Annotated in this window: 108 protein-coding genes (2 of these 108 cut by a window edge); 37 read left to right on the top strand and 71 right to left on the bottom strand. The window is 40.8% G+C overall.

Annotated elements, in window-relative coordinates; translation table 11 throughout:
- Window positions 1–406: the 3' portion of a hypothetical protein gene (locus tag ACVCDT_RS09460; RefSeq protein WP_447132526.1), read on the top strand. It extends 290 nt beyond the left edge of the window; only the last 406 of its 696 coding nucleotides appear in the window; its start codon lies off the left edge, out of view; its stop codon occupies window positions 404–406.
- A 76-nt stretch (window positions 407–482) separates the two neighbouring features.
- On the opposite strand, the gene ACVCDT_RS09455 is transcribed toward ACVCDT_RS09460, so the two are convergent.
- The 11 genes from ACVCDT_RS09455 to ACVCDT_RS09405 form a co-directional block, all read right to left on the bottom strand.
- Window positions 483–1016 (bottom strand): DUF1697 domain-containing protein, encoded by a 534-nt coding sequence (locus ACVCDT_RS09455; RefSeq protein ID WP_447132525.1) that lies wholly within the window; start codon window positions 1014–1016, stop codon window positions 483–485.
- Window positions 1016–2041, bottom strand: a complete 1026-nt coding sequence (locus ACVCDT_RS09450) for an alpha/beta hydrolase (protein WP_447132524.1) — start codon at window positions 2039–2041, stop codon at window positions 1016–1018. Before ACVCDT_RS09450 ends, ACVCDT_RS09455 begins: the two co-directional genes overlap by 1 nt.
- Before the next feature lie 128 nt (window positions 2042–2169).
- Window positions 2170–2910: a glutathione peroxidase gene (locus ACVCDT_RS09445; RefSeq protein ID WP_447132523.1), complete on the bottom strand. Its 741-nt coding sequence runs from the start codon at window positions 2908–2910 to the stop codon at window positions 2170–2172.
- Window positions 2911–3016: 106 nt separating this feature from the next.
- Window positions 3017–3259 (bottom strand): DNA gyrase inhibitor YacG, encoded by a 243-nt coding sequence (gene yacG, locus ACVCDT_RS09440; RefSeq protein WP_447132522.1) that lies wholly within the window; start codon window positions 3257–3259, stop codon window positions 3017–3019.
- Window positions 3260–3278: 19 nt separating this feature from the next.
- A complete protein-coding gene (gene zapD, locus ACVCDT_RS09435; RefSeq protein ID WP_447132521.1) occupies window positions 3279–4031 on the bottom strand; it encodes a cell division protein ZapD in 753 nt (250 codons plus the stop codon).
- 119 nt (window positions 4032–4150) lie between these two features.
- On the bottom strand, window positions 4151–4768 hold the full coding sequence (gene coaE, locus ACVCDT_RS09430; RefSeq protein ID WP_447132520.1) for a dephospho-CoA kinase: 618 nt from the start codon (window positions 4766–4768) through the stop codon (window positions 4151–4153).
- Window positions 4765–5649 (bottom strand): prepilin peptidase, encoded by an 885-nt coding sequence (locus ACVCDT_RS09425; protein ID WP_447132519.1) that lies wholly within the window; start codon window positions 5647–5649, stop codon window positions 4765–4767. Before ACVCDT_RS09425 ends, coaE begins: the two co-directional genes overlap by 4 nt.
- A gap of 115 nt (window positions 5650–5764) precedes the next feature.
- Window positions 5765–6973: a type II secretion system F family protein gene (locus ACVCDT_RS09420; RefSeq protein WP_447132518.1), complete on the bottom strand. Its 1209-nt coding sequence runs from the start codon at window positions 6971–6973 to the stop codon at window positions 5765–5767.
- Window positions 6974–7047: 74 nt separating this feature from the next.
- Entirely contained in the window at window positions 7048–7473 is a 426-nt protein-coding gene (locus ACVCDT_RS09415) for a pilin (protein WP_447132517.1), read from the bottom strand.
- A 203-nt stretch (window positions 7474–7676) separates the two neighbouring features.
- Window positions 7677–8525, bottom strand: coding sequence for a carboxylating nicotinate-nucleotide diphosphorylase (gene nadC, locus ACVCDT_RS09410; RefSeq protein WP_447132516.1), 849 nt, complete (start codon window positions 8523–8525; stop codon window positions 7677–7679).
- A gap of 30 nt (window positions 8526–8555) precedes the next feature.
- Window positions 8556–9059, bottom strand: a complete 504-nt coding sequence (locus ACVCDT_RS09405; protein ID WP_447132515.1) for a retropepsin-like aspartic protease family protein — start codon at window positions 9057–9059, stop codon at window positions 8556–8558.
- A 107-nt stretch (window positions 9060–9166) separates the two neighbouring features.
- On the opposite strand from ACVCDT_RS09405, the gene ampD reads away from it, so the two are divergent.
- From ampD to ACVCDT_RS09370, 7 genes are all read left to right on the top strand, one after another.
- On the top strand, window positions 9167–9712 hold the full coding sequence (gene ampD / locus ACVCDT_RS09400; RefSeq protein ID WP_447132514.1) for a 1,6-anhydro-N-acetylmuramyl-L-alanine amidase AmpD: 546 nt from the start codon (window positions 9167–9169) through the stop codon (window positions 9710–9712).
- Window positions 9713–9742: 30 nt separating this feature from the next.
- Window positions 9743–10567 (top strand): beta-lactamase regulator AmpE, encoded by an 825-nt coding sequence (gene ampE, locus ACVCDT_RS09395; protein WP_447132513.1) that lies wholly within the window; start codon window positions 9743–9745, stop codon window positions 10565–10567.
- A gap of 189 nt (window positions 10568–10756) precedes the next feature.
- Window positions 10757–11509, top strand: a complete 753-nt coding sequence (gene pdhR / locus ACVCDT_RS09390) for a pyruvate dehydrogenase complex transcriptional repressor PdhR (RefSeq protein ID WP_447132512.1) — start codon at window positions 10757–10759, stop codon at window positions 11507–11509.
- A 124-nt stretch (window positions 11510–11633) separates the two neighbouring features.
- A complete protein-coding gene (aceE, locus tag ACVCDT_RS09385) occupies window positions 11634–14312 on the top strand; it encodes a pyruvate dehydrogenase (acetyl-transferring), homodimeric type (protein WP_447132511.1) in 2679 nt (892 codons plus the stop codon).
- A 26-nt stretch (window positions 14313–14338) separates the two neighbouring features.
- Window positions 14339–16006: a dihydrolipoyllysine-residue acetyltransferase gene (aceF, locus tag ACVCDT_RS09380; protein WP_447132510.1), complete on the top strand. Its 1668-nt coding sequence runs from the start codon at window positions 14339–14341 to the stop codon at window positions 16004–16006.
- A gap of 124 nt (window positions 16007–16130) precedes the next feature.
- Entirely contained in the window at window positions 16131–17552 is a 1422-nt protein-coding gene (lpdA, locus tag ACVCDT_RS09375) for a dihydrolipoyl dehydrogenase (RefSeq protein ID WP_447132509.1), read from the top strand.
- A gap of 124 nt (window positions 17553–17676) precedes the next feature.
- Complete coding sequence (locus ACVCDT_RS09370) at window positions 17677–17940, top strand: DUF1289 domain-containing protein (protein WP_447132508.1); 264 nt, start codon at window positions 17677–17679, stop codon at window positions 17938–17940.
- 16 nt (window positions 17941–17956) lie between these two features.
- Here ACVCDT_RS09370 and ACVCDT_RS09365 read toward each other — a convergent pair whose 3' ends face one another.
- Window positions 17957–18868 (bottom strand): alpha/beta fold hydrolase, encoded by a 912-nt coding sequence (locus ACVCDT_RS09365; protein ID WP_447132507.1) that lies wholly within the window; start codon window positions 18866–18868, stop codon window positions 17957–17959.
- Between the two features lie 171 nt (window positions 18869–19039).
- On the opposite strand from ACVCDT_RS09365, the gene ACVCDT_RS09360 reads away from it, so the two are divergent.
- From ACVCDT_RS09360 to ACVCDT_RS09350, 3 genes are all read left to right on the top strand, one after another.
- Window positions 19040–19882 (top strand): HDOD domain-containing protein, encoded by an 843-nt coding sequence (locus tag ACVCDT_RS09360; protein ID WP_447132506.1) that lies wholly within the window; start codon window positions 19040–19042, stop codon window positions 19880–19882.
- Window positions 19883–20003: 121 nt separating this feature from the next.
- A complete protein-coding gene (locus ACVCDT_RS09355; RefSeq protein ID WP_447132505.1) occupies window positions 20004–20795 on the top strand; it encodes a DUF481 domain-containing protein in 792 nt (263 codons plus the stop codon).
- Window positions 20796–20871: 76 nt separating this feature from the next.
- On the top strand, window positions 20872–21594 hold the full coding sequence (locus tag ACVCDT_RS09350) for a DUF481 domain-containing protein (protein WP_447132504.1): 723 nt from the start codon (window positions 20872–20874) through the stop codon (window positions 21592–21594).
- Between the two features lie 117 nt (window positions 21595–21711).
- Here ACVCDT_RS09350 and nhaA read toward each other — a convergent pair whose 3' ends face one another.
- From nhaA to ACVCDT_RS09325, 5 genes are all read right to left on the bottom strand, one after another.
- Window positions 21712–22926, bottom strand: coding sequence for a Na+/H+ antiporter NhaA (gene nhaA, locus ACVCDT_RS09345; protein WP_447132503.1), 1215 nt, complete (start codon window positions 22924–22926; stop codon window positions 21712–21714).
- Between the two features lie 843 nt (window positions 22927–23769).
- The gene (locus ACVCDT_RS09340) at window positions 23770–27246 is read right to left on the bottom strand and encodes a FimV/HubP family polar landmark protein (protein WP_447132502.1); all 3477 of its coding nucleotides are present in this window, start codon (window positions 27244–27246) and stop codon (window positions 23770–23772) included.
- Between the two features lie 405 nt (window positions 27247–27651).
- The gene (locus ACVCDT_RS09335) at window positions 27652–28668 is read right to left on the bottom strand and encodes an aspartate-semialdehyde dehydrogenase (RefSeq protein ID WP_447132501.1); all 1017 of its coding nucleotides are present in this window, start codon (window positions 28666–28668) and stop codon (window positions 27652–27654) included.
- A gap of 46 nt (window positions 28669–28714) precedes the next feature.
- Window positions 28715–29842, bottom strand: coding sequence for a 4-phosphoerythronate dehydrogenase (locus ACVCDT_RS09330; RefSeq protein ID WP_447132500.1), 1128 nt, complete (start codon window positions 29840–29842; stop codon window positions 28715–28717).
- Between the two features lie 72 nt (window positions 29843–29914).
- Complete coding sequence (locus ACVCDT_RS09325; RefSeq protein ID WP_447132499.1) at window positions 29915–30667, bottom strand: class II aldolase/adducin family protein; 753 nt, start codon at window positions 30665–30667, stop codon at window positions 29915–29917.
- 88 nt (window positions 30668–30755) lie between these two features.
- Here ACVCDT_RS09325 and ACVCDT_RS09320 point away from each other — a divergent pair, with 88 nt between their 5' ends.
- Window positions 30756–31448 carry a Crp/Fnr family transcriptional regulator gene (locus ACVCDT_RS09320; protein ID WP_447132498.1) on the top strand — a complete coding sequence of 231 codons (693 nt, stop codon included), beginning with the start codon at window positions 30756–30758 and terminating at the stop codon, window positions 31446–31448.
- Between the two features lie 63 nt (window positions 31449–31511).
- On the opposite strand, the gene ACVCDT_RS09315 is transcribed toward ACVCDT_RS09320, so the two are convergent.
- Entirely contained in the window at window positions 31512–31703 is a 192-nt protein-coding gene (locus ACVCDT_RS09315) for a DUF2970 domain-containing protein (protein ID WP_447132497.1), read from the bottom strand.
- An 84-nt stretch (window positions 31704–31787) separates the two neighbouring features.
- Window positions 31788–33002, bottom strand: coding sequence for a beta-ketoacyl-ACP synthase I (fabB, locus tag ACVCDT_RS09310; RefSeq protein ID WP_447132496.1), 1215 nt, complete (start codon window positions 33000–33002; stop codon window positions 31788–31790).
- Window positions 33003–33230: 228 nt separating this feature from the next.
- Here fabB and mnmC point away from each other — a divergent pair, with 228 nt between their 5' ends.
- The 3 genes from mnmC to ACVCDT_RS09295 all read left to right on the top strand — a co-directional run bounded on the left by mnmC (window position 33231) and on the right by ACVCDT_RS09295 (window position 36968).
- On the top strand, window positions 33231–35225 hold the full coding sequence (gene mnmC, locus ACVCDT_RS09305) for a bifunctional tRNA (5-methylaminomethyl-2-thiouridine)(34)-methyltransferase MnmC2/FAD-dependent 5-carboxymethylaminomethyl-2-thiouridine(34) oxidoreductase MnmC1 (RefSeq protein ID WP_447132495.1): 1995 nt from the start codon (window positions 33231–33233) through the stop codon (window positions 35223–35225).
- Window positions 35226–35439: 214 nt separating this feature from the next.
- Entirely contained in the window at window positions 35440–36171 is a 732-nt protein-coding gene (locus ACVCDT_RS09300; protein ID WP_447132494.1) for a substrate-binding periplasmic protein, read from the top strand.
- A 122-nt stretch (window positions 36172–36293) separates the two neighbouring features.
- Window positions 36294–36968 (top strand): hypothetical protein, encoded by a 675-nt coding sequence (locus ACVCDT_RS09295; protein WP_447132493.1) that lies wholly within the window; start codon window positions 36294–36296, stop codon window positions 36966–36968.
- Window positions 36969–36986: 18 nt separating this feature from the next.
- Here ACVCDT_RS09295 and ACVCDT_RS09290 read toward each other — a convergent pair whose 3' ends face one another.
- The 4 genes from ACVCDT_RS09290 to ACVCDT_RS09275 all read right to left on the bottom strand — a co-directional run bounded on the left by ACVCDT_RS09290 (window position 36987) and on the right by ACVCDT_RS09275 (window position 39318).
- Entirely contained in the window at window positions 36987–37175 is a 189-nt protein-coding gene (locus ACVCDT_RS09290; RefSeq protein ID WP_447132492.1) for a hypothetical protein, read from the bottom strand.
- 87 nt (window positions 37176–37262) lie between these two features.
- Entirely contained in the window at window positions 37263–37556 is a 294-nt protein-coding gene (locus ACVCDT_RS09285; RefSeq protein ID WP_447132491.1) for a YfcL family protein, read from the bottom strand.
- Window positions 37557–37571: 15 nt separating this feature from the next.
- Complete coding sequence (locus tag ACVCDT_RS09280; RefSeq protein WP_447132490.1) at window positions 37572–38732, bottom strand: ATP-NAD kinase family protein; 1161 nt, start codon at window positions 38730–38732, stop codon at window positions 37572–37574.
- Window positions 38722–39318: an elongation factor P hydroxylase gene (locus ACVCDT_RS09275; protein WP_447132489.1), complete on the bottom strand. Its 597-nt coding sequence runs from the start codon at window positions 39316–39318 to the stop codon at window positions 38722–38724. Before ACVCDT_RS09275 ends, ACVCDT_RS09280 begins: the two co-directional genes overlap by 11 nt.
- A gap of 187 nt (window positions 39319–39505) precedes the next feature.
- On the opposite strand from ACVCDT_RS09275, the gene ACVCDT_RS09270 reads away from it, so the two are divergent.
- Window positions 39506–40210: a DUF8198 family protein gene (locus ACVCDT_RS09270; protein WP_447132488.1), complete on the top strand. Its 705-nt coding sequence runs from the start codon at window positions 39506–39508 to the stop codon at window positions 40208–40210.
- Window positions 40207–40641, top strand: a complete 435-nt coding sequence (locus tag ACVCDT_RS09265; protein ID WP_447132487.1) for an acyl-CoA thioesterase — start codon at window positions 40207–40209, stop codon at window positions 40639–40641. The genes ACVCDT_RS09270 and ACVCDT_RS09265 overlap by 4 nt, the downstream gene beginning before the upstream one ends.
- An 18-nt stretch (window positions 40642–40659) precedes the next feature.
- Here ACVCDT_RS09265 and ACVCDT_RS09260 read toward each other — a convergent pair whose 3' ends face one another.
- Together ACVCDT_RS09260 and ACVCDT_RS09255 are read right to left on the bottom strand one after the other, a co-directional pair.
- Window positions 40660–41514, bottom strand: a complete 855-nt coding sequence (locus ACVCDT_RS09260) for a PA4780 family RIO1-like protein kinase (protein WP_447132486.1) — start codon at window positions 41512–41514, stop codon at window positions 40660–40662.
- Between the two features lie 337 nt (window positions 41515–41851).
- Window positions 41852–43327 (bottom strand): FG-GAP repeat domain-containing protein, encoded by a 1476-nt coding sequence (locus ACVCDT_RS09255; protein WP_447132485.1) that lies wholly within the window; start codon window positions 43325–43327, stop codon window positions 41852–41854.
- Window positions 43328–43585: 258 nt separating this feature from the next.
- On the opposite strand from ACVCDT_RS09255, the gene ACVCDT_RS09250 reads away from it, so the two are divergent.
- Both ACVCDT_RS09250 and ACVCDT_RS09245 read left to right on the top strand, forming a co-directional pair.
- Window positions 43586–44410 carry a hypothetical protein gene (locus ACVCDT_RS09250; protein ID WP_447132484.1) on the top strand — a complete coding sequence of 275 codons (825 nt, stop codon included), beginning with the start codon at window positions 43586–43588 and terminating at the stop codon, window positions 44408–44410.
- A gap of 106 nt (window positions 44411–44516) precedes the next feature.
- On the top strand, window positions 44517–45413 hold the full coding sequence (locus ACVCDT_RS09245) for a DapH/DapD/GlmU-related protein (protein ID WP_447132483.1): 897 nt from the start codon (window positions 44517–44519) through the stop codon (window positions 45411–45413).
- Window positions 45414–45468: 55 nt separating this feature from the next.
- On the opposite strand, the gene rraB is transcribed toward ACVCDT_RS09245, so the two are convergent.
- Window positions 45469–45828: a ribonuclease E inhibitor RraB gene (rraB, locus tag ACVCDT_RS09240; protein WP_447132482.1), complete on the bottom strand. Its 360-nt coding sequence runs from the start codon at window positions 45826–45828 to the stop codon at window positions 45469–45471.
- 16 nt (window positions 45829–45844) lie between these two features.
- The gene (locus tag ACVCDT_RS09235) at window positions 45845–46561 is read right to left on the bottom strand and encodes a 1-acylglycerol-3-phosphate O-acyltransferase (protein WP_447132481.1); all 717 of its coding nucleotides are present in this window, start codon (window positions 46559–46561) and stop codon (window positions 45845–45847) included.
- A 199-nt stretch (window positions 46562–46760) separates the two neighbouring features.
- Between ACVCDT_RS09235 and ACVCDT_RS09230 the strand changes: the two genes are divergently transcribed.
- Together ACVCDT_RS09230 and ACVCDT_RS09225 are read left to right on the top strand one after the other, a co-directional pair.
- On the top strand, window positions 46761–47912 hold the full coding sequence (locus ACVCDT_RS09230) for an HD-GYP domain-containing protein (RefSeq protein WP_447132480.1): 1152 nt from the start codon (window positions 46761–46763) through the stop codon (window positions 47910–47912).
- Window positions 47913–47948: 36 nt separating this feature from the next.
- Entirely contained in the window at window positions 47949–48761 is an 813-nt protein-coding gene (locus ACVCDT_RS09225) for a substrate-binding periplasmic protein (RefSeq protein ID WP_447132479.1), read from the top strand.
- A 13-nt stretch (window positions 48762–48774) separates the two neighbouring features.
- On the opposite strand, the gene glnG is transcribed toward ACVCDT_RS09225, so the two are convergent.
- The 4 genes from glnG to glnA all read right to left on the bottom strand — a co-directional run bounded on the left by glnG (window position 48775) and on the right by glnA (window position 53437).
- Window positions 48775–50181 carry a nitrogen regulation protein NR(I) gene (glnG, locus tag ACVCDT_RS09220; RefSeq protein ID WP_447132478.1) on the bottom strand — a complete coding sequence of 469 codons (1407 nt, stop codon included), beginning with the start codon at window positions 50179–50181 and terminating at the stop codon, window positions 48775–48777.
- 2 nt (window positions 50182–50183) lie between these two features.
- On the bottom strand, window positions 50184–51257 hold the full coding sequence (gene glnL, locus ACVCDT_RS09215; RefSeq protein WP_447132477.1) for a nitrogen regulation protein NR(II): 1074 nt from the start codon (window positions 51255–51257) through the stop codon (window positions 50184–50186).
- A gap of 84 nt (window positions 51258–51341) precedes the next feature.
- A complete protein-coding gene (locus ACVCDT_RS09210; protein ID WP_447132476.1) occupies window positions 51342–51869 on the bottom strand; it encodes a DUF4124 domain-containing protein in 528 nt (175 codons plus the stop codon).
- A gap of 158 nt (window positions 51870–52027) precedes the next feature.
- Window positions 52028–53437, bottom strand: coding sequence for a glutamate--ammonia ligase (gene glnA, locus ACVCDT_RS09205; protein ID WP_447132475.1), 1410 nt, complete (start codon window positions 53435–53437; stop codon window positions 52028–52030).
- A 407-nt stretch (window positions 53438–53844) separates the two neighbouring features.
- On the opposite strand from glnA, the gene typA reads away from it, so the two are divergent.
- A complete protein-coding gene (typA, locus tag ACVCDT_RS09200; protein ID WP_447132474.1) occupies window positions 53845–55683 on the top strand; it encodes a translational GTPase TypA in 1839 nt (612 codons plus the stop codon).
- A 77-nt stretch (window positions 55684–55760) separates the two neighbouring features.
- On the opposite strand, the gene lspA is transcribed toward typA, so the two are convergent.
- Window positions 55761–56252, bottom strand: a complete 492-nt coding sequence (gene lspA / locus ACVCDT_RS09195) for a signal peptidase II (protein WP_447132473.1) — start codon at window positions 56250–56252, stop codon at window positions 55761–55763.
- A 798-nt stretch (window positions 56253–57050) separates the two neighbouring features.
- Here lspA and ACVCDT_RS09190 point away from each other — a divergent pair.
- The 3 genes from ACVCDT_RS09190 (at window position 57051) to ACVCDT_RS09180 (ending at window position 59924) form a co-directional block, all read left to right on the top strand.
- Window positions 57051–57764, top strand: coding sequence for a sulfotransferase family 2 domain-containing protein (locus ACVCDT_RS09190; protein ID WP_447132472.1), 714 nt, complete (start codon window positions 57051–57053; stop codon window positions 57762–57764).
- 149 nt (window positions 57765–57913) lie between these two features.
- A complete protein-coding gene (locus ACVCDT_RS09185; RefSeq protein WP_447132471.1) occupies window positions 57914–58891 on the top strand; it encodes a transposase in 978 nt (325 codons plus the stop codon).
- Between the two features lie 709 nt (window positions 58892–59600).
- On the top strand, window positions 59601–59924 hold the full coding sequence (locus tag ACVCDT_RS09180) for a hypothetical protein (RefSeq protein WP_447132470.1): 324 nt from the start codon (window positions 59601–59603) through the stop codon (window positions 59922–59924).
- 87 nt (window positions 59925–60011) lie between these two features.
- Here ACVCDT_RS09180 and ACVCDT_RS09175 read toward each other — a convergent pair whose 3' ends face one another.
- Entirely contained in the window at window positions 60012–60209 is a 198-nt protein-coding gene (locus ACVCDT_RS09175; RefSeq protein WP_447132469.1) for a DUF4926 domain-containing protein, read from the bottom strand.
- Window positions 60206–60844 carry an RHS repeat-associated core domain-containing protein gene (locus ACVCDT_RS09170; RefSeq protein WP_447132468.1) on the bottom strand — a complete coding sequence of 213 codons (639 nt, stop codon included), beginning with the start codon at window positions 60842–60844 and terminating at the stop codon, window positions 60206–60208. The genes ACVCDT_RS09175 and ACVCDT_RS09170 overlap by 4 nt, the downstream gene beginning before the upstream one ends.
- 94 nt (window positions 60845–60938) lie before the next feature.
- Between ACVCDT_RS09170 and ACVCDT_RS09165 the strand changes: the two genes are divergently transcribed.
- A complete protein-coding gene (locus ACVCDT_RS09165) occupies window positions 60939–61319 on the top strand; it encodes a hypothetical protein (RefSeq protein WP_447132467.1) in 381 nt (126 codons plus the stop codon).
- Between the two features lie 64 nt (window positions 61320–61383).
- Here ACVCDT_RS09165 and ACVCDT_RS09160 read toward each other — a convergent pair whose 3' ends face one another.
- Both ACVCDT_RS09160 and ACVCDT_RS09155 read right to left on the bottom strand, forming a co-directional pair.
- Window positions 61384–63261, bottom strand: a complete 1878-nt coding sequence (locus ACVCDT_RS09160; protein WP_447132466.1) for a sensor domain-containing diguanylate cyclase — start codon at window positions 63259–63261, stop codon at window positions 61384–61386.
- Between the two features lie 184 nt (window positions 63262–63445).
- The gene (locus tag ACVCDT_RS09155) at window positions 63446–64369 is read right to left on the bottom strand and encodes a LysR family transcriptional regulator (protein WP_447132465.1); all 924 of its coding nucleotides are present in this window, start codon (window positions 64367–64369) and stop codon (window positions 63446–63448) included.
- Between the two features lie 112 nt (window positions 64370–64481).
- Between ACVCDT_RS09155 and ACVCDT_RS09150 the strand changes: the two genes are divergently transcribed.
- Window positions 64482–65705: an acyl-CoA dehydrogenase family protein gene (locus ACVCDT_RS09150; RefSeq protein ID WP_447132464.1), complete on the top strand. Its 1224-nt coding sequence runs from the start codon at window positions 64482–64484 to the stop codon at window positions 65703–65705.
- A 33-nt stretch (window positions 65706–65738) separates the two neighbouring features.
- Window positions 65739–66488, top strand: coding sequence for an SDR family oxidoreductase (locus tag ACVCDT_RS09145; RefSeq protein ID WP_447132463.1), 750 nt, complete (start codon window positions 65739–65741; stop codon window positions 66486–66488).
- 53 nt (window positions 66489–66541) lie between these two features.
- On the opposite strand, the gene ACVCDT_RS09140 is transcribed toward ACVCDT_RS09145, so the two are convergent.
- Entirely contained in the window at window positions 66542–66919 is a 378-nt protein-coding gene (locus ACVCDT_RS09140) for a VOC family protein (RefSeq protein WP_447132462.1), read from the bottom strand.
- Window positions 66920–67291: 372 nt separating this feature from the next.
- Here ACVCDT_RS09140 and ACVCDT_RS09135 point away from each other — a divergent pair, with 372 nt between their 5' ends.
- Both ACVCDT_RS09135 and ACVCDT_RS09130 read left to right on the top strand, forming a co-directional pair.
- Window positions 67292–68440, top strand: coding sequence for an ABC transporter substrate-binding protein (locus tag ACVCDT_RS09135; RefSeq protein WP_447132461.1), 1149 nt, complete (start codon window positions 67292–67294; stop codon window positions 68438–68440).
- Complete coding sequence (locus ACVCDT_RS09130; protein WP_447132460.1) at window positions 68437–70836, top strand: ATP-binding protein; 2400 nt, start codon at window positions 68437–68439, stop codon at window positions 70834–70836. The genes ACVCDT_RS09135 and ACVCDT_RS09130 overlap by 4 nt, the downstream gene beginning before the upstream one ends.
- 5 nt (window positions 70837–70841) lie before the next feature.
- Here ACVCDT_RS09130 and ACVCDT_RS09125 read toward each other — a convergent pair whose 3' ends face one another.
- Window positions 70842–72053: a pyridoxal-phosphate-dependent aminotransferase family protein gene (locus tag ACVCDT_RS09125; protein ID WP_447132459.1), complete on the bottom strand. Its 1212-nt coding sequence runs from the start codon at window positions 72051–72053 to the stop codon at window positions 70842–70844.
- 223 nt (window positions 72054–72276) lie between these two features.
- Here ACVCDT_RS09125 and ACVCDT_RS09120 point away from each other — a divergent pair, with 223 nt between their 5' ends.
- On the top strand, window positions 72277–72468 hold the full coding sequence (locus ACVCDT_RS09120; protein WP_447132458.1) for a DUF3185 family protein: 192 nt from the start codon (window positions 72277–72279) through the stop codon (window positions 72466–72468).
- 167 nt (window positions 72469–72635) lie between these two features.
- Window positions 72636–75470, top strand: coding sequence for a M16 family metallopeptidase (locus ACVCDT_RS09115; RefSeq protein WP_447132457.1), 2835 nt, complete (start codon window positions 72636–72638; stop codon window positions 75468–75470).
- 81 nt (window positions 75471–75551) lie between these two features.
- Here the strand turns inward: ACVCDT_RS09115 and ACVCDT_RS09110 are convergent, their stop codons facing one another.
- The 6 genes from ACVCDT_RS09110 to ACVCDT_RS09085 form a co-directional block, all read right to left on the bottom strand.
- Window positions 75552–76124 (bottom strand): type II secretion system protein, encoded by a 573-nt coding sequence (locus ACVCDT_RS09110; protein ID WP_447132456.1) that lies wholly within the window; start codon window positions 76122–76124, stop codon window positions 75552–75554.
- 174 nt (window positions 76125–76298) lie between these two features.
- Window positions 76299–77432, bottom strand: coding sequence for an aminotransferase class V-fold PLP-dependent enzyme (locus tag ACVCDT_RS09105; RefSeq protein ID WP_447132455.1), 1134 nt, complete (start codon window positions 77430–77432; stop codon window positions 76299–76301).
- On the bottom strand, window positions 77429–78607 hold the full coding sequence (locus ACVCDT_RS09100; protein ID WP_447132668.1) for a PrnB family protein: 1179 nt from the start codon (window positions 78605–78607) through the stop codon (window positions 77429–77431). The genes ACVCDT_RS09105 and ACVCDT_RS09100 overlap by 4 nt, the downstream gene beginning before the upstream one ends.
- A 214-nt stretch (window positions 78608–78821) precedes the next feature.
- Window positions 78822–79379 (bottom strand): dioxygenase family protein, encoded by a 558-nt coding sequence (locus ACVCDT_RS09095; RefSeq protein ID WP_447132454.1) that lies wholly within the window; start codon window positions 79377–79379, stop codon window positions 78822–78824.
- Between the two features lie 81 nt (window positions 79380–79460).
- Window positions 79461–80141 carry a Fe2+-dependent dioxygenase gene (locus ACVCDT_RS09090; RefSeq protein WP_447132453.1) on the bottom strand — a complete coding sequence of 227 codons (681 nt, stop codon included), beginning with the start codon at window positions 80139–80141 and terminating at the stop codon, window positions 79461–79463.
- A 19-nt stretch (window positions 80142–80160) separates the two neighbouring features.
- The gene (locus ACVCDT_RS09085; RefSeq protein ID WP_447132452.1) at window positions 80161–82464 is read right to left on the bottom strand and encodes a TonB-dependent receptor; all 2304 of its coding nucleotides are present in this window, start codon (window positions 82462–82464) and stop codon (window positions 80161–80163) included.
- A gap of 268 nt (window positions 82465–82732) precedes the next feature.
- Here ACVCDT_RS09085 and srmB point away from each other — a divergent pair, with 268 nt between their 5' ends.
- The 4 genes from srmB (at window position 82733) to ACVCDT_RS09065 (ending at window position 86293) form a co-directional block, all read left to right on the top strand.
- Window positions 82733–83992: an ATP-dependent RNA helicase SrmB gene (gene srmB, locus ACVCDT_RS09080; RefSeq protein ID WP_447132451.1), complete on the top strand. Its 1260-nt coding sequence runs from the start codon at window positions 82733–82735 to the stop codon at window positions 83990–83992.
- The gene (locus tag ACVCDT_RS09075) at window positions 83993–84610 is read left to right on the top strand and encodes an XTP/dITP diphosphatase (protein ID WP_447132450.1); all 618 of its coding nucleotides are present in this window, start codon (window positions 83993–83995) and stop codon (window positions 84608–84610) included. It begins immediately after the preceding gene.
- 21 nt (window positions 84611–84631) lie between these two features.
- On the top strand, window positions 84632–85774 hold the full coding sequence (gene hemW / locus ACVCDT_RS09070) for a radical SAM family heme chaperone HemW (protein WP_447132667.1): 1143 nt from the start codon (window positions 84632–84634) through the stop codon (window positions 85772–85774).
- 75 nt (window positions 85775–85849) lie between these two features.
- Window positions 85850–86293 carry a RidA family protein gene (locus ACVCDT_RS09065; RefSeq protein WP_447132449.1) on the top strand — a complete coding sequence of 148 codons (444 nt, stop codon included), beginning with the start codon at window positions 85850–85852 and terminating at the stop codon, window positions 86291–86293.
- A 47-nt stretch (window positions 86294–86340) separates the two neighbouring features.
- Here ACVCDT_RS09065 and ACVCDT_RS09060 read toward each other — a convergent pair whose 3' ends face one another.
- The 24 genes from ACVCDT_RS09060 to ACVCDT_RS08945 form a co-directional block, all read right to left on the bottom strand.
- Window positions 86341–87135 (bottom strand): YggN family protein, encoded by a 795-nt coding sequence (locus tag ACVCDT_RS09060; RefSeq protein ID WP_447132448.1) that lies wholly within the window; start codon window positions 87133–87135, stop codon window positions 86341–86343.
- 89 nt (window positions 87136–87224) lie between these two features.
- Complete coding sequence (locus tag ACVCDT_RS09055) at window positions 87225–87722, bottom strand: Lcl C-terminal domain-containing protein (RefSeq protein WP_447132447.1); 498 nt, start codon at window positions 87720–87722, stop codon at window positions 87225–87227.
- 1 nt (window position 87723) lies between these two features.
- A complete protein-coding gene (locus ACVCDT_RS09050; protein WP_447132446.1) occupies window positions 87724–89427 on the bottom strand; it encodes an Lcl C-terminal domain-containing protein in 1704 nt (567 codons plus the stop codon).
- Window positions 89428–89519: 92 nt separating this feature from the next.
- Complete coding sequence (locus ACVCDT_RS09045; protein WP_447132445.1) at window positions 89520–90233, bottom strand: LrgB family protein; 714 nt, start codon at window positions 90231–90233, stop codon at window positions 89520–89522.
- On the bottom strand, window positions 90226–90624 hold the full coding sequence (locus ACVCDT_RS09040; protein WP_447132444.1) for a CidA/LrgA family protein: 399 nt from the start codon (window positions 90622–90624) through the stop codon (window positions 90226–90228). The genes ACVCDT_RS09045 and ACVCDT_RS09040 overlap by 8 nt, the downstream gene beginning before the upstream one ends.
- Window positions 90625–90629: 5 nt before the next feature.
- Complete coding sequence (prsR, locus tag ACVCDT_RS09035) at window positions 90630–91988, bottom strand: PEP-CTERM-box response regulator transcription factor (protein WP_447132443.1); 1359 nt, start codon at window positions 91986–91988, stop codon at window positions 90630–90632.
- A gap of 21 nt (window positions 91989–92009) precedes the next feature.
- Entirely contained in the window at window positions 92010–94028 is a 2019-nt protein-coding gene (gene prsK, locus ACVCDT_RS09030; protein WP_447132442.1) for an XrtA/PEP-CTERM system histidine kinase PrsK, read from the bottom strand.
- A 14-nt stretch (window positions 94029–94042) separates the two neighbouring features.
- Window positions 94043–95167 (bottom strand): beta-ketoacyl-ACP synthase III, encoded by a 1125-nt coding sequence (locus ACVCDT_RS09025; RefSeq protein WP_447132441.1) that lies wholly within the window; start codon window positions 95165–95167, stop codon window positions 94043–94045.
- A 140-nt stretch (window positions 95168–95307) separates the two neighbouring features.
- A complete protein-coding gene (locus tag ACVCDT_RS09020) occupies window positions 95308–96237 on the bottom strand; it encodes a hypothetical protein (RefSeq protein WP_447132440.1) in 930 nt (309 codons plus the stop codon).
- 10 nt (window positions 96238–96247) lie between these two features.
- Window positions 96248–96910: a hypothetical protein gene (locus ACVCDT_RS09015; protein WP_447132439.1), complete on the bottom strand. Its 663-nt coding sequence runs from the start codon at window positions 96908–96910 to the stop codon at window positions 96248–96250.
- Window positions 96903–97445, bottom strand: a complete 543-nt coding sequence (locus tag ACVCDT_RS09010) for an RNA polymerase sigma factor (protein WP_447132438.1) — start codon at window positions 97443–97445, stop codon at window positions 96903–96905. Before ACVCDT_RS09010 ends, ACVCDT_RS09015 begins: the two co-directional genes overlap by 8 nt.
- Before the next feature lie 111 nt (window positions 97446–97556).
- On the bottom strand, window positions 97557–98468 hold the full coding sequence (locus tag ACVCDT_RS09005; protein WP_447132437.1) for a hydrogen peroxide-inducible genes activator: 912 nt from the start codon (window positions 98466–98468) through the stop codon (window positions 97557–97559).
- Between the two features lie 117 nt (window positions 98469–98585).
- Window positions 98586–99905 (bottom strand): tetratricopeptide repeat protein, encoded by a 1320-nt coding sequence (locus tag ACVCDT_RS09000; RefSeq protein ID WP_447132436.1) that lies wholly within the window; start codon window positions 99903–99905, stop codon window positions 98586–98588.
- Between the two features lie 2 nt (window positions 99906–99907).
- Window positions 99908–100540: an energy transducer TonB gene (locus ACVCDT_RS08995; RefSeq protein ID WP_447132435.1), complete on the bottom strand. Its 633-nt coding sequence runs from the start codon at window positions 100538–100540 to the stop codon at window positions 99908–99910.
- A 5-nt stretch (window positions 100541–100545) separates the two neighbouring features.
- Window positions 100546–100953: an ExbD/TolR family protein gene (locus tag ACVCDT_RS08990; RefSeq protein ID WP_447132434.1), complete on the bottom strand. Its 408-nt coding sequence runs from the start codon at window positions 100951–100953 to the stop codon at window positions 100546–100548.
- 13 nt (window positions 100954–100966) lie between these two features.
- Window positions 100967–101518, bottom strand: coding sequence for a MotA/TolQ/ExbB proton channel family protein (locus ACVCDT_RS08985; protein WP_447132433.1), 552 nt, complete (start codon window positions 101516–101518; stop codon window positions 100967–100969).
- 6 nt (window positions 101519–101524) lie between these two features.
- Window positions 101525–102910 carry a MotA/TolQ/ExbB proton channel family protein gene (locus ACVCDT_RS08980; RefSeq protein WP_447132666.1) on the bottom strand — a complete coding sequence of 462 codons (1386 nt, stop codon included), beginning with the start codon at window positions 102908–102910 and terminating at the stop codon, window positions 101525–101527.
- A gap of 21 nt (window positions 102911–102931) precedes the next feature.
- Window positions 102932–103699 (bottom strand): DUF3450 domain-containing protein, encoded by a 768-nt coding sequence (locus tag ACVCDT_RS08975; protein WP_447132432.1) that lies wholly within the window; start codon window positions 103697–103699, stop codon window positions 102932–102934.
- A 271-nt stretch (window positions 103700–103970) separates the two neighbouring features.
- Entirely contained in the window at window positions 103971–104420 is a 450-nt protein-coding gene (locus ACVCDT_RS08970) for a RidA family protein (RefSeq protein WP_447132431.1), read from the bottom strand.
- 189 nt (window positions 104421–104609) lie between these two features.
- Window positions 104610–107303, bottom strand: coding sequence for a TonB-dependent receptor plug domain-containing protein (locus ACVCDT_RS08965; protein WP_447132430.1), 2694 nt, complete (start codon window positions 107301–107303; stop codon window positions 104610–104612).
- A gap of 72 nt (window positions 107304–107375) precedes the next feature.
- Window positions 107376–108989, bottom strand: a complete 1614-nt coding sequence (locus tag ACVCDT_RS08960; protein WP_447132429.1) for a beta-helix domain-containing protein — start codon at window positions 108987–108989, stop codon at window positions 107376–107378.
- A gap of 229 nt (window positions 108990–109218) precedes the next feature.
- Window positions 109219–110127, bottom strand: coding sequence for a porin (locus ACVCDT_RS08955; RefSeq protein WP_447132428.1), 909 nt, complete (start codon window positions 110125–110127; stop codon window positions 109219–109221).
- Between the two features lie 421 nt (window positions 110128–110548).
- Window positions 110549–111814 carry an inorganic phosphate transporter gene (locus ACVCDT_RS08950; protein ID WP_447132427.1) on the bottom strand — a complete coding sequence of 422 codons (1266 nt, stop codon included), beginning with the start codon at window positions 111812–111814 and terminating at the stop codon, window positions 110549–110551.
- 12 nt (window positions 111815–111826) lie between these two features.
- A complete protein-coding gene (locus ACVCDT_RS08945; protein WP_447132426.1) occupies window positions 111827–112504 on the bottom strand; it encodes a TIGR00153 family protein in 678 nt (225 codons plus the stop codon).
- A 274-nt stretch (window positions 112505–112778) separates the two neighbouring features.
- Between ACVCDT_RS08945 and ACVCDT_RS08940 the strand changes: the two genes are divergently transcribed.
- A complete protein-coding gene (locus ACVCDT_RS08940) occupies window positions 112779–113282 on the top strand; it encodes a glycine cleavage system transcriptional repressor (RefSeq protein WP_447132425.1) in 504 nt (167 codons plus the stop codon).
- Window positions 113283–113375: 93 nt separating this feature from the next.
- On the opposite strand, the gene ACVCDT_RS08935 is transcribed toward ACVCDT_RS08940, so the two are convergent.
- The 3 genes from ACVCDT_RS08935 to ACVCDT_RS08925 form a co-directional block, all read right to left on the bottom strand.
- Window positions 113376–113714: a hypothetical protein gene (locus ACVCDT_RS08935; protein ID WP_447132665.1), complete on the bottom strand. Its 339-nt coding sequence runs from the start codon at window positions 113712–113714 to the stop codon at window positions 113376–113378.
- A gap of 125 nt (window positions 113715–113839) precedes the next feature.
- Window positions 113840–114739: a fructose bisphosphate aldolase gene (locus ACVCDT_RS08930; RefSeq protein WP_447132424.1), complete on the bottom strand. Its 900-nt coding sequence runs from the start codon at window positions 114737–114739 to the stop codon at window positions 113840–113842.
- 116 nt (window positions 114740–114855) lie between these two features.
- Window positions 114856–115343: the final stretch of a phosphoglycerate kinase gene (locus ACVCDT_RS08925; protein ID WP_447132423.1), read on the bottom strand. 676 nt of this gene lie beyond the right edge of the window; 488 of the gene's 1164 nt are visible here — the last part of the coding sequence; its start codon lies beyond the right edge, outside the window; its stop codon occupies window positions 114856–114858.

Here is a 115343-nt window from a genome sequence, read left to right as displayed (position 1 = left end):
CGTTGATACTCCTTTTGGTGAATATAGTATTAGTCTTTATAGCCACAACGCAGCAAAATCCAAAAACGACATTGCCGCAATTAAAGGTTTTACTTACCTAGGATTTAGAGACAAGTTAAAGCAGCAAGGTTACGAATTTTTTGACATGCCCAATACTATTTCTGCCATTCAACTTTTTATAAAGAAAAAAAGCAGTCATTTAATTGCTTACGACTCGGCAGTTGAATTTTACACAGGTGAAAAAGAGTTAGATTTAAGTAAAGATATTTCTAAAAAAGTAATCACTAAGATTGTTAGCCACTTTGCAATTTCTGCACAATCTCCCTTAAAAAGCGATTTAGAAGCTTGGTTTAACGATTATGCCAAAAAACATCAACTGTCTCATTTTTCCACCACTAAATATTAATCCTCCTAGGCACAATCGAGAGTATACTTAGCTGCAAGCTTTACTTTCATTCACTGCCTAAGCCTGTAGCTTTAGCTCAGTTAACCAAAGCCAGCATTTTACTCACTGTATTCCAATTTCTAGCGGTCACCGCCACTCCAAGTACCTTTTCTACTTTAGCTGCAAGTTTAGAACGCCCAATGCCTTCGGGAGCATGCAAATACAATACATCTTGAATTAATTGAAAAGATTCACTCGGCACTTTAAGCGCCTCTAATTTTTTACTATCGACGACCTCAGGCAACTCTGAAAGAAAATATAAATGCACAGACTTGGGCTCAGATTCGGCTGCTTTGTATGGGTTATTAGCCGCGGCAAGTTGAAATTTGCTAAAAGGTAATAAAAATAATCTTGGTGAAAACCCAAACCTATGCTGGATTTGAGTGGCTATTTCATCCGTCAACTTTTGTTGCTGATTTTGTGCATGTTGTAATAACAAGTTACCACTTTGGATATAACTTTTTACTTGTTCACAGCCTATTTCGTTTAAACAAGCAGTTAACTCTTTCATGGGCATAATATTATTGCCCCCAACATTAATGCCACGTAACAAAAGTACCCATGAATTCATTAATGTTGCTCCATAAATTCTCGTAACGCCTTAAGCATTTGTGCGTGCAAAGGGTTCGCTTTAGGAACGTCACAAGGGCCAATCTCTAACATTCCAGCATCGTTAAATTGCATTGCATTTAACTGAGCTTGATTAATCACTACATCAGCGTGACAAACATCTAATGCTTTATCAATGGCAAACAACTTGTTAGGCCCTTGATTACGAGCCATTAAATCTTTAATCCCAGAGATTAAGGTGGTGCCATCGGCCTCAGAATGGCCAGCAAAAATAGGCAGATTTAGCCCCTTACCTTGGTCTAAACTTTGCCGAATTGAAAAAATCACTTCAATCAGCTCTAAGGCTGCAAAACGTGAAACTTTAGGATATTTGTAAGGATTACGGCCTTGGGTTTGATAGTCGCCATCCAGCCACTTTGTAAGCCACTGAACGCCCCATATTTTAGCCATTTTCTCAACGCCAGAGTCAAGGGCCAAGGCGCCAGAAAACAACAATAACCCTTTTACATGCTCAGGGTTATTAATAGTGTAATTTACCGCTAACGCCCCACCTGTTGAAAAACCACCAAGATATAATTTGCTTCCCAACCCTTTGGCCATCTCTACTACCTCAGACACATGGGCTTGCCAACGTACGGCTAAATTAGGATCTTGCATATCTGCATCTGCCGCTTTTTTACCATGACCAGGTAAAAGCGCCACTACTACAGTCATGCCTTGCTGATGCAAGGATGTGGCAATTGAACGAAAGAAAAAGGGCGAATCGCTTAACCCATGAAACAATACTACTACTTTTTCTTTGGCTTGATTATGATGCAAGATATAAGGTGCATTGCCGGCATTTTTGAGGGCCTCAGAGCAAATGCTATAGGCTTGATTTAAGTCGCTTTCACATGAGTAAGTTTCACCTAGCTGTGAAGCATAAATTTGCCCAAAGTTAGCTAACGCCGAGCTGATAGGACGTGCCCAACTGTTAGCACTAAATAGTATGCTCGATAATCCAATAACTAGAAAAATAAACTTCATTTACAGCGTCTTAGGTGATTTTTTTAAAGAGATACTATATCTACTTGGCAAACAATTTACTAACTAGATAAACAGAAATGGCGCCAATTAGGCGCCATTTTTTGTTACAACATGCTTAGAAACTAACTTTAAGCAAAGTATTTGGCAAGCTCATCGTACCCGCCAATTAACTTGCCATCGATAAACACTTGCGGCCAAGTTTCGTTACCTGATAAGGCTTTTAGTGTGGTAAAAGACACTTCTCTACCCATCACTAACTCTTGGTATTCAAAGCCTTTTTCGTCTAACAAGTTTTTCGCTTTAGCACAAAATGGGCATCCAGGTTTAGTCAAAATGGCGGTAGCCGTTGCAACTTTGGCTTCTGGAGCAATATAGGCCAACATAGTGTCTGCGTCAGACACTTCAAATGGGTCGCCTGGTAAATCTGGTTCGATAAACATTTTTTCTACTATGCCGTCTTTAACTAGCATAGAGTAACGCCAACTGCGCTTACCAAAACCTAACTCAGCTTTATCAACTAGTAAGCCCATACCATCAGTAAATTCACCGTTACCATCTGGGATCAAAGTCACATTATCTGATTCTTGATCCGCCGCCCATGCATTCATAACAAAGGTATCGTTTACAGACATACAAATAATGTCATCTACACCATTGGCTTTAAAGGTTTGAGCTAGTTCGTTATATCTTGGTAAGTGAGTAGATGAACAAGTAGGGGTAAAAGCGCCCGGTAAAGAAAACACTACTACTGTTTTCCCTTTAAATAATTCATCTGTAGTAACATTTACCCACTCGTCGTTAACACGAGTAGCAAAGGTACATGAAGGAACAGCTTGACCTGATTTATCTGCAAAATTTGGATTAGACATAAATTCTCCGTTTGACTGAAATTAACTAACGGGGAAAGCATAACCTTGCACTTCAATCATTTAAAATAATTAATATCGATTAGCCTAATCAGTTTATACAATCAAACTAGTCTTTAAAAAAATCTTGGCTTTGCTCACTTAATAAAGCTTCAATATCTTCTATATCTATTTTAGGCATTTCGGCGGTTTGCTGATCTTTATTGGCACCACTTGGGATCGCTTTTTTCTCGTCTGCCCATTCACCTAAATCAATTAACTGACATTTTTTACTACAAAATGGGCGGTATCGGCTTTCGGCTGTCCAGGCTACGGTTTTTTGGCATTGGGGACAATTAACTTGTGTTGGCATAGAGCTCTTCCTATTTTTATCAGCAACTTGCCAGTTTAAATTGTACTGTGCTTTCTACTGCAGAACTGCCTTCAAGTGTTGGCATAAATAAAGTAAAACGAATGGCATAACGATATTTGTTACCCGATAACATGGGGTAGTACCCAGAATTAGTGGCACATAACACTCTGATTAACTCGTTTTTGTCTTCTGCAATACCTTGATAAAAGCCCTTTTGCGCTTTAATTGGACTAAAACGCCCTCTTTCTCGCAAAAACGACAAAGTCACTTCTATTGCTTGTTGTATGGGCAGTAACTCATTTAGCCAAGCATTAACATGTTGCTGTTTAGTTTGTGTGGGTTGCTGTAACCAATAGTGCAGGTTAGGTAAATCAAAACTACAAGTTCCACCAGGAATAGCAAATCTTTGGCGAACCGAAGCTAAAAACCTATCTTCTTTTAATTCCGCACCAACCTTTTTACTGCCTTTTAAGCTTGTGCGTAAACGTAAAATCTTTTTAAGGGCAAATTGTAAGGCGTCATTATCTATGTTTGGATGCTGTGACCAAATCACTAGATTTTTTTCATGTAGTTCAATATCTTTTAATACATCATTGCGCAAATCAATGCGTTCAGATAAATCAAGTAAGGTAAACAGGCAATCTAAAAAGTTAATGTATTGCCAATCTTCAACTGCAGACTTTCCTTGCTCAAGCTGTTTAAATAACTGCTCAAGCCTAAGGTAAGTGCGTACCTTTTCATTGAGTGGAAATTCGTAGATCGCTTCGGACATGTTGGCCTGTTTGTTGATTAATTAACCTGCTTTAGATGCAGTACTAGTTACAAAGGGTGATTGTAAAGAATTTTTAGTCAAATCAATAGACTAAATTCCCATTTTTACCTTGGACTTGCTTAGATAGAGGTATCTGCTTGGTTGGCTAACTTAAGGTAGGTCTGATGGAGTTGATTAACCTGTTCGAGCAAATCCTGTGGCTCACCGTTGTTGTTGATAACATCATCTGCCACAGCCAATCTTGCTTCTCGACTTGCTTGAGATTGCATTATGGCTTGAATTTGCTGTTGGTTTGATTTATCTCTTAGCACTGTTCTTTGCAGTTGCTTCGTTTCATCAAGATCCACAATCAGCACCCTATCAACTAATTCGGTCAGGTTATTTTCCACCAACAAAGGCACACTAAGCATGCAATAAGGCGAGCGGGCTTGTTGTGTTTGAGCCACCATTTGTTGGCGAATGGCTGGGTGTAACAACTGATTTAACCAATCTTTATGTGATGGCTGCGAAAAAATTAATGCACGGAGTTTAGCGCGATCCAGTTCGCCATTCGCTTGTAGTATATCTGCACCAAACTTATCAACAATGGTGGCTAATGCCGGTGTATTAGGCTCTACCACTTGCCGTGCAATCACATCCGCGTCAATCACATCAATTTGATGTAAGGCAAATAGATCGGTAACAGTGGTTTTGCCGCTACCAATTCCCCCTGTTACCCCTACTACCAATTGGCTCATGCCAATAACCACTGCCAATATTGCGCCACTATCCAATCACCATATAACAAAGTTAACCAACCTGCTGCTGCAAGATAAGGCCCAAATGGAATTGGCTGGCTTTTGTCTTTGCCTTGCATAGTGATTAAACCAATACCTACTACAGCGCCAACTAAAGAAGACATTAAAATCACAACGGGCAAATGCTGCCACCCAACCCAAGCGCCTAACGCGGCCAGTAATTTAAAGTCACCGTAACCCATGCCTTCTTTACCCGTTAAAAGTTTAAAAGCCCAATATAAACTCCATAAACTTAAATATCCTATGGCCGCCCCTAAGATTGCATCTTGAGTTTTAACAAATGGCGAATCTATACTAATGATCAAGCCTATCCACAATAACGAAAGGGTTAATTGGTCGGGCAATAACATAGTATCTAAATCAATAAAGGTCATGGCAATCAATAACCATGTTGCAAGCACCGCGGCCATGCCTGCTAAGCCAAAACCGAATTTCCACGCCGCCAATGCCGACAACAGCCCAGTAGCCAATTCAACTAGTGGGTAGCGCATAGAAATAGGGGTTTTACATTGACTGCATTGACCGCGCAAAGCTAACCAACTGAATACAGGTATGTTTTCCCAGGCACGAATTTTATGCTGGCAGTTGGGGCAAGTAGAATCAGGTTTAATCAAATTAAATGGTGGGGTTTCGGCCTGTGCTTTGGCTTGTTTATCATCATTGGTATATTCGGCAATTTCTCTACGCCAACTGTTTTCCATCATGACTGGTAAACGATAGATCACTACGTTTAGAAAGCTGCCCACTAACAAACTTAAAATAAAGATAAAACCAATAAAAACTGAGGGGGAGTCGGCCATTAATTGAAACATTGAGTGCATAAAAAGTCTTATTTTTGCTGGAAGCTGTATCTATTGCTTAAGCTTGCCAGATTTTTAACTGGCAAGCCATGATAGTGTGATTAGCTATGAAAAAAACAATAAAAAACGAAGTAAATTAGACCACATTACCCATTTCAAAAATGGGTAAATACATCGCAACAATCAAGCCACCAATTACCACGCCTAATACCGCCATGATCATAGGCTCTAGTAAGCTAGTTAGGCCGTCCACCATATCATCTACTTCAGCTTCATAAATGCTTGCTACTTTGCCTAACATTTCGTCTACGGCTCCAGCTTCTTCACCTATGGCAATCATTTGTACCACCATTTCGGGGAATACCGCAGTGGAACGCATGGCCACATTCATGGGGATCCCCCCAGACACTTCTTTTTTGACAAATAAAATGGCATCTCGAAACACCGCATTTCCAGCCGCGCCCGCTGCAGAGTCTAATGCCCCAATCAGTGGTACACCTGCAGCAAAAGTGGTAGATAAGGTACGAGTAAAACGCGCCACTGAGGCTTTTTTAAGAATTTCACCAATGACTGGAATTTTTAGTATTTTGGCATCCACTGAATCCCTTAGCTTTAAGGATTTTTTGTGAGCTCGAGCAAACAGCATGCCTGCCGCAACCACCACCCCGCCCATGATCAAACCATAATCTTGCATTAAGCGCGAAATGCCTAATACAAACTGAGTAAAGGCTGGCAGTTCAGCCCCAAAACTAGAAAAAATCTCTTCAAATTGTGGCACCACAAAAATCAACAATATAGTCGTCACAATAAAGGCTACGACTATTACCGCTATTGGGTAAAACATGGCTTTTTTAATTTTTGATTTTAGCGCTTCGGCTTTTTCTTTATAAATAGCTATACGATCATAAATAGTTTCTAAAGCGCCAGATTGCTCACCGGTTTCCACTAAATCACAATATAAATCATCAAAATGGTCTGGATGCTGCCTAAGGGTTGCCGACAGCGGATTACCCGCACTCACGCTGGCACCTATTTCACTTAACATTTTGCGCATTTTTCGATTGGCATGCCCAGTTGCGATCATATCCAAAGTTTGGATTAGTGTGACACCCGCACTCAGCATAGTAGCGATTTGCCTAGACACTAAAGCAATGTCTACCGGCTTAATATTTTCACCGCCACCAAATAACGGAGTGGCTAATTTTTTTACTTTTTTAGCGGATATTCCCTGGCGCCGAAGTTGATTTTTGGCCTCGACAATTGACATGGCTGAAATTTCGCCTTTGACAATCTGCCCTTGTCGATTCGAGCCGCTATACACAAAAACTGTAGGAGTTGCTGCCATAATGAGAATACCTGCCTTAATGTAGAATCAAAAAAGCCCGGAGAGTCCGGGCCTGTAATTGAATAACTATTTAACTAGCACAGAGTAGTTGGAACACAAGCTGTAGCCCAAGTGATGTTGCCACTTGCTTGTACAGTTGGAGTCAAGGTAAAGGTACCTGCACCTGTAATAGTTGAATCAGAAGGTTTAGTACCTACAATCACACCGTCAGCAGTAGATACACCTACAATACCTGCGCCTGCTGTGATGTTAGCTGGGATGCCATTTGCACCGCCATCACAATCTGCAAGAGCATTGCCCATTTGCACACAGATTTCTACCGCTGTTTTCGCAGCTGAAGTACCGTTAGTTACTTCAGTAAAACGCGCTTTTTCAGTGTAAGACTGGTAAGCTGGTAACGCAATGGCTGCCAAAATACCGATAATAGCCACAACAATCATCAATTCGATTAATGTGAAGCCGCCTTGTTTTTTAGCATTGTTTAGTTGAGTCATGTTCATGGTTTTTTCTCCTACACATTAGTGTGTAAATTTAAGTTAAAGTTTCACGCTTAGTTGCCGGATTAGGGCGTTGTTTTGAATTCCTGTTCAGTATAGAACGACTTATGCATCTGACAAGTATGTAGAAACATACCTAAGTCTTAGCCTTACCACCCCAATAACCAATAGCCTGTCATTACTTAAAAAACAACTAGGGCGTTAGGTTAATATGTACGTCTAACACGCAAAGACAAATCTATTGCCTGTAGGTGTTTGGTCAAAGCCCCAGAAGAAATGTAATCTACTCCTAATGCAGATAACGCTTTTAGCCTTTCTATGGTTATATTGCCCGACACTTCTAACTTACATTGCCCTTTATTAATCGCTACAGCTTGTTGCAACATATCAAGGCTAAAATTATCAAGCATCACTATATCGGCTTTTGCTTCTATTGCTTGATGTAATTCTTCTATAGTTTCAACTTCCACTTCTACTGGTAGATGCGAATAGTATTCACGTGCTTGTTTGACTGCATTTAAAATAGAGCCACAGGCTAAAATATGGTTTTCTTTAATCAAGTAGGCGTCGTATAAACCCATTCTATGATTTTTGCCGCCGCCACAGGCAACCGCATACTTTTGAGCTAAACGCATACCAGGTAGGGTTTTACGGGTGTCCAATAACTGAGTCTTCGAACCAGCTAGCTCTCGTACACACTTTGCAACTGTAGTAGCAGTGCCTGACAGAGTTTGTAAAAAATTTAGCGCAGTGCGTTCGCCAGTTAATATATAGCGCGCATTGCCATTTAACGTGACAATTTTATCATTTGCTTTTAATTCGTCGCCATCTTGGGCATGCCAATCTAACTGGATATCTGGGCTAAGTTGCTTAAAGGTTTCGGTTACCCAAGCAGCACCGGCTAGTACACATGGTTCACGGGTAATAATATCGGCTTCTACTTGTTGAGATGCGGGGATCAAGTTAGCGGTAATGTCGCCTTGTTCGGCATCAAGGCCATTTAAATCTTCTGCTAGCGCGATTTCTACGGCTTTTTGTATATCTTTATTATGCATAATCTCTCTTTACTTGAGGTAAAACTCAACCTATAAATTTCGTAATATTAGCCACTGGCCTTTTTGACTAAATTCTAATTGTTTTAAGGCACTCATGCCCAATAGAATTTCATTATCTTTAAAACCTGGATTTAAATTTGCTTTGACATCGGTTAATTGAATATCACCAATGGCAAGCCGTTCTATGTTAGTTTGTGCCACTTGCACCCGTCCATTAGCGGTTTGCACCCAAAATCTTTGCCCTAATTTTAGGTTTAGTTGCTCGGCCAAATGCATAGGCACAGAAACATGGGTAGCTCCAGTATCCAGCAAAAACACCACAGGTTGGCCGTTAATCGCCCCACCAGTAACATAATGTCCGGCTCGATTCTGTTTAAGTTTAACTTCTTGAATACCTTGATTAACTGACGAAATGGGAGTGGAATTAGGATTAAATTGATTTGCTAGTTGTTCGTCAAATAACGTGGTCAACATTGCTAATCCAATAACCCAAGCAATGACTAACATGGTTTTTCCCATTTTATTCTGTTGCATTGCCTTAATTATTCCCCATAAAATAGAATCACTTATCTTTATTTTGAAGTCGCTATCATAACAATAATGCATCATATTTTAAGCTTCTTTATATCCAAGTTTTGCCTATGAGCAACGCAATTAAACACGCAATGTTAACTCAAGCTAGGTTTTGTCCTACTACCCATTGTGATGACAGAAGCAATTCCGACAACATATCCTTGCTGGTTATTCATAATATTTCCTTGCCACCCAACCAATTTGGCGGTGACTTTATTGAATCTTTTTTTACTGGTTGCTTAGATCCCAAGCTAGACCCATATTTTACTAGCATTTACCAAATGCGGGTATCGGCTCATTGTTTAATTAAACGAAATGGAGAGGTGCTGCAATTTGTTCCTTTTGACAAACGAGCTTGGCATGCTGGAGTATCTAGTTTTCAAGGTGTGGCTGCTTGTAACGACTATTCAATTGGCATTGAATTAGAAGGCACAGACCATATTCCATACACAGATGCACAATATCAAAGCCTTTCTGAGGTGACAAAACTACTGACAAGCCAGTATCCAAAGATTACTATCGGGCGTATTGTTGGCCACAATGATATTGCGCCAGGACGAAAAACCGATCCTGGGGTGGCATTTGATTGGGCTAGATTTCGCCAAATGTTATAACTTGTAAGATTAACTTAAAGAGAAAACACCATGACACTAATCAGCTTGTTGCTGGTCTTATTTCTAGAACGCGTCAGTACCCAAAATCAATATTGGCAAGCGAGCTTCTATGTAGATAAATATATAAGTGGGATTGAGTCCAGAGGTTGGTTTAATGCCAAGTCGTCTTCTTGGTTAGTCATAGTACTCACCTTAGTGCCAGTATTCTTGGTGTACTTACTAGTACAAAAGTTTTCTGGGGGGCTAATAGAATTATTGTTAAGTACCGCTATTTTAATGGTATGCATTGGTTGCCCAGCGATTCGTGAAACTTACAAATGTTTTTTACAAGCGGCTAACAGAGGTGACTTAACCGCCTGTGGATTATATGAACAGCAAATTACCGAATCCGATCAAGACAACTATTCTTTTGGCCTTAACTTGGTATGGCAAAATTACCGTCACTACACAGCCGTAATTTTATGGTTTGCCGTGTTTGGGGCCGCAGGAGCTGTGTTATATGTGTTAGTCAGGGAGTTAGCCAGTAAATTGCCAGATGATAATGCTCAGGCTAATGCACAAATTAACAGTGTCTTACATATTTTAGATTGGGTACCAGTAAGGATTACCGCTTTAGGATTTTTGTTAGTTGGACATTTTTCACGGGCATTTTCTAGTTGGCTTAACTATTTCCCTGATCCGTCAGTCTCGGCCAAAACCTTGTTATTGGCTGTGTCAAAACAAGCTGAAGAAGTCGAACCTGACCAACAAGATTGCACGGAAGAGCCTTGCACTTTAGTACGTTTAGCCAAACGAAATGTGCTTTTGTTGTTAGTGGTTATTGCAATTTTGACCCTTTCAGGTTGGATCAACTAACAGGTCTTACCACACACCACCTTCTTTCAAGCCCAGTTATTCTGGGCTTTTTGCTCTTTCGCCTCCGCAAAAAGCACAACTTTAGTAAAATTAATATTTACCTCTTAGCAAATGTCTACTAAGCTATCTGGCTAATTGGTATTACCATTTTACCACTTTGACTATTTTTTAACTAAGCGGAAGCTCAGAATGCGCCATGTGCAATCCAGAAAATTATCCGATGATATAATGGAACAATTAGAGTCCATGATGTTAGATGGTCGATTATTGGCTGGACAAAAGCTTCCATCTGAACGCACTTTAGCTGAACAATTTGCGGTATCTCGCCCGTCGGTACGCGAAGCCATTCAAAAGTTAGAAACCAAAAATTTAGTTGAACGCAAGCAAGGCGGCGGCACTTTTGTAAAACCGCGTTTAAACGAGCTACTCACCGACCCCTTATTAATGCTGTTATCTGAAAAACCAGAAATGCAATTTGACTTGTTAGAGTTTCGACACGCATTAGAAGGCATGGCGGCCTATTATGCAGCGCTTAGGGGGCAACCTGACGACTATCAAGCCTTGCAAGAAGCGTTAAACGCCCTTCCGCAAAGTGAGAGTCAGCAAGATAAAAGGCAAGAAGCCGCTGCATTAGTTAATTTTTATCTAACTATGGCAAATGCTGCACACAACATGGTTTTACAGCATGTTATGCGCAGTCTACAGTCTATGTTGCAAGATAATATTCAACGCAACTTAGAAGTGTTGGCAAAACACCCAGATGCCGGAAACAATATTAATCGTCAAAGGCAAAATATAGTCAAAGCTATTCTCGCGCGAGATCCAGAACAGGCCCGTCAAGCGAGCAACGAACACTTAGCCTATATTGAAGAAACGTTATTAAACATAAATCGACAAGACATGCGTATGCAGCGTGCATTGCGCAGAATTGAAGTAAATTAAGTATTTAAAAGCTAAGGCTAATTTTAGCTGATTAAAATACCAGACAGCTTATTGAGCTCATTTATACCTAAAGGTAGAGATTCGATAGGTTCCCATAAAAGCAAACAAAAATAAGGAAAGCACCATGGCTAATATGATGCATCCGGATGTGGATCCACAAGAAACCCAAGAGTGGTTAGATTCTCTTGAAACAGTGTTAGAAGAAGAAGGCGTTGAACGTGCTCACTTTTTATTAGAAACACTTATTGATAAAGCTAGACGCAGTGGAGCCCACTTACCTTATGATGCGACCACTGCCTACATCAATACCATTCCGGTAGCGCAAGAGCCTACTATGCCTGGTGATCAATCAATGGAAGCCCGTATTCGTGCTGCCATTCGTTGGAATGCCTTAATGATTGTATTACGCGCCTCTAAAAAAGATTTAGAGTTGGGCGGCCACATCGGCAGTTTTGCTTCTTCAGCCATGTTATATGATGTGGGCTTTAACCACTTTTTCAAAGCGCCTTCAGACAAGGATGGCGGGGACTTTATCTTTTCTCAGGGGCACATCTCTCCAGGAATCTACGCGCGTTCTTTCTTAGAAGGCAACTTAACTGAAGAGCAGTTAAATAACTTCCGTCAAGAATGTGATGGCCAAGGTTTATCTTCTTATCCTCATCCGCATTTAATGAAAGATTACTGGCAATTCCCTACTGTTTCTATGGGGTTAGGTCCTTTACAAGCCATCTACACCGCACGTTTTTTGAAGTATTTAACTAACCGTGGCATTAAAGATTGTTCAGGTCAGCGTGTTTACTGTTACATGGGAGATGGTGAGTGCGATGAGCCAGAATCATTAGGTGCAATTGGTCTTGCATCGCGTGAAGGTTTAGACAACCTAACTTTTGTCATCAACTGTAACTTACAACGCCTTGATGGGCCAGTTCGTGGTAACGGTAAAATTATCCAAGAACTTGAAGGAACTTTCCGTGGTGCCGGATGGGAAGTGGTTAAAGTGATTTGGGGAAGCTACTGGGATGCCCTAATTGCGCGCGATACCTCAGGTAAATTATTGCAACTTATGAGCGAAACAGTTGACGGTGAATACCAAAACTGTAAAGCCAAAGGCGGCAAATATACCCGTGAAAACTTCTTTAATAAATACCCAGAAACCGCTGCCTTGGTTGCCAATATGTCTGATGAAGACATTTATCGCTTAAACCGTGGTGGCCACGATCCAGTGAAAGTATTTGCGGCCTATCAAAAAGCCATGGATACCAAAGGTAGACCTACAGTTATTTTAGCCAAAACCGTAAAAGGCTTTGGTTTAGGTGCTTCAGGCGAAGCTTTAAATATCGCGCACAACGTGAAAAAAATGGATGTAGAGTCTATTAAAAAATTCCGTGACCGCTTTAATATTCCTGTTGCAGATGAAGCCATTGCTGACTTACCTTACTTTAAGTTTGCTGAAGACAGCGAAGAATACCAGTACATGAAAGCCCGTCGCGAAGCTCTAGGTGGCACTTTACCGCAGCGCCGCGAGCAAGCTGATGAGCAACTTGAAGTACCGGAACTAAAAGCGTTCGACGCCATACTTAAAGGCTCAGGTGAAAGAGAAGTCTCTTCTACCATGACCTTTGTGCGTGTATTAAATGCCTTATTAAAAGATAAGAAGATCGGTAAGCGCGTTGTTCCAATTATCCCAGATGAAGCGCGTACTTTTGGCATGGAAGGTTTGTTTCGCCAAGTAGGCATATATGCCAACGAAGGGCAAAAATATGTACCTCAAGATGCTGACCAAGTTGCTTATTATCGTGAAGATAAAAAAGGCCAGGTATTACAGGAAGGCATCAATGAACTAGGCGCTATGGCATCATGGGTAGCTTCTGGTACCTCTTATTCAACCTGTAACGCCACCACCATTCCGTTTTATATCTATTACTCAATGTTTGGATTCCAACGAGTGGGTGATTTAGCCTGGGCGGCTGGCGATAGCCAAGCGCGCGGTTTCTTATTAGGTGCCACGGCTGGGCGTACCACTTTGAATGGTGAAGGTTTACAACACCAAGATGGACACTCGCACGTTCAAGCTAACTTAATTCCGAACTGTGTTACTTATGATCCAACCTACGGCTATGAAGTTGCTGTTATTATTCAAGACGGTTTACGTCGTATGTATAAAGAAAACGAAAACGTTTTTTATTACTTGACGCTAATGAATGAAAACTATCAGCACCCTGCTATGCCAGAAGATGACAAAATTGCTGATCAAATCATCAAAGGCATCTACAAACTTGAACGAGTAGAAACCAAAGGCAAAGCCAAGTCTAATGTACAACTTATGGGCTCAGGCACCATTTTAAATGAAGTGCGTAAAGCGGCACAAATACTCAGCGAAGACTATAAAGTCTCTTCAGATGTGTATTCGGTAACTTCGTTTAATGAATTGGCTCGGGATGGTCAAGCTGTGGCTCGTTGGAATATGCTTAACCCAGAAAGTGAAAGCAAAACTGCCTATATTGGCCAAGTGATCACTAAAGAAGCAGGCCCTGCCATTGCAGCAACAGATTATGTGAAAGCCTACTCTGATCAGGTTCGTGCCTTCATCGATACTGAATATCGTTGTTTAGGTACAGATGGCTTTGGTCGCAGTGATAGCCGTGCAAATTTACGTACTCACTTTGAAGTAAACGCTGCTTATATAGTGGTTGCTTCGCTATACGAGTTGTCCCAAAGGGGTGACGTAGATAAAAAATTGGTTGCCGAAGCCATTAAGCGCTTTGACATTAACACAGACAAACTTAACCCACTTTACGCCTAATAGTGGCTAGATAAGGAATCTTATTCATGTCTGATTTGCAAAAAATTCTAGTCCCAGATGTTGGTGGCGAAGAAGTAGAAGTAATAGAAATATGTGTGGCAGTTGGCGACAACCTTGAAGCCGATGAAGGCATAGTGACGGTAGAAACCGACAAAGCCTCTATGGATATTCCTGCCCCTTTTGCTGGTGAATTAGCCAGCTTATCTGTGGCAGTTGGCGACAAGATAAAAGAAGGGGATGTGATCGGTGAAATAAAATCTGCTCAGGCCAGTAGCAGTGACAACACTGAAACTGACAAGCCAGCAGAAGCACAACCAGAAGCCGAAGCTCAACCACAAGCAGCAGCTCCTGAGCCTGCAGCCCAACCAGAACCTGCAGCCAAGTCTAGCGGTGCCAGTGAAATCATTGAAGTGGCAGTACCAGACATTGGTGAAGATGGCGAAGTTGATGTTATAGATGTATTAGTGTCTATTGGCGACGTTATTGAGCAAGAAGATGGACTGATCACACTAGAAACTGACAAAGCCACCATGGACGTACCTTCTACTCATGCTGGCACAGTTAAAGAAGTCTTTATTGCTACGGGCGATAAAGTAAAACAAGGCACTGTAGTAATTAAGCTAGAAACTGCTGGTAGTTCGGACTCCGACACTCAAGCACCTAGCGAAGCACCAGCTAAAGCCGAGGAAAAACCGGCAGCAGCACCTCAAAAAGTTGCGAGCCAAGCTAAAGCGGCACCTGTGCCCCCTGCTCCGGCTCCGAGTAATGGCAAGGCTCACGCTTCGCCGTCGGTTCGCCGCATTGCCCGTGAGTTTGGGGTTGATTTAACTCAAGTATCAGGCTCGGGTCCTAAAAACCGCATTCTTAAAGAAGATGTTCAGGCTTATGTAAAAGCAGAGCTGGCTAAACCTCGCTCAGGTGGTGCTGGTGCTGGCTCGGCAGATAATGTGTTAAATATTGTGCCTGTTAAACCTGTTGACCATGCCAAATTTGGTGAAGTAGAAATACAAGCATTAAGCCGTATTCAAAAAATATCTGGACCTTTCTTACATCGCAACTGGGCGACGATTCCACATGTTACTCAGTTTGATGAAGCTGATATCACAGAAGTTGAAAACTTCCGTAAAGAGCAAAATGCCTATCATGCTAAAATTAAATCTGGCTTAAAAATCACGCCTTTAGTGTTTGTCATGAAAGCTGTGGCCAAAGCCTTAGAGAAATACCCTACTTTTAATTCTTCGTTGTCTGACGATGGCGAAAGCTTAGTATTAAAAAAATACATCAATATAGGTATAGCGGTAGAAACACCAGGCGGCTTAGTTGTTCCTGTTATTCGTGATGTCAATAAAAAAGGTATTGAGCAACTTTCGCAAGAATTAATCGAAATTTCTGGAAAAGCTAGAGAAGGAAAATTAAAAGCTGCTGATATGCAAGGTGGCACCTTTACCATTTCTAGTTTAGGTGGAATTGGCGGTACTGCCTTCACACCTATTGTGAATGCGCCTGAAGTTGCTATATTAGGCGTTTCTAAATCAGAGATGAAACCTAAGTGGAACGGCACTGAATTTATCCCGCGCTTGATGGTACCCTTAAGTTTATCTTATGATCATCGTGTGATAGACGGCGCAGTAGGTGCAAGGTTCTCTACTGAAGTCGCGGCAAATTTAACTGATTTACGCAGAATAATTCTTTAAAACAAGAGGTAGCAGTGAACTGTTACCTCTTTATTTTAAATGGACGAGATAAAATTTATAACAAGCTGTTGTTAGGTCTACTAAGGTTAACAACGGCGGAAAATAACAAAATTTGAGGTTTAAAATGAGCGAAATAAAAACGCAATTGGTAGTGTTAGGTGCAGGCCCGGGTGGATACTCTGCGGCGTTTCGTGCTGCTGATTTAGGCATAGAAACAGTGATAGTCGATGCTCGCGATACCCTGGGTGGCGTTTGTTTGAATGTAGGCTGTATTCCTTCTAAAGCCTTATTGCATGTAGCCAAAGTCATTGACGATGCTAAAGAAATGGCTGGTCATGGGGTGACTTTTGGCGAACCTAAAATCGATTTAGATAAAGTTCGCGGTTGGAAAGATAGTGTGGTTAGTCAACTAACCAAAGGCTTATCTGGCATGGCTAAAATGCGTAAAGTTAAACACGTGCAAGGTTACGGCAAGTTTACTGGTAGCAACACCTTAGAAGTAGAAGGCAAAGACGGTAAAACAACCATTAACTTTGAAAACGCGATTATTGCTGCAGGCTCTGAACCGGTCAGCTTACCTTTTATTCCTCAAGATGATCCGCGTGTTATAGATTCTACTGGCGCCCTAGAAATGGCTGACATTCCAGAGAAAATGTTGGTACTTGGTGGCGGCATTATCGGACTTGAGATGGGTACAGTGTACCGCGCTTTAGGTTCACAAATTGATGTTGTGGAATTTTTAGACCAATTAGTGCCTGCCGCTGATAAAGACGTGGTTAAAATCTATCAGAAGTATGTTAAAGACAAATTTAACGTAATGTTAGAAACCAAAGTTACAGGCGTTGAAGCGAAAAAAGATGGCTTATATGTATCTTTTGAAGGCAAGCAAGCACCTGCAGAGCCAGTTAAATATGACAAAGTATTAGTTGCTGTAGGTCGTCGTCCAAATGGCAGTTTAGTTGATGCAGAAAAAGCGGGCGTTAAAGTAGATGAGCGTGGCTTTATCAATGTTGATAAGCAGCTTCGTACTAATGTGTCTAACATTTTTGCTATTGGTGATTTAGTTGGTCAACCAATGCTTGCTCACAAAGCTGTACATGAAGGTCATGTTGCAGCAGAAGTCATTGCTGGTAAGAAACACTTCTTCGATCCTAAGTGTATTCCTTCTGTTGCTTACACCGATCCAGAAATGGCATGGGTTGGGTTAACTGAAAAAGAAGCAAAAGAGCAAGGCATTAAATATGAGTCTGCAACTTTCCCTTGGGCTGCTTCAGGCCGTGCTATTGCTTCAGCACGTACAGAAGGTATGACTAAGTTAATATTTGATAAAGACTCACACCGTGTAATTGGTGGTGCCATAGTCGGAATCAATGCTGGCGAAATGTTAGGTGAAATAGGTCTAGCCATTGAAATGGGAGCTGATGCCGAAGACATCGCGTTAACCATTCATGCACACCCTACCCTAAATGAGTCTATTGGTTTAGCCGCTGAAATTTACGAAGGAAGCATTACTGACTTGCCAAACCCTAAGGCTAAGAAAAAGTAATTTAGCGTTTTTCGAAAAAGGGCCTTCAAAGGCCCTTTTTTTTGCCTAAAATTTAACAGACTAAATATTTATCTAATTTTTTGCTAAATTAGCTGCGGGCGACCTATACCCCATTGAGGCCAACTTGAAGCAAATTGAAATTTTCGACATCACTAGTCCCTGTATTGGGGTCTGCCAATCTGGCCCTAAAGGCTATTGTGTCGGCTGTTTTCGTTCAAGAGAAGAAAGGTTACATTGGATTAAATTAGAGCAAGATGTACAAAGTAAAATTATCAAAGCCTGTGCCATACGTAAAAAGCGTGCCAAACGAAAAACACCGCCTAACAAAGTGAAACAAAACTCCAGTCAACTTGATCTACTCGATCCCAAGCTAAACGACAATAATTAATAAGCATCTTAATCCTTTAGTTTTGTGCCAACTTGCAATGACTAGCGATAAGCTGACAGATCTCATGGTTTAACTCTGTAGGTATAGTGTGCCCCATTCCTTTAAAGGTTTTAAGTTTTGAACCGGCAATGGCATCGGCAGTAGCATGCCCTGCTTCTACCGATATAAGAGGATCATTTTCCCCGTGAATAACTAAAGTGGGTAAACTAACTTTTTGCAGTGCTGTAGTTCTATCTGGTGCGGCTAAAATGGCTGCAAATTGCCTGTTGTTGCCGGCTAAATTAACCCCTCTTGAAATAGATTGTTCAATTAAGGTCTCTATGCTTTTCTGATGAAATACAAAGTGATTACCATGCAACATTTTATATAGCTTTAGGCCATGACTAAGTTGTTGTTGAGGTTTTTTAGGGGGGCGAGTTAAAAGAGATAATAAAAATCCCATGGCAGGTTTTGGCAAGCTTCTGCTACCTGTTGTAGACATAATAGAGGTTAGGCTATACAACCTTTCTGGCGCCTCAATGGCAACAATTTGGGCAATCATTCCGCCCATAGATGCCCCAACCAAATGACATTTAGCAATGCCAAGTGCATCTAACAAGCCAAGTGTATCTTTGGCCATGTCTTTTAAATGATAGGCAGGTTTTATGCGACGCTTGAAAACTTGTTTAGCAATAAACTGCCAAATAGTGCTAGACGGGTAATCTGTTAACCAAGCGCTTTTTCCAACGTCTCGATTGTCAAACCTTATTACCCAAAATCCTAAGCTTGCTAATAATCGACAAAAGTCCTGATGCCAAAATATCATCTGTGTGGCTAAGCCCATTATTAACACAACAGGCGGATTACTAGGATCCCCAAAACTATCGTAATTAATTTTTATCCCATTGCTTTGGACGATTTTTTCTGGCGTATAATCAATTGGTTGCATAAAAATATACATAACTGTTTAGGCATAAACTATCCTAACTGCAATCGATTAAAATTAACCAGTAATAAATTGCCAATTTTAATACTCATTCCTAAAGAGTATAAAAAAGACACTCTCATTTATTGCTGTTGACGTTTATAATGCATGCAATTGAGGTTAAGAAACTAGATTATGTCATCATTACACCCAGTGGATATTGCCCGTGTTGCCAGTGAATCTTTTGCCCTACCAGAAATTTGCGTGCGCATTAGGTCGATGTTAGATGATGGTCAGTCTGATTTAGAAGACATAGGCAAATTGATTGCTTTAGATCCATCTTTAAGCTCTAAATTACTTAAGTTAGCCAACAGTCCTTTATTTAGATTTGAGTCACAAATAGACTCGCTACCTAAAGCCATTAATATCATAGGTGGTGAAGCCTTATACAACCTAGTAATGGCAGAAACCGCCAGTTCAGCTTTTGAACATTTTAGTAGCGATGTTATTGATTTAAAACGGTTTTGGTTGCAAAGCATTTATGCGGCTTTAGTGGCTAAACACTTAGCCAAAATTGTTCGAGTTCGTGGCAGTGAAAGGTTTTTCTTATTAGGATTATTACATAATATTGGCGAATTACTGGTGGCCGTACAAGCCCCAGATATGGCAATTAAATGCAGCCAATACGATGAAAAAACCTCCCCCTGGAAGTTACAACAACAAGTTTTAGGCTTTAACTATGCAATCTGTAGTGCCAAGTTATTAGAGTTTTGGCATTTACCCAGTCAACTGCACTTGCCTGTATTAAATTTACATAATGAAAACCAAGCTTTAGAAGACAAAGATGTGGCCATTATTTACACGGCTGTGCGTGCCGGTATTGCCATGGCCGAGGATAAGCTGTATTCCACCAGTCAACTAGTCACCCCTCTGGTTTTAAACTATTTGAAAATCGAACAAGAAGATCTACAAGACGCAATTAAATTTGCCTCTATGGAAGCCCATGCCGTGTTAAGCATCATGAGCCCCAAACTCTGACCTTAGTTTTTCCACACAAAAGCAGATTATTTCTGACAATTATTGGCTTTGCTGTGCAAAACCTTTATCACTTTCGTTATAATCGGCCATCTTTTTTCCAGGACTTAAGTTTATCAGGCGTATGTCAAAATATTGGTTGTTAATTATTGTGGGATTGCTACCACTCAATTGTTTTGCCAAACAAAATATTATGCGCTCATTGTATATGGCCAATAAGCCTGACTTTGATGAAGAAGATGAACTTTCGATGATTGGTGAGTTTGGCTTTTTGTTAGCCAGCGGCAATACCAATACCTCCACTATTACCGCCAAAATTAATGCCAGCCAAGAGTTACAATCTTGGAGCTACCAAATCATAGGCGATGGTTTGTATAAACAAAGTGAAACCAAAGTAGATGGGATCACTGAAAATACTACTTCAGCCCAAAAAGTGTTTTTATCTAGCCAAATAGATTTTAAACTTAGCCACCCTGACGATAGGTTATTTATATATAGCGAATACGAAAACAATCGTTTTAGTGGCTATAAGTACCAAGCCGCTTTTGCTGCAGGTTGGTCATCTAGGTTGTGGCATGATAGTGAAAGTGAATTAAAGTACAGTGTAGGCCCAGGGTTTGGCATTTCTGAGGCAGAAAAAGACAACACTAATGAAGACCAAAGCGGACTAATAGTAAGAGCCGCAATGGAGTACAAACGTAAGTTTTCTGAACATGCGACTTTCAGGCAATTTCTAAGCACAGAAGCCGATCAAGAATTTACCAAAACCAAATCTGAAACCTCGTTATCAACTCGTATCACAGGCGCCTTAGCCATGAAACTTAGCTTTGTGTTAAATCACGACACAGGTGCCAGTGAAGACAATGAAGCTTTAGATACAGAAGCAGCAGTCACCTTAGTTTATCAATTTTTTTGAGCAACTGAGTCTGACTGAATCAACTTTAAGACAGCATTAACCTTAATATTACTCTTTACCAAAAAAGGATATCCACATGAAATTATCATTTGTACTAATCGGGTTATGTGCCGCGAGCAATGTATATGCTGCCAAAGAAGTGAAGCCTTTTTCAATGGATGGTGAATTTGGCTATATTGCCACCACGGGTAACACCGAAACCACCTCAGTTAAAGGTAAATTATCCGCGCACCAAGAGCTGACTCAATGGAGTAACGACTACATAGTTGAAGCTTTATACAAAAAAGACGAAATCAACAATGTTGAACAAACCACAGCACAAAAATACTTTATGTCGGGTCAAGCTAACTATAAGTTAAAAAACCCTGACCATAGATTGTTTGGATTTGCTTCGTACGAAGATGATAAGTTTAGCAGTTATAATTACCAAGCCACACTCGCCGCTGGTTGGTCACATAAGTTATGGGAAGACGAGAAAAGTAAATTTAATTACAGTATTGGTCCTGGTTATGCGTTTAGTGAAACTAAAGACGGTGAAGAACAAAATGGGCTTATTGTACGTGCAGCATTAGATTATCAGTGGAAAATATCTGACAACGCACAGTTCAAACAATTACTTAGTACAGAAGTGGGTAACGACAATACTAAGTCAAAATCAGAAAGCTCTGTTTCTGCCACTATCACCGAAGGCTTATCCTTAAAAGTGTCTTTGATTTTAGACCATAACTCAGATGTAGCAGACACCAGAGAAAACCTCGATACACAAACAGCAGTTACTTTAGTGTATAGCTTTTTCTAAAAGCTTTTATTTGGTTTAGAATAATTAAAACCGGCAAACATTCTTGCCGGTTTTGACTATTTAGCTAGAGTTAGCCACAAAGATAGTGTGACAAAAAAAATATGATGCCAACTAAATTTAAAAGCTTGATTGTTTTTTATCCTTAGTTGACATTATTAACAGTAAATAACCCAATATTGCACTTAATGCAGAGCCAACTAAAATACCTAGTCTATCAATTCGAGCATACCCTGCTCCACCTTCTGCAAATGCTAACCCGCCTATAAACAAACTCATGGTGAAACCCACCCCACAAAGCACGGCCACGCCTAACAAACTCATCCAAGTCACATCTTTGGGTAAACGAGCAAGCCCAGTTAATACAACTAGGCCTGCACAAAACATCACACCTATTGGTTTTCCTAAAAATAGTCCTAGGGTGATACCTAAAGGCACAGGGTTTAACAAGTTAGAAAATTGTAGACCATCAAAGGAGATTCCGGCATTAACTAAAGCAAATACCGGTAAAATCACAAACACAAGCCAAGGATGAAGATCTTCGATTAAAGACTTAGCAGGTGATTTACTTTGCCCTTCACTAGGAGTGGTAGAAATGAAAAATGCGGTTAGCACTCCGGCTAATGTTGCATGTACGCCCGACTTTAATACGCATACCCACAAAATGGCCCCTAGCATCATAAATGGAAAAGCACTTTTAACTTTAAAATATTTTAAGGTCAGCATTAGGCCAACTATTAACCCGGCGGCAATTAACGATGTAACAGACAGCCCAGAGGTATAAAAAAGCGCAATAATCACTATGGCTATAAGGTCATCTAATATTGCCAAAGTCATTAAAAATACTTTTAGTGCAACAGGCACTCGACTGCCTACAGCCGCTAACACCCCAAGGGCAAAAGCGATATCGGTAGCAGTAGGCACGGCCCAGCCTTTAATACCAGTAGGATCTTGCCAGTTTAACGACAGGTAAACTAAGGCTGGCACAGCCACACCACCAATAGCACCAGCTAAAGGCAAAATTAATTGGGAGCGATCGGATAAATGCCCATGCATTAATTCATGCTTAATTTCTAAGCCAACCACAAAGAAAAAGATCGCCATCCAGCCATCGTTAACCCATAAAAAAAGCGGTTTTTCTATATTAAGTGAACTTAACCTTATTTGTCCCTCTAGGTTCAAAAAAGCCGTATAGAGTGACGAAAAGTCAGAATTCTTTAAAAGCATGGCTAATATTGTGGCGGCAATTAACATAATACCGCCAGCGCTTTCAAAATGAATAAAGCGCTGAATGCTACGGCTAAATTTATCTAGTGGCGAAGTTTCATCATTCATAAGTCACAACAATTTGGTTAAGCTAAATACGGTAAAACGATTACACATCAAATATATACTAGAGCAAAGAAAATAATTAAATTTCGTAATTTTTTTTATTTGTGTTGATGATCACTTTACTGAGAAAGCGGTCGTTGCACTTGGCTTAAATTTAAAAGCACGCTTCGCGCAATCATCCCTGATTGTTTATGTCTCGAATCCCTTCGAGCCAGTTACTTTTTCTTCAACAGCAAAGAATAAAGTAACCAAAAAGATGCCGCCGCCGCTTAAAGTTCTTAACCGCAAAAAATGGCTTATTTTAAGGTCGCGAAATAATGAGTCCCTCCAGATTTCGCTCAAATGGCGTCCTGCCATTTGCCCTTAAAATAAGCCATTTTTTGCTGAAACTTTAAAGGCGGGTAACAGTGGCGGAGCCACTAAAAACAAGCTTTTATCGGCAAAGCCGATGCTTTTTTCTTTTGATTTACCCTCGACTCGAAGCTCGCCACTTATTTGGTGCTTTTTGCAGGGCAATCGCCGGGATGGGCGATTGAGTAATAGTTCGCCTGGAGCGATTTATTACGACCTGCAAAAAGCAGTAAATAAGTGGATGAAGAGCATTGCGTAGAGCGGCCTTTTTTCCTTAGTTTTTGTGGCTGTAGACAAAAAGTAAGTCACACAGAAGGGATTCTGTGTGAAAAACATCAAGGATGATGCGCGAAGCGTGCTTTTAAATTTAAGCCAAGCCCAATGACCGCTATCTGCTAAAAGGCAAAAATCACTTTCTATTGGTCAACAAAAAGTTTGAATGCTGACTTATGCAATTCAACATTAACCAAACTAACAAACCTAAAGTTAGATTTGTTAGTTTAGGTCTTCTAGGATCTTTTTGGCTTCAGCGATTTGCTTGTCGTTACCTTTGGCAATGATTTCATCTAACAACTCTTGGGCTGACTCTTGTTCGCCAATCTCAATATAGGCTAAGGCTAGATCCAGTTTTGCACCTAATCCATCGTCTGCATCCACATCAACCATAGACAAATCGTCTTGCTCACTAACAAATGGTTCAAGTGGCATGTCTAAATCTAAAGCTTTTTCTATGTCTTCGTCAGACTCAGCATCGTTACTTTCGTTTAGCAAAGATTCAACGTCTAAAAAGTCATCTTCTTCATTGTCGTCTAACGGATCTAGGTTTTCTTCAGATAATTCAGAGCCATCTAATAAAGCATTAATATCTAAACCAGAATCATCAACTTGCTCAGTGTCTTCGTCTTCTATATCGATAGACTCTAACAGCTCATCAAAACTGGCTCCTTCAAGCTCATCTAAACTTTCAGTATCTTGCTCTAGGCTGGAACTTTGTTGGTTATCATCACCTAACCAATCGCCTAGACCCGGCATATCGTCGAGTTCACTATTACTTGGGCTTGACTCTTCAGGCGCGAGTTCGTCTAAGGCACTTTCTAACTCACTATCGTCAAAGTCGTTGTCTAACTCGTCTGTGTCACTTGGTGCGACTTTGTGGTCTTTATCTTTTTCAATAAAATCATCGGCAGAAAACTCTAGATCATCCAAAGTATCGATAGACGCACTCTCATTTGAGGTGAGATCTTCTAACACTTCGTCTAGTTCTTCGTTTTCGAAATCTTCAAGGGCCTTTTCAAGTTGATCTTCATCTAAAGTATTGTCATTCGATTCAGGTTGCTCAAACTCTTCTGAAAACTCTGCTTCAAGGGCTTGCTCAAGATCATCGTCTGACTCAATTTCTGGTTCTGACCCAGTATCTATTTCTGGCTCAGCTTCGACTTCTGGCTCATTTTCGATTTCTGGCTCAGATTCTACTTCTGGCTCAGATTCTACTTCTGGCTCAGCTTCGACTTCTGGCTCATCTTCGATTTCTGGCTCATCTTCGATTTCTGGCTCATCTTCGATTTCTGGCTCATCTTCAACTTCAGGCTCAGCTTCGGCTTCTGGCTCTGCTTCGGCTTCTGGCTCATCTTCGATTTCTGGCTCATCTTCGATTTCTGGCTCATCTTCGATTTCTGGCTCATCTTCGATTTCTGGCTCATCTTCGATTTCTGGCTCATCTTCGATTTCTGGCTCATCTTCGATGTCTGGCTCATCTTCGATTTCTGGCTCATCTTCGATTTCTGGCTCATCTTCGATTTCTGGCTCATCTTCGATTTCTGGCTCATCTTCGATTTCTGGCTCATCTTCGATTTCTGGCTCAGATTCTACTTCTGGCTCAGATTCTACTTCTGGCTCAGCTTCAACTTCAGGCTCAGCTTCTAGATCTGTTTCAACTTCAGTGACTTCACCTTCTGTGAAACTTTGCTCATCTAAAACTTCTGAAATATCCACTTCTTGCGAATCAGTCATTTCTTCAGAGTCATCTTGAGCTAATAACTCTTCATCAAGCTCTTCTTCTAAACCGTCTAAATTTTGAATATCTAGTTGAGGTTCGGCCTCATTTTCAAGGTCACTTTCATCTTCGTCAGGCAACATAGATTGCATTTGTTCGATTTGTTCCAACTCATCAATCAAACTGCCTGTAACTTTGTCTAATTCTTCATTTTGCGCTGAAATCTCTTGATCTAGGTTTTGTAAAATTTCTTCATTTATCCCTTGCGAATCATCCACCACCGGATTTTCTGGGGTTTTAGTTACATCTTCGCCAATTAACTCATCTATGCTTATTTCAGGTGGCTCTTCTTCGTCATCATCCACCGCCTGTATGACCACTTCTGGTTCATCTGCAACTTCAGCTAATAAAGATTCATCTTCAATCTCATCATCTTCGCTTGGCGCTGATGGAGGGCTTTGCTCTGCTGTTTCTGCTGTTTCTGCTGTTTCTTCTGCTTCTTCTGTTTCTTCTGCTTCTTCTGTTTCTTCTGTTTCTTCTGTTTCTTCTGTTTCTTCTGTTTCTTCTGTTTCTTCTAAATCTGCTATTTCTTCATCTAATTCATCAGAGCTTTCAGCTAGATCTTCTTCTAGTTCTTCTGTTTCCGTCTGTTCTTGTAGATCTTCAGCACTTTCTTGCTCAAGCGCTTCTTCTACCTCATCTAGCACTTCATCTAAGGACTCATCTGAAGTAGGTAGCTCATCAACGGTTTCTTCTACTTCAGCTAATAAATCATCTTCTTCTTCAAATAAACTATCTAAGTCGTCTTGTTCTACTACATCGGCGCCCACTTCAAATTCGTCATCTAAGGCGTCATCTAGAACTTCATCACCTAAATCATCAAAAGCATCTAAATCTTCGACCAGCGAGTCATCTACACTTTCATCTAAGGCTTCATCTAGCGCTTCATCCAGTGACTCTTCTAGCTCTTCTGCAAGCACATCATCAAGCAAATCTTCATCTTCAAATAAATCATCGCCTTTTGAATCTTGCCCTTCTTCACCTGCAAGTTCAGCGCTTAGCGCATCAGATAAATCATCCATTTCTGCAGTTAATGGATCTAGCGTTAAATCTTCTTCTTCGTCTGGATCAGTATTTGCCGATGAGGCGTCTTTGCGCTTAATCATCCAAATAGCAAAGGCGGCCAGCACCAATAAAACCGGTAGTGTAAATAACAAAATGAGTACTACGGGGTTATCTAACCAAGATTGCGCGGATGCTTTTGCCGCTGCGGCTTTTTCGGCTTCTTCCAAACGGGATTTTTTAAGCAGTTCTTCAATGCTTTCACCCATTTGATTCATTTGTTGGGCTTTAATCTCTTCTTGTGCCCGCATTTGATCGATGTCTTGATTAACTTTGTCGAGTCGTTCAAATAGTTTTTGATTTTCAGTTAAGATACTTTGAACATCATTAATAGATTCGGCAAATTGTTTCCTAATCTCCATAAACTGGCGATTTTGTGCCTCATCTATTGCCCCCAGCTTTTGTTCTATTAAGTTTTTGGTTTGGTCTAAGGCTGCCACTGTTGCCACAGACTGTTCGGGAGAATCCGCTCCCCCTGACTTTAATGCTTGATCTGCACGCTCGGCATTTCTTTGCGCTTGTTTAGGGTCAACTCTGGCAATATAGCGTTCTGAAGGGAGCTGAAGAATTGCCCCGTCTTTCATTAAGTTAAGATTATTACGTTCGAATGCATCAGGGTTAAGCTCGTAAATAGCTTGCATAACCTGATATATAGTTAGATCGTTATTTTGGCGGTAGCGAGAGGCGATTTGCCACAGAGTATCAGACGACTCAATAGGTCCGTAAACTACACCCGAAAGCTGGTCGGCATCATTTTTAGGGCCACGAATTTGAACCTGTTGAAAATCAGCAGCATGAACAGCAGTTATAAAACTAAGCAATAGAAGAAGCTGTACTGCTTTCATTCGCAAATTCATATGGTTCCTTTTCCCCAAAAACACCAACGTCAAAAATACGTTATGCAATCAACACGTCAATCTAGACAGTCAGGCAAACGGCTGTCTGATCACTTTTTTATTCTACAAAATAACGAGTAAAGTCCTACTAATCTTGCCATTTTTTTGACATTTTTAATTAGCATTAATACGCAGAAGCAATTCGTATTCCAAGTTTGAATTGAGAACGTAATTTGTTACTCAACTATAAACTAGAAGACTTGTTTGATCTAGAATCAATACCAGTCAGAGGCTAGTTCTACACTGAATTCAATCAAGGTTAGTCAACGAGTTGACAGCTTTGCTGTTTTATCGGCAATAAATGCCAGAACATGAGGGAGGCCTACTTAACACCAAGTATTAAATAGGCCTTATTTTATAAGGAGGTTAAAGGTAATCGCGGATCAAGACTTCGGCAATTTGTACACTATTAGTGGCCGCGCCTTTACGCACATTGTCTGACACCACCCACATATTGATCCCATTAGGGTGTGAAATGTCGTTTCTCACTCTACCAACATGAGTGTCATCGTTGCCACTAGCGCTGCTGACTTGAGTAGGAAAGTCCTCGCGTTCGCGATGCAGTACTACACCAGGTGCATTAGCCAATAAGTCTTTAACGTCTTCGGCATCAATAGGTGCACGCGTTTCAAGGTGGATAGCTTCACCATGACCATAAAAAACCGGTACTCGTACGGCTGTGGCGTTTACTAGTATACTGTCGTCACCCATAATTTTTTTGGTTTCCCACACCATTTTCATTTCTTCTTTGGTGTAGTCATTATCCATAAACACATCAATTTGCGGGATCACATTAAAAGCAATTTGGCGACTAAAGGCTTGAGTTTTGACTTCTTTAGCACTTAACAGTGCTGCAGTTTGATGTGCTAACTCGTCCATGGCTTCTTTACCCGCACCAGAAACCGACTGATAGGTGGATACGTTAATTCGCTCAATACCCACTGCATCGTGAATCGGTTTTAGCGCAACCATCATCTGAATAGTAGAGCAATTAGGATTAGCTATGATATTGCGGTTTCTAAACCCAGCAATAGCCTGAGGATTCACTTCTGGTACCACTAAAGGGATATCAGCTTCGTATCTAAATTGCGAAGTATTGTCGATCACCACGCACCCTGCTTCTGCAGCTAAAGGGGCAAACTTTTCAGAAACACTTCCTCCTGCAGAGAAAAAGCCAATTTGCACTGTGCTCCAATCAAATTCATCGGCATTCAGCACTGTCACTTCTTTACCCTTAAAGGTCACTTTACCACCGGCAGAACGTTCACTGGCTAAAGGGTAAAGGTTGTTGATTGGAAAATCCCTTTGTTCAAGAATTTCAATCATATGTTGTCCTACTAATCCAGTAGCGCCCAACACTGCGACATCAAAGGCCCGAGACATGGTGTAATTACTCCTAAAAAATTAAAATAAATGTGTAAATAAGCCGCTAGTTAGCAGGCAAAAATCCTAGTTGATAGAGTGCCTTTGAATCAGAAAAATTACCAGTATTTAGCGTGATTGAAGAAAACTCTCTTCTTATAGGATAGTGTTTTCGGATATATCTAAACTGCTCTGCACTAAGCATATTTGCTCTAAAATGGCGGTCATCTTCACTAATATCATAGACAGCTAAGACTAACTCAGGGAATACTTGCCAAAAATCTTGAGTCGCAAGAGTGTCTAAAGCAATAGACTTAGCCTTTGGTAAATATTGCTGTAGAGTTTTAGTAGCAGGTTTAGCCAAAAATTTACACAGAGCTGAATATAACATTTCTGTGCCGCGGGCTTTACCTTCAATGGTATGCCCTGCTATATGGGCGGTGGCTAGTGCAGTATATTTAAGTAATTCAAGATTAATCTTAGGTTCGTTCTCCCACACATCTAACACTAACTGCGGCCCTAATTTTTGTTTTGCTAAGGCCAAGGCTGCATCGTTATCTAACACTTCGCCTCTACAGGCGTTAATTAAAACTTGTTGCTGATTTAATTGGTTTAACACAGCGCTATCAAACATATTCTCAGTGGCATAGGGGCCGTCTTTAATCAAAGGTACATGCAAGCTGATCAAGTCACATTGTAAAATCTGCTCTAACTCAACAAAGTCTCTACTATCACCACTTTTTGCTAAAGGTGGATCACATAATTTATAGGGAATATTTAATTTGCCTAAAATATTTGCCAGTGCAGTGCCTACGTACCCTGCACCTACTATGCCCACTGTTTTTTCTGGCCACTGCCAACTTAAGCGCTGCCCCATGACCATCAAAGCACTGAGTACATATTCAGCCACAGCCACAGCATTACAGCCCCCTGCTGAATAAAATGGGATATTGCGGCTAGCTAGATAGGCGCGATCAATATGATCTGTACCTGCCGTTGCGGTCGCTACCCATTTCAATTGCTGACAGTGCTCTATAAGATCTGCATTAACTTTAGTGGTAGAGCGAACCAAAAGTACATCAGCATCTGCCAACATGCTCGAATTAACCGTTTTATGATTAAATACCTGACATTCGCCCAACTCAGCAAAAAATTCAGCGGCATAAGGCATGCTATCTTCGTAATAAATTTTCATGTTTTATAGGGGCTTAAAAGTTTTGGTTATTATGCCATGCCAGCCCCCCTCTTAGCTACGTAAGCCAGTCAACTAGTTTTGATAACCTGGATTAACCCTATCTAATTTACGTAAAATACCTGGCCATGCTAGCAACCCTCCGGCTGAGCGTGTGACTTGTTCTGCTTGGCTTTGAATTCCGGCCAAGATTGCAGAGTCTATTGGTAGCAACTTTTGCCCGCTAGCTTGGGCTTTTAATTGGATTTGGCAGGCTGTTTCGAGCAAATACATATATAAAAATGCATCGGCGATAGTATGGGCACAGGTTAGCAGCCCATGATTACGCAAAATCATAAAGTGGGTTTGGCCTAAGTCATTGACTAGGCGTGTTTTTTCATCTGGATCCAATGCGACTCCTTCATAATCGTGGTACGACAATGAGGACAAAGGGAATAACGATTGTTGACTTAAAGGCAACAAGCCTTGTTCACTGGCTGACACCGCTATTCCTGCCACAGTATGCAAATGGATAACACAATGTGCATCATGTCTTGCTTCATGTACCGCACTGTGAATAGTAAAACCCGCAGGGTTAATTGCGTAATCTGAGTCCATGACTTTATTGCCATGCAGGTCAATTTTGACCAAGCTAGACGCGGTGACCTCTTCAAACATTAAACCGTATGGATTAATTAAAAAATGCGCCTCATCCCCTGGCACGCGAGCCGAAATATGGGTAAAAACTAAATCATCCCACCCAAACATAGCCACAGCTCGATAACAGGCGGCAAGATCCACGCGCATTTGCCATTCTTGTTCGCTAACCAAATGTTTAACTGACTGCATGTAAATACCTTAGTAGTGGTTTAATCACTATTAAGATAAGCTAACTCGACCGGCTCAAACTGTCGCCTAGTTGACAATTGGAAAGATTATGCAAAAACACCTTTGCCGTTCAATACTACTGCAAAACCCCTGGTATGCCGGTTTACCTAGTGAGCTTGCCGATTCGTTATTAAGCAAAAGTAAAATAAAATCGTTAGCCAGCGGTCAAATGTTGCATCAAAAAAATGATCGAGCGGAAGACTTTTATTGTGTGTTAACTGGAAGAATTCGAGTAAGCAATTATTCGAATGATGGCAAAGAGTTAGTATTAACCTGGATCCCCCCTGGACATTGGTTTGGCGAAATTTCTTTAATTGATAATTTACCTCGCACTCACGACGCCCATGCAGAAGAAGCCTCCACTATTTTGACCATAGATAGTCAAACTTTTAATCATCTTTTTTTTGCTCGAGCACAAGACGCTTTGTACATAAGCAAATTGCTTTGTCAGCGAGTGCGAGCCACCTTTAACTTAATTGATGGGAACGGAAGCTTATCGTTAAAAGGACAATTGTGTAGTAGGTTAAGCCTAATGCAGCAAGGTTTAGAGGAACAACACCCCACAGAGGATCACGCCAAGTTACATATTTCTCAAGATACTTTAGCGCAGCTACTGCAAAGCTCACGGCAAAGTGTTAACAAAGTTCTACAAGAATTACAGCAAGCACAAATAGTTAAGTTAGGGTACGCCAGCATACAAATACTCGATAACCATAGGTTAATGGCGTTAGCACGGATATAAGGCATTTAACGGTATAAATAACCTGTAAAATATTGGGAGGTGCTAAGGCTTAATTTTGTTACTTCAAAGCACCCAATTAACAATCAAAACTAGAGTTGCAATAAACGCCAACACAAATAACACCCCAACAATAACAAAAGGTACAAATGAGGGTTGTTCAAAATCACTTTTATAATTAGCTTGGCTTTGCACACCTAAAACGCTGGCGGCCACACTTTTAAACACTTGCCATAAATTAGTTTTAGTTTTGCTCATTGCACTATCCATTAGGTAAAGCTAACAGCCAATAAAAAAAGCCAGCATAAGCTGGCTTTTAGATTTTTACTAGTATCTTAGTCACTAGCCTTGGTATTTTTGCATAACCAAGGTGGCATTAGTTCCGCCAAAACCAAAGCTATTAGACATCACAGTAGTCAAAGCGCCTTCGCGAGTTTCAGTTACCACGTCCATACCTTTAGCTTCTTCATCTAGATTGTCGATGTTGATTGAAGGAGCGATAAAGTCATTTTCCATCATTAACAAGCTATAGATGGCTTCGTTAACCCCTGCAGCCCCTAAAGCATGACCTGTCATAGCTTTAGTCGCGCTAAGCGCCGGAGTTTTATCACCAAAGACTTCACGGATCGCCCACAGTTCTTTCACATCACCTACAGGAGTAGAAGTGCCATGTGTATTAATATAGTCGATTGGTTTATCTAGGCCTTGCATAGCTTGCTGCATACAACGAATTGCGCCTTCTCCAGAAGGTGCAACCATATCAGCACCGTCAGAGGTTGCCCCATATCCAACAATTTCGGCATAAATTTTAGCGCCACGTGCTAATGCATGTTCTAGTTCTTCAACTACAACCATGCCGCCACCGCCAGCACCAACAAAACCGTCACGATCTGCATCGTAAGTACGAGAGGCTTTAGTTGGATCGTCATTATACTTAGTAGACATTGCACCCATAGCATCAAATTCAGCTGACAAGGTGTAGTGCAGTTCTTCACCACCACCAGCAAAAATAATATCTTGCTTGCCAAGTTGAATTTGCTCTAAGGCATTACCAATACAATGCGCACTAGTAGAACAAGCTGAACTAATAGAATAATTCACCCCTTTAATTTTAAAAGGCGTGGCTAAACAGGCTGAAACCGTACTACCCATACAACGTGTAACCATATATGGCCCAATACGTTTTACGCCTTTTTCACGTAAAATATCGATAGCTTCAACTTGGTTTTTTGACGATGCTCCACCTGAGCCTGCAATAATACCGGTACGCAAGTTCGACACCATATCTTCGGTCAAACCTGAATCTTCAATGGCTTGCTGCATAGCTATGTAAGCATAACCTGCGGCCTCGCCCATAAAGCGCAAAATTTTGCGGTCTATGTGCTCTTTAATATCCAGATCCACTTTTCCCCAAACTTGGCTGCGCATGCCTGCGTTTTTAAATTCTTCAGAAAAAGTGATGCCAGAACGTCCCTCTCTAAGAGAGTTTGTAACTTCATCTTTATTGTTGCCAATACTGGATACAATACCCAGTCCGGTGATAACCGCTCTTCTCATGATTTACCCTTCAAGAAAATTTTGCCCGTATTCTAATGATTTTTACTCACAAACTGGTCTGCTTTGAGCGTACACGTGTTAGCTTAATGGAAATTTTTAAGCATGCAAATAATAACTGCGATTGTTGTGAACTTTGGCATAGCTTAAACTGACATTATTACAATGAGTTATCTGCATTGTTACAAAGCCAAATTTTTTCAATCTTGTTTTAAAAAGAGTCTAATTGTTTTGAATTTAGAAAATGCCAATATACGTTTTAATGAAAACGGCACACCCTATGCTACCGACTTTGCTGACCTGTACTTTTCCGATGCCCAAGGTTTAGATGAAAGTTTGTATGTATTTATTCAAAATAATCATCTACTTGAGCGTTGGCAAACTTGGTCAAAACCCTATTTTGTGATTGCCGAAACCGGCTTTGGTACTGGCCTAAATATTTTATTAACCATCAAGTTATTTGAGCAATTTTGTGCAAATAACAAAAATGTGAATTTTACTCTGCACTTTATTTCCATTGAAAAATTTCCCATTAGTCAAAGCGATCTGCAAAAAGCCTTGGCCTATTACCCAGACTTAGCCCCATATGCCCAAAGTTTATTGGCTCAATATCCCCCCGCATTAGCCGGTTGTCATAGATTAAATTTTTTGTCTAACAAAGTGGTATTAGATCTATGGCTAGGCGATGTTCAGCAAGTTTTAGGGCAAATTGACTGCCCCGCAAAAGGTTTAATTGACGCTTGGTTTTTAGATGGTTTTGCCCCTAGTAAAAACCCCGACATGTGGACCCAAACACTGTTTGAGCAGATGGCATTATTAGCTAAAGATCAATGCCATTTTGCCACCTTCACTGCAGCAGGTTTTGTAAAACGCGGCCTAGTAGAAGCAGGATTTACAGTAGAAAAACGTCCTGGGCATGGACGTAAACGTGAAATGTTAGCAGGGAAAATTACTAAAACTCAGGTTGCTGCCACAGGCCAGCCTTATTATTTTCGTTTACCAGCAAGAGTAAGCCAGCTCTCTCCTAAAGTTGCCATAATAGGAGCGGGAATTGCAGGCGCCAATTGTGCCTATGCCTTAAGTAAAAGGGGAATTAAGTCTACTGTTTATTGTCAAGACCAACAATTAGCCCAAGGTGCATCTGGTAACGCTCAGGGAGGGTTTTATCCACAACTGAATGCCGAAGCCGGACACGCCAGTCAAATTCACAGCCTAGGGTTTAGTTATGCCAGTCGTTTGTATAAGCAGTTACTGAGTTCAGGACAAAACTTTAGTCATGCTTGGTGTGGCACGCTGTTACTGGCTTTTAATCAAAAACTCAAACAGCGTTATGCTAAGTTAAGCCAGAAAGGCACTTGGCCGACTGACTTTATTCATGCAGTAGATGCTCACCAAGCAACTCAGATAGCTAAGATACCTCTGCCTTATTCTGGACTCTTTGTGCCCCTTGGAGGCTGGATTAACTTACCCGAATTGGTCGCCAGCTTAATTCAGCAAGCTGATGCAAAGCTAGCAACAAACAAACAACTCTCTCAGTTAACTCCAAAAGACCAAAGCTGGCAATTAGCTTGGCAAGATGGCAGTGAGACTTATGCCGACCTAGTGATTTTAGCCACAGGCAGTGACAGTGTGGAGATCCAGCAACTGTCTAGTTTGCCTTTTCGTTTGGTAAGAGGACAAGTTGAAGCGATAGAAAGCCAAGGTGAGCTAACTAATTTAACAACGGTTTTATGTCACAAAGGCTACCTCACCCCTGCTTGGCAAGGCAGGCATGCGCTTGGGTCAACCTATATTAAAAATGATCGCGAATGTGATTACAGATTAGCTGAGCAGCACACTAATTTATCTATGCATCAACAAGCTTTGTCATTATGCGATTGGGTTCAGTCAATTAGGCCTACTCAAGCTGGAAGAGCTGCCATTCGATGCAGCACCCCAGATCATCTTCCTATGGTAGGTGCAGTACCTAATGTGGAAGAACAAACTCAACAATATCAGGATTTATACAAAGCCCTTCCGGCCTCACATTACCCGTCACCCATTAACCACCCCAACCTTTTTATGTTAAGTGGCTTAGGCTCTAGAGGCTTAACTACGGCGCCATTATGTGCAGAAATCCTGGCCAGCCAAATTCTTCAGCAACCCCTGCCCCTAAGCAATCACCTGTTGGCGGCCTTAAACCCCAATAGATTTTTGATCAGAGGCTTAATACGCCGACAACTGTAAGCATCTATGCACACAAAGACATTTAACGATTAGGTTGATAACGCCAGTATTTTTTGTGAAGTCATTAGCAAATCTATACACTTGCCCACCTCTCAAGTAGCGGCATATTGAAGATAAGTCTGAGCCTTTACTATTTTAGTTAGCAGTTAAAATTAAGCAGTGAAAAATTTTATGACTTTTTATTCCGCCCCAAAGCGCGACAGAGAATTAGTTTATGCTTAAGTTTAGCTATTTTTTATGCTTAGTTTTTTCAGTAAATCTCTGGGCAAGTCAAAAAGCCATTCACTTTACTCTTGCCACAGCTCAACTTCCGCCATATGTATTTGTAGATGAAAATCAACAAGTTAAAGGTCAACTAGTAGATAAACTTAAGCAAGCCCAACGCCAAACTGGCTTAAAAATTGATATTTTGGTGATGCCATGGGGACGCGCCCTAAACGAAGTTAAAAATAATCGCATTGATGCCATCATGCCTGCTTTGTGGTCACAAGAGCGAGCTGACTTTTTAGTCTTTCCTGAACAAGCCTTTTACGCGCTAGATCCCAGCGTATTAATTAAACGCAAACAAGATAACTTTACCTACAGCAATTTAACTGCCATTCCCAAACATAAAGTCATAGGTAAAGCTAGGCTAGTCATGGTAGATAAAACCTTTGATACTTTGGTTAAACAAGGTCGTTTATCGGTTTATCAAACTACTCATTTAGACGAAGCGCTATTAATGTTACAACAACAAAAAATAGATCTGGTTGCCAGTGAAAGTAACATTGCACTAACGACCATCAAAAATCTTGGGCTAGAAGGACAATTTACCCTTTATCCTATTGAACAAGTTGTACCTGCTTCTTATATCGCTTTTTCTTCAAGTTTTGCCAAAAACCACGATATCAATGCAATTATGGCCAGCATACTCGAGCAGTCATTAACATCCTCTGTTAACCCATAAAATTAGCGACTGTTTTGCAGCCTACTTTAGTTTTCACTAATTTGGGCTGCTTCTAGACAAGAGTCTATACTTTTACTTAGACCTAATTAGCAGGCTTGTATCACTCACCAAGGAGCGTGACTATGAGTGAACCCCATAAATCTTTTTTTCAAACTGTAACAGGGGTAGTAACAGCTATCACTTCGTTAATTATTGCCATAACAGGATTATATGCGGCAACTGATGGATTTACGTTTGGCAGTAAAAAAGTTGAGACTCAACAATCCTCCCCTAACGCTGGCAAAAATGTCGAGCAAAGTCATGCAAGTCAACTTGCCGCATTAAAACGCCAACAAGAAATTGATGCCCTGCGTCTAGCACAAGAAAAACAAGCACTACTAATAGAAAAAGAACTTGCCGATCTTAGATTACAAAAAGAACAACTTAGGCAGTCTTCAGCTGCAACAGCAGATAACTTGCTAAGCTCTTCTTTGCCTGACCAAACACCTCAATCTTATACAGCTAATTTATCTGGGCACTGGCACTACACTAATGCTGCGGGAACCTTTGTTTTTGTACTGCAACAAAATGGTGAAGAGATCATACTGCAAGAATTTGACAGTTATGGAAACAATGTGGGCAATGGCAGTGGGTATGTGCAAGGCTCAAGTGTGTTATTAAACTGGGTCGAGCCTTACCTTTTTGTTATGAGTCTAGAGGTTGAAGCTGAATTAAATCTAAGTGCGTCTGGCGATAGATTAGTGGGGCAAATGTACACTCAAGGAAATGTGGTTCCTATCACCTTTTACAGGCAGTAAGCCTAACCAACCTACTCTTTAACGCTTCTTTAAACTGTTAATTAATGGGTAGACATCTTTAATTAACATGCCATTTGCCAAGCCAACATCATCATGGCGGATGAGTATTTTGTACTCGTCTAGATGCATTACAGAGCCTAACTCGTCGGTATCATCTATTACAAATTTTTTATCGCCATACTTTAAAATTAACGCATTGATATCCATATTAAAATTCCTATTTACTGGATGCGAACCACAGTTCATTTAGGCAGAATAATCAATATAAATCACAAAGTTAACTATAAACTTGATTTAATTCGTTAATAATTGTTTCCAGAGTTGCTCGACCTCAGTTTGGTCTTGGGTGGTCAGTTCATTGTTAGAAAATGCTTGGCTTAAACTAAGTTGCATCAGCTCAGCTAATTGAGCAATTTCTGTCATATTTTGCACTTGGCTTTGTCCTGCGGCAACAGCAAAATGCCCTTGTAAATAGCTGGCAATAAATAAGGCTTGGTCGTCGCCATGCTCTACCACATTATCTAAATAGTTTTCGGTTTTCTGAATAAATTCGCTTAATTCAGATGATGTTGATTGAAAGGTGCTCAATGTCTCTCCTACAAGTTAAATTTGGCTAAAATCGGCCACAGGATACAAAACTTGATCGCGATATCCGGTTACCACTTGAATTAATCCTGAAAATTTTTGGTCTATAAAAGGGTCACCCGAATCCACTATTAACGGGCGCCCTGCTAACCCCATTAATTTAGTTTTAGTGGCAACAACTAACATATCTTGTTGATCGAGTTGGGTTAAAAAATTCACGCTTAATTGCTGATTACCTCTGCCTATAATGTGTCCTTGACCACCAATTAAAGTCACCACTAATTTGCAAGCTTGGTTTTGGGTTAAGTTGGATAATTGCGCCGCTGTCACATCCTTTGCTAACAATTGTCCCGCCTGAATAATATCTACCCCAAGCAAGGTGTTAGGTAATCCCAACTCTTGCATAATAAAATCGACTGTAGAGCCTGAGCCCATAACAAATAGATGCTCGGGATGTTCTTCTATTATTTCAATCACATGCGCAGCTATATCTGCTAATACCAGTTCATCAGACTCTTTGCCGCCCATTTTCACCGCTTGAATAAAGCGTAACTCTGTTGGCACTTGCATTTCGCCATATTGACGGGCATTGACACGGCCTTGTCTAAATAAAGCTTCATCAATATCCATTACCTGTTGTTCACTTACGCTAACAATTTCTCCTTGTATTACTTGCTTCAATACCCTGCCTGCTGCAGCAGGAGAAATAGCGTATACAGAAGAATGGATCTTACAGCCCGCGGGGATCCCCAGTACTGGTAACTTATTACCCAGTACCTGACACACATTACGTGCGGTACCATCACCACCAGCAAAAAGGATAAGATCAACTTGTGCATCAATTAATGCACTAACCGTAGCTTCAGTATCTTGGCTTTCGGTTTGACTTTGCAAAGGCTGATAAATGACCTGATGAGCAAAACTTAATTCTTGTGCTAATTGTTCACCCATTTCCCCTGCCGCTACAAATAAAGTCACTCGCTGTTTTAGGGGTAAAATATGCTCTAAGGTTACTCGGGTTCTATCTATGGCTTTTTTTTCTGCCCCAAGGGCTAAGGCTTGCTCTCGTATGGCTTTACCATCACTACCTTTAAGCGCCATTGCGCCGCCAATTCCCGCGTAAGGATTAATCACTAAGCCCAACTTAAAGGTAGTGGATTGTTGAGCTTTATTTAACATTAAACATACCTAGCTCTAGGGGTGGAGTGTGATAGAAATTTTGTAATACTCGAATAAAGATCTCAGCTCGAGGCGGAAAACCTCGGTTAAAATAATCTTCAACTTGTTCTTTTACCTTTAAGGCAAAAGCCTGCCGATCAACCTCAGCGCCATTTAGGTTATCTGTGCTTACTCGAAAAGGTGCACCAGCTGCCACCGAAAACGCCCATTCTAGGGCTTGAGGCTTGGTTTCAACTTTTTCAAACTCAGCCTGCTCGGATTCATCCCTGCCATCTGGGCAATACCAATAACCATAATCTTCTAATAATCGCCTAGCGTCTCCAGCTATACACCAATGTGCAATTTCGTGGAGGGCACTAGCATAATACCCATGGGCAAATACCACTTGATGGAAATCACACTGCGCATTAGCTGGAAGATATATAGGCTCATCAGTGCCTTTTACCAATTTGGTTTGATAGGACAAGGCAAACGCGCCGTTAAACAAGGCAATTAGATCTTGATAATGATGGGTGAGATCTGGCACTGGCTGCCTAGCCTGTAATCCCACTTTAAGAGACAAATGATGTTCTGAGCTTTGATTCATGCCGCGCATTCTAACTAAAAACCCGCTGTGAACCAAAAAAATCCGATACCACCCAGAGAATAACTATTGTTTTCATCGGAAAATTACGCCAAGCTATTGAATAATATTAATTATTTACTCTGGTTAGGAAAGTCTTTGCAGACTCAAAAAATACTCGTTAGTCAGATTAACCGCAGGTGTAGATAAGTTGAATGAACATCTGAAAGAGATCTTACGTCACTTGCATGGACTACAGACCATGCGCGACATTGCTCAACAGGCAAATTTAGTCGATAAAATTCATTCCATCCAAAACTGGCAAAATCAAAGAGTTCTGGTTAGTCAACAGCACCTGTTGCAACAACCGGCTAACCATTCGGCGCTGCAATTTTTAATTAACCAATGTTTAACCACACAAAGCTTTGTACAGTTAGAACAAGAGTTAGAAAAAATTAATCCAAGCTGGTCTAAAATATTGCCTAACAAAGCCTTAGCACTGTTAGCCAGCACTTTGAGATTACACAGTTTAAATTTTGAATTAGATTTTGCTTTAGCCAAACAACTTGGGGATACCAGCTTAAATAAAGATAATTATGCAGATGCTTATTTAGCTTGTAAAAACACCCCGCTACGCCATCAACAAATTAGTGTTTTACAGCAATTAGGCAGGGATCTAACAGACTATGTTCAGATGCCAGCTTTAACCAGCTTATTATTTTTATATAAAGCCCCCGCCAAGATGGGGGATTTATCAACTTTGTTGTTATTTTTTGAAGACACTTTTATTGCCTTTAAAGAAGTGCAAAATGAGGTCGCATTTTTTGACACCTTTATCGCACAAGAAAAAAAATTAATGACCCACTTGCTCGCCCCGCATTTGCCTAATCCTCTACCAGATGTGACGGCCTTATGAAGTGGCAATATGCTCGGCCTTTTGTTACCCAATGGCAGGTATCAGCTGATCAAATTGATCATTATCACCATGCCAATAATGTGGTTTTTGTACAACAACTAGAAAAAACCGCATGGGCACATTCCAATGAATTAGGCTTAGATATACAGCAATACCAGGCTTTAGACAGAGGTATGGCTATCAGTCGCCATGAAATTAACTATTTAGCCGCAGCATACTTAGATGATGTTATAGATTGCGCAACATGGATTGTAGCTTGTGATGGAAGACTTAAATTAACCCGGCATTTTCAATTTATCCGCCGCGATGATCTGCAAACTGTCTTAACTGCAAGCACAGACTTTGTATGTATAGGTTTGTCTTCTGGCCAACCCAAACGTATGCCAAGAATATTTGCTGATATTTATACTCGTGCCACAATTAACATATAACTCTATTTGGTTATTTTATTAGGCTTGGTTGGCTTCTTGGATCCGTTCTTGGCGGGCTTGTTCTTCGGCAAAAGCGGCTTTAATTTCCTCTAACACTGAGTCTACATTGGCTTCTTCTTGGTTGAGTGCAAATTTGCCTGTTAGTTGACTGTCTGGGGTTAGTTCTCCGGCTTCAAATAATGCCCACATTTCTTCGGCATACTTAGTATTTAGTAATTCTGGGGCATATTGGCCGTAATATTCACTCATATTGCGTACGTCTCGTTGCAACATACTAAAAGCATTATTATTGGCAGCGGCATCTACTACCTGAGGTAAATCAATGATCACTGGCCCGTAGTCATCCACCAGCACATTAAATTCTGATAAGTCACCATGCACTAACCCAGCACATAACATAAGCATGACGTAAACCATGACTTGAGCGTGGTCTTCCCTAGCCTGTTCGGCCGACATCATCACGTCATTTAAGCGAGGAGCAACATCACCTTCTTCATCTGTAATTAGCTCCATTAATAGTACCCCTTGGTAACATCCATAGGGCTCTGGCACTCTAACGCCCGCTTTAGCCAGTTTAAATAACGCATCAACCTCGGTATTTTGCCAAGCGTCTTCTTGTTGTTTACGGCCAAACTTAGAGCCTTTTTCCATGGCTCGCGCACGGCGTGAATTGCGTACTTTTCGCCCCTCTTGGTATTGCGCCGCTTTTTTAAAACTGCGTTGCATGGCTTCTTTATAAACCTTCGCACAACGCACCTGCTCACCACATTGAACTGCGTATACTGTTGCTTCTTTACCACTCATTAATTGATATAACACAGCATCAATTAAACCGTCTTCAACTAGTGGTTGTAATCTTTTTGGTATCTTCATGAAAGTTTGAGGTCGAAAATTAGCGGGTTGCTGATAATAATATCCAATAGGGTACTGTTGTTTGGGTAATGCATACTATCAAAATAACGCAAAACAGTAGGCATTAAATTAATGCCTAAGAATTATGCTTGGAAGCAAAACCTACGCAGTAAATAAGGTAAAGCTTAGAATTCAACATAACACCGCTTGGTTTTACAACTAATTGGCGTCAATTACCACCAAATTGTCAATAGTCGTTTAAATTTCAGCTGAATATTCACCTATGAATCTTTGGGAAATGTTTAGCAAAAAGACAGGTAATGCTCCTGTCATTTAGTGAAAATAATTATCTAATGGTTTAATTTGCCATTAACACCACGACTTGATTAAGCAGTGCTGCATCATCTTCACGCCCATAGTGAATAACTAAGTCGGTTTTACCATCGCGATTTAAATCTGTTGATAACACATTTGAAGCATCGTATGGCATGCTAACTTTTTGTGAGATAGAGCGTTTAGCAAAAGCACCTTTAGCATTGGGCGTTGCCATCAACACCCGCAAACTATTTTCACCATCTGAATAAACCACATCTAGATGTTGATCGGCGTTTACATCTATCACTTTAATTAAAGGTTCGCCGCGACTACCAGAAGACAAGCTAAAGCTCATTTCAACCTCTTGGCTTAACAATGGTTTTTTGGGGTATTGCCCTTGTTGATCCATAGCAAAAATCAGTAAATTTTGGTCGATACTGCCCGACAACAATGCCCCTATAATTTGCGATATGCCTATATCAAACGCTGAGACTATCACTTCTAATTTGGCATCTGAGTTAATATCTAAAAAACGAATATCAGATAAGGTTTCATCAGAGACCACTTTGGCATCAGCTTGCTGAGCATATTCGAGTTTTCCATCTTTTAAATAAGCATAATAAAACTCAAATTCTATTACCTTATCTAGTACCCCAGAACTTTGGGTATATTGCACTGCCAAATCAGGCAATGAGTCGGCATTTAAATCGAGGATGCTTTTAACCTGGCGATGTTTAAGATCACTTTGGTCTAATCCTTGTCCATTAGGGCCGGTCATTTCCCACCAATTTATACCGTATATACTTGGCGCTATGGCTATAGATTCAGCAGCTAAATCAAAGCTAGCATCAAGGTTTTGTTGGTATACTTTTAATTGCCCTTGTTGCACTTGAACTAAATCGGTTTTGCCGTCTTGGTTCATGTCATGAAAAAACAATTCTGGTTTTTGATACCTAATACTATTGTTCTCAAGTTCATGTTTAGCCGGTATGGCCAGAGATTGAGCAATATAACCTTTTTCTCCATTCGACAGCCATAAGTTAAAGGTTTCAAAGCCAGCCAAAGTAAAGTCGTCGATGAAATCTTGATTAATATCATTCGCAAAATCTTGTTGGCGCAAAGAGTCAGCAACCTCAGCCAAATACATGGACGATATAGCTAACAGCTCCTGCATTTTTTCAACCGTATTTTCTGCTAATGGCTGATATTTCAAAATACGGTTTTTGGTTAACAGATATAAATTTTGCAACCCAGCCTTATTAACCACGCCAAAATCAATGGCAAACACATTGTCATTCACCATTAACTGCTCGTGTAATACATAAGTTTTGGCAACAAGATCATACTTATAAATAGCCAATTGGCGCTTTTGTGCTTGATTTGCCCCTAACATAATCAACTCTAGCCCTGGATCAGCTAACAAGTCTGCGGCCATGACCTTATGGTACATATCAAAAGGCAAGTTAATGGGATATTGACTAAAGGTTGGGTTGGCGTGCAACTTGTTGACATTAAGCAAAATGCTCAACCAAAAAACAGCTAAAAGTGGGTTTGCGAGTTTAAACAACCAATGCATAGTAAATAAAATTAAATAGTTACAGAATGATGCAACCCTAACAAACTGGTTTTAAAAAACTATATTTAAAATGTAAGAGGTTGATTCAATTAAATTTAAGCCTTTAAAATTAGAATAAAATGCATCACATAGCCACTCTAACTTTGACTAAAAGTGTTATGCTGAAGCAAGCTAAATAAATCTAATAAGAGAGCATCACAAGTGAGACAACTGATTATTACCCTAGTTAAACTAAGTGTACTTTTTTGGGCAACGGCTAGTGTTGCGCAGTCTCATCCGCTACAACAAGAAAAAGGCCTAAAACGCTTTAATATAGATGCGGTTTTACCTAATCAGTCTAAGGCTAATCCGTTTAAAATTAGAGAGGTATTTATTGGTGCCAATATTCTTAAGCAAGCTATTTCTTTGTATGACCAAGGCGGGCAATTAGACCATATTCGCGGTGGCACCCGTAGCGATAAACTAAGTTTTAATTTTAACCAAGCTTACAAACACAGTCAGTTAAAGCAAAAGTTAGCTTTATATTTTGATAAAGATCATGGGTTTATTCATCAGGTTTCGGCAACCTATACCCTAGAAGATGCTTATTTAAGCATTGATCCTATTCGTCAACAAACCCTCACATCTGCCATTGCTAAATACGGCCAACCTTTTACTATGCAGCAGGCCTATAGTTTAACCGGGCAAACCCAAGGCGAAATTAAATTAAGCAAATTTATCCAGGCCTTAGAACAACAAGCCCAAACCCCAAAAAGCGGCATAGATTATTTTAACCAACGTAATATTTCACGAAGCGCAAAATTAATGGCTGACCCACAAGACTATGCATTAATGCACAGTGGTTTTGATCGTTGTTATCTTTTTGAAAAGCAACATTTTGATCAACTTATAACCTTCTGTTTTTTTGATCAATCAAGTGCTAACCCCAATAGTCGTGGAGTAGAGCTTAACCTACATCACTTTTCTGTTGCCGAGCAAATACAAGCTTTAGATAAACCCCAAACTAGCTCTAGTATCTCTTTGTAACTAAGTTAGCTATGGCTAATTTAGGCATAACCTATAAACAAAAACAGGCTGCCATTCGCGTAAAATCAGGCAATAATTAGCCAAACTGTTATTCATTGGAAAAAGTATGAAAATTACCCGCACTGGACACAAATACCTCGACTCAGAAAGTGGCAAAACCTTAGATGTATGGTTTGAAGCCAATAATAAAGCCATAGCTCGTCACTGTTTAGCTAGCCAACACGGCTTGATTAAAGGTGAATTTGTAGAAGTTAGCATTGATATTGAGCAAGCGCCTGGATCAGCAGAAGACGCTTATTTGCGCTTACATTTATTATCAGAATGCAAAGTTCAACCTAACCAGATCAATTTAACCGGCGTTTTTGGCTTATTAACCAATGTTGCTTGGACTTCAGCTGGCCCAGTATTGCCTAGTAAAGTCAGCAAACTGCGTGAGCTTATCGTAAATGACAATCACCACTTAACCATTAGCTCGATAGATAAGTTCCCTCAAATGTTAGATTACGTCATTCCCGAAGGGGTGCGAGTAGGTGACGCGCAGCGCGTTCGCCTTGGCGCGTATTTGGCACCAGGCACCACTGTTATGCATGAAGGTTTTGTGAACTTTAACGCCGGTACTTTAGGTAGTTCTATGGTTGAAGGGCGCATTTCTCAGGGCGTAGTGGTAGGCGATGGTTCAGACATTGGCGGCGGCGCTTCAACTATGGGCACTCTGTCTGGCGGCGGCAAAAGCATTAATGCCATTGGCAAAAATAGTATGCTTGGGGCCAATGCTGGCATAGGCATTTCTTTAGGAGATGATTGTATAGTTGAAGCTGGTTTGTACGTCACAGCGGGCACTAAAGTCACTACCCCAGATGGTGATGTTGTGGTAGCTCGTCAATTATCAGGTTTAAATGGCTTATTGTTTAGACGCAATAGCCAAACTGGCAAAGTTGAAGCAGTGGTTGCAGATCCGTCAAAGTGGGGCGGCTTAAACGCTAGCTTGCATAATAACGATTAATCCATCAAAACTAACAAACCGCTGATGCTTAATAACCTTCAGCGGTTTATCTCAGTTACTCAATAAAATAAGTCCCCCAGCCGTCGTAATGCACTTGATGTTTTTCAGCTACGGCAAATAATTTTTCTGTGTCTTGATTAATTAATTCTGTATCTAACATGCGCTCAACCACAGCATCAAAACAAAAAACTTCGCCACCATCGTCTAGCTCTAGTTCTTCTGCATCGCCTACTTCAAAACCGGCTTTAAACGCATCTACTGCAGCTTTTTCTAAGGCTTCAAAATTGGCGCTGGCAAAGTGATATTCGATAGTATGGGCTTTAGTGGCATCACTGCCATCGGCTATAAGAGCTTCAACTGTTTCTTGATTAAAGGCATACCATTCGGCTAATTCTGAGTTACTGTCTGAATTCATAATTGACTCCTAAATATTATTCGGTAGATGCTAGCTCTTGTTCTAACTGGTCTAATTGCTTTTGCATTTTTTGTTGGAAGTATTCAGCATTTTGTTTAATAGATTTATCCTGCTGTAGATTTTCAGGCTCAGACAAATCTATAAGTAAGGTGCCGTTATTCCAACGATTTAATTTAATTTTATTATGCAGGTTACTGGCGGCAACTGTCACTATAGGCTCATTGGTGGCCTTGGCTATTCTAAACGCCCCAGTTTTAAAAGGTAATAACCCTCGCCCATAACTACGGGTACCTTCTGGAAAAAACCAAACAGATATTCGTCTTTGTACAATTTTATCAACAGTGCCAACTAGGGTGTCGTGGGCTTTTCCCGAGTTTTTGCGGTCGATCATAATATTGCCTGTTAACCAATACACTTGGCCAAACACAGGCAACCATTTCAAACTCTTTTTACCAACAGTGACTGTGCCTTTTTGCGCTGCAGCACAAATGGTAAACAAGTCATAGCTATTTTGATGATTGGCAATATATACAAAAGGCCCACCATTTTTAACGCTATCTGGCACCCGCACCACTAATTTAAGCCCTAACCACCAGGATACAGAACTATACAATTTGCCGGCATAGTGCACGTTGTCTCGATGAAATGGGCGCACTATACAAAGCAAAATTAATAGAATATTAATTAGCAAAAAATAAAAGAAAATGGCAAAAATTCGCAATATGGCTAACAAAATCACTCCCCTAAGTTTAAGTGGCGGCAGAGTATACTGACTTTTAAACCTTAGCTAAAACAAATATCTGTCAGTTTAATGCAAAATTTAGGCTAAGCCTTTTGTTTAGCCTGCAGATTAGAAAGTTCTGTATAAAATTTAAATTTAGCCGATACTAATCAAGAACCTAAATAATTAATCTGGTGGGGCTATATATTTTATGCAAACTTTCAAGCATGAAGATCTTGATGAAGACATCTTAGTTGATCTTCTAGATGAAATTAATGAACTTTATGAAGCAAGTGAACAAACCCTAATCGAATTAGAATTAAAGCCCCAAGACAACGAATTACAACGCTCGCTTTTTCGCTCTATCCACACCATTAAAGGGGATTTAGGTTTAGTCAACTTTACTCCGCTTATTCCATTATTACAGCATGCAGAAGATTTGCTCGACTATTTACGTAAAGGGCAAATTCAATATAGCAGTAACATGAGTGATTTAGTGTTACTGATAATGGACAGGGTGAAAGTCTTTGTGCAAAGCTGTATGCAAACCGGCCAAGCACAATACGATGGCGAATTGTTTACGCAATTAGTCCATGCCATAACATTAATCAAGCCAGACAACAGTGCAAAGCACGAGCAGCTATTAGCCAAAGCAGTATTATTACTCGATCCTAGTCTAGATTTAGGCCAAGACGGCCACCATGAAGGTGAAGCCGAACCCACAGAAGCCCCCATTAGCATAGCCACAACTGGTATTCCTAAATCTATTACCAACGAAGAACGCGTTGACTTAGTGTTTTTCCGCGAGCTTATGAAGCCCATAGAAAAACGCTCTAAATATTGGGATGGTAGAGGAGATCGCATCGCAAAATTGGCTGGCTACATAAATAAAATTGCAGGCAGCCCAATTAACGAAGTGCAGTTAGCTGTTGCTTGTTATATGCATGATTTTGGCATGGCGTTTATGCCTATTGCGGTTTTACATAAAAAAGAAAAATTGACTGAAGTTGAGTTTAATTTAATGCGCTCTCATGTATATAAAAGTGCGCGTTTACTTGAAAACCTCAATCAATGGAATGAAGCACGAAAAATTGTAATGCAACATCATGAAAGAATTGACGGCAGCGGCTACCCCTTAGGGCTAAAAGAACCAGACATTTGTGAGGGTGCCAAGTTACTGGCTATTCTTGATACTTTTGACGCCATCACTCATGCTAGAGCCCACCAAAGTCACCTACAAAGGCCTAAGAAAAAAGCCGTAATCGAAATTAACCATATTGCCAATGGGCAATTTAGTAAAAAATGGATGCAGGCTTTTAATACTGGTATGGCCGCCCTTTTAACCAACGACCGAGGAAAATAAGCTACAATAAAGCTGTCTTATACTGATGGGGGATATATGTGGTTAAAACTGGGGATGAGTGAAACCTTTACTAAAACCCTGAAAACTGTTCTGGTGCTGCTGTTTTTTAGTGAGCAGAGTTTAGCCACCACCAAAAAACTCATATCATATGATCTGGATTGGCCGCCTTACCTTATCTCTGAATCAACCGATTCAAACCTACAGGGTTTAGGTAAAGATATTATTAACCAGTGTACCAGTGAACAAGGCTACCAAACCAGTTACCTGCATCTCCCCATAAAACGCATAGTCGTATTTATGCAAAGTGGACAAATCGACTTAAGCATATATAGCTACAAAAAACACAGAGAAGCCTTTTTAACCTATGCCAAAGTACCCATTTTTGAAACCGAAGTGGGTTTTGTGGTTAGAAAAGACAGCAATATATCTATTGATTCGTTAGAAGACTTAGCGCCTTTAAGAATGGGGCATTTGGCGGGCTTGACTCACACCCCAGAACTATTGGCCATTATTAATCATAAACGTTTAACAGGTGAGTTATCCGAAGGCCATCATTTAGATGCCATGTTTGCCCAGCTGCTTAGCTCAACCCCTAGGTTTGATATTATGCCAGACAGTAAGCAAACCTTTTATTGGCGAGCTAAGCAACTCAATATTCAAGACAAAATAAAGGTTTTACCTTTTGTCGCAGGCAAAAAAGAATACTTTATTTCTGTGTCGAAAAAGTCAAAAAACATAAACAACATCGAAGCTTTTTTAGCTCAATTTGATCATTGCATTTTAAATATGCACAACAATGGTCAATATCAAAAATTGCTGCAAAAGTACCATTTACAACCTGTTATCTAGTTTAATTTTGCCATTACATATTCAGTTCTTTTAACTTTCTGGTTAGGGTATTTCTGCCCCAGCCTAAGCGTTTGGCCGCGTCTTGTTTGTGTCCGTGGGTGTAATGCAAAGCGCGCTCTAACAAAATCCGCTCAAAGCTCATCATGGCATTATCTAAAATATTATTGTGCCCAGATTGCAGCTGAATATCAGCCCAATTGGCCAATGCACTTTTCCAGTCTTCTGTTTGTTCAGCCTGACTATTGACCATAGGTTGCTGATGAATTTCGGGGGGTAAGTCATGGGGTAACACCTCTTGCCCACTCGCCATCACAGTCAACCATCGGCACATATTTTCTAGCTGCCTTACATTTCCCGGCCAAGGCAATTTAGCTAAAATAGCTTTGGTTTCTTTGCCTAATACTTTGGCTTCAACCGCCAATTCGTTAGCGGCTTTTTGTAAAAAGTGAGCAGCCAATAAAGGTATGTCTTCACGCCTTTCACTTAAGGTGGGAATATGAATACGGATCACATTTAGTCTGTGATACAAATCTTCTCTAAATTTACCTTCTGTTACCCTACGTTCTAAATTTTGATGAGTCGCGGCAATGATACGCACATCCACAGACACCGGATTGTGCCCACCCACACGATAAAATTGCCCATCGGCCAAAACTCGCAGTAAGCGCGTTTGCACATCTAGCGGCATATCCCCTATTTCATCTAAAAATAAAGTCCCGCCATTTGCCTGTTCAAAGCGCCCTTGCCTCGCCCCTTGTGCTCCTGTGAAGGCGCCTTTTTCATGCCCAAAAAGTTCAGATTCGATTAAATCAGCTGGAATAGCCGCCATATTTAGGGCGATAAAAGTTTTATTAGCTCTAGGGCTATGCCTATGTAAAGCATGGGCAACCAATTCTTTACCTGTACCAGATTGGCCATTGATCAACACACTAATACTAGAGCGTGACAATCTGCCAACTGCTCTAAATACTTCTTGCATAGCCGGCGCTTCACCAATGATTTCAGTATCTTTTACTTCTTCTGGCGCTAAATTTTTACTTAATTGTTCGCGCGCATGAGTCAAGGCTCGTTGCACTAAATTTACCGCGTCATCTAAATCAAATGGTTTAGGTAGATACTCAAACGCCCCACTTTGATAGGCGTTCACGGCACTGTCGAGATCTGAGTGCGCGGTCATAATAATCACTGGTATATGTTCAAAACGCTTATGCACTCTAGCAAGTAAGTCCATGCCATCCATTTGAGGCATTTTTATATCAGAAACTATGACTTCGGGCGGTTGTGAAGTTTCTAATTGCAGCAACAAGTCTTCTGGATTTTCAAAGCTACAACAGGGGATGTTGGCCGCCTGTAAGGCTTTTTGTAATACCCAACGAATCGAACTGTCATCATCAACTATCCATACAGCTTCTGCATTCATCTTTAGGGTTCCTTCTTATCAATAGGAATATATAAGGTAAATTCTGTTCTACCTGGCCAACTTTCTACCTCAATTTTGCCTCTGTGATGGCCAATTAAGGTTTGAGCTATAGACAGTCCTAATCCGCTACCGTCTTTTTTACTGCTTACCATGGGGTAGAAAAGCGTATTTTTTAATTCTTGTGGAATGCCTGGGCCGTTATCTATTATCTGAATCTTTACGCACAATGGCACGCTGTTGCCATGGATGATCACTAGCCTTTCGATACGGGTAATTATTTGTATTTCACCCTTTATTTCTGGATGCTCGGTTAACACTTGCACACTGTTTCGTACAATATTTAAGGTGGCTTGTTGCAGCATATCTTGATCGAGATAAAGATCTGGAATGCTAGGATCATAATCTCGCACTAGATGAATATTGTGGCTTGGATCTAATCGAACTAAAGTACAAACTTTCTCTAGTACTTGATGCACATTGTACCAATCAAAATTAGGCCTAAAATTAGGGCCCAATAATCGGTCGACTAAATTGGTGAGCCGATCAGATTGTTCAATGATCATGTCGGTAAATTCATTTAATTCGGCATTGGTTAATTCTTTGGCTAATAACTGTGCTGCGCCGCGGATCCCACCCAAAGGGTTTTTTATCTCATGAGCTAAACCACGTACCAGTTCGCGAGCGGCTTGTTGCTGAGCCCATTGCTGGTTTTCTTGACTCATTTTTTTCTGTTGTTCGACTAAACGTAGCTCAACTAATAGTCTTTTATCATTTTCCCAAGCCATGCAGGTTACAGACACGTCTGCCTTAGTATGCCTACCATCAGCAAATTTTAAATTCACTTCACAGTCAGAATACACTTCGGCAAATTGCATATCGGCTTGAAAGCGCTCGAAGTCTAAACTTGACGATTGAATAAATTGAAACAAAGGTAGGTCAATCAATAAGCCTAAACTGCGTTCAAACATAGTTTGCGCAGCATGGTTGGCATAACAAATTACCAATTGCTCATCCAATACCAACACTGCCGTTGACATATTGTCGAGTACGCTTTCAGAAATCCCTGATTTAGCCATAATTCCAAAAAATGATAGTGCACCTATTTAGTGCATAATATGAATTAGCTGCGACTAAATTAAAACTAATTTAACTCAAAAAGCCTAATTAGCCCTAAATAGTGCAGATGCCTTATGCAGATAAAAGATCTGCGGAGAAGACGATGCAAGGATCTTGCCTGAAGTGTCAAGAAAGTTAACTTGTAGTGTATGAGCGCCGCGGTCAATGCTTGAAAGCATAAAGTTCCCGCTCGCTTGAGTCATTAGCACGCGGTTATTTAACAATAATTGATATTGCCCTTTCACTTTGGGGCTGACTTGGCTGAGCACTTCTACTCGGCCATTATTGTCTCTTAAGGTTTGTTCTGGCTGCGGCGCTAAAATAGTCACCGAGGCTTTAATATTTGCTACTTGGTTAAGCTTTGGCTTTTGGGCTTTTGGGGTTAGCTGAGTATTGGCCGTTAGGCTAGGCATCTGCGCTGTATTAACCGCAGACAGTTTAACCGCAGTGGCGCCAGGAGTTTGTACATCACTATATACAACAGTGCCATCTGGTTTGACTGTTTTATAGACAACTTTTGCACTGACATTGATCGTCCACAACAATGCACCAAGAATAACCAAAGACTTCATATTCACCCCAAAATCAGTCAAATCACTTTAACCTAAATTAAAAGCGCGCTTTAGATTTAGCCACTTCATCATATAGTAGCCTGATTGCAGGCAAAAAAAAGCCCGCAGTAGCGGGCTTGTTATTAAATGTGATAACTATTGGCTGTTAGCTTTTGCCATTACACACTGTAGTACATATCAAATTCAACCGGATGAGTGGTCATATTTAGTTTTTGTACTTCTTCGCGTTTAAGGGCGATGTAAGCGTCAATCATGTCGTCTGTCATAACACCGCCAGCAGTTAAGAACTCACGATCGTTATTTAATGCATCTAACGCTTGCTCTAATGAACTACATACTTGTGGAATTGCTGCGGCTTCTTCAGCAGGCAAATCGTATAAGTCTTTATCCATTGAGTCGCCAGGGTGGATTTTGTTTTTAATTCCGTCTAATCCAGCCATTAACATTGCGGTAAAGCCTAAGTAAGGGTTACCTGTTGGGTCTGGGAAACGCACTTCAATACGACGCGCTTTTTCACTGTTTACAAAAGGAATTCGAATAGAGGCAGAGCGGTTACGTGCTGAGTAAGCCAACATAACAGGTGCTTCGAATCCTGGTACTAAACGCTTGTACGAGTTAGTCGAGGCGTTAGTAAAGGCATTGATAGCGCGAGCGTGCTTAATAATACCACCAATGTAATACAGAGCTTCTTCAGACATACCGGCATACTTATCGCCAGCAAAAATATTTTTACCGTCTTTAGAGATAGACTGGTGAACATGCATACCAGAGCCGTTGTCACCTACTAAAGGCTTAGGCATAAAGGTGGCAGTTTGACCATAAGCATGCGCTACATTGTGCACTACATACTTATAAATCTGCACTTCATCGGCTTTTTTCACTAGGGTATTAAACAAACAAGCAATTTCGTTTTGGCCAGCCGTGGCAACTTCGTGGTGATGGGCTTCAACAGTTAACCCCATTTCTTCCATAACCAAACACATAGCTGCGCGAGTATCATGGGCTGAATCTACTGGAGGTACAGGGAAGTAACCGCCTTTTACACCTGGACGGTGAGCTAAGTTACCATTTTCAAATTCAGCACCCGAATTCCATTTAGCTTCAGACGAATCAATTTTATAAAATGAACCGGCCATATCTGTATGAAACTTAACATCATCAAATAAGAAAAACTCTGGCTCAGGACCAAATAAAGCCGTGTCACCAATACCAGTAGAAACCAGATAATCTTCAGCGCGACGTGCTACAGAGCGAGGGTCACGGTCGTAGCCCTGCATAGTAGTTGGCTCTAAAATGTCACAACGAATATTAATTTGAGCTTCTTCAGCAAATGGGTCTAATACTGCAGTATCACCATCTGGCATCAAAATCATGTCAGACTCATTAATGCCTTTCCATCCTAAAATAGAAGAACCATCAAACATTTTTCCTTCTTCAAAAAAGTCTTCATCTACTTGATGACAAGGAATCGAAACGTGTTGCTCCTTACCTTTAGTATCGGTAAAGCGCAAATCAACAAACTTGGCTTCACATTCTTGTATTAGGTCTAAGGCTTTTTGTGCTGACATAGTTTTCTCCAGATTTAATCATATAAATGGTTTAGCCAAAGCACTTTTGCTTTGAGTTCTAAATCGTTGCCGTTTTAAAGCGATAATCATGCCAGTTATAAAAATAACGGCAAAACCCTTATTTGGGCTTTATTCGATGCATTAGTTCAATTCTTAAAATATTTTTAGCACCAATACGGTGCATCATGGCACCACAATAAAGCAACTGCACAGAAATGTTTCAATTCATCTCTATAATGTTAATACAAAGTTAGCGATTTGCGGCATTCTCCTTTATTTCTTCTAATATGCATTAGTTGTTAGCTAAAGGTGCGATAAAACTGTACAATCCGCGCCCATAAAATTTTAGTAAAATCTAGCCAGCTAAAATTGTAAGTATCTTAACTGGCCCTAACAGAGAAAAAACAATGAGTTCATCCACTACCTCAATAGAAAACTTGAGGAACATAGCCATTATTGCCCACGTTGACCATGGTAAAACCACACTAGTCGACAAGTTACTACAACAGTCTGGTACCTTAGAAAGTCGCGGTGAAGCTGAAGAGCGCGTGATGGACTCAAACGACATTGAAAAAGAACGTGGCATTACCATACTGGCTAAAAATACTGCAATTAAATGGAATGATTACCGCATTAACATAGTTGACACCCCTGGACACGCCGACTTTGGTGGTGAAGTGGAACGTGTTATGTCTATGGCCGATTCTGTATTGCTATTAGTGGATGCCCAAGAAGGGCCGATGCCACAAACTCGCTTTGTAACCCAAAAAGCTTTTGCTCAAGGTTTAAAGCCAATAGTTGTTATTAATAAAATAGACAAGCCAGGTGCTCGTCCTGATTGGGTAATGGATCAGGTTTTTGATTTGTTCGACAACTTAGGTGCAACAGACGACCAGTTAGACTTTGAAGTAGTTTATGCTTCGGCCTTAAATGGTTGGGCAACTAACGATGTTGATACCCCAAGTGAAGACATGACCCCTTTATTTGAAACTATAGTTAAACACGTTAAGCCACCTGCAGCCGACATCAACGGCAGCTTTCAAATGCAAATATCGCAACTTGACTACAACTCTTATGTTGGGGTTATTGGAATAGGCCGTATTACTCGTGGCTCTGTTAAACCTAACCAACAAGTTACTATTGTTGGCGCCGACGGTAAAACACGCAACGGTAAAGTCGGTCAAGTACAAGGTTACTTAGGCTTACAACGTCACGAAGTAGACTCTGCAGACGCTGGCGATATCATTGCTATTACTGGTTTAGGCGAGCTTAAAATTTCAGATACTATCTGCGATCCTAATGCGGTTGAAGCACTACCTGCCCTTTCGGTAGATGAGCCTACAGTAACCATGACTTTCCAAGTCAACAACTCTCCATTTGCAGGTAAAGAAGGTAAATACGTGACCTCACGTAACATCCTAGAGCGTTTACAAAATGAGCTTGTACATAACGTTGCATTAAAAGTTGAAGAAATGCCTGATCCAGACAAATTCCGTGTATCTGGTCGTGGTGAATTACACTTAGGTATTTTAATTGAAAACATGCGTCGTGAAGGTTACGAATTAGCCGTATCTCGTCCAGAAGTAATTTTGCGCGAAGTTGATGGCGAAATTCACGAACCTTTTGAAACCGTTACTATAGATGTAGAAGAAGAACATCAAGGCTCTATTATGGAGCAATTGGGCACACGTAAAGGTGAGCTGACTGATATGTCTCCAGACGGTAAAGGCCGAGTGCGTATGGACTTTGTTATTCCTAGCCGTGGTTTAATTGGATTCCAAACTGACTTTATGACTATGACCTCTGGCTCAGGCTTGATGTACCACACTTTTGATCACTACGCTAAACACAAAGGTGGCGAAATTGGTCAACGTAAAAATGGGGTATTAATTGCCAACGCAACAGGTAAAGCTCTAACCAATGCTTTGTTTAACCTACAAGAGCGTGGCCGTTTATTTATTGGTCATGGTGTAGAAGTATACGAAGGCATGGTAATTGGTATTCATAGCCGTGAAAATGACCTAACCGTTAACGCGCTAAAAGGTAAACAATTAACTAACGTACGTGCTTCTGGTACAGACGAAGCGCAAAACCTAGTGCCACCTATTAAAATGTCGCTAGAGCAAGCGTTAGAGTTTATCGACAACGATGAGCTAGTTGAAGTGACACCAGTCAACATTCGTATACGTAAAAAGTTATTAACTGAAAACTTACGTAAACAAGCGAGTCGAGCACCTAAGTCTTAATTCAACTTTAGGTTTTCAACCAATAAAAAAAATCGGCTTAGGCCGATTTTTTTTATTTGATTTTAGGCTGCGATAAGTTAATTGCTTGGTTTAGGTTTATCTTTAGCAAACAACAACATAAATACCCCTAACATAATGGCCATGTCTGCAACATTAAAAATGCCGGTTCGCAGCGAGCCTATACCTAAATTTAAAAAGTCGATTACCGCACCGTTATTCACCGCGCGATCATAAAAGTTACTGATCCCACCTGAAAAAATTAAACTTAATGAAAACAATCCATAGTCACTGGTAGTAGAAGTACGCAAAATATAAATGGCTAAAACCAGCAAAATTAAACCAACGGCACAAACAAAAATCCAAAACTTAGCGGTGTCAGACATGCCACTGCCAAGGCCTAAAAAAGCGCCAGTATTTTCTGCGTAACCAATACGCAAAATGTCATACCAATAACTGGTCATCTCAAATTTAGGCAAATAATTAGCCGCATACCATTTACTGCCTTGATCTAAGCCTACACTAACTAAACACACTAAAAACAGCATCTGTAAGCGATTCATTAATTTCATGTTTTTTAAACGACCTTATTGTTTAGGTTAAACGAGAAAAAGCTAAAGCGGGATTATTCCACGAACCTCTGTACTGAGTCTATCTAGTCTTACTTGTAGCTAGTTTTCTTTACTAAAACAGTCACTACAGCTTAGGTTTATGCGTGTAGAATATTACGACTAGAGACACCAATAAATGATGGTGATTTATTGTTAAGAAAGTGAGTTACAGCAAAGAATGAGGAAGTGAGTTTGCAAATTCATATGCTGGATAACACAAAGCACGTTAGGGCGAGGAGATGTGATTGGATTAAATCAGAGTCAAAGTTTACTCTGACCCCATTCATTCTTTTTTTCAAATACGTTTTTAAATTGGACAGTTTCTTTTCTAAATCCTTTTCACTGAATAGAAAACAACCTACTCCCGGTTTATATTGGGCGAGCATGTCAGTTGTTTCTTCAACGTAATCATCTTTAGGAAAGCACTTAAGAAGTTCTGACTCGATTTGATTGGCCAGTCTGAGGCTTTGATCTTTTCCACTCAAAAAGAATTCAATATCACTTATAATTTTGTTTTTCATCATATTAGTGCTTTATAACAGAACGTACTCTAGCTAAAGCTTATAGAGACACCCACAGTAACGAAAACAGCCAACAACAATGAACTCATTTAGTTACCGAATGAATTTCGCTACCCATTAACATGGGTGTCTTTGTAATTCCGTTGGTGTCTTTGTAATTAATGAAGTTTTTTGATCAGAAATGTATAGTTGTCGATTAGTTAGGAATTGATTTGATATTGGAAAGGAATAAATAAAAATGAGTCTTATAGAGTATTTCGATAAAAAATTATCGATGTATACGTTAAATAATATAAAGGAAAGTTGTAAAAGTGTTGAGTGGTTGTCGTATCACATACCTAAGACAGCAGGTTCATCTTTTAGGAAGTCCCTGTGTGAAGCATACGGAAGTGGGGCGGTTTATGGTGTTTATGTTGGTACAAATGCCAAAGAGTTCAGCAAAGGTGAGCTAGCTTGGATTCCAAGTAAAACAAAACTTTTACATGGGCATTTTTACCCGCACAAAAATCATAGTAACCTTTTTCAAAATGCCAAAAAAATTATTTGGTTAAGGGATCCCATTAGGCGAGCTTGGTCTCTTTTAAATCACACTTTAGACGTCAATAACAACCAAATAGTAAAGGATTACTTGACTAAAAAATTTTTGAATCATGACAACATATCGCGCGAGGAAATGTTTCTTGCAGTTTTGGCTGATAACAATAGTGAAAGGTTCTTTACAAAATATCATAAAAGCCTAACAAACTTTCCAAAATCTTTTTTTGATTTTGTTGGTAAGACAGAAGATTACGAAAATGGGATTGATATTTTATCGGGACTAATGGGTAAGGAACTCAAAAACTTTAACGTAAACTTTAGCGTTAACAAATCCTCTCCTCCAACTATTCCTTCAAGTTTACTTAGTTATTTTGACAAAGAATACAAAATCTATGACGATCTGACATCTGGTTAATTATTTAACCTTTGATTTAATTGTAAATAATAAAAAACAAAGCTTACTCAGCTTATAGGGCAAGCTTACTCCGACACCCACACTAAAAAATAGCAAAGAAACAACCATCAACTAAGCTTTAATAATCAAACAACCAAGGATGGTCTGTCATGCCTAAGCCCCGTAAAAGCCAAATTAGTTTAATTGATACCCCTTATTACCATTGTGTTTCTCGCTGTGTGCGTCGCTCATTTTTGTGTGGTGAAGATAAACTCAGCGGTCAAAACTATGCCCATCGTCGCACTTGGGTGGAGAATCGTTTATTGTTCTTAGCGTCTGTATTTGCTATTGATATTTGTGCCTTTGCGGTCATGAGCAACCACACGCACGTAGTACTGTGTGTGGATAAAGATTTAGCTGAAAGCTGGTCGAAAGAAGAGGTCATTCAACACTGGCACCGACTTTACCAAGGCACACTATTAAGTCAAAAATTTGAAAGAGGCGACACACTCAGTAAAAGTGAAACGATGAGTCTAGAAGAAACTGTGACTATATACCGTCAGCGCCTGTATGACATCAGTTGGTTCATGCGTAACTTGAATGAGTACATTGCCCGCGAGGCCAATAAAGAAGATAACTGCACTGGCAGGTTCTGGGAAGGACGTTTCAAGTCTCAAGCCTTGTTAGATGAAAGTGCCGTATTAGCGTGCATGGCGTATGTTGACCTAAACCCAATTCGCGCAAAAATGGAGAAATCTCCCGAAACCTCAAAGCACACCAGTATTCAGCAACGTATTCACGCCCTCATCAAAGGCGAACAACCAACAAACCTCATGCGTTTTGTGGGTAATCATAGGCCCCACATGCCCAAAGGTATTGCCTACAACCTAATTGATTACTGTGAATTAGTTGACCGTACTGGCAGGTGTATTCAAAAAGGTCAAGCAGGCTATATTGAGCAACAGCAAAGCCCAATTCTTGAACGATTAGGCATCAATGCTGAACAATGGCTAACCCTCACAACTGAATTTGAACAACACTTCCATACCGCTGTAGGTTGTGAGCATATGTTGCAACAATTCAAACAACACACTAACCACCAAAGAATACGAGGGATGGCAAAGGCTAAAGCGTTATTACAAGCCTGAATTGTTAACCATATCTAATCGTCAAGTACGTCAATCACTCTAAAAGCCTCCCCGCGCCTGCATTTCAAGAAATAGTTTAATTGAAAGGTGATTTTTGCAGCTAAAAGGCTAAATAGTTCACTTTAATATAAAAATTCAGTGAGCTGATAAGAATCTGTACCTTCATCAACTAACTAAGGCATAGTGATTTTCTCTTTTTTAAGAGTGACTGTCTTTGTATCCTCTTACTGTCTTTGTATCCTCTTTAAGAGTGACTGTCTTTGTATCCTAGTTGAAAGGCGATTATTGCAGCTAAAAGGCTAAATAGGTCACTTTCTATAAAAATTCAGTGAGCTGATAAGGAGCTGTGCCTTCATCAACTAACTAATACATAGTGTTTTTCTCTTTTTTAAGAGTGACTGTCTTTGTATCTTTTCCGAGCAAGACCCCCTCTCTCAAAGCGTTAACTTGAAGCGAACTACAATTGCTAACTTTCCAACATCCACTGTGTTCACCGAATCCGCTGAGTGCCAACCGAAATTGCCTGAAAGCTTTCTATAAAAGCTTATAGAGACACCCACAGTAACGAAGACAGCCAACAACAATCAACTCATTGAATTACTGAATGAATTTCGCTACCCATTACCATGGGTGTCTTTGTAATTTTTGACCATGGGTGTCTTTGTAATTTTTGTTAGACGTCAATAACAACCAAATAGTAAAGGATTACTTGACTAAAAAATTTTTGAATCATGACAACATATCGCGCGAGGAAATGTTTCTTGCAGTTTTGGCTGATAACAATAGTGAAAGATTCTTTACAAAATATCATAGAAGCCTAACAAACTTCCCAAAATCTTTTTTTGATTTTGTTGGTAAGACAGAAGATTACGAAAGTGGGATTGATATTTTATCGGGACTAATGGGTAAGGAACTCAAAAACTTTAACGTAAACGTTAGCGTTAACAAATCCTCTCCTCCAACTATTCCTTCAAGTTTACTTAGTTATTTTGACAAAGAATACAAAATCTATGACAATCTGACATCGGGTTAATTATTTAACCCTTGATTTTATAACGGCTCGAAGCTTATAGAGACACCCACAGTAACGAAAACAGCCAACAACAATCAACTCATTGAATTACTTAATGAATTTCGCTTTTTTAATTTTTTCTTTTGAGACTGTAACAACTTCTATAGTTTGATTGTTAGTGTCAACAAATTCCACTTCATAATCTTCCTTGTCATAACACATGACTACTACTCCAATTGTCCCTATAGAAACTAATGAGGATATTTCCACTACAGATTCTACAGTGTCAAACTCTTTAAATATCATTTTTTCGGGTATCCTGTAACCAATCTCATATGACCGTCGTTATTTTTAATCCAACCAAACGTTACATTAACATTACGTCCGTTTGCTCCTTTAATGTTAATTACCTGCTCAAATTTCTGACCATGTTGGGTTAGACCTTTCTTAACAGCGGTACTTGAGTTGAACTTAATTTGCTTAGCAAGACCAGCTTTGTTCGCTTGTGTAAACCCTAACGCTTTGTCAAAAAATTTAGCTTTGTCACCACCCACAGGGTGACTTTTGTTCAACAAGTAGCCTGTCAATTTTTTATCTACGCTTCCTCTAGTAACTTGAAGTGCTTTGCCTACTTTATATAGTTTGGCAGCTCCCGCAATTGCCCCACCTACAGGGATAAAATTGCTAGCAGCAGTAGCTGCTTCAACTCGATCACTTTGAGTTTGAGCAAACTGTTCTCTTGATATTTGACCAGAGCCTGCTCTTCTAACATCAATATCTTCAGATTGCGCTAGCTTGCTTTCACGCTCATCAGGATCGACATACTTGTAAGGGTTATTGTTAGCATACGCATACCGATTAAAGTTATGAACATTGTTAAACCCAACAGGATCATTCGAATAAAACCGCCCAATCACTGGATCATAGTATCGTGCCTGCATATAAATTAACTAAACAAAAATCATGTATTTTCCCCCTTTAGGCAAAGCTAAAGCGTTACAATTGGTTTTGGAACAAATAACTGGAGGCAAGATTATGACCACTGAATTTAGCTGTTGGCGATGTGCGACTAAACTAAAACAGGTGATTTTACCTATGTCTAGGCGCGAAGAATGCCATCAATGTAGTACTGACCAACATGTTTGCAAGATGTGCCAGTTTTTTATTAAAGGGCGATGTGACGAAGAAAGAGCCGAGCATATTAGTGATACCGAGCGCGCCAATTTTTGTGACTATTTTAAACCTAGTACTAAAAGTCAAGAAAACAGTCACTTAGACAAATCGGCCGCTGCAAAAGCTGAACTAGCGGCCTTGTTTGGCGATGAAGTTCCGCAAGCCGAACCAGACAATCAAGACTTAACCGCGGCCGAATTGGCAGAAAAGAAACTAAAAGAGATGTTAAATAACTCTTTTTAATAGAAGAGCGTAACAATGTGCCTAATTTACCGAATTTTTAGTGAGATTAGCTGGGCTTTAACCTTTAACACTGCACATTGTTCCGCCCACTTCGCTTACCTTTATATAAAGCGTTGTCGGCACGTTTAAAAATAATTTCAAAGGTTTCATCATGTTTTAACTCTGCCACCCCAGCGGTAATAGTGACAGCAACCTCATCGGCTATGGCATTAGATAATTCTCTGGAAATAGCGATGCGGATTTTTTCTGCAATGGCTAGTGCCCCTTCTAAATCAGTAGCAGGCAACAAGACTAAGAACTCTTCTCCACCCCATCTTGCTAATTTATCTTGCTCTCTAATTAGCTCCATGACTAAAGTGGCGCTGGCCATTAAAATGGCGTCTCCGCTATCGTGACCATAGGTATCGTTGATATCTTTAAAGTTATCAAAATCAAACAAAATAATGCTGCAAGGCTCTTTTGAACGCCTTAATCTTTCGTAGGCAGATTGTAAATATTGTTGTAATCCATGACGGTTGAGAGCGTGGGTTAAATTATCAATTTCGGCTAAGGCTTGCAGCTCGCGATTGGCTTGTTCTAATTCACGGGTACGTAATTCAACTTTATTTTCTAGTTCGGTGCCTAACTGCAATAACTCGATATTTCGTTGCTGTAATTGCCCAGACAAGGTTTCGTTGCGAGTGAGTACTTGGTTAAACCTATTGTTGATTACATAACTTTGGCACACAATAAAACCTACTATGCCTAAGCTAAAAAAGCGCCCCGTGTTAATCACGTCTGCTACGTACAACATATCGTTAATAGCAAATGCGCTAATAATGACACTACCTAACATCATCATTTTGGCAGCAGGTAATCGACGTTTATTGGCCACAATTAAACAGCCGATCAAGTACACAATACACACAAAACAAAACAGCTGATAACTAATTAAAGAATGGCCAATGTAATCAGTTGGGCTGAACAAAACAAACAAGGAAAATGCCGCCGCAATGATATAACAGACCCGGGTGATCTTGGCGTTAAAAACCTGTGGAAAGCATAATTGCATAAAATACAACAAAACAGGTAAACCCACATAAAAGGTTAAATAGTTTATTTTAGTGCCAGCAGCAAAGCCAATCCCCATAAATTGTAAAATAAACAACATATGTTCGTTGGTAAATTCTCTAAAAAACAACAATATACACAGGGTTGCAAACACTAAAGGCAGGTGTTCAGAGGGTCTAAATTGAAACTGAATTAAATAATATGCCGCGGTTATCGCTAACACCCCTAGAATAAACATACTTAAAGCCACTAAATCTCTTTGGGTAGCAAACATATCATTGGCATTACCTATAGTAATAGGCGACCAAATACCTCCCCAAGTACTATGAAAACTAGACACTTGTATAGTGATGGTCACTGAGTCTAAGTTTTTAGGTATTAACACCAATTTAGGATGATAGCCCGCTTGGGCTTGGGCTTTACTTTTAGCCACAATGCCACCTTTGGCCACCAGTTCATCATTCAGAAAAAACGTGTAAGCGGTTTCAATCTTAGGAATGTGAATTGCCAGAGCATGACCCTCTTTGGGTAGCTTGACTTCAATATGATAAGTACCAAAGCCATTTACTTGCCCTGCCCCTTGATTTTTTAATTGCCAACCACTTTGCGCAGTCATCAATACGCCTTGATTTTTATGGGCTGGGATCTGATTGGGAGTTAATAGCTGTTCTTCAAAAAACCACCACTTCCCCGTTAACGCGACTTTTCTATCGGCGACAAAATCTTCTTCAGATAATATAACTACCCCATTGTCTGAGGTTTTATTTAGGTGGGTGATGGCTTTACCAAAATGCAGTGCAATAGGAGCAAACACCCCCATAGAGCCAACAAATAACACTATGGCAATTATTCTAGGTAAAAACCTTCGCCAACTTTGATTTAGTGCCTGCATTAAGTACTAGGTTATCCTTATTCTTTTGTAAAACAACAAAGGTTTTAGAGCAGATAATAGTCAGTTTACCATAAGCCTAAGTGAAATAACCTAGTCACTTTGCTGATTTTTTCATCTACTTAATTACCATAATAGGAGTGCGGCCTTACCAAGTGTTTGCTTACGCAATGATTGTAAACTTGGGTTAAACCTTAGCAAACAATTCGATTAACACTTGTCTAAACCAACTTAAGGCAACATCTTCTTGGGTGTGCTTATGCCAGTACAAATGGGTTTCTAATTTTCCTAGCTTTACCGGTAAAGCCAGTTGTTTGAGTGAACTGTGATTTTTAGCCGAGCTCAATTCTTTGGCTAATTGCTTAGGTACAGTTAAGAGTAAGTCCGAATTTTCTAAGATGCTTTTAGCGGCATAATAATTTTGACATCGCAATACAATTTTCCGCGCTAGGCCCTGTTGCTGAAAGAGTAAATCTTCGGCCGATGCGCCGCTAGGTCGATTCGAAACGCCTATGTGTTCAGCCGCAAAGTAAGCCTGCTCGGTTAGACTGTGCCCTAAAGGATGATCTTGGCGCATCAACACACAAAATTTATCCGCCAGCAATCTTTGATGAAACACGGGTGGTTTAATTGGCATAGCAACATCTAGCGCCATGTCTATATGCCCCGCGGCTAAATCACGGGTTAGACTTTCTCGCTCTACTTTAACACTAGATAAAGTGGTATTAGGTGCGAGTATTGCCAGCTTATTTGCCAACTTAGGAATAACTGAAGGCTCAAGTGCATAGTGAATACCTAATCGAAAATGATGTTGACTTTGCAGGGGCAAGAATTCCCCCCAATGTTGCAAAACCTGTCGTAGTCGGCCCAGAGTATCAATAATTAATGGCGCCATTCTCTGGCATGCAGGTGTAGGCAACATTTTATGATTAGAGCGTTGAAATAACGGATCACCTAAGTGTTGCCTTAATCTTTTTAACGCGTGGCTAACCGCAGATGGCGTAATATGCAGCGCTTCAGCGGTGCGCGACATATTTTGTTCTTGATAGATACTTTCAAATACTTTTAATAAATTCAGATCTAATTGATGAATATTGCTAAAGTCAGACACCCTCACCTCCATGAATTACATTCATAGAAACCATATAGTATCTTTCATTTCATTCAACAACTAAAAACCCCTATGCTAACTGTCATTCACTTTTACAAAAAAGAGCCAAAGCATGCATTTTTCTCACAGCAGCAAAACCCAAGACTATTTAACCCGCTTACGTGACTTTATGGACACCTATATTTATCCAGTAGAAGCGCAAATTTACCGTGAAACCCATGAGCTTAATCCAGGAGGAGACTGGCAAAACTGGCAAGCTCACCCTCTCATTGAGCCACTTAAGAATAAAGCCAAAGAAGCCGGCTTATGGAATTTGTTTTTACCAGACAGTCAATTGGCCGAGGGCTTAAGTACCTTAGAATATGCACCTTTAGCAGAACAAATGGGGCGCGTTTTATTTGCTTCTGAAATCTTCAATTGTAATGCACCAGACACAGGCAACATGGAAGTGCTGTACCATTTTGGCAATCAACAACAACAAGATAAATGGCTAAAACCCTTATTGGCGGGAGAGATACGTTCGGTTTTTGGTATGACAGAGCCAGACGTGGCCTCATCTGATGCCACCAATATGCAAGCCACTATTTCCCTTGATGGTGATGATTTGGTACTTAATGGTAAAAAATGGTGGACCACTGGTTTAGGTCATCCGCAAGCAAAAATTGCTATTTTTATGGGACTGTCTAATCCCGAAAACCCAAAGCATAGTCAGCACAGCATGGTAATAGTTCCCTTAGATACTCCAGGCATAGAAATTAAGCGCATGTTGCAAGCTTTTGGTGATTATGACGCGCCTTTTGGCCATGGAGAAATGCACTTTAATCATGTTCGGGTTCCAAAGGAAAATCTGTTAGTTGGCATGGGACAAGGCTTTGCTATTGCCCAAGGACGTTTAGGGCCTGGCCGCATTCATCATTGTATGCGTTCTATAGGGGCAGCCGAAAAAGCCTTAGAGCTAGCGATGCAAAGAGGGCTGTCGCGTACGGCTTTTGGTCAGCCGCTTATTCAACTAGGTGGCAATAGAGAACGGGTAGCAGACGCTAGAATTGCCATTGAACAAGCGCGACTTTTAACCTTACAGGCCGCGTGGAAAATCGATAACCTAGGGGTTAAAAACGCCATGGTAGATATATCTGCCATTAAAGTGGTGGTCCCTAAGATGTTAGAAAGTGTAGTAGATATGGCAATTCAACTGCACGGCGGTGCCGGCATGTGCAATGATTTCCCATTAGCCCGTTTTGCGGCTGGCGCAAGGGCATTACGTTTAGCTGATGGACCTGATGAAGTACATAAAGCCATGGTGGCGCGTTTAGAATTAAAGAAGTACCAAAAATAAGTTAAGCGACTTAGTTAACAACAAGAGACAATTATGATCCGAGAAAATATTTTAATCACCGGTGCAAGCTCGGGCTTAGGTAAAGGTATGGCAGTCGAATTTGCTCAGATGGGCAGAAACCTTGCTTTGTGCGCTCGCAGGTTAGATATGCTAACTGAGCTAAAACAGCATTTATTAACAATTAACCCAAAGATAAAAGTAGAGATCAGAGCATTAGATGTAAATGATCACGAACAAGTATTTGAAGTGTTTCAAGCCTTTGCTGAAGATTTTGGGCGATTAGATAGGGTCATTGTCAATGCCGGCATGGGTAAAGGTGCCTCACTAGGAACCGGCTATTTTCATGCTAACAAACAAACTGCTGTCACAAACTTTGTCTCGGCCTTAGCCCAATGTGAAGCCGCCATGGAGATTTTCCGCAAACAAAATGCAGGACATTTAGTAAGCATTTCTTCGGTTAGTGCAGTTCGCGGTGCGCGTCGTGCTATGACAGTTTATGCGGCCACTAAGGCTGGGTTAAGCTCCCTCACCGAAGGAATACGAATTGATGTGCGCCACACCCCAATAAAAGTCACCACTATTCACCCGGGTTTTATTCGTACAGAAATTAACGCCAAAGTTAAAGCTGTGCCTTTTATTGTTGATCTTGAAACAGGCTGCAAAGCTATAGTCAAAGATATAGAAAAAGAAGTGGCGAATAGTTTTGTTCCTACTTGGCCCTGGGCACTATTTAGGTATATAGCGCGTATTGCACCACTTAGCCTATTAGCTAAAATGAGTTAGCCTTAAATGAACTTGCCCATGCTGCCATATAAATTAACCGCATGGGCATAACGTTAAAGTCGTTTCATAGCGCAGATTTTATTGCCTGCTGGATCACGTAAATAGGCTAAATAAAGGCGTAGTCCTGCTCCCTCACGTATGCCTGGCGGATCTTCACAAGCTACCCCACCATTGGCTAAACCGGCTTTGTGCCATGCTTCGCCCTGCTCTATATTCTCAATGGAAAAACCTAAGGTACTGCCATTTCCATGAGTTGCCGGCTCACCATTAATAGGAATACTCAAACCAAATACGCCAGTTTTAGTAAAGTAAAAGCAGCGCCCCTTAGGGTCAATTTTGCCTTCGGCATAACCTAATTCACCTAATATGGCATCGTAGAATTTTTTTGATACTTGTATGTCATTGGCACCTAACATAACGTGGCTAAACATCTATATCTCCTAAATATTGTTAGCTGTGGGAATTGAGAGTGTAGTGATATTGCCGGCTAATTCGAGTTTATTTTAATGATGAGTGTGCCTAAGTTTTGTGAAGCCAAGCTATTGAAATATTACGCAATATAGACCAAGCTAAGTTTGCCTAATATGTTTAACCCAATGTTAGTCTCTCTAGGCAGAGGCAATGATCTTTAAATTGCATGTAAAAGTAGCAGATTGAAGTACTAATTAGTTAAAACCTTTGAGCGAATCAAACCAGTGAATACATAAATGATAAAGTTGTGTACCAATATAAAACAAAATAGCGTTTTTTTATTTTGTTTGTTTTCTGTTTCATTTTTAGCTTTAGGTGAGCCCAATAAAACCTTGAGCATATACCATGATGCCGACTATTCGTTAAACCTACCTTCTTCGCAAGCCATGAAAATTGGATTGTTAACCGCCTTAGCTGAAATCAATTATCAAATTCAAGGTTACCAATTAAAGATTGTAGAAAAAAATCACAGAGGCAATTTAAAACGCAGCTTTATAAACCTACAAAGATTTTTAGAGGACAATAATGCGCTCTTTGTGTTATCCGGCTTACATTCACCACCTTACATAAAATATCGCCAATTTATTAATGAAAATCGTATTCCGCTATTAGTGCCATGGGCGGCGGGAGGTCCTATTACCCGATACCCAAGTGCAGAAAACTATGTGTTTAGATTGTCTATTGATGACACCAAAGCGGGCCGGCGAATAAGTGAATACGCGCTAAATACCCTGCAATGTAAAAATCCACATTTGTTGCTAGAAGATACGGCTTGGGGCAAATCCAATCAACAAACTATGACGGCTTATTTAACTGGCAAAGTGCCATTTGAGGTCAGTTTTTTCGATTGGAACATAAAACAAAATACTGCGCGCATGCTCACCAGAAATATCATAACCAATGGGCACGATTGTGTGTTTTTGGTCGCTAATCTAAGTGAAACTGAACAATTTATTAACGCTATGGTTGATATGAAGCCCGAGAAACGCATTCCAATTGTTAGCCACTGGGGCGCAACTGGCGGGGATATAAATACAGTTTTTACCAATGAAGTCAAACAAGCCATTTCATTTCACTTTATACAAAGTTGTTTTTCATTTACATCATCTAATCTATCTAAGTTTCAAACAGAGGTGTTAAAGCGAGCACAAGCTTTGTTTCCAGAACAATTTTCTGCGCCAGGCGGCTTACAAGCGCCAGCTGGCTTTATTCACGCCTATGATTTAGGACGCTTAGCCATTGCCGCTTTACAACAAACTAAATTAAGCGGAGACATCAAACAAGACCGAGTATTATTTAAACAAGCATTAGAGGCTTTACACCAGCCAGTATCAGGACTGATCAAAACCTATCAGACTCCATTTTCTACTTGGAACCCAGAGCAACCCGATGCACATGAAGCCTTAGGCCTAGACAACTTCTGTATGGCAACCTTTGGCCAACACAATCAAATTAATATTCTTGCTAATAAGCCTTTATGACTTTTTTGCAAAAGTTTAAATTGAATAAAGCATGGGTAACCTATTTAACCTTAGCAGTTGGGTTCTTTTTAGCCTTGTTGTTAAATGTGAATTTTGTGTCAGATCGTGCAGTCACATCCCTAACCCAGTTGCAAGAAAGTCATACCAAATTGCAGGTTCAATCGACCTTTAACAATCTGCAACAATTTATCGAAAATCGCGCTAAATTACTGGAAGAACTGGCTGAATCGCCAATGGTGACCTCTAGTGTTATGGGCGTTGAAATGGTTGCGGCCAATTTACATGACATGTTAGACGAAAGAAAAATTTTAGGTACAAAAGAAGACATTTATGTCAGTGACTTTACCGGCGAACTTATTTATCCAAATCCAGCAGGCCCAAATCTACACTCAAGCATAGTTGAGCAGATCATAGAACATGAATCGCCTTTTGTGCTGATGATCAAAAACAGGCATAACCGACATTATTTTAGCTTGTCTATGCCAGTTACTTACAATGGGCATGCAGAAGGCATCATTACTTTTGATATTGTCAGCCAATCTATCGAAACTCTATTAGCCGACTTAACCCAAAACAATAACTATGCTGTGAGTTTTTATCAAAGAGGCAAGTTATTATTTCAAACAGCTAGCCTAGATAACTTTACCCAAGTGTCAGAGTTTGACGTTGCCAATACCCCTATTCAAGTACACTTCTATATTTCTAAAGCTAGGATCCTTGCAGAAAAAGAAAACTATATTTGGCAAATTGGCAGCACCTTAACCGCTACCACATTATTTGCATTTTTATTGTTAGCCTTCTTAATTCGTTCGCTTTTAATCAATCCCTTAGAAAAACTGGCCATATCAGAAAGTCGAATTAAACAAAGTGAAGAAAGATACCAACTAGCCATAGAAGGCAGTCATGACGGAATTTGGGATTGGAATATTACAAGCGAAGATCTTTATTTGTCTCCCAGGTTATTAAAAATGGTGGACCATAAGATAGACACGCGGATCAAGTTAACCAAACAAGACAACTTATTTTTGAACTTAGTCCATCCTGAAGATCGCCCTAAATTAAAACAAGGGATTCTGGCGCATTTTAAGCAAAATGCTTCCTTTGATTGCGAACTAAGAATTAGCGTCAATCAAGATTATCGTTTTTTTAGATTGCGCGGCATTGCCCTTAGAAACGCTCAAGGTAAAGCCATTCGAATGTCTGGTTCCTTATCTGATATCACCGAGCTAAAAGAACAAAGTCTGGCTTTAGAAAATGCCCTAGAAGAAGCCAAAAATGCCAACCTTGCCAAAAGTCAGTTTTTAGCCAATATGAGTCATGAAATTCGTACTCCAATGAATGGCGTGTTAGGGGCATTACAGGTATTAAAACGCGAAGATTTATCAGAATCACTAAAAACTATGGTTGAGGTGGGGATTAACTCTTCAAAAAGCTTGTTGCATATCATCAATGATATTTTAGACCTCTCAAAAATTGAATCTAAGAACATAAGCCTTGAGTCAATACCTACCAATATACTCGAGTTATTTGAATCTATTATTAATGAATTAAGCCTAAGCGCAGAACAAAAAAACATTAAACTCAGTTTTATCCCAGCAAAAGATCTTCACCCCTATTGGTTAATTGATCCTGTTAGGATCAGGCAAATTATTGTTAATTTAGTATCTAATGCCATTAAATTTACTAAACAAGGAGAAGTCACCCTTAGTGTCGAACAACAACAGCAAGATTTACTTATACAGGTGAAAGATACAGGTATTGGCATTCCTGAAGAACAAATAGAAAAACTTTTTAACCGCTTCGAACAAGCAGATATAACTACCACTCGTCACTTTGGGGGCACAGGTTTAGGCTTGTCTATTGCTAAACAGTTAGCCAACCTTATGGGCGGAGATATTTCGGTCAATAGCAAGGTTAACTACGGCTCAACTTTTAACTTATTATTACCCCTAAAAAAAGCTAAAGACAATACTCATGCGATTAAGCTTGAAGCAGAATCTGCAAACGTTTCGGCGCCCAATTTACAAGGCTACAATCTGTTATTAGCTGAAGATAATGAGATAAATCAAATAGTATTTAATTCTTTAGTTAGCCCTACTCAAGCCACAATACATATTGCCAATGACGGCATAGAAGCCATAGAAATAGTTGGAAAGCAATTACCTGATATTATTTTTATGGACATTCAAATGCCTAATATGGACGGGATGCAAGCTTGTGAAATTATAAAAAGCTTACACCCTGACCTGCCAATAGTCGCTTTAACTGCCAACGTTATGTCGCAAGATATTGATAAATATCAACAAATTGGCTTTGATCATTGTTTAGGTAAACCCGTTAATGTGGCAGATGTTTTTCATGTATTGAATCAATTTACACAGTCAAAGCCTTTGTGATTAACCTAGATTTGATCCACAAAATCATATTGATCAAGTGCACTTTCCAAGGCCGCCATACCTGCTGGTAAATCTAATTTTTGCCCTAACAAATTAAAACTGGCGCCAAAAGCATGCAAGGTTCTAAACAAATTATGCGCTCGGCATTGTTCGCCCATTTGCCCTATACGCACAATATTGGCACCAAAAGAGCCAGATATTTCAACCTTGTAACGTTTAGACATAGTGCTTAAAAGTTGTTGCGCAGCTATACCCTCTGGCACTTTAATGCCAACCACAGAATTTAATCTGGCTTGTGGTTTTACATATAGTTCCAGGCCCATGGCTTCTATCCCAGCTTGCAAGGCTTGCGAGCTGCGTAAGTGACGATCAAAGCGACACTTTAAGGTTTCGCTACAGACTAAGCGTAAAGCTTCATGTATGGCTAAAATCCCGGATACGGGCGCGGTGTAATGATAAGACTTTTTGTACCAAAACTGATCGGCCAACTTGGCATCTAGGCACCAATGTCTTAACTGGTCTTTGCGACCTTGAATATGCTGCCAAGCTTTCGCAGAAAAACCGATCAAAGATACCCCTGGTATACAAGATAAGCCTTTTTGTCCGCCGGTAATCACTGCATCTATGCCCCATAAGTCCATATCAAACTCCATGGTACTTAGGGTGCAAACCGCATCTACTATCACCAAGCAATGATGTTCTTGGGCGACCGCAGCAATAGCGGCTAAGTCTTTATTACACACAGTGTTAGAGGTTTCCCCCTGTACTATGGTTAGCACTCGCGGCTGATGCTGCACTATATATTGTTTTACAATTTCAGGATCGGCACTTTGCCCATCTTCAACTACTACACGTACTACCTCGGCCTCAACCCGCTCGGCCATTTCTGCCAAACGGTTACTAAAAAAGCCATTACAAATACTTAATACTTTTGCGCCTGGTTCAACTAAGTTTGCCACCGCCATTTCCATTGCTGCCGAGCCCGGCCCTGCTACACCAAGAATATGTCCAGTTTCAGTTTGAAACACATAGCGCGACATTAATTTCACTTGCTCAATTATTTGCGCCATAGTTTCGCCAAGGTGATTGATGACTATACCGTTGGCTGCTGCAACTTTAGCCGGAATAGGCACAGGCCCTGCCCCCATCATTAATAGAGGTTCTTCGGGCAAGATACTATCCAAAGACAAAATACCTGTAGGCGACTTGATCCGCACTTAACTTTCCTTAATCTAAACAAATAAAGCGAATTTTTGAGTATACGTATATTGCGCAATAGGTCAGCAAATATTCATTATTTTCATCATACACAGTCTTTATAGGCTAAATGGATTCATTCTAAGCAGACTAATTTAGGGCGGTTAGTTGGTCATCGATTATTTTTTAAAATTATGTCAATCTAGCGGCTGTCAGCATAAAAAATATGTAAAAGGAAACCCAATGAATAATAAGTTGATAGGCATAGTTTTGATTGTAATTGGCGTAGCACTAGCAGTATGGGGCTACAATGTCTTTGATTCTGCCGGCGCGCAGATAAGCCGCGCGTTAAGTGGTGATACCCCAATAGAAGCCTGGCTAGGCATGGTGGGAGGGGTAATTTGTGTGGCATTTGGCCTAATGCGCATAAAGTAAAGTTTCTAAATCAGGCGATTCAGCTTTAAACCGCCTTAATTGCCTGACCTTTTTATTCTTATTCTGTTACAAAAGCCTTTGTGCTGCTGCCACTTCTAGGCTATTCGCCTAATACTAAATATGTCATTATTTTAGGTTAATTTATTCAACTACCTTTAAGCTCGCTTATGAAAAGCTATTTTACCAAATCCCTGCTAGTTATTTTATGTAGCCCCTTGCTGCAACTGGTTAATGCCCAAGCCAATACTCAAGACCCAAACTTTAGTGTGAATTATCAAAAATTCACTTTAGACAATGGTTTAGAGGTGGTTTTTCACTTAGATCATTCTGATCCTGTGGTAGCGGTAAACTTAACTGCCCACGTAGGCTCAGCACGTGAAGTTTCAGGCCGCACCGGATTTGCACATTTATTTGAACATTTATTATTTTTAGAGTCAGAAAATTTAGGCAAAGGCGGGCTAGATAAAATGTCGGCGCGTATTGGCGGATCGGGAGCAAATGGCTCGACGTCACGCGATAGAACCAATTATCTACAAACTGTGCCTAAAGATGCGTTAGAAAAAATGTTATGGGCCGAAGCCGATAAATTAGGCTGGTTTATTAACACTGTAACAGAAGCAGTGTTAGAAAAAGAAAAACAGGTAGTTAAAAACGAAAAGCGTCAAAGTAGCGACAACGCTCCTTATGGACATAACTTTCAAGTCATAGATCAAAACCTGTACCCTGAAGATCATCCCTACCACTGGCAAGTGATTGGCTCCTTAGCAGATTTACAAGCTGCCACTTTGCAAGATGTAAAATCATTTTTCAGCCGTTGGTATGTGCCAAATAACGTCACCCTCACCTTAGCCGGAGACTTTGATCCTGTTCAGGCTAAAAAGTGGGTAGAAAAGTATTTTGCCGAAATTAAACCTGGCCAAGCTATTACTCCGCTAAAAAAACAACAAGTAAAACTTAGCCAAACTAAAAAGCGCTATCACCAAGACAACTTTGCCAAACTTGCCCAATTAACCCGGGTCTACCCCACTGTTGAGCAATATCACAAAGATGAATATGCCCTTAACGTGTTATTTGAATACTTAGCAGAAGGCAAATCTTCGCCTTTGTATCAGGTGTTAGTTGAAGAACTAAAACTGGTTCCCAATGTGTCTATGTACCATCAAACCAGTGAACTTGCTGGGCAAGTTTACTTTTTTGCTCGCGCTTACCCTGGGGTAGATTTAGATCAGGTCAATCAAGGCATAGATCAGGCTTTTGCTAGATTTGAAAAAAACGGCATATCTGAACAAGATTTAGCGCGTATTTTAGCCACCCAAGAAACCCAATTTTATAATCGACTTTCTAGTGTAATAGGCAAAGGTGCCCAACTGGCTTATTACAACATCTATAAAGGCGACCCAGGCTATGCAACTCAAGAAATTAACGCCTTACTTAGTGTTACTACAGAAGATGTTAAACGTGTGTATAACCAATACATAAAGAATCAACACCAAGTGATAACTAGCTTTGTACCTAAAGGGCAAATTGAGCTAGCTGTTGAAGGTTCAACTAAAGCTAAGGTCACAGAAGAACAAGTAGTGCAAGGTGCGGAGCAACAAGTTAACCCTAATGTTAACGCTAGTTATAACAAAACCCCTTCTACCTTTGACCGTTCACAAGAGCCGCCTTATGGCAAACAAGCAGAGGTTAAGTTACCGCACATTTGGCAAGCTCAGTTAAACCAGATGCAAATTTTAGGTATTGAAAATAATGAAGTGCCTTTGGTTAATGTGGACATAGTGATAGATGGCGGGCAACTGTTAGAGCCTGTTAATAAAGCAGGGCTAGCCAATATGCTGGCGCAAATGTTAACTAGCGGCACCCAAGATAAAACAGCGGTAGAACTTGAAAACGCCATCAAACAATTAGGCGCAAGCATAGAGATTGAAGCCAGCCCAGAAGATCTGCGTATTCAAATTAACGCTTTGGTAAAAAATTACCCTCAAGTAATGCAATTAGTCACAGAAATGCTGTTACAACCTAGGTGGGACAAACAAGAATTTGCTACCATAAAACAACAAACACTGGCACAAATTCGCCAACAACAAGCTTCTCCCAGACAGATTGCCAGTCAACAATTTAAGCAACTTCTGTATGGCGAAAAACATATAAAAGCGCAAAATATTTTAGGTACTCTGAGCTCTGTACAAAACATAGAGCTGGCAGATTTACAGCACTTTTATGCGCAAAACCTTTCACCATCACTTAGCCGTATTCATATTGTTGGGGCCTTAGATAAAGCCTCTGCTTTAGCTCAGCTTGCTAAGTTAAAAACCGAATGGAAAGCCACTCAAGTTAAGCTACCTACCTTGCCTAGCTACAACATGGCAAAACCGGCCACTGTCTACTTTTACGATGTACCTGGTGCCAAACAAAGTGTGCTAACTATTGGTTACCCTGCCCTAGCAGCTACCGCACCAGATTTTTACCCTGCTAGCATAATGAACTACATACTAGGAGGAGGCGGCTTTGCGTCTCAACTTACCCAAAGTTTACGCGAAGGCAAAGGTTATACCTATGGTATTTTTTCTGGCTTTTCAGGAAGTCACAGCCCGGGGCCATTTCAAATTTTTACTCAGGTACGCTCCAATGTGACCTTAGAATCAGCCGAACTAATTAAACAAATAGTTGAAAAATATCCGAGTAATTATACCCAACAAGATCTGGCAACTAGCCAAAGTTATTTAATTAAAAGCAACGCTAGGGCCTTTGAAACCGCCAATGCCAAACTTGGATTGTTAGACAATATCAGCAAGTACAATTGGCCACATGATTACGTTAAAAGCCGTGAACAAATTGTAAAAAACATCACAGTTAAACAGGTTAAACAATTGGCTACACAATATTTAGATGTTAACCAGATGATTTGGCTAGTAGTGGGGGATGCACAGTCACAACTGCCGCGAATGCGGGCTTTAGGCTTTAAGCAACCACCTGTTTTACTCAACCCCACCAGCGACTAATCATTTAAAGTTTTAACGGCAAAAAAAAGAGGCGGTAAATACCGCCTCTTGTTGTTTAAACTCTTTTATAGACCTAAGCATCTACATATTAAATAGTTGAACCTCACCGGCTTTGCCGCCATAGATTTGACCATTAAAGTTAAATGAACTTACATCTTGAATGTAATATACAAAATGCGGCAAGTCACCACTGCCAAAAGTTTTGTCTTCGAACTTTTTGCCATAAGAACAAGCTGAAGAATTGCCAAAGGAGTTCCAACCTTCAGTTAAAGTTGCACTTGGATTAGTTTGCCCCGTTACAGGCTCAGCATTGGCTAATAAATCATTCCACAAATTCACGCAAAATTGTGCCCCACTGCCGCTGCCAGTTGGGTATCCTGTAGTGGTGTCTATATTCACAGTTCCACCTACCACCTGAATAGGAGTAGTTTGACGGATTCTGTACACAGAATTAACTAATTTCACCGCACTTTTAAAAGCCGCTGCTGTGGCTTTACTAACAGAAATATGCGCATCACTAGTTAAATCAATAAATTTGGGAGCGGCAGTTACTGATAACACCCCTAACAAAACTATCACTATAATAAGTTCAATTAGGGTAAAGCCCGATTGCCTTTTAATAGGCGAGCGCCTAGATAGATTATTCACCAACATAATTTATACCAACTTCAACATGGACTTTTACTATATAAAAACTTTATTGCGCAAAAAATAGTACTTTAGATTCAAAGGTATTTACTTTAATACGCAAGCAAACTTCAAACTAAGCTGCCAATTTATGCCATAAAGTTTATATATTTCAATATCTTATTTGTAACATTTAAACAATTATATTGATTTAATCACTGCTATTAGCTGGTCTATATCTGCTTTATCGTTATAAATATGAGGTGAGACACGTATTCCATATTTACGTGCATCGACTGCTATATGGGCTTTTTTTAGTGCAGCAAGAACCTCATCTTGTTGCTGACCAAATTGCAATATAGCGGTTCCACTACAACGCTCTGCTGAGCTAGGTGAAACACAATTCTCAGCAAAGGCTGAGTGTAACAACGCCAATAGTTGTAAATTATGTGTTCGCACTGCTTCTGTAGGTAGTTGGTTAAAATAAGCCAGGCTATGGGCGGCTAAAACATAAGGCGCAATAGAAGGGGTGCCACCCCAAAATTTAAGAGCCGTTTGGTGAAAACGGAAATTGTGAATATCAAACTCAAAGGGATTTTCATGGGAAAACCAGCCCACATCCTTTGGTGCACAAGCGGCTAACTGTTTGGGATGAACCCATAAATAAGCAGCACCAGGGCCAGAGCACAGCCACTTAACCGCCGAACCTAGCATAAAGTCTGGGGCAACCAAGCTGAGATCTAAGGGCAAAATTCCTGCTGATTGGGCAACATCTACTAGGCTCAATACTCCTAGTTTTTGGCAAGCTTGCACTATTTGATGCACAGGCGCTTGCTGGCCAGTATTTGAATACACTTGGCTAATAAAAACTAAATCAATTTGTTCAGTGATGAATTGCTTCCACACTTGTATGTCTGTCATATCATATTCAGACGGAATAAAGTGTATTTGTGCATGTGGCAAAGCTTGTTGCACAGCAAAGCCCATGCTCGGAAAGTCTTGTTCGCTCATTAATATTTGGCAAGCAGACTGCTGAAACCTAGTATGTGCTTGCAATAATTTGCACAACCCACTGGATAAATTGCTTTGTGGACAAAAATACTGCCCTTGATGATTAAATAATTTAGCCAGTTGTTGTTGAAAAACTTCGATATGGCTTAACCAGTCTTGCCAAGGTTCGGTATTACCTTGCTGCCATGGTGAAAAATAATGGCTTAAAAAATGCGATTCGGCACTTTTTAGTGGACGCCCCACAGAATGATTTAATAAATAACTACCTTGTGCAGGTAAACTAAAATCCCCTTTAAATGGGTTAACAGCAGCTATTGAATTCATTTTAGGCTCGCTTTTAAACGCTGAATATCCTCAAAGCGGGTTAATATGTCTTGGCGAGGATTAGCCATGCGTTTATCTTTCAGTTTTTCTAATCCACTTAATAAGGCAGATAAGGGTGGACCACTGGCTGTGACTGTATTTAAATGAACTTGCGATAAGGCATTAGAGGGTTGAGTTATATATTTATTAACCAATTGTTCATGATGCTGATCAGCGGTTTCTCCATGTAATTCACAGGCTTTCAAAAATTCAGTTAGATTGGTTTGGTACCATTCTTGGTCGCTTTGATCTTGCGCCGCTAAAAACTTATTCATTAAGCTTTCACGGCGCATGCAATCACGTAACAGAGTTTGATCTTCTGGCATCATGTACAAAAATTTATCCACCAACAATTGTGAATAGTCAGGATCATTGGCCACACATAAGCCCAACTGCATATCTATCACATTAATGCCAGCAAAGTCCCCAGCATTAGCGCCACGAAAGACTTGAGAGCCCACTCGATAAGGCTTGTAATAAGGACGCACACAGTAAAAAAAGCGCTCTGCGTCTAAGCGTTCAAATAAGATCGCATTTGAATCAATGACTTGCTGTAAGGCTTGTTGGCAAGCCACCAACAAATCAACACACATTGGATGTGAAATGCCTAAAGGCTGAATTTTTAATAAAGCATCAGCAGCGCGTTTATAGGCTAAAATGCCACGGGTATTGTAATCAACAAATAACTTTTCATCAGCCAAGCTGGTAAAACGTTTATACACGCCATTGTGCGCACTATTATGAGTGGTTAGGTGGGCAGTCGCAAAACGCGGGGTAACCCCAATAGATGCACCAATGTGCATAGCTAAGGCCGACGCCTCAACCAAAGGAGAATGGGTTTCTCGGGTAGGCTCGGTAATTTCATGACGACGACAAGCCGCCATAAATAACCCCACATTGCCTAACAGATCAAAGGCATTATCAAAGCCTTGATCGGTATTTCCTTCGGCTAATAATTCACTAATAAGCGCACGCCCTTGAGATTCAAGCTCAGTTTTGATCTCATCACCCACGCCAGCCACATTGGCCTTATCTTCTTGTTGAAAATATAAGCTCTCTAACTCATCGTTAAGTTGCACAAATTGCTTGCGGATCCAATTATCAAAGGCTTGGGTTTTAGGCGTCAGCTGTTTCATCTTTATCCAATTTTTAAAGGTCATCACCACAAGCACTACCACAGGCTTGCGGGTAAACAATAATGGTGCCTAGCTAGACTTTATTAATCAAGTTTAGGCCTTTAAAAATAGCATTATCTTGGCTTGAGGATTGGCCTGAGTGTAACCTTTAGCTTCCATTTATAAACGAAAGTGAAGACATTGTTTGCAGGGCGCTAACCTTTATTGCTTAGGCTTAAAAGTCAGGCTCGGCTTTTAAACGTAAATTTAGCTTAAGCTGTTGGCTTTGTTGGTGTTTATTTACTTCAAGCACGTTAGCAAACCTGCCATATTGCTTAGATTGATTAATAAGTTTTGGGGTAATAATAGGATCGTCAGCTAAATACACTGTGGGTAACCATTGGCGGCCATACTTTTCTGACTCAATGGTAAAATGAATATGCGCTGCTTCGCGGCCTAAATGATCTGTTCCTGGACGAATGCTAGTTAACTTAAACCTGCCCTGTTCATCGGTTTTTACCCAAGCCTGAATTCGCCAACTATTGGTGCGCTTATCACCCTTGCCAAAATCAAAGCCGGCTTGGTCTCTATGGTAAGCCAGCACTAACACACCTGCGGCAGGGGTTTGACCGTCGGGATTAAACACTTGGCCATTAATTATAAAAGTCGCACCTGGCTCATTAGCTGTTGTCATCTGTGCGTTAGAACTTAGTGTTGCTGGGCGGTTTGCCACAGAGATTTGCCAACTTTTTAGCCAAGCAGGATCAACCTGAGCCAAACTTGGCGCGCTCATACAAGCAAGCCATAAAGTTAGCCACAATAAAGCGCCGTGAAAAAATAGATTTAGCTTATAATTTTTGGCCCATACCATCTTTTATACCTGTGATTGTTGTCGAATTAAATTGTGATAAACCTGATGTAACTTGTCGAGTTGTTCGCGGTCAGTGGCCGAATTTTGCGATAAAGCTTGTATGCTTTGATCAAGTTCATACAAAGTCTGACGCATAAAACTGTCGGGCACTAAACTTTGGATCCAGCTAATGGCTGCTATTCTTTGTCCTTGAGTGACTGGCGTCACTTTATGCAAACTACTAGACGGATATAACACCGCATCCCCAGCCGCTAACTTTACTTTTTGCTTACCAAACTCAGTTTGTATTATCAGTTCGCCTCCTTGATATTCGTCTGTTTCAGATAAAAAAACCGTCATAGACAAATCTGAACGCAAAACCTCTTGATTGTGAGGCATGCGCATTATGGCGGCATCCACATGAAACCCATAGGTTTGATCTTGGCAATAACGATTAAAACATGGCGGAAAAATTTTATGCGGCAGGGCCGCCGACATTAATTTAGGGGTTTGCCCAAAGATCCCCAGTAAATCATTAGTCAGCTGCTTAACCTGTTGCGCTTGGGGATCGGCTTGCGCATTTTGTTTAACCGCTGCCGCCATGCCCATGGCTGTACTTGCTCCTTGTTGCCATGGCACTTGATTCAGTGCTTTACGAAAAGTTTGCACTTGTGGTTTAGATAAAAGCTGCTCAATCAAGACCATGGTAATACTCCTTAATAGATTAAAATTCGTAGGTAATCGAGGCTTTTACCGAGCGCCCATCGCCCAAATACATAAAAGCCCCCGAACGGTAAGCAGCAGTCCAATATTCGGTATCAGCTACATTGCCTAGGTTTAATCTTAATGTGGTTGCATCAGATAAAGTGTAATTAGCAAACAGGTTCACCACTGCATAACTTGGCACCACTATGCTGTAATCGCCCAATTCGGCATTATAAGACGCAGCGGTATCGGGTTGCCCACCATAGATTTCGCTCTTGTAGGTATAATCTCCGCCTACCGCCAAATCTTGGCTAAGTTGATAACGTAATTGAGTATAAAAACTTTTATCGGCAAAATTACTTAACGCTAAGCCAATATTACTGGCTTCAACTGAATCTAATACTTCAGATTGCATAGTTGCGGCGCTTATTTGCAAACTTAGCTTGTCGGTAAGATTGCCATTCATTGCCAACTCAAGGCCGGTTACCCGATTTTTACCTGTGTTTAAGGTACCCAGAGTAGAATAAGCATCGCCTACACTTTCCATCACATCAGACTTAGTAGTTTGAAATACTGCTGCGGCAATAAACAGCTGCTCGTCTAATACCGACCATTTAGTGCCTAGCTCAATATTTTCTACCGTTTCAGGATCAGCTAGAGCGGCTTGCTCTGGATCACCACACAATCCACCGTATCCACAATTGGCTCCTAAATCAGATTCCCCTCCATTAATATTGGTGGCAGTTGAATAAGTCGCATACAGATTAGCGTCATCTGACAAACGGTAAACTACACCCAAATGGCCATTATAAAAGTTATCTCTATAGGCATAACTAAGTGCATCACCTCGACTGACGACATCATTGCTGTAATCAATATTGTCTATGCGTAACCCCACAAAAGCTTGCCAGTCTTGATTAAAAGTAATGGTGTCCATAACATAAGCTGCAATGGTTTTGGCTGAGAACAAGGCATCAGAATCCCCTTGGCTAAACTCGCGCCCCATTAACGATTGGGCATTTGGGTAGAGCTCACCTGCCCCATCAAGCAAACAATAACTAGCACTCACACCACGCCGACCAGAGGTCAAGCAGTTACTCGCTTGAGTATAATTAAGGTTATACACACCGTTATTTACTTGCTCATCGCTAAACTCTGCCCCCACTAATATTTGGTGCTCAACTTGGTTGTGGCTAAGATCCCAAAACAGGTTAAATTGCGAGGCAAAATAATCAACCTCTTGCCAGCCTTGGTGAGTACTTAGACTGATAGTATTTTGACCTGGGGCAATGGGGTCTTCATCTGCTCGTACTGTTCCTATTGCGCCTGTTGATAGGTAGCCATTTGAGGTTTTACCCAAACGGGTGGCGTTGTAAAATTTTAAATTGTCATTGATTTGATATTCACTGCGCACTGTAAATGCCCACACTTCTGAGTCTAAAAAGTCTTCTTGTTGGGCATACACAGGAATATCTGCTACTGCAGAGCGGCTAGCTTGGTCAAAATAGCTACCTAAATCTGGGGTGTCTTGGGCTTTTAAGTAATAAAAGTCAGTGTAAACTCTAAGATCATCAAGGTTGTCGTACAGACCAGACAACAGCAAACCATCTCGACTTCTACTAATATTTTCTCTATTAGGCGCTTGCTCTTGAGTGCTAAGCAAATTAATTCGTGTGGCAAAATTAGTGCTGACCGGGGTGTTGTAATCTAATACTAATCTGTGATGTTCATCTGTTCCTATACTGGCATCAACTCGCCCAAAATCATAAGCAGTAGAGGCCTTTTTAGTGATACTGTTGACCGCCCCCCCCGACGAGCCACGTCCAGCAAAAGTCGAACTAGGTCCTTTAGTAATTTCAATTTGTTCACTGGCAAAACTCTCTCTGGTTGTCATGCCAGGGTCGCGTAATCCATCAACAAATACATCTGAGCGGGCTTCGTGACCCCGAATAATATAACGGTCACCAAAGGCATTACCATTCTCACCTGTACCTAGTGTCACTCCTGCTTGCGCTGCAAGAATCTGTTTAAGATCGTTTTTACCCGATTCAATAATCTGATCTTTGGTTAATACCGTTATAGTTTGCGGCGTATCTTTTAGCTCTGCCACCCGGCGCAGATCACCCGAATTTTTCACATTGTATAAAGAATGTTTAACCCCGTGTACTTTGATGAGTTCAATGGCTTGCGCACTGCATTCTGTATTGTTTTCCTCGCAGTTTTCTGCCAACACTTCGGCATTGGCTTGCCCTAAGGTAAAGGCCAAAGTGGTAAAGAGTGCTTTTGAACCTAAGCTGTTATGTGTGTGTGTTTTACCTGACATAGTGTAAAAAATCCCGTGGATAAGGTTAATGGTGAATGTTCGCAGCAAGCATAACTAAGCAAAAACCAATTGTAAATACAAATGATAACAATTCTCATTAAGATGCAAAGTAGAAATAAGTTAGGCTGGTTAGCGAAGACTCAGGATCTGCCAGATGAAAAAAGCGGGATTAGTCAGACTATGTTAAAAATGCTTAAGCAATTCTCTGTCACTGCTTTATAATCCCCTACAATTCCCAAGCCAACGAATAAACAGGGCTTATATTTAGATGTTTGAACAATTAGAACTAGACGATGATTTAATCCGCGCGGTGGTAGACTTAGGTTATAAAAGTCCCACTAGCATTCAATCGCTGGTTATTCCCGAAGCGATGAATGGCAAAGATATTTTAGCTTCAGCGCCAACAGGCACAGGTAAAACCGCCGCGTTTTTATTACCTGCCTGTCAATTTTTATTGGATTATCCTAGGCGACAGCCTGGCTCAACCCGAATATTAATTCTTACCCCAACCCGTGAATTGGCTTTGCAAATATTTGAGCAAGCCAAGGCCATCAGCAAATACTTGCCGCACATTGCCTGTGGGGTTATTACCGGTGGAATAAACTACGGCACTGACCGCGACTTATTAGAAAAAAATCTCGACATTTTGGTGGCGACCCCAGGGCGCTTGTTTGAACATATCGAAAAAGAAAGCTTTGATTGCCGCGACATAGAGTGCTTAATTTTAGACGAAGCCGACCGTATGCTAGATATGGGATTTTCAGCGGTAGTTAATCAAATTGCCGCAGAAGCGCGCTGGCGCAAACAGAGCATGTTGTTTTCGGCCACCTTAGAAGGCAAAGGCATTGAGCGCTTTGCTGGGGATTTATTAAACGAACCCGTTACTCTTGAAGCTGACTCTAGTCGTAAAGAAAAAGGCGTGATCCATCAGTGGATCCACTTAGCCGACAACGCCAATCACAAACTAGCCTTGCTCACCCATATTCTTAAACAGCAAGTTGAAACCGCAATAGTCTTTGTCAAAACCCGAGAACGTTTAGCAACCTTAGTAGGCCAACTAAACTCCGAGGGGATTGAATGTTGCTGGCTGCAAGGTGAAATGCCACAAGATAAACGTAATGCTGCTATGGAAAAATTCCGTACCGGCGAAGTAAAAATATTAGTCGCAACTGATGTAGCAGCACGGGGCATAGATGTTGATAACATCAGCCATGTGATCAATTACGACATGCCTCGTACCGCTGATGTATATGTGCACCGCATAGGCCGTACAGGGCGAGCTGGAAATAAAGGCACAGCAATTTCTTTAGTTGAAGCACATGATATTGCCATAGTGCCAAAAATTGAACGTTACACTAAACAAGCGTTAAAACGCCGGATTATTGCTGATTTACGTCCGCAAAATAAAGAAGCTAAACCGCCTACAAAGAAAAAAGTCAGCACCAAAACTAAAAAGACGCAATTAAAAGCCAAGCGTCAAGCGAAAGTAAAAAAGCATAAGAAAAAAGGCCGAGGACCTAAAGCATAAATGTTGAATGCAAAGCTTCCCAATAAATTAGTCTTAGCCACAGGCAATCCAGGCAAAGTCAAAGAAATGGCCAATATACTGCAAGGCCTAGGCATTGAAGTATTAGCACAAAGTAATTTTTCAGTGTCTGAGGTAGCAGAAACCGGTAGCACTTTTGTAGAAAACGCCATTATTAAAGCCCGTCATGCGGCCAAACAAACTGGCCTACCCGCAATGGCCGACGATTCGGGCTTAGCGGTTGATGCATTAGGTGGGGCGCCTGGTGTCTATTCGGCACGTTATGCTGGCCAAGATGCCACAGACCAAAGCAACATAGTGAAACTTTTAGCGCAAATGGCAGAGGTTCCAGAATCACAACGTACTGCGCAATTTTACTGTGTATTGGTGTATATGCGTCATGCCGATGATCCCACTCCTATTATTTGTCAGGGAAACTGGCAAGGTAAAATTACCACTCAACAACTAGGTGATAATGGCTTTGGTTACGACCCTGTGTTTTGGCTGCCCGAACAAAATTGCAGTTCTGCACAACTCACAGCTCAAGAAAAAAACCAGCTTAGCCACAGAGGTAAAGCCTTAAAATTGATGTTGGCTCAATTACAACAGCAAGCGAGCTAGACTTTGTCTGCTGCTGTGCCACTGAGGCTGCCTCCTTTATCCCTGTATATTCATATTCCTTGGTGTGTACAAAAGTGCCCTTATTGTGACTTTAACTCCCATGGCCAAAAGCAACAAAATCTGCCCGAACAAGAATACATTAACCATTTACTCGATGACTTAGCCGAAGATGCAAAATTGGTTGGCGACAGACAGATCCACAGTATTTTTATTGGCGGCGGCACCCCAAGTTTATTTTCAGCCGAGGGCATCAAAACCATACTTACTGGAGTCAAACAGCGGGTTAACCTTAAAGCAGATGCTGAAATTACCATGGAAGCCAATCCTGGCACTATTGAAAGTCAGAAGTTTGCCGATTTTGTTGCAGCTGGGGTAAATCGAATTTCCATAGGAGTGCAAAGTTTTCAGCCTGACAAGCTCACTGCTTTAGGGCGTATTCACGATGACAATCAAGCACTTAAAGCAACAGCTTTAGCCAGTAAAATTGGCTTGAATAGCTTTAACCTTGATCTTATGCATGGTTTGCCTAAACAAAGCTTAGAAGACGCGCTCTTTGATTTACAAACCGCCATTAGTCAAAAGCCGCCTCATTTATCTTGGTATCAACTTACTATTGAACCCAACACCCAATTTCATTCTAAACCGCCTACATTACCGGCAGATGACATGCTTTGGGATATTCAAGAGCAAGGGGATACTTTGTTAAGGCAAGCAGGTTTTGAGCAATACGAAATATCGGCTTATAGCCAGCCTGGACAACAATGTTTGCACAACCTCAATTATTGGCGTTTTGGTGATTATTTAGGTATTGGCTGTGGGGCACATGGCAAAATCACTCTAGCAGACAAACAGCAAATTATTCGCACAGTCAAAGTCAAACACCCTAAAGGTTATATGGATTTCACCCGCGCCTACACTGACTCATCTAAAGTGGTTCAAGATGCAGATCTACCCTTTGAGTTTTTTATGAATAGATTTAGGTTAGTTGAGCCTTGCCCTAAAACCGATTACCAAGATTTTACAGGCTTAGCCCTAGATGCCTATACCAACAGCAATTTAGCCAAAGCTCGAGAAAAGGGCTTGCTCACAGAAACCGCTGAGCATTGGCAAGTTACGCCTTTAGGCAGACGTTATCTTAATACCTTGTTAGAAATGATGGTTTAGTCAATAACGTTAGGGTTTTGTTGCACTAAATTTTGACTATACTGGCAAGCACTTAACTGCTTTTAAGGGATAAATATGCAACTGTCTTTAGTTTTTTTGATCGGCAATTTACTGCTGACTTTGAGCCTTAGCTCTCACGCTTTGGCAAATTCAGAGTTAGAACGCAAGTATTACTCAAAATGGGAAACCGAAATTGGTTACGCCCAAGTGGTGCAACAGGGCCGCAATTTGTACCTGTCTGGGGTAGTGGCTGGCGGTAAAGATATGCCAGAGCAAGTCCATAATGTCTATGCAAAAATCAGCAAAATTTTACAAGACTACAATGCCGATACCAGTCATATAGTAAAAGAGGTGGTGTATACCACAGACATGCCAGCCTTAAAAAAAGCCAGTGCTGTACGTAAAGCATTTTTTAAATCCAATCAATATCCAGCAGCCAGTTGGATTCAAATCAGCCGTCTTTACGAACCTAGTGTGATGGTAGAAGTGGAAGTACAAGTGTACTTACCAGAGCAGTAACAGTTGCTTGAGGTGAATAGAGGGTGAATATTGCTGCAAGATAGCAGCTATTCACTCATATAAGCGTTAGTGCCAGTAATTAACACGTTATAATCTCGTAGTTCTTTAACCGAGCCTCTTAGCTTGTCTTCTAGCTTATCTAACTCTTTGAATTTATTACAGAACCACTCTACTTTTAGTTTTAGCGTTTCAGCTTTAGGGCCAACCGACTGGCCAAGCTCTTCACCCATAGTCTCTAAGTGTTGAGCTATGGCATTAATTTTTTCTTCGCTGCCTTCGCCATTTGCCACTAAGCCACCAATAGCAGATAAAATGCCACCCACTGAGGTACTTATGGCTTCTTCTAGTTGCTCTTCTAATTCTCTGTCTACCAGATCATTAACTTGCTCTAAGCTTCCTGGCCCCATATAAAAATTGTCGTTGGCTCGAATAAATTTTTCACGCACGCTCATTTGCACGCGCTCTAAAGACTTTTGTAGTTTTTTCTGGCTTTTGTCGTCTTTTACTAAACCGCCATAAACTTGTTTGATGGTTTCTACTGCAACCTCTACCCCTTCATTAGCCAACAAAATCATTTTTGGCACAACTTGGTGAATACCGGCTGATAACTCAGCCAGATCTTGTTCTTGCTCTGGGGTAAGGGTGATCCAATGGCCTTTTACCATCAACTGATGCGGATGGTTAATTTGATACACAGTTCGACCTTTTTCGGCCAACACTCGAATTTGTTTGTCGGTTACTACCACACCATAATTTAGTGCCACTTCACAGCTAGATTTAGCTAAAGCAGAGGCACTATACAAAGTGCTAAATAATAACCAGGTAAATAAAATAACGCGCATATAAATCCGAGAGCTAAGAATTCAAAGCTAGTCTGCCTTTAAACCGCCAAAATGCAAGTGCCAATCAGATAAGTCGAATAAAACATAAGTTAATCTGCGGTTCTGACTAAACGAGTAAATACAAACAAGCGTTTTTCTTTTAACGAATTACTGCTATTAAAAAATGCCACCACCCAAGCTCTGTTTGGATCTATCACCGAAGGGGTAGAAGTCCAATAATCGTCTGAGCTGGTATTCGGAAAAACCACAGTGTTAATGGCCGGCCTTACGCACGCATGATCTGTTAAACTGGCCAACTCTTTAACATTGGGCACTCGCCAACCAGTTTGCCCTGCATAGGTAAAACCATGGGCACTTATCAGCGCTTGTTGCCAAGTCAGTTCGCTAGCATCACCTTCGCAGGTATCATTCTGCCAGGTTTGGCCTAAGCTACATTGCATCCAAACTAAGCCTAATTCTGTATCTGTTACTGTTCCATCGCCGTTTTCCACAAACTTAGTTAACAGGTTGGGATCATAATCGGTTAAACAGGTTTGGCTTTGTGCCCAAGTTGAAAACGCTAAGGTTAGCCATAATAAAGTTTTCATATCATCGCCCTGCCCTAACCAAGCGCACTCTTGCTGCAGTGGATTTATTTAAAAAGTTGTCATTGCCTGTGGCAAAGTCAATGGCCCAAGCGTTATGCGCTTGACCATTTGCCATACCGTCTGCACTTTCGTTTTGAGTCCAGTACCAAATAGGTGCAGTTAACCCATTCGCGGTATTAGGAAAATAATCTGTGTCTATCATTGGCCCAGAACTTTGACCCAAATGCACTATAGATAGAAGTTCGTTATGGGTAGGTAAGCGCCAATCGCGAAAGTTACATAAGCCTTGTTGATTAACCTGATCGATTAAGGCTTTAGTTTGGCAATTATTTAATGAACAACTGCCATTGCTTCCAGAGAAATCTCCCGATTGCTCGCCGTTAGCTAATATTTGATACCATTCGTAAGTGGCATTATTACTGTGTAAATCAGAGCTAGTGGGAGCAGTTTTCACTTCCCAAATTAGCCCAGTGATATTATCGCGCACACAGTGCCATAGGTTTTCTTCATCATCAACTTCATCTCCGCTTTCATCAAGGCGAGTAAAATCAAAGCCATTCGCACCACGGCCGGCTTTTTCTGATAAGCCATTTTGATGAATTATATCTTGCCCACGCTGCCCGTCTTGGCCAGGGTAATCGGCTTGATAAGCACTAAGTATTTGTGTATCTGTAGCTTGTTGAATGACCCCAGTATCATTGATGGGTTGAATAGGTAAAGGCCTTACTGTCACTGTTATTTCATCGTCTACTCTATTGCCTTGGGCGTCTGTCACCCTAAGGGTAAAGGTAATTAACTCTGCACTGCTAACGGCTGGGGCCACGGCCACAGTTTGTAAGGCATTGAGATCTTCAATTTGAGGGTCGGTTTCTGAGTCATTCAGCCACAAATAATTTAGAGGCTGGGCGGCAGGCACAGTGGTACTGGCTTGCCCATTTAAGTTAATGCTTTCACCTGAAAACACATTATGATCAACCCCAGCATTGACCTCTGGTAAAGTCTCGGCGGCACTTTGAACCGTTAAGGTGACAAATTCGGTATCTTCAGCACCTTCGGCATCTGTGACAGTTAAACTGATAGTTATACTACTGGCAACCTCTAAAACTGGAGTAAAAAAGGCTAGACTATCGCCCTGTGTGCTAATGCCATTTAATACCTCTTCTCCGGCGGTTTGTTGCCAGTTATAGGCCACTATAGGCACATTTTCATCGATTGGATCGTCATCTTTACTTTGCATACCATTTAAAGTGACTTCGTAACCCGCTGGAAACTGATTTTTCGCTAGCCCCGGATATTGTTGTACTTGCACTATGGCTTCTGGGGGAATATTAACTGGCAAAATCGTGTAAATTGCAGAGTCGCTCCCCTGATTACCCTCTGAGTCTGTGACTGTCACTGTGATGGTATAAGTCAGAGTTTCAGTGGTGACAGGGGCAATAAAAGTAGCAATGCCAACACTGGGATCTTCTTGCTCTATGGCTAACGTCGGGCTGGCGCGCCATGCATAGCTTAGCTCCTCGGTTTGGCCACTGGCCTGAGCAGACAAAGTTACCAAACTTTGTTCGTTAACCGTTTTAGCTGCACCAATATTAACTAGCACTTTAGGAGTGGGTGTTGTCGAGTCATTTTCTAGGCCACCGCCCGAACAGCCTAACAAGAGCAACATCGCACTTATTCTAATGATCAAAGAGTGTATGGCAGTCATAGTTTGTTAAATTTAGCTTATAAAAATCAAAAAATGTTTATATAACATGCACTAAGTATACCAACCACACGCCAATTTCTTGGCAACCCAGATTAATTTAACCAATAAAACATGATAGATAAAATAGTGGCAGTGAGTACGCCATTAATACATAAGGCTAAAGTCGCAAATGCCACAGCTTTTGAGCCTAGTTGCTGTGCATGAGCGGTGCCTATGGCATGGGCAATGATGCCTAGGGATAAGCCCTGAGCTTCGGGACTATGACAACCAGTTAGTTTAAATACCAGCCGACTAAACAATACCCCAATCAATCCAGTAAAAATCACAATAGCTGCGGCAAACTCTGGTATTCCACCCACTAGACTTGCGGTATCCATAGCCAAGGGTGTAGTGATAGATTTAGTCAAAACCGAGCCTAATTCGCTGGGGGCAAAGCCCAAGAGCCACAATAGGCAAATGGCGCTTAGCGGCGCCAAAATACCCCCACTTATAATCACCACTAGGTTGGCACTGCCTGTATGCGCAAGAGTTTTAAATTGCTGAAATAAAGGTACAGCTAAGGCGACAGTTACCGGACCTAATAACCATGCTAAAGGTTGCATATAGTTTTGATAGCTGTGCAATGGCAGCCCAAACAAATACAGCATGGCAATGATTAGCCCTGCGGCTAACAATATGGGATGAAACAGCAAGTTTTTTTGCAGCCAACTAAACAATACCAGTGCCAACAAGTAGGCACCTAGCGTGGCCCCAACCACCCCAACATAAGTTAATAATTCAAACATAGTCTGTTGAAGCTCAATCATGTTTGGACTTTTGTGATGTGGCTTGGGGCAAAGCCCCCACCCGCATTTTTTTAGCCAACCAAGCGGTCAGCAACAAACTTAAAAAAGTACTGAATGCGATAGCCACTGCAAACAGCCACCACCTGTCTGCTAATTGCTCAAAGTAGTAGCCCGCTGCTAATAAAGGGGCAATAAAAAATAACGATAAATGACGTAAACAGAATTGGCTCACCAACATTAAGGGCTGGGGAACACGACCTAAAACTAACAAAGTAGCAAAAAGTAACAACAAGCCCAGCAAAGCTGGAGGCAACGCAATAACTTGGCTTAACCCTAACCCCAGGCCCCAAAAAACCAATAACCAAAGTAACCCTAAGATTGCTTTAGAACAGGCTTTTAGAGAAAACGCCAAAATCACTAAGCGCCAGTTTTGATGTCTTCTAAGTGATATTTTTCAATCAATGAGTACAAAGTCGGACGAGTCACGCCTAATAACTCTGCCGTTTTTGACATATTTTTCTCAGCCACTAAAAAGGCATTGCGTATGGCTCGGCTCTCAGCTTGTTCGCGTACTTCTCTTAAATTTAAGCTTTCCATACTTGGCATGTCATCTTGAATAGTTAGACTTAAGTCTTCGGCTTGAATATGGGTGCCTTCGGCCATGATCACCGCTGATTTTAATTTGTTTTGCAATTCGCGGATATTGCCTGGCCATGGATGTTGCTTCATGGCTTTGATAGCGGCATCACTAAAGCCTTTTAACTTAGTCTTAAACTCTTGGTTATATTGACTTAAAAAGGTTTTGGCTAATAACACTACATCGTTATCACGCTCTCTTAGCGGCGGAATAAGGATGCTAATTTCACCTATACGATAAAACAAATCTTCTCTAAAACTTTGTTCAGCTACCATAGCGGGTATGTCTCTATGGGTTGCACAAATCACCCGTATATTTACTGGAATTTCGTTGCGCCCACCTATGCGTTCAATCACCCTTTCTTGTAAAAAGCGTAGCATTTTTGCTTGTAAACCTATGGGCATATCCCCTATTTCATCTAAAAATAAGGTGCCATTTTGCGCCGACTCAATTTTTCCTGGAGTGGTTTTATTAGCGCCGGTAAAGGCACCTTTTTCGTAGCCAAATAATTCACTTTCTAATAAGTTTTCTGGAATAGAGGCACAGTTTATGGCCACAAAAGGTTTGTCTTTACGTAAGCTGTGTTCGTGAATACTGCGAGCAAATACTTCTTTGCCTGTGCCACTTTCACCTAATAACAAAGTACTAATGTCGGTTTGCGCGATTCGTTCGGCTTTTTTACTGGCACTTAAAATACCTTCACTTTGGCCAATGATTCGATCCATGGCTGGGGCGACTTCAGCTAAATGACGGTTTTCTTTTTCCAGATCAAATAAGTTGATTGCACGGCTAACCAAAATTTGGATGGTATCTGAATCTATGGGCTTTTGGTAAAAGTCGTATGCGCCTAAACCTATGGCTTTAAGGGCATTCTTTTTATCATTATTGCCTGTTACCACTATGACTTTAGTTTGTGGGGCTAAGGCTAAAATTTCTTCTAGGGTAGCCAGGCCTTCACTGGCATTACTGGGATCAGGAGGTAAACCTAAATCTAAGGTAACAACTTTAGGCTCAAAGCGTCTGAGTTGAGCTATGGCTGAGGTTCTATCTTCAGCAAAGACGACCTCATAACCACTAAAACTCCACTTTAATTGTTTTTGAATCCCTAAATCGTCATCTACGACTAATATCTTATCCATGAAATTTTACCCTTATTGTTCTTAGTTGGTTGGCACTATTAATGTAAAAGTTGTGCCTTGTTGTTCTGTGCTTTTTACCAAGAGTTGGCCACCAATTTTTTCCATATAGGCTTTGGCATCAAAGGCGCCTATGCCCATGCCTGCGTTGCCTTTAGTGGTATCAAAAGGTTTAAATAATCGAGTATTTATAAACTCTTCACTCATGCCGCAGCCAGAATCAATGATATTAATTTGCATAGACTTTTCATCTACTGACAACCCTAATTCTACCTCAATACTGCCATCATCTGCTGTAGCTTGCTGAGCATTACTGATTAAATGATAAATAACATTACTGAATTTGTCTTTATCTAACACCACTGGGGTGTGAGATGTCACTCGTATTTGGGGTTTAGGCAAAAACGACGCACAACGCTGCTCTATGACTTGTTCAATACAATCGGGCAAGGACACTAAACTTTCGGCGCCATCTTGCAAAGTTTCTTTTTCGGTTAATTGGCGCAGCATTTTATCCATTCTAGCTTTAGTGTGATGCAGAGTTTCAAAAGTATCATCAATAAACTCAGGATTATTTTTATGTTGCTGGGCATTACATAAAATTAAATCAATTTGCGCTAACACGTTTTTTAGATCATGCACCACAAAGGCCGACATTCGAGTAAAGGCGGCAAACTGGGCGTTTTCGGCTAACTCTTCTGCGGCTTGGTGGTGAAATAAAAAGTTAGATACCTGAGCATTGACTGCAGTTAAATAATCTCGCAACTCCCAGTTCAGCTTTTTACTGGTATTATCTGACCCTTGCATTAACACCATGCCCCAGATTTGCTCATCTTTGTATATTGGCAACACCAATTGAAACGACAGACTATTTAACAAACCGTGATTAATTTTAAGCTCTTCGTAAATGTAAGGTTTGGTTCTTAACTCTTCTACATCAATAATCCAATTTTTTTGCTTAAAAAAGGCGCTAAAGGTTAACAGTACACTTTGTTCATCTTCACTTAATTGGGCTTTGTCTACATCAGCCAAGATTTTTAACTTATCGCCAGTACATTGAATAAAACAACCAGATTGATAATCAATGGCCTGCATAAAACCTTTTAACGCTGTGGAGTAAGGATTAGCTTGTGAGTCTTTTGCATCTAAACAATGAGTTAACTTTAACCATTCGTGCCGATAATCAAACTGATTGGCAAAAAAGTGCTTAGTTATGAATACCTTAATCTTGGTGCGAAAACTTAAAGACAAAAACAAGGTAATTAACAAGGCCAACGACAGCGCAATTAAAATAATTTGTATGGTGGCGCCCCACTGTCCTCCAAAGTACTTAACTGCATAGCCTAATAAGGCCATCACTAATAAGTATCCACCGGCCACCAAGAGTAAGGTGCTGTGCATGACTATATCGCGAGAAATATAGATCTCTACGCCCCAGTTTTTAACACGCCTTATGGCTAATACTAAAAAAGGCAGCAAGGCAAAATAGATATAACCGCGAGCGGCAATATAATGCAGGTGAATTTGCCCCACCATTAAGGCATTGGCAAAAGTAACAAACTCAAACACACTGGTAATGGCTAAAAATAACACTAATGGTTTTAATGCCCATCTATTTTCGCCAGCTTGACGATATATCAGTTCGAGCAATACCAAAACTTGTAGGGCAATGCAGGTTTGTATTACAAATTGCCAAGACTGTATGGCAACCCCCATAAAGGGCAAAGCAATAGCAGTAAAAGGCAAGGCCAGAATCAGCCAAGTTTCTTTGCGCGCCAAAACTTCAATTAGATTGGTAAAATTATCTTTTAAACAAGAAGCCAAAAACAACAACCAAAACAGGTACTTAAGGTTGTCGAATAACAACATAGTTTGCAGCGAGTAAGGATTAATTAAGAGAGGGGCAACCGACCATACACAGGTGGCCCCTGCAGCTAAAATTAACAGATATTTTGCTAAGCCTGATTTACGTACCGTTAGTAACAATAACACCAACAGCGCATAGCCAAATGCACTTAAAATATAACCCACTGTACCAAGCATAACGCGCTAGTCCTTTATCGCTTTTTTAATACTAAACTACCAATGGAATAACCTGCGCCAAATGAGCACAACAAGCCAATGTCTCCGGCTTGTAAGTCTTTATGATTCAAGTGAAAAGCAATAATAGAGCCAGCAGAGGCAGTATTTGCAAAGGTATCTAATACTATTGGGGCTTCTTGCTGTGATGGTTGACGGTCAAGCAGTTTACGACTGATTAAAGTGTTCATGTTGATGTTGGCTTGATGTAACCACCATCTTGAAACGTCTTGTGAACTTAGCTCATGGCGAGCTAAATGTTCACTTATATGACTCACTGCCATAGGGCACACTTCTTTAAATACTTTGCGGCCTTCTTGATGAAATAACTTATCTGCGGCAAAAGGATCAACATCGTTTGCCCGGCTGACATAACCAAAGTTAGAACGAATATTATTCGAAAACTGGGTCACTGCTTTAGTACTTAAAATTTCATACACGTGCTCAGCATCACTGGTATCTTGATGCTCCACCACCATAGCAGTGGCAACATCACCAAAAATAAAATGACTATCACGATCACAAAAATTGATTTGTGGTGAAGTCAGTTCAGGATTAATCACTAACACTGACTTTGCCGTACCGGCAGCAATCATTTCATAGGCACGATGCAAAGCAAAAGTGGCAGCAGAACAAGCCACTAACATATCAAATGCAAAGCCTTGGATCCCCAAGGCAGCTTGTACTTCTATGGCCAATGCAGGGTAAGAGCGTTGGGTATAAGCACAAGAAACAATCACAACATCAATATCTTGCGGCCTTTTGTTGGCGGCTTTTAAGGCATCTTTGGCCGCATGTATGGCCATTTCAGCTTGATCAGATAGCTCATCATCTTTACGCTCAGGAATAATAGGTCGCATGCGGTCAATATCTAAAATGCCATCTTTAACATACACATAGCGGCTTTTTATGCCTGAAGCTTTTTCAATAAATTCGGCACTTGAAAGTGGTTTTTCTGCTACCTCGCCTTGCGCTATGGCTTGGCTGTTTTGTTGATTAAACTGCTTTGCGTACCCATTGTAGGCCCCAACTAGCTCTTCATTTGAAATACTATGAGCCGGTTTCCATAACCCACAACCACTAATGACCACTGATGATGACATGACAATTCCTAACTAAAACGTGCTTAGCTGCACTTAGCAATTTAAACGCCAGGCAGCAGGTATTCAGCTAGCTTATCTGCTTGCAATAAAAAAGTCAGCTTTAAGCTGACTTTTAAACAGATTAAATCGTTAGTTTTTGGCTAAAACATATAGGTTGTGGCTGCACTTAACAATTGATTTTGATTGGTCTTGCCAGCTACACAGGTTTGAATATCTTTATGTTTAAAAACATAGACTTTATCGTGACTTTTTATATTGCTGTCGTTTTCGGCTTCAACAAAATCCGACAATAAAAAGCTAACATTTTCGTTGTCTGCTAAGCCACTTAAGCCCGCCCCATAACGGCACAGTACATCACCTATGGTATCTTCAAATAAAGCTAGCGACTCTTTATATAGTTTCTGTTTAAGCTCTTGACGCTTTTTCAGTTCTTTTTTGCGCTCAGCGGTTAACTCAGACTTAAAAGCTTCCAGTTCTTTACTCTTAACTTCTAACTTAGCAATATCTTTATTTAACTCAGCGATACGCATTTCAATGTCTTTGCGTCTTTGGCTTTCAGCATTGCGTTTTTCAAACTCAAGATCTCTGATACTGCGATTATATTCTCTTTGTTGCCAACTAAGCTCTCTTTGCTCTTGCGATAGTTCACGCATTTTATCGCGCAAATCACGCTCTTGTTCGTTACCGTGGTCAACAAACTCTCTGACTATTTCTTCAATTTCATGCTCATCAACAAACTGACGGGCATTACCAAAAGGCGCGGCTGGCGCTACTGGGAGATTTTCTAACATTCCGCTAAAATCAAAGCCAAAAAAACTACGGCCGTGACGACCACTATCAATTTCAAACACTACCCCTTGACCTGCCAAATAAAACACGGCTTTAGGTTTAAAACTCACATTTTTATCTGAGCCTTTTTGACGTAAAGACGTTTGTAAAATATTTAGCATGATGCCCGCTTCATTTCGTACTTGTTTAATATCGGTATCTTGCTTTTTAGCCTGTACAGCAGTGCTGGATAACCCTGCTATTGCTGCGGCTAATAAGGTTTTTTTCATTAACTTAATCATCTTCACTTCCTCACTCTTGAACTATGCCAATTGGGGTTGGTTGGGCATATAAATTTTGTTGCAACTGGTTAAGTTGCCGCGCATAAAATAACTGGTCGTCACCACGTTGTTCGTTGACATATTTAATTAACTCAGCAAAGTCTTCGCGCCTTTCTTTACGGCTAGCCGATAACAAATACTGAGTTAGCTGGGCATTAGCATCCATTTGTTGCTTGCCAATTGCCTGGGTATAAGCGGTTAAAGCTAATTGCTGTGCTTGTTCAAACTCAGCCAACCTTTGGTTAACTAAAGAATCAATCTCATGACTGCTTTGTTTGCTGGCAAAACTTATGGTCATCTCACCATTATCCACTTTTACTTGAAAACCAGATAACACCATTACAATGGCACATAGTGAAGTTGCCAATGACAAACTCGGTAGTCCTTGCCACTGCCACCACTTGACTTTTTCTGGCATATCAAAGGTTTTGTCTGCGTCCCAATTGGGCACATTTTGCTCACTATATTGTTCACTTTGACTAGCAAATAAAGTGTAACTTTCCACTTGTTTGGCAAAGTCAGAGTCTTGTAGGCAGCGTTGCTCAAACATTTGCTGCTGTTGCTCATTTAACTGTTGTTCTATCCAAAGGCTCAACAACTCTTGATTGCTAATTGAATGTTGTGAGTTAGGCATAATCCGCCTCCATCAAAGTTCTTAATTTTTCTAAAGCGCCATATAAACGAGATTTAGCTGTATTGGCCGACATCCCGGTTTGCTCGGCAATTTCATCAAAGGTAAATTGCCCAAAAAACTTTAATTCTACTACCGCTTTTTGCGCTAAAGGCAAAGCTTGCATGGCTTGTATTAGTTGTTTGTTTGCTTGATCTATTTGTAAACACTCAGCCACCGAAGGCTGCTCTGACTCTATTTCTGGGGCATCATCTAAGCCTTGCATGGGCTTTTTACGCCGATAAAATTCGATACATCTAAAATGGGCAATCCTAAACAACCAACTTTTAAAACTGCCTTCGTGGCGATAATTAGCTAGATTGCGAAATACCGACATAAACACTTCTTGCATTAAGTCTAAGGCGTCTTCATTTTTGCTGGTCATACGCAAGCCATAGTTGTAAATCGGCTTTTCGTAACGCTTAATTAAATTAAGCCAAGCCTGCTTATTCCCTTGCAGTGCTTTTTTAACTAACTGTTCATCGGTTTTCTCAAACACTGTGTTGGTTTTCCTATTTGCGGCTTATTAACCGTCTAATTTTGCCCTTTGCTGAATAAAGTCGAGGGGCATTGAATAAAAGTTTATTTTTTTTCAAACTTTTTTAAAAAATTATCGGTTTAACGTAGGAATAGGGGTTAAAGGTGCAAGCAACTCAGCCAAATATCGAAATAATCTGACCCTAGTGGTGCCATTGCGCCATACCATGCCAATTTCTCTGTAGGCCATGTCTTCAGCTGGCATAGAAATTAGCGGAGTGGTACTAAGTATATGATTTTGAATAGCTAATTCTGGCATAAAAGTAAAACCTAGCTTGCTATTTGCCAGTTGCACTAAGGTATACAAACTGCTTGCGGCTAACGAACTCACCTGCTCTTTATGTTGTAAGCCACAGGCACTTACGGCATGGCCTGTCATACAATGTTCTTGTTGTAACAAAAACACACTGCGTTTGGGTAAGGCTGACATTTCTAAAGGTACAGGCAAGGTATCGACTAAATCACTATGGGCAATTAAATGAAAGGGGTCGTGACCTAGTACCAGCTGTTTGCAGCCGGGGGTATCCATGGGCAAAGCTAAAATCAATAGATCTAAGGCCCCTTCGTTTAATTGGGTGAGTAAATTTGCGGTGGTATCTTCTTGTAACTGTAAATTGATCTCAGTTAAGTTTTGCTGCACCTTGTTAATTAGCCCTTCAAAAATAAAAGGCGCAATAGTTGGGATCACCCCTATTTTAAGGTTGCCAGCTTGCCAATTACCGGCACTTTGTGCAAAGTCCACCAGCTCATGGGCATCGGTCAGTAAGGCTTTACTGCGTTCTACTAGCTCTAAACCAAAAGGTGTAAACACAAAGGTTTTATGATCTCGCTCTAATAATTGTGAGCCAAACTGGTCTTCTAAGTTTTGTATGGCGGTGCTCAGGGTAGACTGGCTAACATGACAATGTGCTGCTGCACGGTGGAAATGCTGTTCTTGATGTAACACAACTAAATAATGTAAGTGTTTAAGGTTAGGCCACTTCATACATTCTCATCTATAAAAACGATTAAAGTTAGCAGTTTAGATTAGTAATAAAGATAAAAAAAGCGCTTAACAGCGCTTTTTCTTGGTACTTTGACCTGTCCTAACTAACTCAGTCGGTTATCTACCTATAGATGCATAAGTGGCCACTTGCTGACGTTCACCTTCAACAAATTTAGACCACTGTTTGGCTATATTGCGACTGCCGTCGTATTTTTGTGCTTGGGCTAATTGGTTTAGCGCTTCGTTATATTCGCCCACATTAAACTGTGCCATACCTATCACTAAGTGAGCCATGCCTTCGTTGCGTAAACCACCTTTTTCAATGGCTTGTTTAGAAGCCGCAATCGCTTGCTGCCAGTTGTCCATATTGAGGTACATTTGACCTAGTTGCGCATAAAGCTCACCGTCCTCTGATAACTTAGCTGCAGCTAACATCACAGGAATGGCCTTGTTGATTTCTTTGGCTCCATTGTAAGACTGAGCTAAAAAGGTCAAGTTACGTTGGTCTTGCGCTAATTTGCCATTATCTATCGCACGCTGCATTACTAATGCGGCTTTATAGGGCATTTGATGGTAGTAATATAACTGAGCCAAATTAAACATATCTGAGCCAGTTGCGATATATTCCATTTGCTCAGCGATTTCCATCACCGCTAATTGATTTTCTTCTTGGCCTAACTCACCGTACATGCCAGCAAGTTGTATCCAATATTTAGGAGCTTCAAACTTTTTCACCAATTTTAGTAAAACGTTTTTTACTTGTTCTGGTTGTTTTAATTCAAAGTACACAGCTCGTTGTAGTACGTACCATTGTTCGTCAACTTGAAAACCTAAATCGTTATTTTCGACTTGCTCAATAGCAGCGTTGATATAGCCAGACGCTGCCTTGTAATCTTGCTTTTGATACATGGCTTGGGCTTTTAAAACCAAGTTTTTAGCTGGCATGTCTTTGTTTGGGTATAAACGTTTTTGGATGCTTTCCCACTGCTCAATCTTAGCAATAGTCTCATCAAAATTTCCGCGCATCATGTGCAATTGCGCCAAGCTAAATAAAGTCGCTTGTGCAAAGGTGTCAGGAATAGGCTGTTGTTTAACCACATTTTCAAACGCACTAATAGCCGCTTGATAATTTTCAGCTTGGTAATGAATAAAACCATAAAAGTTATACATCATGGCTTGTTCGTAACTGTTCATTGAGCTGGCTTTAGACTTTACTTCATCCAGAACGTTAAAAGCTTCTGCTGCCTGCCCGGCATCGGCCAAGCTTTGCGCTCGAGATAGCTGGTCATACACTTTAGCGCGCAGTGTAGGCACTCTTTTCGTTTTGCGCTCTACCTGTGTTTCTTGCGCATAACTATTGGTTGACTGCACACCTGACACCAAAATGGTTGCCACACATACAGATACTATTTTTAACAATTGTTTATTAATAGCCATAACTAGCCCCCAAGTTCAAATTTAACTCGCACTTCTACCCCAGATACTTCCATGGGTTCGCCATTGACGACGCGCGGTTTGTATTTATATTTTAATGTGGCATCTATTGCCGCTTGCTCAAAAATGCCTTCTGGTGATGCCTGGATCACTTTAGGATCTTTAACTGTGCCTAATTTGCTAACGGTAAACTCTAGGTCAACATAGCCTTCAATTCCCCGTTGTAATGCCCTTCTTGGATAAACCGCTGCCACCCGCACTATAGGTAAAAATTCACCGTCCCCTGAAGATAAGGCCAAGCCACCTTCAAGAGCTACGTCAGTGGTCACATCTGCACCAAAATTCATACCTGCGGTGCTGCTATCTGGCGAGGGTGCATCCATTTGTGGTGGCGCCAAGTCTGGTGGCGGCTGTTTGGGTTTGGGCGGTTTTTTGGGTTTACGATCTTTCTTTTGTACTTCTTGTTCTTTTTTAACCCGTACAAAATCTAAAACACTGCCTTTGGGCGCATCAGTTAACGCACTCCCGCCACTTTGAATCAGTGACTGCATTAAAAAAAACAGACTCAAAGTCACAACAGCCGCAACAACAAGCGCAATAGCCAATCGGGTTAGTGTCTGAGGCATGGTATTTGCCATAACTGCTAAGGCTCCTGTGCCGCAATTGACACATCTAAAATGCCTGCAGCACGGGATGCATCCATAACTTTTATCAGTACATCTGTGGTGGCTTTTTGGTCAGCTTGGATAACCACAGTACCTTGTGGGTTTTCTGCATATAAGCGCTCAATATTCGCTTGCACTGCACGTACATCTACCTTGCGTTTATTGATCCAAATTTCGCCTTTATCACTGATGGCCACCAAAATATTAGCGCGGTCTTTTTTCACTGCTGTGGCCGCTTCGGGGCGGTTCACATCAATTCCCGCTTCTTTTACAAATGACGCGGTAACAATGAAAAAGATCAACATAATAAACACCACGTCTAACATAGGGGTCATATCAATTGCGGCTTCTTCGTCGTCCATTAAGTTTTGAAAATGTTGTTTCATAATGTTCTCTTACTTACTGCCCATTGTTAGCGGCAACAGATTGATGACTTCGCTGCATTTGCAACGCATCTTCTAGTTTTGCTCTTTCGGATCTAGCGGTACGGGTTAACCAGGTAGAGGCAAATACCCCAGATAGCGCCCCGACCATGCCGGCCATTGTTGGAATGGTGGCTTTAGACACGCCTGATGCCATTGACCGGGCATTACCCGAGCCCGAAATGGCCATCACATCAAACACTTCTATCATGCCTGTCACAGTGCCCATCAAACCTAACAGCGGGCATAACGCCACCAGCGCCTGAATAATGGGTACTCCAGTGGTTAACTTAAGGCTGACTCTAGAAATCATGGCTTGACGAATTTGTTCGGCATTCCAAGATTGGCGTTCACTGCGCTTACCCCACTTGGCAATCACCGCTTTTTTGTACTGTTTATGCGACACCAAAACGTACATGATGCGTTCTAAAATCATCAGCCACATCACAAAAATCAGGCCACCAATAATGAGCAGAACCTGCCCACCACTTTCGGTAAAATCACGGATGCTTTCGAGTATTTCAATCATGGTAAATTAAGCTTGGGCTGTCTGAGTTGAAGCAGGGTTTTGCGCTTCAGCACGCTCTGCAATCACCCCAGCGGCCTGTTCTTGCAACACAAAAACAATGTTTTTGCTTCGGGTATTTAAAATCGCGTATAACAAGGTCATTGGGATAGCAACAACCAAACCTAGTACTGTGGTTACTAAGGCAGTAGAAATACCTCCGGCCATGAGTTTAGGGTCACCTGTGCCAAATAAGGTAATGGCCTGGAAGGTATTGATCATGCCAGATACTGTACCTAATAAGCCCATTAATGGTGCCACCACTGAAATCACTTTAATTATGCTTAAGAAGCGCCCTAATTTAGGTATTTCACCCAAAATAGCTTCGGTTAAATGTAATTCTAATGCTTCGGTGTCGGCCGCAGGGTAGTCATCTTTGGCCTTCATTACGCGGCCCAGCGAGTTACTCGTTTTAAAGGTGTCAGATTTTAATTGTCGATTGACTTTATTGCCTTCTATCAACAAAGCAATAAATCGCCAGATAGCAATGAATAAACCAACCGCACCCACTGCTAATATGATGTAACCAACAGTGCCGCCTTGCTCAACCCGTTCTTTTAAACTTGGGGCTTGCACTAATAATTTTAATATGGAGCCACCCGTTGGATCTAAACCAAACTCCACTAGCTCGCCTTTTGACTGTTGCAACTCAATCGCACTGTTACCATAACGGCCTGCAGGTTGACGCACTAATTCAGACACTGAACCCGTTGTGGCGTTATAGTCTAAGTATTTACCCTCAGCAGTTAGCGCAAACGAGCCAACCCGCAACACCTCTTTATTGACCTTATTGCCACCTGCTTCGATTACCTCTGTACTAAAGTTTTTTACTTTGCCCGATTCAGTCATTTCACGTTGAATTTCGAACCACACACGTTCAATTTCTGCTATTGAGGCTAATTTAGAGCTAGCCCCCATAGACTGCGCCATCTCGTCTAAAAATTCAGCTCGTCCAGGTATTTGCGCTGAGATAATCGAATTTTGAAATTTACTTTTAGTGTCACCTGCTACTTGTTGCAATACCCCAAATAACTCTTTTAACGAACCTAAACGTTGGTTGAGAGCGTCGTTTAAATTGGCTAGTTTTACTTCGTTTTCTTCAAATTGTGTTTCAAGTGTTTCTGATTTGGCCAAGGCAGCATTTCGCGCTTGCCTAGCTTGATTCAACATGTGATCTTGCTCAGAACGCTTTTGTACAAACTCTTTCTCGCGAACCGCATTTTGTTGATTTTGCTCAAACTGACCTTGTTCAAGTTTTTTCAACAACCCATCTAAATCAAGGGCCTTATTTTCTTGCGCAACAATTGCTGATGAAGTTAAGCTCAAGCAAGTAATGAGTAAGGCTTGTTTAATCATTTTTTTCATAAAATTAGCGCCTTAATCTGTGATGGCTACGGGAAGCATTAATAGGTCTGGGGCCAATTGTTTTTTGGCCATACGTAAACCTTTGGTGACTTGGGTACGATATGATGACGGCAATGCTTGCCATTGACCGGTTTGTTTATTCCACGTGCCTTGTAAGCTGGCGTCACGAGTTTGATAAATTAACGCAGTACGCCCTACCCGTAAAAAGTCGACTTCGCGCTCTTGGCCATCAATAGTGTGCAAACCACTGTAAGCTTCTAGCGTTCGCCCATAATCCATTTCTACTTGGTAGGCTTCCATTACCCGGCGGAATTTTTCTGACGGCGCAATATCCGCTCTGTCCATCATGGCGTTTAAATCACTGATACGCTTGCTGCGCTCCTCGGGTAAAAACGGCATATCGAGTGCAACAAATTGCGCTAGGCCAGAGATCATACGCATCATTAACGGAGTGATTTGTCGCTCAATCACGCTTACTCCGTCTATTGAAGCATTTAGCTCGGCCATTTCTTGAGTTTGATTGTTAATTTGATTTTGTAGTTGAAGGTTGTAAACCTCTAAGCCAGTAATTTCTTTGTTAATGGCTTTAAATTGTTGCAACTTAGTGCCTATTTGCTCGGAAATGGCATTGATTTTTTGTTGCGACTTAGCCGCTGACGTATTAATTTCAGTGGCTTTATCAATAGCAGGCTGCAGCTCTTTTTGTTCTTGAGCTATGCTTGGCGTGGCCAAAGCGCAGCTAACAATAAGTGCAGCAGATAAGTTAGTCAGTCGTGTCATTCCTCAAACCCTATTTGTCGATAACAGTAAGTACTGCTATTTAAGAACTGGGCAGAGCATAAGACTTATATGTGACAAAAATATTAACGAGTTATGACAGAATAATGACCGCCAGATGACAGAAAAATGACAAGCTAGAATGCGTTTAATATTTAGTTTATTACTGCGAACTAGTTGCTTATTTTTAAAGGCGCTGTGCTGGACTTTTAGCTTAGCAGCGCCCCTCCAGTTAATCTGTAAAACTGACCATTAGAGTTTGCTTATCACCCATTTAAATGCTGGCAATACATTCCACTTCAACTCTAGCCGAAAGTGCCAACCCGCTTGCTGCAAGAGCGCTTCTAGCTGGATAGGGTTTGGTAAAAAAAGTGACATACACTTGGTTAAATTGAGGCCATTCTTTTATATCGGCTAAAAACACCGTACATTTTGCCACCTTACTTAGGTCAGAGCCAAAATGCTTAAGTGTGTTTGAGATATTTTGCATGAGTTGATGGGACTCGGCTTGTATACCACCACTGACCAATTTATTAGTTTTAGGATCGATTCCCAACTCCCCTGATAAAAACAATAAATTGCCAACTTGAGTAGCCTTAGAAAAAGGTAAATCAGAGGATTCACCTGGTATGTTTAAAAACTTAACAGGCTCTGCACTTAGCAGTTGAGTCGAAAACATCGCTTGGCTTACAACAATAATCAAACAATTAACTAACAGCTTCATATATTCTCCTTAAGACTTAAATTCTTGAGTATTTTATTTTTTAGGTTTGACCAACAAATTAAATACTAGCTCAATCAAAACAAATTCCGTCATGCTAAATGCTTTAATCAGCTCACTCTCCCTAGCTTGAAATAAAAAAGGTTCGAGTTGTTAAGCTCGAACCTTTGGATAACCGCTAGCTACAGGGGGTTAAAATTCGTAGGCATAACTTACGCTAAAGGAGGTACCAATATTACGGCCTCTTACCACTACGTCAGACTGAGTTACCTCTTGATCTTCTCCCAGTAAATTTTTGATTTTTACCTTAATAGTAGAATTAAAGTCTGGATAGTAGGTATAAACCGCATCGATTGAATGAAAAGGTTGCTCATATGCATCAGCTCGCCCAGCCACACCCGCAGCCAATATCCTCGGCCCAAACACATTGTAAACCATAGAAGCAGCATGCTCACCGTTGGCCGAGTCGTAATTGAGCTGCAAGTTAACCACATATTCCGAATGACCCGTGATAGGTTTAGTTGGATTGGTTAGGTTGCCTGCTAAACTCGGATCAATCTCTGCTTCAGACTCACTTAAGGTGACATTGCCCGAAGTGAAAAACCCATCAGCTAGATAGGTTAAGTCGTGTAACCATTCAACTTCGACACCGTAAACTTGTGCTGACTCGCCATTAATAAAAGTGGCTGAGTAATCTTCGTCACCAATTCGTAAAACCGTTTCTATAGGCGCGCTAATGTCTTTATAAAAAGCCGCCACTGAAAAGTTATCACCCTTTGCCGAATAGGACTCATAACGCAAGTCGTAATTTTTAATTGGACTACTTTGTAAACCTACCCGACCAAAAGTACGAATATCGGTTAATGGATCATAGTAGGTAACAGATACCACTTCCCTTAAGTCTGGGCGCACCACGGTTTCACCGTAACTGGCACGTATCTGGTAATCATTGCCCCCAACATAAGTTAGGGCTAGCGCTGGATAAAAATCCTTAGCCAAGATACTGCCGTCTTCAATGGTGTCTGCTGAGTAGGAGCTTTCTAAGTCTTCTTGAGTGAAAATTAAGCTTGAGCTACCTATAGAGGTTTGTTTGAACTCTTCATAACGAATACCTCCACTAACCCGCCACGCATTTTTATAAAATGCATCAAAAGATACATAAGCTGCATCAATTTTTTGCGCGGCAATATAGTCATCGGCATCTGGTGCACTTGGCTCATTAAAATCCACTAAAATACTTTGGCCGTTGATAAAAGCATCGCTTAAATAATCACTGGCAGCTAATGGGGAGGCACCGGCAGGATTCACCTCTAGTGCTAAACCTGTCTCATTATTTACCGCAAAGCTAGAGGTATTATAAATTCTAGCGCGGTCAGAAAAGTCGTAACCGGCTTTAAATTCTAAATCAAAATCTTTCACAGTTATAGGTAGCGAAAGATTACCTGAGTACGAATTAAGCCTGTCATCCATGTCGGTGAACGCATAAATTATGCGGTTGTCATCGCCAGTTATCTGCGAGCCTGCATAAGTACCATTTTGATAATTATCGCGAAACTTAAATTCTACATCGGTTGGAATATCGGTTCTGGCATGTGAACGAGTGTATTGCCAATCTGCACCTAATCCCCACCAATCTAAAAAGGTATGTTTTCCCACAAATTGAGAGACTTTTAGAGCACGCTCTTCGTTTCTAAATTGATGACTGCGGTTGGCTCTGTCATCTCCAAAAATGGTAAATAACGAACTCCCTGCTGGGCTTTGTAACACAGACACTTCAGATTCGTCTTCATTGTCGGCTAGGTACAGATTTGTCCATGACAATTCGTGCGCATTAATTCGATACCCTAAATTTAGCACACCGTTGTAGCGCTGTGACTCAGAAGTGCGCAAAGAATCCGTTACAGTATTAAAACAAGACTGACTGACTTGCTCGGCACTGTTTAACTCTTGTGAGCAAGTTTCGGCAACCACATCTTGGGCAATGACCCCAGTGCGAATGTCAGATGTAACCCAAGCACTATCGTAAGACACCGAAGCTAGGAACCCTAAGGTTCCGCCAAACACGTCTTCCTCAATACTATTACCAATATTGGCCTTAACGTTATAGGCCGGATCCAGTGAAGACTCTTGTAAATTAAACTGCCTGGGCAGGGCTTTTAATAAATCATTATTAAGCGCAATGGCTTGTTCTGAAATCGTAGCGGAATCTGTCGCTTCAAGGTTATTCATTTTAATAATATTGCTTGTACTAAAATCACCTCGGTACAAAGTTACAGCATCAGTTAAAAGTGAAGGAATATCACCAGCTTGATTACTGTAGGAATAGCCGTCTTTGGAGTTTTCGCCATAGCCAAGCCCTAATTCTAGGCCAGCTACAAACTCAGTTGGCACCGCTTTAGTTCGAATATCAATACTACCGCCACCAAAAGCCGCGGGCATAGCAGGCGAAAAAGCTTTTTGAACCGCAAGGCTAGATATGATACTCGAGGGAATAATATCCAAAGGCAATACGTTTCGGGTTAAATCTGGACTTGGAATAGCCGCACCATTTAAGCGTGCACTTGAATAGCGCTCACCTAAACCACGTACGTAGATAAATTTACCATCGACTAAGGTTAACCCTGTCACCCGTCTAAGGGCTGATGCAGCATCACTGTCGCCAGTTCTAGATAACTGCTCTGCCCCAAGAATGTCGGCCACAAAGGCTTGATTTTTACGCTCTTCGATAACGGCTGTTGCGCTACCTTGCAAACGTGAGCCTGTTGTCACTACCTCATCAAGATTTTTATTTTCATCTTGTTCTTGAGCGACGGCTGAATTGGTCAATACCAATAACCCAAGACTTACACTTAGGGTGAGTTTACTGAGTCTAAATTGCGTTTTCATAATTAAGATTCTGCTCTGAGACCAAAAAACAGGCGCCTTAACAGCGCCTACCAAACTAGATGGAAAAACCAATTAGTCGTTTTGGGCTGCTGCTACAGCGGCTTCTACCCATTGATACCAGGCCGATGAAGCATCTTGATCAGATACCGCGCCTATATAAGTAGCAGACTCAAAAAAGCTTGAGTCTAATGCACTTAAATCATTGGCTGTCACTGTGATATCAGTAGAAGCTGTGTCTGTCGCAAAATCATTGGCTAAGACAGCAGAGGATTCGGCAATGCGTTGACTATTGGCCGCATCAAACCAATCAGTAAGCAAGGTTCCCGACAAAGAAGCCGGCTCTTTGCCACTATTAAAGGTACCGTCTGCATCGTTAAACTCTGAGGCACAAGCCATAACTGAGTTATTAAAGGTAATTTTATCTGCTTGCTTTTCACCATCACTAGAAAATGAAATACAGCTAGATTGTGTGGCAACTTCCTTCACCATCAACACGTTGTAAAGGTTTGAGTTAAACTCATCATCTAACTTAAATGCAATAGAAGCATCGCCGTCACGTGCAGATAGGCCATCTGTGGTAATTACTGTCACATTAGCAATAGTGGGGTTTGAAGGCGCAACTTCGGCACTAGAAGTACCTTTAACCCCATCGGCTTCAAATCCTCCATTGCCCATAAACACTGTGGCACCTGTACGGGTTTCCACTGTGCCATGCTTAACAAATAAGAATTGTGCGGCACCTTGCCAACCTGCATCAAAATCGAACGCATCATCTTGGGTATCGGTAACTACAACGTGCTTAAGAGTGGTGGCCCCGCCAAAGATTTCAATTCCGTCATCAAAACCCTGATGTACGTGAATGTAATCAAATTCAGAGCCTGAGCCGACGGCATTAAGAGTAAGTGAATTCAAATCGTCGCCCTCTCCGCCTACTTTAGGACCAGAGCCTGCGTACCAAATTTTTGCCCACTTAATATTACCACTAGAGTCTGTGTTATCGTTGCCACCAAAATAGCTGGTTAAGCCTTCAGACGGAACGTTACAGGTTGCTGCAGCGCGCTCAGCATCAGTACATTGGTCTGTAATACCTTGCCCATTAATAATAATGCCGCCCCAATCTGCATATAGAGGACCTTGTCCTGCGTTGTCGAAACGGTCATAAGCTAAAGCTGAAGTAAAAGTAATAGGCTTAGACGAGGTTCCCACCGCTTGAATTTTTGCACCTCGGGCAATACGAATTATCGCTTCACCCGAATTAAAGGCTAAAACAGCACCGGGTTGCACTGTCATAGTTGGACCGTTAGCCGGCACACTAAAACCAGCTGTTGTGTCGCCATCTTCACCAATAAGTAATGCATCTTCAAAAAAATGTACGCCACCTGCTGGCAATTCAGCAAAGGTAATATTTGAGGTAATGCTTATGTCTTTGCTAGCGAATGAGTCGTTGTATAAACAATCTAAACCGTCGAATGTACCTTCAACCGTTCCCGCATCACTTTCATAACTTGCGCAACTCACGTCATCATTTGTGCTGCCACCTGATGAGTTATTTGAGTTATTAACGCTGTTGTCTGTGGTTGTACTGTTGTCGATAACGGTAGGTGTTACATTAATATCACCTCCACAACCAACCAATGCCATGGCTAAAACCAGTGCGCTAACATTGAAAGTATTTTTGCGTTCCATTGTGCTCTCCGTATGCGATAAAAATTATTAAAATTAAAAAACGCAAGCAGAGTAACCAACAGGCATGACAGTTTTGTTACATCATTTAATTGTCATAAAAGGTTCATTTTAAGTGGTTTTGACAGGTTGAATTAAAGCTTAAGTAATGTGTATTAAAGTTATTATTAGGCAAAAAAAAACCATAAATTAATATGGTTTTTTATAACTCAAAAAAGTAACAATTCAGTTTTTAGAACTTATGTTCAACGCCCGCGGCTAACCAAGAACTATCTGGGCTACCTTCTACACCACGGTTAGTAAACCAGGTATAAGCTTTAGTAGATTTACCAAGTTTATAGTCTAGGCCAAGGGTCATGCTGTCGTTATCGTCTAGAGTTTGTACTTGACCTTTAAGTTCAACTTTTCCTAAAGAGTAAGCCGCACTCATCATTGCCCCATTTTTCGATTCACCTGTGCTCACTGATTCTTGGTTGTGTAAAATCACACCCAGTTTTAAATCATCAAATTTTGCTTGAGCAGAAAACCTTTGTGAGTCGTAACCTTTTACATCAAAGTCGGCTGCAACTGAAGCAAACCATTTACCTTTCTTTAAGCTGCTATCGCCGTATACCAAAGACACAGATTGTGCGGCTTCGCCATCTTCACTACCTTCAGTAATATAAGACACGCCTAAGGTAAAGCCATTCACTTTTGGTGAAAGATAAGTAACAGAGTCACTCATACGATTTTCGCCTTTCCACAAGGCTTTAATATCGCCTTCGTAATCGCTGAATTGATCAATTTTACCTTGTGACTGTTTAAGCATAGTGTCGTTTCTACCTAGCAAAACAGTACCAAAGGCACCTTTTATTCCTAAGTACTGATTACGCGACTTAATATTGTCAGAGCCAGATTCGTTAGCTAAATCCACTTGCCATTCTAATAAATATAAAACTTCAATATCGTTGTCTAAGGCCAAATCGCCTTTAATGCCAAAACGAGAGGCATTACTTTTAACTTCTGAATAACGGCCTTCACCTTCGTCTGCAGATTGCACCGAGACATTAGCTTTTCCATAAACAGTAATAGGATCAGCAAAGCTGGTCATAGTCCAACAACTTGCAATCAAAACAACAGGTAACTTTTTACTGAATTTCATAGTTTTTTCTCAATTAAATAAGGCTCGATGATTAATGGCGCATCCCAATATTGCTTACATCGAATCTAAAATCATACCACTTACAATCTAACCTTTTCCTTTTGCTGGTGTGTAGCCAACTAATAGGTCAATTAACCTCATACAAGAACAGCTAAATTGTTCAATTAATCCACTACTTGTGATTTGGCTCAGTAGATGGGCTAGCTTGTATTTATGGGCAACACTCTATGACAGTTTTATTTCAAAAATATGACAGTGTGACATTTTTATGTAATTTAAATGAAAAATCTATGACATTTTTACTACAGACTCACCAAATAAGATGGGGCTTGTGGCATTCAATATGAGAGGAAAACAACAAATAGCAGGTATAAAAAAGCCAGACCTAGGTCTGGCTTTGATTATTTAGTGTAAAGCTAGCTTATGAAAAGATACCTTTAATCATAAAGAAGAATACTATAGATAAACCGGCTCCAGCAGGTAAGGTAATTACCCAAGATACCACTATATTTCTTACTACACCTAAGTTAAGTGCTGCTATGCCTCTCGCCATACCTACACCTAATACCGCACCTACTAAGGTTTGAGTGGTAGAGATAGGTAAGCCAGTACCAGAAGCTATAACTACAGTACATGCTGCAGCTAACTCAGCGGCAAAACCACGGCTAGGAGTAAGGTGAGTAATACCATTACCTATGGTTTTAATTACTCGGTGACCAAATAAGGCTAAACCGGCCACTATACCAATACCACCTAATGGCAATATCCACCAAACTAAGGCTGCTTTTTTACCAATCTCACCACCGCTTTCTACAATACTTACTACTGCAGCTAATGGACCAATAGCGTTAGCTACGTCGTTCGAACCGTGAGCAAAAGCCATACAACAAGCTGTTACTATCATAAGTACAGCAAACACTTTTTCAACGTTAGCAAACTGTGCGTCTTTTTGCGCTAATGGGTCTATTTGGATACGTCTAATAAATAAACTTCCCACTACCCCTACTAACACAGCAATACCCACAGCAATAAAGTAACCTTGGTCAGCTGGAATATCTAAACCAACGTGCTTAAGACCTTTTTTGATGGTCACTAGCGCCATAACAAAGCCTGCTAATGCCATGTAAAAAGGCACATAACGCTTGGCGTTTTCGAATGGTTTGTCGGTATCAAAAATAAATTTTTGCGCCGATTGGAAAATTAAGAAAGCAATAAATCCCGATATGGCAGGGGTTACAATCCAACTCCCCACAATACCACCTACTTTACCCCAAGCTACGGCATCAGCACTCACACCAATAGCAGCAAAACCAACTATGGCACCAATAATTGAGTGAGTAGTAGATACAGGCCATCCTAAGTAAGAAGCAAAGGCCAACCAAATACCCGCAGCTAATAGAGCTGAAATCATACCAAAGACTAATAATTCTGGGGTATCAACAAAGTATGCAGAATCGATTATGCCCTTACGAATGGTTGAAGTAACTTCACCGCCAGCTAAATAAGCACCAGCGAATTCAAAGATCATAGCGATAAAAATCGCTTGCTTTATGGTTAACGCTTTTGAACCTACCGAGGTTCCCATGGCGTTTGCCACATCATTTGCACCAATACCCCAGGCCATTAAAAAGCCTACAGCGGCGGCGATTACGATTAGAATAAAACCGTAGCTATTAATTATATCCATCTTTCAAATCTCTTAGTTGGCTAACATCAATTCAAGTCGAGAACCGACTCGTTCAGAAATATCGGCCAACTCGCCGACCCATTCTATAATGCTATATAAAAACATTACGTCTACTGGATTAAGGTCTTTTTCAAGAGCCAACAACCCGCGACGCAAACTAATTTGCAACCCATCAGTGTCGTCTTCGATTTCGTCTAAACGTTCGATCATGTCTTCTACTAAACGCACTTCGCGTCCTTTGAAGCCAGTTTCTAACAAATCGTCTAATTCATTTATTACCTTTTTAGCTTGCTCAGTTGCATCTAAACAACGCTTAAGATATTCCATGAATGGGGTTTGTAATTCTTCAGGCATAACTAATTGACGCCCTAAAATTCGCCCAGAAATGTCTTTTGCTTTGTTAGCAATTTTGTCTTGCTGAGTTAACAGGTCCAACACATCTTGACGTTGAATTGGCATAAAAATACCAACCGGCAAACTAATGCGAAGTTCTCTTTTAATTACATCTGCTTCTTTTTCAAGAGTAGAAATCGCTTTTTGTTGCTCTTGTGCGGTTTTCCAATCTTGGGCATAGACAGCATTAAAAAAAGGCAATAAACCTTGGCTACACTTGTGCACAAGGTTTATGTGGTCTTCAAGGGGCTTAAGTGGTGATTTTGCAAACACCCCCAAAAATGAATTTACTGGCATAATATTTTCTCTTCGTTGTAAAACAAGGTTAACGATAGACTATTTTGAGTATCCCTTACCCGAAATATCACCATCATATGTCAAACATATGGAATATGAATATTGCATACAAATGACACTGAAAACTTTACTTTTAAAAAAATTTCCGCGATAACAATAACTAACCTAGTTACCACGCAAATAAATCTTACATCTAAAACAAAATGGTTTAGGTTAATAAACAGAGCAATCGGCTCTTATGTATTTCACTCTATTACAGAAATGTGACACTTTTATGAAACCCATAATATTTACTTTAGTTGGCAAAGATAAACCCAAATTAATTAGCGATTTAGCCAAAACTGTGTACGCCATGGGCGGCAATTGGTTAGGCAGTAACTTTTCACATATGGCTGGCCACTTTGCCGGTTTTGTACACATAGATTTACCCGTAGAAAAACACCCAGAATTAATTGAAATATTTACCCAGCACCCTGATTTAAAAATTCATTTATTGCCAGGAGACGAAAGCCCAGTTGAGGCTCAGCGTACCGCACAGCTAGAGATTACCGGCAACGATAAAGCCGGCATAGTGCAAGAAATCACTGAAATTCTTAACCGCTTTAACCTTAATATTATTCAATTTGACTCGCGCCTAGAAAGTGCACCTAATTGGGGCGGAGAACTGTTTAAAGCCAAAGCCCTCATCAGTGTGGCCAAAGACTTTGACCTAAGTGAGTTACGCGAAGCACTAGAATCTGTAGCCAACGACTTAATGGTAGACATAGAAGTAAAGTAGTGTGATGTGCTGTTTATTATGAATGCTTAGCGATAAGCATATGATTTATGTCTGCGCTTTTTATCAAAAACAAGCTCTTTAATGACTGCGAGATTACCGCCCTAAATATTCGTCTATAAGTTCTGCTAGCTTGTCTTGTAAATGTTCTTCAAACTCGTCTAGCTCTTTTCCAAACACCTTCAGGTATTGTTCGGCTTTGTCGTGATCTAAACGTTTATTGTTGGTTTTGTATTCAGTTTCGGGCAGAGATTTGTCAAACCTTGGGGTAATAACCCAGCGCACAAAGTCTGAGTCTAGGCTAGACACCGCTTTTTTGGCGTATTTGCAAAAGTCTTTAATATGCTCGGCACCGTCAGGTCCTAAACAACCCGGCTCGACTCTAAAGGTAACAGTGAGTTTTTTAAACAAAGGTAATGGCAAATCGTATTTCAACATAACTAGGCACTTATCCTATGAACTGAGTCAAAATGATAATAGTTCAATGTTTAGATTTTTGATCGCTAAACCAGCCAAGCATAAAAATGCTTGGCTTAAGGTTGGCTCTTTAGCTTAACGTTTTAGGTGGCAGAAGCCTGATATATACTCTCGATTGAGGCATCCATCATGGCGTTAAAGTCTGTATCACTTTGTTTAGCACTTAGCCCCTCAGATAAAGCGCGAGAGAAACTGGCGATCATGCCATTGTTTGCTGCTAACCTTTGGTTGGCTTCGTCACGGGAGTAACCACCAGATAAAGCCACCACTTTTAGTACTTTAGGATGTGCGACTAAGTCTTGATAAAAATTAGTGCTTTCTGGCAAGGTTAGTTTTAGCATCACTTGTCTGTCGTCTGCTAATAGATCTAAGTGTTTTAAAATAGCAGCCTTTAACATAGCTTCGGCTTCAGTTTTTTGTGGGCTGTGAATATCTACTTCAGGCTCGATAATTGGCATAAGGCCAGAGTCTAAGATTTGATTAGCGACCTCAAACTGCTGTTTAACCACGGCTTCAATCCCTTGGGCATTTGCCAACTTAATCACTGAGCGCATTTTGGTACCAAACACTTGTTGTGCATTGGCTTTAGCTAACAAAGCATCTAAGTCTGGCATAGGTTTTAACAGCTGAGTGCCGTTTACTTCTGCCTCTAGGCCTTTGTCTACCTTCAAAAAAGGCACCACTTGTTTTACATTCCATAAATAACTTGAGGTGCTTTGACCTAAAATCTCGCGATCTAAAGTATTTTCAAACAAGATTGCGCCTAACACTCTTTCACCGTTAAAAACCGGCGAGGTGATAATACGGGTACGCATCTCATGCACTTTGGTGAACATCTGTTCATCACCCTGGTATTCTGATTCATCCACGCCGTACAACGCCAAAGCTTTAGGTGTACTACCACCACTTTGGTCTAGAGCAGCAATAAAACCATTGTTGTTTTTGATCTTTGCAAGCATATCTTGTTGAGCTTGTGATGCCATGTGCAACACTCCTTTTAATTGTGTGGTTAGCCGGTTAATTACCGGCTAGTTCGAACTAGGACATCAATGCCCTCTATACCAGAGCAAAAGCTCCTTAATGGCTAACTAAACTAGGGCTAGTTTTTTGCACGCGCCTCTAACATAGCAACAGCAGGTAATACTTTACCTTCTACAAATTCTAAAAAGGCGCCACCCCCAGTAGAAATATACGAAATCTTATCGCTTAATTGCCATTTATCTATGGCCGCTAAGGTATCGCCGCCACCAGCAATAGAAAAAGCTTGGCTGTCGGCTATGGCACGAGCCACCACTTCTGTGCCTTTGGCAAAATTGTCAAATTCAAATACTCCACATGGGCCATTCCAAAGTATGGTTTTAGCATTTTTTAATACTTCAGCCACAGCTTCTGCAGTTTGCGGGCCGTAGTCCAGAATTTGCTCATCATCTTGTACTTGATCTACCGCTTTTATCACAGCAGGCTCTGACTCTGAAAAGCTTTTCGCCACTCGTACGTCTAACGCTTCCGGGATATCTAACGAATTCATTAATCGTTTTGCTTCAGGAATAAGGTCGGCTTCGTGCAACGAACCACCTACATTGTAGC

It is taken from the genome of Paraglaciecola aestuariivivens, assembly GCF_052983255.1.
The sequence above is the reverse complement of the archived record's forward strand: the minus strand, read 5'-3'. Positions and strand labels throughout refer to the sequence as shown.

Coding starts and splice junctions, on each gene's coding strand:
- fabB (WP_447132496.1), bottom strand. CDS start 33,002: ATGAGAAGAGCGGTTATCACCGGACTGGGTATTGTATCCAGTATTGGC.
- ACVCDT_RS09340 (WP_447132502.1), bottom strand. CDS start 27,246: ATGAATTTGCGAATGAAAGCAGTACAGCTTCTTCTATTGCTTAGTTTT.
- ACVCDT_RS08975 (WP_447132432.1), bottom strand. CDS start 103,699: ATGACACGACTGACTAACTTATCTGCTGCACTTATTGTTAGCTGCGCT.
- ACVCDT_RS09355 (WP_447132505.1), top strand. CDS start 20,004: ATGTCAAAATATTGGTTGTTAATTATTGTGGGATTGCTACCACTCAAT.
- coaE (WP_447132520.1), bottom strand. CDS start 4,768: ATGAGCCAATTGGTAGTAGGGGTAACAGGGGGAATTGGTAGCGGCAAA.
- ACVCDT_RS09005 (WP_447132437.1), bottom strand. CDS start 98,468: ATGAAGTGGCCTAACCTTAAACACTTACATTATTTAGTTGTGTTACAT.
- ACVCDT_RS08950 (WP_447132427.1), bottom strand. CDS start 111,814: ATGGATATAATTAATAGCTACGGTTTTATTCTAATCGTAATCGCCGCC.
- ACVCDT_RS09090 (WP_447132453.1), bottom strand. CDS start 80,141: ATGGTCTTGATTGAGCAGCTTTTATCTAAACCACAAGTGCAAACTTTT.
- ACVCDT_RS09175 (WP_447132469.1), bottom strand. CDS start 60,209: ATGATATTTAAAGAGTTTGACACTGTAGAATCTGTAGTGGAAATATCC.
- yacG (WP_447132522.1), bottom strand. CDS start 3,259: ATGCCAACACAAGTTAATTGTCCCCAATGCCAAAAAACCGTAGCCTGG.
- ACVCDT_RS08995 (WP_447132435.1), bottom strand. CDS start 100,540: ATGGCAAATACCATGCCTCAGACACTAACCCGATTGGCTATTGCGCTT.
- ACVCDT_RS09170 (WP_447132468.1), bottom strand. CDS start 60,844: ATGCAGGCACGATACTATGATCCAGTGATTGGGCGGTTTTATTCGAAT.
- ACVCDT_RS09055 (WP_447132447.1), bottom strand. CDS start 87,722: ATGAAAACTTTATTATGGCTAACCTTAGCGTTTTCAACTTGGGCACAA.
- ACVCDT_RS09165 (WP_447132467.1), top strand. CDS start 60,939: ATGACCACTGAATTTAGCTGTTGGCGATGTGCGACTAAACTAAAACAG.
- ACVCDT_RS09350 (WP_447132504.1), top strand. CDS start 20,872: ATGAAATTATCATTTGTACTAATCGGGTTATGTGCCGCGAGCAATGTA.
- ACVCDT_RS09105 (WP_447132455.1), bottom strand. CDS start 77,432: ATGAATTCAATAGCTGCTGTTAACCCATTTAAAGGGGATTTTAGTTTA.
- ACVCDT_RS08960 (WP_447132429.1), bottom strand. CDS start 108,989: ATGGAACGCAAAAATACTTTCAATGTTAGCGCACTGGTTTTAGCCATG.
- ACVCDT_RS09260 (WP_447132486.1), bottom strand. CDS start 41,514: ATGAAGATACCAAAAAGATTACAACCACTAGTTGAAGACGGTTTAATT.
- ACVCDT_RS09265 (WP_447132487.1), top strand. CDS start 40,207: ATGAAGTGGCAATATGCTCGGCCTTTTGTTACCCAATGGCAGGTATCA.
- ACVCDT_RS09225 (WP_447132479.1), top strand. CDS start 47,949: ATGTGGTTAAAACTGGGGATGAGTGAAACCTTTACTAAAACCCTGAAA.
- ACVCDT_RS09160 (WP_447132466.1), bottom strand. CDS start 63,261: ATGCAGGCACTAAATCAAAGTTGGCGAAGGTTTTTACCTAGAATAATT.
- glnA (WP_447132475.1), bottom strand. CDS start 53,437: ATGTCAGCACAAAAAGCCTTAGACCTAATACAAGAATGTGAAGCCAAG.
- ACVCDT_RS09360 (WP_447132506.1), top strand. CDS start 19,040: ATGTCATCATTACACCCAGTGGATATTGCCCGTGTTGCCAGTGAATCT.
- ACVCDT_RS09275 (WP_447132489.1), bottom strand. CDS start 39,318: ATGAATCAAAGCTCAGAACATCATTTGTCTCTTAAAGTGGGATTACAG.
- ampE (WP_447132513.1), top strand. CDS start 9,743: ATGACACTAATCAGCTTGTTGCTGGTCTTATTTCTAGAACGCGTCAGT.
- ACVCDT_RS09320 (WP_447132498.1), top strand. CDS start 30,756: ATGCAAAAACACCTTTGCCGTTCAATACTACTGCAAAACCCCTGGTAT.
- glnL (WP_447132477.1), bottom strand. CDS start 51,257: ATGGCTAAATCAGGGATTTCTGAAAGCGTACTCGACAATATGTCAACG.
- pdhR (WP_447132512.1), top strand. CDS start 10,757: ATGCGCCATGTGCAATCCAGAAAATTATCCGATGATATAATGGAACAA.
- ACVCDT_RS09130 (WP_447132460.1), top strand. CDS start 68,437: ATGACTTTTTTGCAAAAGTTTAAATTGAATAAAGCATGGGTAACCTAT.
- ACVCDT_RS09060 (WP_447132448.1), bottom strand. CDS start 87,135: ATGCGCGTTATTTTATTTACCTGGTTATTATTTAGCACTTTGTATAGT.
- ACVCDT_RS09015 (WP_447132439.1), bottom strand. CDS start 96,910: ATGCCTAACTCACAACATTCAATTAGCAATCAAGAGTTGTTGAGCCTT.
- ACVCDT_RS08945 (WP_447132426.1), bottom strand. CDS start 112,504: ATGCCAGTAAATTCATTTTTGGGGGTGTTTGCAAAATCACCACTTAAG.
- ACVCDT_RS09445 (WP_447132523.1), bottom strand. CDS start 2,910: ATGTCTAATCCAAATTTTGCAGATAAATCAGGTCAAGCTGTTCCTTCA.
- ACVCDT_RS09315 (WP_447132497.1), bottom strand. CDS start 31,703: ATGAGCAAAACTAAAACTAATTTATGGCAAGTGTTTAAAAGTGTGGCC.
- ACVCDT_RS09405 (WP_447132515.1), bottom strand. CDS start 9,059: ATGCAACAGAATAAAATGGGAAAAACCATGTTAGTCATTGCTTGGGTT.
- ACVCDT_RS09280 (WP_447132490.1), bottom strand. CDS start 38,732: ATGTTAAATAAAGCTCAACAATCCACTACCTTTAAGTTGGGCTTAGTG.
- typA (WP_447132474.1), top strand. CDS start 53,845: ATGAGTTCATCCACTACCTCAATAGAAAACTTGAGGAACATAGCCATT.
- lpdA (WP_447132509.1), top strand. CDS start 16,131: ATGAGCGAAATAAAAACGCAATTGGTAGTGTTAGGTGCAGGCCCGGGT.
- ACVCDT_RS09300 (WP_447132494.1), top strand. CDS start 35,440: ATGCTTAAGTTTAGCTATTTTTTATGCTTAGTTTTTTCAGTAAATCTC.
- ACVCDT_RS09145 (WP_447132463.1), top strand. CDS start 65,739: ATGATCCGAGAAAATATTTTAATCACCGGTGCAAGCTCGGGCTTAGGT.
- ACVCDT_RS09020 (WP_447132440.1), bottom strand. CDS start 96,237: ATGATTAAGTTAATGAAAAAAACCTTATTAGCCGCAGCAATAGCAGGG.
- ACVCDT_RS09245 (WP_447132483.1), top strand. CDS start 44,517: ATGAAAATTACCCGCACTGGACACAAATACCTCGACTCAGAAAGTGGC.
- lspA (WP_447132473.1), bottom strand. CDS start 56,252: ATGAAATTAATGAATCGCTTACAGATGCTGTTTTTAGTGTGTTTAGTT.
- ACVCDT_RS08940 (WP_447132425.1), top strand. CDS start 112,779: ATGAAACCCATAATATTTACTTTAGTTGGCAAAGATAAACCCAAATTA.
- ACVCDT_RS09100 (WP_447132668.1), bottom strand. CDS start 78,607: ATGAAACAGCTGACGCCTAAAACCCAAGCCTTTGATAATTGGATCCGC.
- nhaA (WP_447132503.1), bottom strand. CDS start 22,926: ATGAATGATGAAACTTCGCCACTAGATAAATTTAGCCGTAGCATTCAG.
- ACVCDT_RS09000 (WP_447132436.1), bottom strand. CDS start 99,905: ATGGCTATTAATAAACAATTGTTAAAAATAGTATCTGTATGTGTGGCA.
- ACVCDT_RS09190 (WP_447132472.1), top strand. CDS start 57,051: ATGAGTCTTATAGAGTATTTCGATAAAAAATTATCGATGTATACGTTA.
- ACVCDT_RS08930 (WP_447132424.1), bottom strand. CDS start 114,739: ATGGCATCACAAGCTCAACAAGATATGCTTGCAAAGATCAAAAACAAC.
- ACVCDT_RS09050 (WP_447132446.1), bottom strand. CDS start 89,427: ATGACTGCCATACACTCTTTGATCATTAGAATAAGTGCGATGTTGCTC.
- ACVCDT_RS09420 (WP_447132518.1), bottom strand. CDS start 6,973: ATGGCAGCAACTCCTACAGTTTTTGTGTATAGCGGCTCGAATCGACAA.
- ACVCDT_RS08955 (WP_447132428.1), bottom strand. CDS start 110,127: ATGAAATTCAGTAAAAAGTTACCTGTTGTTTTGATTGCAAGTTGTTGG.
- ACVCDT_RS09150 (WP_447132464.1), top strand. CDS start 64,482: ATGCATTTTTCTCACAGCAGCAAAACCCAAGACTATTTAACCCGCTTA.
- glnG (WP_447132478.1), bottom strand. CDS start 50,181: ATGAATGCAGAAGCTGTATGGATAGTTGATGATGACAGTTCGATTCGT.
- ACVCDT_RS09325 (WP_447132499.1), bottom strand. CDS start 30,667: ATGCAGTCAGTTAAACATTTGGTTAGCGAACAAGAATGGCAAATGCGC.
- aceF (WP_447132510.1), top strand. CDS start 14,339: ATGTCTGATTTGCAAAAAATTCTAGTCCCAGATGTTGGTGGCGAAGAA.
- ACVCDT_RS09295 (WP_447132493.1), top strand. CDS start 36,294: ATGAGTGAACCCCATAAATCTTTTTTTCAAACTGTAACAGGGGTAGTA.
- ACVCDT_RS09415 (WP_447132517.1), bottom strand. CDS start 7,473: ATGAACATGACTCAACTAAACAATGCTAAAAAACAAGGCGGCTTCACA.
- ACVCDT_RS09075 (WP_447132450.1), top strand. CDS start 83,993: ATGTTGAATGCAAAGCTTCCCAATAAATTAGTCTTAGCCACAGGCAAT.
- ACVCDT_RS09450 (WP_447132524.1), bottom strand. CDS start 2,041: ATGAAGTTTATTTTTCTAGTTATTGGATTATCGAGCATACTATTTAGT.
- ACVCDT_RS08970 (WP_447132431.1), bottom strand. CDS start 104,420: ATGAAGCTGTTAGTTAATTGTTTGATTATTGTTGTAAGCCAAGCGATG.
- ACVCDT_RS09045 (WP_447132445.1), bottom strand. CDS start 90,233: ATGATTGAGCTTCAACAGACTATGTTTGAATTATTAACTTATGTTGGG.
- aceE (WP_447132511.1), top strand. CDS start 11,634: ATGGCTAATATGATGCATCCGGATGTGGATCCACAAGAAACCCAAGAG.
- ACVCDT_RS09185 (WP_447132471.1), top strand. CDS start 57,914: ATGCCTAAGCCCCGTAAAAGCCAAATTAGTTTAATTGATACCCCTTAT.
- ACVCDT_RS09115 (WP_447132457.1), top strand. CDS start 72,636: ATGAAAAGCTATTTTACCAAATCCCTGCTAGTTATTTTATGTAGCCCC.
- ACVCDT_RS09085 (WP_447132452.1), bottom strand. CDS start 82,464: ATGTCAGGTAAAACACACACACATAACAGCTTAGGTTCAAAAGCACTC.
- ACVCDT_RS08965 (WP_447132430.1), bottom strand. CDS start 107,303: ATGAAAACGCAATTTAGACTCAGTAAACTCACCCTAAGTGTAAGTCTT.
- ACVCDT_RS08990 (WP_447132434.1), bottom strand. CDS start 100,953: ATGAAACAACATTTTCAAAACTTAATGGACGACGAAGAAGCCGCAATT.
- ACVCDT_RS09065 (WP_447132449.1), top strand. CDS start 85,850: ATGCAACTGTCTTTAGTTTTTTTGATCGGCAATTTACTGCTGACTTTG.
- ACVCDT_RS09330 (WP_447132500.1), bottom strand. CDS start 29,842: ATGAAAATTTATTACGAAGATAGCATGCCTTATGCCGCTGAATTTTTT.
- ACVCDT_RS09365 (WP_447132507.1), bottom strand. CDS start 18,868: ATGCAACCAATTGATTATACGCCAGAAAAAATCGTCCAAAGCAATGGG.
- srmB (WP_447132451.1), top strand. CDS start 82,733: ATGTTTGAACAATTAGAACTAGACGATGATTTAATCCGCGCGGTGGTA.
- ACVCDT_RS09455 (WP_447132525.1), bottom strand. CDS start 1,016: ATGAATTCATGGGTACTTTTGTTACGTGGCATTAATGTTGGGGGCAAT.
- zapD (WP_447132521.1), bottom strand. CDS start 4,031: ATGTCCGAAGCGATCTACGAATTTCCACTCAATGAAAAGGTACGCACT.
- ACVCDT_RS09095 (WP_447132454.1), bottom strand. CDS start 79,379: ATGAGCGCGCCAAGTTTGGCTCAGGTTGATCCTGCTTGGCTAAAAAGT.
- rraB (WP_447132482.1), bottom strand. CDS start 45,828: ATGAATTCAGACAGTAACTCAGAATTAGCCGAATGGTATGCCTTTAAT.
- prsR (WP_447132443.1), bottom strand. CDS start 91,988: ATGGATAAGATATTAGTCGTAGATGACGATTTAGGGATTCAAAAACAA.
- ampD (WP_447132514.1), top strand. CDS start 9,167: ATGAGCAACGCAATTAAACACGCAATGTTAACTCAAGCTAGGTTTTGT.
- ACVCDT_RS08985 (WP_447132433.1), bottom strand. CDS start 101,518: ATGATTGAAATACTCGAAAGCATCCGTGATTTTACCGAAAGTGGTGGG.
- ACVCDT_RS09110 (WP_447132456.1), bottom strand. CDS start 76,124: ATGTTGGTGAATAATCTATCTAGGCGCTCGCCTATTAAAAGGCAATCG.
- ACVCDT_RS09335 (WP_447132501.1), bottom strand. CDS start 28,668: ATGTCTCGGGCCTTTGATGTCGCAGTGTTGGGCGCTACTGGATTAGTA.
- ACVCDT_RS09210 (WP_447132476.1), bottom strand. CDS start 51,869: ATGAAGTCTTTGGTTATTCTTGGTGCATTGTTGTGGACGATCAATGTC.
- ACVCDT_RS09025 (WP_447132441.1), bottom strand. CDS start 95,167: ATGTCATCATCAGTGGTCATTAGTGGTTGTGGGTTATGGAAACCGGCT.
- prsK (WP_447132442.1), bottom strand. CDS start 94,028: ATGCTTGGTACAGTGGGTTATATTTTAAGTGCATTTGGCTATGCGCTG.
- nadC (WP_447132516.1), bottom strand. CDS start 8,525: ATGCATAATAAAGATATACAAAAAGCCGTAGAAATCGCGCTAGCAGAA.
- ACVCDT_RS09290 (WP_447132492.1), bottom strand. CDS start 37,175: ATGGATATCAATGCGTTAATTTTAAAGTATGGCGATAAAAAATTTGTA.
- ACVCDT_RS08980 (WP_447132666.1), bottom strand. CDS start 102,910: ATGATTAAACAAGCCTTACTCATTACTTGCTTGAGCTTAACTTCATCA.
- ACVCDT_RS09140 (WP_447132462.1), bottom strand. CDS start 66,919: ATGTTTAGCCACGTTATGTTAGGTGCCAATGACATACAAGTATCAAAA.
- ACVCDT_RS09230 (WP_447132480.1), top strand. CDS start 46,761: ATGCAAACTTTCAAGCATGAAGATCTTGATGAAGACATCTTAGTTGAT.
- ACVCDT_RS09120 (WP_447132458.1), top strand. CDS start 72,277: ATGAATAATAAGTTGATAGGCATAGTTTTGATTGTAATTGGCGTAGCA.
- ACVCDT_RS09425 (WP_447132519.1), bottom strand. CDS start 5,649: ATGCACTCAATGTTTCAATTAATGGCCGACTCCCCCTCAGTTTTTATT.